Origin of the sequence: Sphingomonas changnyeongensis, assembly GCF_009913435.1 — a bacterium.
Classification (GTDB): Bacteria; Pseudomonadota; Alphaproteobacteria; order Sphingomonadales; family Sphingomonadaceae; genus Sphingomonas_B; species Sphingomonas_B changnyeongensis.
This window is the reverse complement of the sequence record NZ_CP047895.1, coordinates 341059-435000: the sequence shown is the minus strand read 5'-3', so window position 1 is coordinate 435000 and position 93942 is coordinate 341059. Positions and strand designations below refer to the sequence as shown.

The following is a 93942-nucleotide window of genomic DNA, read 5'->3' as shown; positions in this document are numbered from 1 at the left end:
CCGCGCGACGCGCTGGCGCACCGGCTTCTACCAGATCGCGCTGGGCGCGGGCGTGCCGATCGTGTGCGGCTATATGGACTATGCGACGCGTCGCTCGGGGATCGGTCCGGTCATCATCCCCACGGGCGATTATGAGGCCGACATGGCCCCGGCCTTCGCCTTCTATCGCGGCATCACGGGCAAAAACGCGGGGCAGACGACGCTGGACGAACGCTGAGGGTCAGCAAAGGCCCATCGCAAGCGCACGCCAAGGCCCACGCCAACGACCGTGCGGGCTCACCGGATGGATCGGCAAAATCGACGAGGCCCGAGGCAATACCTGACCCGGCGGTCGGCACTGGCGCTTCACATCGCCCCGTCTTCGCCCCATGCTCACGATCGACTCTCGACCATGACCGCCAACCCGGCCTTCGTTGCTAGACAAGCAACGAAAACGCGTTGCCGAAGTTGTGCAGCGCAATCGGGAGGAGCAGGCTTCCCGTCCGCAGGCGCAGCCAGATCGCGATCAGCGACGGAATGCCGGTCAGCGCCATGGTGACGGGATCGAGGGAAAAGCCGCCGCTCGAATAGCCGAAGGCATGCGCCATGCCGAACAGCACGCATGACAGCACCGCGCCCCAGCCCCAGTCGACGCCGAACACCCGCTTCCGGCCCCTGAACGCCTGATCGAGGGCGAGAAGCAGGATGCCGCGGTAGAACGGCTCCTCTTCCAACCCGGGCATGGTCAGCTGGAACGCGATATGCTCCGCATTGGGCCGGTCTGCCGGGAACGCCATGGCGATCACCATGAAGAACGCGCAGTAGATGGCGGCGACCGGCAGCGCGGCGGTCATGCTGCCCGGTTCGTGGGACAAGGTGAAACCGGCCCGGCGAAAGCCCAGCGCCGGCAGGCCCGCAATCGCGATGGTCGCCAGCAGCGCGGCAAGCTTGCCCTGCCAGTTCCATTCGCCACCGATCAGGTCGGGCACCAGGCCGTAGCACCGGGTCAGAAGCGCGTCATTGAACGCCACCATCAGCGCAGCGATGATCAGCCACCGTGGCGCGAAATTGCGGCGATCCGCACAACCCAGCATTGTTCCCAGCAGCAGCAGAACCGCCAGGGTTCCCGCCAGTCCGATCAATCCGTTCACACGCCTGCCTTTCCCGCCTTGTGTGCGCCCGAACTAAACGGTGCGGGCCGATCCGGCTCCTCAGAAGGCGGGTTTTCGTTCCTCAGAACCCGGCTGTTCCCGATAGTGGGCGGTCGGGCCATGTTGGCGAACAGCGGTCCGGTATGCGCTTGGCGTGCATCCCTGGATTGCCCGGAAGGCGCGGTTGAAACTGGCGAGCGAGGCAAAGCCGCTGTCCAGCGCAATGGCGATGAGCTTCTCTTCGCCATCCCGCTCCTCAAGCAGGCGACGCGCCTCCCTGACCCTGTGGGTGTTCAGGAAGGTGCGGAAATGATCATATCCCAGCTGCTGATTGACCAGCATCCTGACGGACCGTTCCGGCGCGCCCATCAGGTCGACGAAGCGGGCGAAGGTCAGTTCGGGGTCGCGATAGACATGGTCGGTGTCGATCAGGACCGACAATCGGCGGCGCAGTTCCTGATCAGCGCCCTGCGCGTCATGCGGCGGCGACATGCCGGGCACCGCCGCCGGTTCGGCCACGCCGAAGCTCAGCACCCCGGCCCGCACGGTGAGCAGGCGCACTGACAGCCACAGGCCGAACATCAGGATCATGACATTCTGGGCCAGCGAGAAAGCGAGCGGCCGCCAGGCGGTGCCGAACAGCGCGTCTGCCGCGAGATCGATGAAGAGCATCCCGCCCAGCACGATGGCGACCAGGATCCGCGCGTCATGGCGCTGCTGGATCAGATCGCCCTGGCGCTCGCCAAGAAGTCGCCAGACGAGATGGCCGACAATGGCAAAGCCGAGCGGCACCAGCCACCGCGACAGCTCCACATCCGCGATCGCCTTGCCAAACAGGCCGCGATCGCAAATGGCAAGGGCCGCCCAGATCAATCCCATGATCAGGACGCCGCCCTTCAGCCTGAAGCGGCTGTCGAAGCAGGACAACGAAAACCACCACAGAAAAATGACCGTGAAGCCGCTTGCGGCATGGGCCAGGTCCTTTGCCAGCCCGACCGGCTGGAGCGCCGAAATCGGCGTGTTGCCGAGGACGAAGCCGGTGACGCACACCGCCAGCGGCGCAAACAAAAGCGGTGGCAGCCCCAGCTGCCGCCGATGGCCCAGCAGCAGCAATGCGAGCAGGAGAAAGATGCTCGCGGCGCCGAGGCGGACTGCGAGGTCGAGCTGGCCGATGATCATCCTGTCGGGATAGCGGCCAATCCGTTGCCGCACATTCTCAAAACCGGGCTGGCCCCAAGCCGTGCTGGCCCAGAAACACGCTGGCGGATCCGCGCCGGAAACGCGTGGCCACGATGCGGGGGCGCCAGCCCCGGCCTCACCGCGTCAGGCGACGACGGCGCCGTGGGCACAGGCCGGGACGGCGCGTGCCGCCCCCGACATGATCCACCCGGTCAGAAACGAAAATGCGCCCATTCGTCCAGCGGTGCACGGTCGGCGCGCAGCGCATTGGCCGGCTCGTCCGCGGCCTCATAGCCGATCGCCATCCCGCAAAACAGCATCCGCTCGGGCGGCGTGCCCAGGAACCGCGTCACGCTGTCGGGATAAACCGCCCAGCATTCCTGCGGGCAGCTTGCCAGGCCGGCTTCGACCAGCAGCAGCATCAGGCTTTGCAGATACATGCCCAGGTCGCTCCACTGCGGCGGGCCCATCTGCCGGTCGACCGTGCAGAACAGCGCCACCGGCGCGCCGAAAAAGGCGAAATTGCGCGCAAACCACATGCGCCGCGCCGCCTTGTCCTCGCGCGGGATGCCGAGGCGCTGGTAAAGCGCCTCGCCGACCGCGAAGCGCCGCGACCGGTAAGGCTCCTTCAGCTCGGGGGGATAGATGTCATAGGCCGGGGTCTCGCTGTGCCCGGCCATGATCTGCGCGGCCATTTCGCGCTTGAACCCTTCCAGCGCCGCGCCGCCGACCACGTCGATATGCCAGGGCTGCAGGTTGCCGCCCGAGGGCGCCCGCGCCGCGCGCCCGACCAGATCGCGGATCAGCTCCGGATCGACCGGCCGGTCGAGAAATCCCCGCACCGAGCGGCGCGCGGCAAGTGCCGCGCTGACTGTCATGGTCATGTCACCTTTTCCCCTCACGTAAACGTCACTTTATTCTTGCCGGGCGCGAGCGGATCGGCAAGAGTTGATGACGAAACCGAAAACGGGAGAGGAAGCGATGGCAGAAGCCTATATCGTTCAGGCGGTCCGCACCGCCGGCGGCAAACGTGGTGGCAAGCTTGCGGGCTGGCATCCGGCCGACATGGCGGGTGAAGTGCTCAACAGCCTGGTCGACCGCACGGGGATCGACCCCAGGGCGATCGACGATGTGATCATGGGCTGTGTCAGTCAGGGGGGCGAGCAGAGCTTCCAGGTCGGGCGCGGCGCGGTGCTGGCGTCGAAGCTGCCCGAAAGCATCCCGGCCGTCACCATCGACCGCCAGTGCGGTTCGTCGCAGCAGTCGATCCAGTTCGCCGCCCAGGCCGTGCTGTCGGGCACCCAGGATGTGGTGATCGCGGCCGGCGTCGAATCGATGACCCGCGTGCCGATGGGCTCGACGGGCGCGCTGTTCGCGCAGGCGGGCCTTGGCAAGGCGAAGAGCCCGCGCCAGGAGGCCCGTTATCCGGGCATCCAGTTCAGCCAGTTCATGGGCGCCGAGATGCTTGCCCGCAAGCATGGCTTCACCCGCGACCAGCTCGACCAGTTCGCGCTCGAAAGCCATCGCCGGGCAGCGGCGGCGACCGCGGCCGGCGCCTTTGCCGACGAGATCGTGGCACTCGAAATCGAAACGCCCGAGGGCACCGAGCTGCACCGCACCGATGAAGGCATCCGCCATGACGCCACGTTCGAGGGCATCCAGTCGGTCAAGCTGCTGGCCGAAGGCGGCATGATTTCCGCCGCCAACGCGTCGCAGATCTGCGACGGCGCGTCGGGGGTGATGATCGTGTCGGAACAGGCGCTCAAGGACCATGGCCTGACGCCGCTCGCGCGCATCCACAATGTCACCGTCACCGGCGGCGATCCGGTCATCATGCTCGAAGAGCCGCTGTTTGCGACCGACAGGGCGCTGAAGCGCGCGGGGCTGAAGATCGACGACATCGATCTTTACGAGGTGAACGAGGCGTTCGCGCCGGTGCCGCTCGCCTGGCTCAAGCATGTCGGCGGCGATCCGGCCAAGCTCAACGTCCATGGCGGCGCGATCTCGCTCGGTCATCCGCTCGGCGCGTCGGGGGCGAAGCTGATGGCGACGCTCGTGCATGCGCTGCGCCGCCACAAGGGCCGCTACGGCCTGCAGACGATGTGCGAAGGCGGCGGCCTCGCCAACGTCACCATCATCGAGCGGCTCTGACCGCATCCGGCCCCGGCGCGGCATGACGCAGCCGGGGCCGCTTTCCATCCCCGAACCCCGGAGTGGCTCCGGGCGCTGAACAAAAGAGAGAGGAGCAGCATGAAACTCGGTTCCGATATCGCCGCGGTGATCACCGGCGGTGCGTCCGGCCTTGGCGCCGCGACGGCGCGCGCGCTGGCGGCCAAGGGCGTCAAGGTCGCGATCTTCGACCTGCAGGCCGAAAAGGGCGAAGCGGTCGCGCGCGAGATTGGCGGCGTGTTCTGCGAAGTGAATGTGACGTCGGACGAATCGGTCGATGCCGGCTTTGCCAAGGCGCGCGCCGCCCATGGCCAGGAGCGGATCCTGGTCAACTGCGCCGGCACCGGCAATGCGATCAAGACCGCCAGCCGCTCCAAGGAAGACGGCTCGATCAAGCATTTCCCGCTCGATGCGTTCAACTGGATCGTCCAGATCAACCTGGTCGGCACCTTCCGCTGCATCGCCAAGTCGGCGGCGGGCATGCTGACGCTCGATCCGATGGAAGACGGCGAACGCGGCGCGATCGTCAACACCGCCTCGGTCGCGGCCGAGGATGGCCAGATCGGCCAGGCCGCCTATTCGGCGTCGAAGGGCGGCGTTGTCGGCATGACGCTGCCGATCGCCCGCGACCTGATGGGCGAGGGCATCCGGATCAACACCATCCTGCCCGGCATCTTCGACACGCCGCTGCTTCAGGCCGCGCCGCAGAACGTCAAGGATGCGCTGGCGGCTTCGGTGCCCTTCCCCAAGCGGCTGGGCAAGCCCGATGAATATGCCCAGCTCGCGCTGACGATGATCGAATGCGGCTATTTCAACGGCGAGGATGTGCGCCTCGACGGCGCGATCCGCATGTCGCCGCGCTGACCGGCACGATCCGGCACAGGAAAAGGGCCTCTCCCGCCGGGGAGAGGCCCTTTTTTCGTGTCAGCGGGCGGAGGCCCGGCCGGTCAGGCCGCGCCGGCCTTGGCCGCCTGTGCGCGTTCGATCGCCTCGACCACGATCTTGCGCGCATATTCGGCATTTTCCCAATGGCCGACGCGCACCCATTTCTCGGACTCCAAGTCCTTGTAATGGGTGAAGAAATGCTCGATCTGCTTCATCACGATCTCGGGCAGGTCGTGATGTTCCTCGACGTTTGAATAATAAGGGAAGGTCTGGTCGACCGGCACGGTCAGCAGCTTTTCATCGCCGCCGGCTTCGTCTTCCAGCATCAGCACCGCGATCGGCCGCACCCGCACCACGCAGCCCGGAATGAAGGGCGAGCGCGCGACGACCAGCGCGTCGAGCGGGTCGCCATCGGGCGACAGCGTGCCGGGCACAAAGCCGTAATTGGCCGGATAGCGCATCGGCGTGTGCAGGATGCGGTCGACGAACAATGCGCCCGACTTCTTGTCGAACTCATATTTCACCGGCTCGCCGCCCACCGGCACTTCGATCACGACGTTGAGGTTGTGGGGCGGATCCTTGCCCACCGGAATCAGTTCGATGTTCATCCCAGTCTCCATGGCCGCCGCCCGCCGCGCGGGTCGGCGCGGCGGGCGGCGAAGCTATGCTGTCAATCGGCTCACCTGGGGGCGAGCAGCCTGTCGAGCGGCCCCTCTGCGGGGCCAGTCTTCGCGAGGCGCGGGTAGCGCAGCCCGCCCGTCCAGTCGAGGCTTAGCTGTTCGAACCGGCCGAAGCGGCGGATGGTGAGCGGAATGGGCAGCTTCGCGCGCGCCGCGGCGGCGATGGCGTCCTTGAGCAGTTCGGGCGCATAGGGCCGGTCGCCCACCGCGACGATCTCGGTGCCGACGGTCAGCCCGGCCTTGAAGGCGGGGCTGTCCCAGACGATTCCGGCGATCTTCTTGTCCTTGTCGACGCTCAGCCCGCCGGAAAAGCTCAGATCGATGGTGCCGCTGCGCTTTTCAACGTCGCGCCAATAGGCGGTCGGCTCGTCGGTATAGACCAGCTGATAGCCGCTCTCGGTCAGCCCGGCGAGCGGCGCGCCCTTGGCATGTTCGAACTGGCGCGCTTTCAGGAAGCCCGCCCAGTCATAGGGGGCGAGCTGGCCAAGCGTCTGGACGATGTCGTCCAGATCATAGGTGACGACGCCCCAGTCGCGGTCGCGGCCGCCAAAGAACGCCCGGGCGAAATCGTCCATCCCGCGCGCGTCGCCGGTCAGCCGGCGCAGCAGCGCATCGGCCTCCAGCCAGATCAGCATCCCCTCGCTGTAATAATCCTCGGACCGCTGCCAGCTGGTCCAGCCCTTGGGCCGCCGCGCGGAGATCACCGGATCATAGGTGGTGTCTTCCAGATGCCGCCAGCTGCGCGCCGGGCGCTGGTCCAGCCCGGCGGCGATGGCGGCGAAGGCATCGAGCGTCTCCTGCTTCGTGAACAGCCCCGACCGCGCACCCAGCACATAGCCCCAGAACTGGGTCTGGCCTTCATAGACCCAGAGCAGGCTGTTGCGGGTCGGGGTGTTGTGATCGGGCACCCACAGCCCCTTGGGGCGGCGATATTTGCCGTTCCAGCTGTGCGCGAACTCGTGCGGCAGCAGGTTGCGCCGGCCCGGCCCGTCATTCCATTTGCGGAAATAATCGGGATCGACGCCATTTTCCGAGCTGCGATGATGTTCAAGGCCGATCCCGCCCATCTGGTCGGTCAGCGCGAGCAGAAACTCGTACCGGTCGTAATGGCGCGCGCCGAACAGCTTGATCGCCTGATCGACCAGCCGGCGATGCGCGTCGATCTGTTCGGGCGTCGCGGCGGCCAGGTCGCTGGCGGAATCGGCGACCATGTTCAGCCGCACGTCCGGGGCCAGCTGTTCGGCGCGGAAATGCCGCCCGGCAAACACCGGCGAATCGAGCAGCGTCTCGTAATCGGTGCGCTGATAGCGATAGACCTGCCCGTCGACCGTCGCCGGCAGGCCCGATGCCGCCGTCCACCCGGCCGGATAGGTCACCCGCGCCTCCACGGGGATGCGGCGCGCATAATAGCCCGCCGGATAGAGCGAGACGGAGTTGAACTGCAGGTTCAGCATGTCGGGCGTGACGACGATCCGCCCCTGGCCCGGCGCGGTTGCGGACAGGAACTCAAAGCTCAGCTCCAGCGCCTCGACCCCCGTTGGCACATCGACATGAAAGGCATAGGCGTCGAACGGATCGCGCCGCCATGCGAGCTCGCGGCCGCGCGCCCGGATGGTCAGGCCGGCCAGCTTTTCGATCTCGCCGCGCGGGGCGTGATTGCCCTGCAGCCATTTGGGGAACAGCAGCGTCATCGGGCCGGGGGCGGCGACCGGAATCCGCTCGCGCACGCGGAAGATGCCGCGCGCCGTGTCGGTCGCGTCCACGTCCAGCCGGATCGTGCCCGGATAGGCGATGTCGCGCGGCTGGGGCAGGCGCTGGTCCATGGCAAAGGCCGCAGGCTGGCTGTTGCCCGGCGCGCCCGCGCCGTCGGCGTGAGGGGCGGCCAGCGGGGTGTGGAGCGCTGTGGCGGCGGAAAGCGGCGCGGTGCCGAGGAGGAGGGCAGTCAGCATCTTGGTCATGCGCCATCGCTAACCCCTTCGTCCCACGCCGCAAAGCCCCGATCCGCATGGGCCGCCCCGAGCGCAGCGGAGCGAGGCTGATCGACGCGCCCCGCGACCGCGCATAGCGCTTCCACCTCAACCGATCAGGCTCTAGAGAGCGGGCCATGGCGAAAATCGAAACGCCCCGGCCGATCCGGGGCACGCAGGACATGCTGGGCGAAACCCAGGCCCGGTTCCAGAAAGTGGTCGACACGTTCGAGGCGGTGCGCCGGCTGTTCGCGTTCCAGCGCGTCGAGGTGCCGGTGTTCGAGGCGACCGCCGTGTTCGCCCGCTCGCTGGGCGAGACCACCGATGTCGTGTCCAAGGAAATGTACAGCTTTCTCGACCGGGGCGGCGATTCGCTGACGCTCCGGCCCGAGTTCACCGCGGGCATCGCGCGCGCCTATCTGACCGAGGGGTGGCAGCAATATGCGCCGCTCAAGCTCGTCACCCATGGCCCGCTGTTCCGCTATGAACGCCCGCAAAAGGGCCGGTTCCGCCAGTTTCACCAGATCGACGCCGAGGTGATCGGCGCCGCTGAGCCGGCCGCCGATGTCGAGATCCTGACGATGGCCGACCAGCTGCTCCATGCGCTGGGCGTGGCCGAAGGGGTGACGCTGCAGCTCAACACGCTGGGCGATGCCGCCAGCCGCGATGCGTGGCGTGCGGCGCTGATCGCCCATTTCGATGCCCACCGCGATGCGCTGTCGGAGGACAGCCGCGACCGGCTCGACCGCAATCCGCTGCGCATCCTTGATTCCAAGGACCCGCGCGACCGCGCGCTCGCCGATGCCGCGCCGGTGATCGACGATTATCTGTCGGTCGAGGCCGGGCAGTTTTTCGAGGCGGTGACGCGTGGGCTGGACGCCGCCGGCGTCGCCTGGACGCGCAATGCCAGGCTGGTGCGCGGGCTCGATTATTACCGCCACACGGCGTTCGAGTTCGTGACCGACCGGCTGGGCGCGCAGGGCACGGTGCTGGGCGGCGGCCGTTATGACGGGCTGATCGAGGCGCTGGGCGGTCCCGCGACCCCGGCTGTCGGCTGGGCGGCGGGGATCGAACGGCTGGCGATGCTGATCGACGCGCCGGTGGTCGATCGATCCCGTTTTCTTGCGGTGATTCCAGACGATCCGAACGTCGAGGGCGAAGCGATCTCCATTGCCGCCCATCTGCGGCGCGCAGGATGGGAGATCGAAATGGCGTATCGCGGGAATGCCAAGAAGCGGCTGGAAGCTGCCAAGAAAAAGGGTGTGCAAGCGGTCCTGTACGTTCGCCCGACGACGGCATCTGACCGGCTGCACCTCACCGCCGTCCATGGCGACCGAACCGACGGCAGCATCCTCTATAAGAACGTTCTAGCAGATCTGCCTGCGCCATATAACGCCTTGACCACTGGGCCTGCTGCCGAGGCTCCGAAGGCCGAATGACCCGCATTTCCGCCGAGCGGATCGCTGCGATCGAGGCGCGGCGGGATGAGTTGCAGGCGCTGATGGCGACCGGCGACCTGCCGCCCGAGCGGTTCGTCCAGACGTCCAAGGAATATGCCGAGCTGGAGCCGGTTGCTGAGGCGGCGGGCATGGTGCGCCAGCTGCGTGACGAGCTGGCGACGCTTGCCGCGCTGATCGACGATCCGGCGGCCGAGGTCGAGATGCGCGAACTGGCCGGTGACGAGCTGGCGCTGCTGCGCGCGCGCCTGCCCGATGCCGAGCGCGAGCTGGCGATCCGGCTGCTGCCGCGCGACGCCGCCGACGAGCGCGCGGCGATGCTCGAAATCCGCGCCGGCACCGGCGGCGACGAGGCGGCGCTGTTCGCCGGCGATCTGCTGCGCATGTATCAGCGCTATGCCGACCAGCGCGGCTGGCGGGTCGAGATCATCTCCGCCAGCGCGTCCGATATCGGCGGCTACAAGGAAGTGATCGCCAGCGTGGCGGGGCAGGGCGTGTTCGCGCGGCTGAAATATGAAAGCGGCGTCCACCGCGTGCAGCGCGTGCCCGCGACCGAGAGCGGCGGGCGCATCCACACCTCTGCCGCGACGGTCGCCGTGCTGCCCGAGGCCGAGGATGTCGATGTGCAGATCGACGACAAGGATCTGCGGATCGACATCTATCGCTCGTCAGGCGCGGGGGACAGCACGTCAACACCACCGATTCGGCGGTGCGCATCACCCATTTGCCGACCGGGCTGGTCGTCATCCAGCAGGACGAACGCTCGCAGCACAAGAACCGCGCCAAGGCGATGAAGGTGCTGCGCACCCGGCTCTATGAGCTGGAGCGCGAGCGGCTGGCCAATGAACGCGCCGGCGCGCGCCGGTCGATGGTCGGCTCGGGCGACCGGTCGGAGCGGATCCGCACCTACAACTTCCCGCAGGGCCGGGTGACCGACCATCGGATCAACCTGACGCTGCACCGGCTCCCCGAGATTCTGGAGGGGCAGCTTGACGAGCTGGTCGACGCGCTGATCGCCGAGGATCAGGCGGCGCGGCTCGCCAATCTCGACGGCTGAGCCGGTGGCGGCCATGCCCCCTGACTCCGCGTCTGCCCCCGATGCTGCCGGCGCGCTGCGTGAGGCGGCCGGCCGGCTGGCGGCGGTGTCGCCGACCCCCCGGCTCGATGCCGAGCTGCTGCTTGCCCATGCGCTTGGGATCACGCGCGAGGCGCTGCTGCTGGGCGGCGCGGCGGCGGTGCCGCCCGCGTTCGACCGGCTGGTCGCGCAGCGGCTGGCGCACACGCCCGTCGCCTATCTGACCGGTACGCGCGCCTTCTGGACGCTCGATCTGGCGGTCGGCCCCGGCGTGCTCATTCCCCGGCCCGACAGCGAGACGCTGATCGAGGCGGCGATCGACCATTTCGGTGCGCGCGCGCCCGAGCGGATCCTCGATCTCGGCACCGGATCGGGGGCGCTGCTGCTCGCCGCGCTCGATCACTGGCCCGGCGCATGGGGGGTGGGGGTGGACCGGTCGGACGCCGCGCTTGGCTATGCGCGCGCCAATGCGCGGGGCTTTGGCGGCCGCGCCGCGCTGGTGCAGGGCGACTGGGCATCGGCGCTCACCGGCCGGTTCGATCTCATCCTGTGCAACCCGCCCTATGTCGAGGCGGATGCCGACCTGCCGGACGAGGTGGCGCGGCACGAACCCGCCTCGGCGCTGTTCGCGGGCGCCGACGGGCTGGACGATTATCGCCGGCTCGCCCCCATCATTGCCGCGCTGCTTGCGCCCGCAGGGGTGGCGGCGGTCGAGATCGGGGCGGACCAGCGCGCCGGGGCGGGGGCGCTGTTCGCCGGGGCCGGGCTGGCGGTTGCCTGCCGCCGCGATCTTGGCGGGCGTGACCGGTGCCTGATTCTCACCCGTCCGCCCGCCCCGGATGCGGTGTGATTTGGCTGTCCGCGGCGATCTTTGCGCTTGGTTTTTAACCCTTGAGCCTCTACATGCGGAGCCAGAACAGGGCCCCCTTCGTTCGAACCAGCGCTCCATCAGGCATCGGTTCCAGAGCAGTGGGCGTCCCGTTCATCCCCAAAGCTGTGACGCGGTATCACCCGGCCGCGCTGGCAGATGGCGGACGCGCACGACGCCCGGTGCCATGACGCCCGGTCCGTCGCCGGGCGTGCCGCATGGGGCCGCAAGGCGAACAGGCGGAGCCGAACGTAACGTAACTGGGCTTAAGACGAGGAAATCCGTTGATCAACAATCGTCAGGGCGGCCGCCGTCGCGGTCGTGGCGGCCAGCGGCCGCAGGGCAATCCGGGGCGTCCCGAGCAGGGCAACCGGATCGACAATCGCGCCCGCGGCAATGCACAGCAGCTGCACGAGAAATATAAAAATCTCGCGCGCGACGCCCAGATGGCGGGGGATCGGGTCACCACCGAATATTATCTCCAGTTCGCCGATCATTATTTCCGCGTGCTGAGCGAATCCCGCGCCCGTTTCGAGGATCAGCGCCGCCCGCGCGACGAAGCCGCCGAGGATGATTTCGACGAGGGCGAAGAGTTTGACGCCGCGCCCGAGGCCCGGCCCCAGCGTCGCCCCGAACAGCGCGAACGCGCCCCCCGGCGCAGCGCCGATGACGGGCAGGGCAGCGCGCCCGCCGCGCCGTCGCCGGCCGAGGCCGATGCCGATGGGGATGGCGAAACGCGCCGCACCCGCCGCCCGCGCCGCCGCCGCGAGGAAGACGAGAATGGCGACGCGCCCGCGATCGAGGCCGATCGCCTGCCGCCCGCCATCGCCATCGAACCTGCCGCTGGCGGGGGCGATGCCGGGAATGACGATGGTGGCGCCGAGGCCCCGCGCCGTCGCACCCGTCGTCCGCGCGCCGCTGCTGCTGATCCGGCACCGGAAGCAAGTCCGGGCAACTGATCCCGGCCGGGGGCGGCCCCCCCAGGGCCGTCCCTGCCGAACCCCGGCCGAACCCCTGTCGTCATCCGCGACTGGGGATCGTGTCGGTGGAGACGCTCAGCCGCGTGCGGTTGCGGCCTGGGTGTCCGTGGGCATGGTCAGCCTGGCCGCCGGTCCCTCCAGGTCGAAGCTGATGCCATGCGGCTCGAACGCCAGCCTGGTGGTCATGCCCAGATCGCGCGGCAAGGTGCGCAGCAGCAGATCGAGCCCGAACCCTTCGCTGGGGGCAGGCGGGGCGACGCTGCCATATTCGCGCCAGCGCAGGTGGAAATGGCCATCGCCGTCGATATCCCAGCCCAGATCAAGCCGGCCATCATCCTTGCCCAGCGCGCCATGGGCGACGGCATTGGCCGTCAGTTCATGGACCGCGAGGCTCATCATCTCGGCAACCGGGACGGCCAGCAGCAGATCCGGCCCGCGCACCGTCATCACCGGGCCGTCGCGCAGCGCATGGGCAAGCAGCTCGTCACGGATCAGGCCGGCCAGATCGACCCCGGCTGACGGGTCGCGCGTCACCGCGCTCTGGATGCGCGACACCGCCTCGACCCGGCCGATCAGCCGCGCGGTCAGATCCTCGACCGATCCCGCTGCGCCTGCGGTGCTGCGCACGATCGCACGGATGCGGGCCAGCGTGTTGCGCACCCGGTCGCGCAGCTCGGCCACCAGCGCGCGCAGCCGGCGTTCGCGGTCGGCCAGCGCTTCCTGCGCCAGCCGCGCCTCGGTCACGTCCTCCATCACCCCGATCATGCGCAGCGGCTTGCCGTCGGCGGCGTAGAAGAACCGCCCGCGCGCCGAGGCCCAGCGCACCACATCGCCGGGCAGCAGGTTGCGGAAGGTGCGCCGATAGTCGGTGCGGCTGTCGCGCGCCGCCTCGATCGCCGCCACCACCGCGTCCAGATCATCGGGATGCACGCGCGCCGCCCAGGCGGCGAAGCTGGGCGCGACTTCACCCACCGCATAGCCCTGCATCCGGTAATGCTCGTCGTTCCAGACGACATGGCCGCTGTCGAGTTCCCAGTCCCATGTCGCCAGCCGCCCGACCTCGAGCGCCAGCCTCAGCCGCTCGCGCTCGGGGTCTTCGGCGGCCTCAGTCATTGGCGTCGAGATGGCGGCCGTCCCGCCCCAGATGCAGGTAATTGGCGCTGAACAGCGCGGCTGCCTGCAGCGCCTTCAGATCGGGGATGGTGAGGGTGCGGCCCTGCAGCACGATCAGCCCCGCCCGGCGCAGCTCCTGCAGCGTGCGGTTGACATGCACCGGGGTCAGGCCGGTGGCGTCCGCAATGTCGTTCTGCGTCATCGGGAAATCGCAGGAATCGGCGCGCACCAGATCGACCAGCTGCAGCCGCATGAACAGCTCGCACAGCAGATGGGCGATCCGCTCATAGGCCGAACGCTGGCCCAGATTGAGCGTCCATTCGCGCTGGATCGCGGCGGTCACCAGCTCATGCCACCACAGCGCCTGGGTGATGCGCGGATGCGCCTCGGTCAGCCCGGCCATGTCCTCGCGGCAGATATCGGCGACGCGCAGCCGCGTGATCGCACCGACGCTGTGATCCATTTCGCGCAGCACATAGACATTGAGGTCGCACAGATCGCCGGGCAGGAAGATCGCGACGATCTGTCGCCGCCCATCGGGCAGCGTCTTGTAGCGGCAGGCCCAGCCATCGACGATCAGATGGACGAAGCGCGGCTGATCGCCCTCGCGGATCAGGTCGCGGCGCGGCGCGATGTCGCGCTGGTTGCGGGCCAGCCTGTCAAGCGCCGCCCGATCGTCTTGCGACAGCCGGGCAAAGGCCGCGAGTTTCAGGACAAGGGGGCCAAATGTCATCCATGCTCCGTTAACGACCGAATGACCCGACAACCCTCATCTATGTTATGCGGGTCAGGCGGCCGCGCACGCGGCCCGCGCTCAGGCGAACAGGCCATGATCGTCATGCGCGGCAATGGTGTCGGGCATCGGCAGCTGGGCATGATGGGCCGGATGGGACGCCAGACCGAACAGCGCCTGCGCGGCCCCCGCGATCGCCGGTGCGAGCAGCCAGGGCCAGAACCAGATCGCGATTGCGACGTCCGCGAACCCAGCCGCCCGGGGCGACCCGTCCGAACCGGGGGCGTGCGACATTCTGTCCGCGCCCGACCGCCCGGCCGCATTTGCCGCATCTTCGCGCATCACCCCGCCCTCCCGTCCGGTTGCCGGTGGCCGGATGATGGGCCTGCACGCGGGGCGATGCGACCCGGAAAGCTACCTAGAGCGTTTTCAAGCCGGGTGGGATCGCCCGGCGGCTCTAGAACGCGGTGTCGCCGCCGGGTTCGGTGTCCCCGCCGCCTTCGCGTTCCTCGCCCAGTTCGGCGGCAAAGGCGATGCGCAGCGCCTCCGACAGGCTTTTGACGGCAAGCTTCTGCATCACATTGGCGCGGTGGATTTCCACGGTGCGCGGGCTGATGCCCAGATCATAGGCGATCGACTTGTTGGGCAGCCCCTCGACCAGCCCGCGCAGCACGTCGCGCTCGCGCGGGGTCAGCGCCTCGATCCGGGTGCGGGCCTCGTCGGCGCGCAGCCGCCTCAGGTCCGACCGGTCGATGCGGGCAAAGCCCTGGTCGAGCGCGGCCAGCACCACCGCCTTTTCAAACGGCTTTTCAAGGAAATCGACCGCGCCCGCCTTCATCGCCCGGACGGCAAGGGCAATGTCGCCATGCCCGGTCATCACGATCACCGGCAGGCCGATGCCGCGTTCGGCCATCGCCGCCTGCACCTGCAGCCCGTCCATCCCGTCCATGCGGATGTCGAGCAGCACGCAGCCGGGCGCGAGCTTCGGCCCCGCCTTCAGGAAATCCTCGCCACAGGTGAACAGGTCCGCCTTGTGGCCCGAGGTGCGCAGCATGAAGCTCAGCGACCGGCGGATCGCCTCGTCATCGTCGACCACATAGACTTGCCGTTCAGCCATGCGCCTCTCCATTGGCCGCGATCAGGGTGAAATGAAACGCCGTCCCGCCCAGCGCCGACGGCTCGGCCCAGATCCGTCCCCCTGGGCCTCGATCAGCGTGCGGCAGATCGACAGCCCCAGCCCCATGCCGCTTTCCTTCGTGCTTTGAAAGGGTTCGAACAGATTGGCGGCAATGGCGGGGGCGAGGCCGGGGCCGCTGTCGGCAATGCTGATATGGACCATGCCGTCCGGCGCGGGCTCGGCGCGAATCTCGAGCTTGCGGACCTCGGCCCCCTCCATCGCCTCGATGGCGTTGCGCACCAGATTGAGGAACACCTGCTGCACCTGGATGCGGTCGACCAGCACCAGATCGGCCGCCGGGGCCAGATCCACCAGCACGTCGACGCCGTGATCGCCGCCGCCGGCAAGCGCCAGCGCATTGGCTTCGTTGAGCAGCACCCTCAGGCTTTCGATCCGCCGTTCGGCCTCGCCGCGGGCGATGAAGTCGCGCAGGCGGCGGACGATCTGCCCGGCGCGGATCGCCTGCGCCGCGCTTTCGGTGAATGCCTCGCGGATCATCGCCAGCGTCTCGGGCGTCGGATCGTCGAGCAGGTCGCGCGCCGCCTCCATATAGGTGGAGATCGCCGACAGCGGCTGGTTCAGTTCGTGCGCCAGCGCCGCGGCCAGCGTGCCGATCGCGCTCACCCGGCCGACATGGCCCAGTTCGGCCTGCAGGTCCTGCAACCGGCGCTGCGTCTGCTGGCGTTCGGTCAGGTCGCGGATGAAGCCGGTGAACAGCCGTTCCGCGCCGGCGCGCGCCTCGCCGATCGCCAGTTCGATCGGAAAGGTCGTGCCGTCGCGCCGCCGCGCGGTCGTCAGCCGGCCGATGCCGATGATCCGGCGTTCGCCGGTCGTCATGTAATGGTGCATGTAGCTGTCGTGCCGCTCGCGGTCGGGCGAGGGCATCAGCATGCTGACATTCTCGCCCAGCACCTCGGCCTCGCCATAGCCGAACATGCGCTCGGCGGCGGTGCTGAACGACTGGATGGTCCCGCTCGAGTCGATCACCACCATCGCATCGGGCACGGTCGACAGGATCGAGCGCAGATGCGCGTCCGACAGCCGGGCCATTGACGACTTGGAAAAGGCCATGGGCATTCCTTGCCAGATTGGCGCTCCGTATCAATGCGTATATCGGCCCGGCGGCCCGCTCGGGCAGCTTTCGTGCCATGAGCTGGAAAACCGTCCGCCTCGAACTTGCCCGCGCCCCCGGTTTTCCCAACGGGTCGGCGAGCCGGGCCTATCTGCTGCATCTGCCGCTCGACGGTGAGGGGCTGCTGGACGAGGCGGCGCTCAGCCGCCAGCCGGCGCTGGCGACCGTGCGCCGCCACTGGCCGAACGAGCGCGACCGGTCCGGCTATCTGGTCCGCAAGGGGCGGGGCTGGGCGTTCAGCTATGCGCTGGGCGATGCCGATGACGAGGATCTGTTCCACCTCGAAACCCACCGGCTGAAGCCCGGCGAATATGTGACGATCACCGAGCCGGACGGAGAGAGGCTGCCCTACCGGGTCGTGGTGTGCGAGGGCCAGATGGCGCAATGAGCGCCGCCGAGGATTACCGGTCGCGGCTGGTCAGCGCGGAGGCGGCGGTCGCCGGCATCGCCGCCGGCGCCAATGTGGTGATGGGCATGGCGATTGCCGAGCCGCCGGCGCTGCTCGCGGCGCTGGCCGCGCGGGTGGAAGGCGGCGGGCTCGCCGGGTTCAACCTCTGGTATTTCCATTCGCTGGTTCATGCCGCGCAGACCGTGCTGCGTTACGAGCTGCTCGACCGCATCCGCCCCCACTGCATGTTCCTGACCGCAATCGAGCGCGCGCTGATCCGCAAGGGCGATGCCGAGGGCCGCCGCCCGGTCGAGTTCGTGCCGACCGCGTTCAGCGCCGCGCCCCGGCTGCTTGCCGCGTGCGTGCAGCCCGATGCGTTCATCGTCACCGTGTCGCCGATGGACCGGCATGGCTGGTTCACCTTCGGCACGTCCAACGACTATGCGACCCGTGTCGCCCGCGCCGCCCGCCGGCTGATCGTCGAGGTCAATCCCAACATGCCGCGCGTGCTGGGCGATTCGCTGCTGCATGTGTCCGAAGTCGATGCGATCGTCGAAAGCGCAACACCGCTGCCCGATCTCGCTTTCCCGCCGCCTTCGGCTGAGGAACAGGCCATCGCCCATATCGTCGCCGGCATGATCGGCGACGGGGCGTGCCTGCAGATGGGCATTGGCGGCCTGCCCAATGCGGTGTGCGCGCTGCTCGGCGACCGGCGCGATCTGGGCATCCATACCGAGCTAATGACCCCGGCGATGGCGGCGCTGATCGCCTCGGGCGCGGTCAGCAACCGGCGCAAGACGACCTTTCAGGGGCGCAGCGTGTTCACCTTCGCGATGGGGGATCGCGCCTTTTATGATTTCCTCGACGACAATCCGTCGATCCATTCGGCACCCGTCGATATCGTCAACGATCCCCGCCACATCGCCAAGAATGACGGCGTCGTGTCGGTCAATGCGACGCTGGAGGTCGATCTGTCGGGGGCGTGCAACTCCGAACATCTGCTCGGCCGCCAGTATAGCGGCGCGGGCGGACAGCTTGATTTCGTGCGCGGCGCGCGCGCCTCGCGCGGAGGACGGTCGATCATCGCCTGTCCGTCGACCGCGCGCGACGGCACTGTGTCGCGCATCGTGCCCGCGCTCGCCGGACCGGTGACGACGCCGCGCAACGACGCGCAGACCATCGTCACCGAATATGGCGCGGTCGATCTCGATGGCAAAAGCCTGCGCCAGCGCGCCGAGGCGCTGGCCGCGATCGCCCATCCCCGGTTCCGCGACGAACTGGCCCGCGCAATCCCCTGACGGGAGAGTGCGGGTGTGTGTCGCGGCACCGGGTGTGTTCGTTTAGGAAGAACGGCACCGGCCCGCTCCCCCACCCGGCCACCCAACGGCAGTATCATGTGGGAGGCCGGGTGGGGGAGCGGGCCGGTGCCGCCGTGCGGCGCAAGCCGCACCACAAAAAACCCGGTGCCGCCCCTGCGCCGGAAGGCGCACCACAAACACGCCGCACCCCACACCTGCGGGCGCGCAATACCCTCGGCTCAGGGGATCAGCGCGATCCGCCCGTCGATGGTACCGGCGCGCATGCGGTCGAACACCATGTTCACCTGATCGAGCGGCGCGGTCTCGACCTGCGGCACCACCTTGCCGGCGGCGGCAAAGGCGATCGCTTCTTCCAGATCCTTGCGCGTGCCGACGATCGAGCCGCGGATCGTCAGCCGTTTCAGCACCACGTCGAAGATCGGCGTCGGAAAATCGCCCGGCGGCAGGCCGACCAGCGCCACCGTCCCGCGCGGCCGCGTGAGGGCAATCGCCTGGCCGAATGCGGCGTTGGACACCGCCGTGACCAGCACGCCGTGCGCGCCGCCGCCGGTGATGCGCCGGGCCGTCGCCACCGCGTCGGGCGTGCTGCCGTCCACCACCGCATCCGCACCCAGCCGGGTCGCGAGCGCCAGCTTGGCCGGGGAAATGTCGATGGCGAGCACCAGCAAGCCCATCGCCTTGGCATATTGGACGGCGACATGGCCCAGCCCGCCAATCCCCGAAATCGCCACCCACTGGCCGGGCCGGGCCTCAGTTTCCTTCAGCCCCTTATAGGTCGTCACCCCGGCGCACAGGATCGGGGCCATCAGCGCCATGTCCGCCCCGTCGGGCAGGCGGCCGAGAAACGCCGCCGGCGCGGTCACATATTCGGCAAAGCCGCCATCGACGCCATAGCCGGTGTTGCGCTGCTGCGCGCACAGCGTCTCCCACCCGGTCAGGCAATATTCGCAGCGTCCGCACGCATCGTGCAGCCAGGGCGCGCCAACGGCGTCGCCCTCTTTCAGATCGGCAACGCCGGGGCCGAGCGCGACCACCCGGCCGACGCCTTCATGTCCCGGGATCAGCGGCAGACGCGGCTTGACCGGCCAGTCGCCGCTGACCGCGTGCAGATCGGTGTGGCAGACGCCCGACGCGAGGACGCGGATCAGCGCCTCGCCGGGGCCGGGCGCGCGCACCGGCACCTCCTCGATCGTGAGCGGCGCACCAAAGGCGCGGGCCACCGCCGCGCGCATCGTCCGGGGCATGTCGGTCCTCTCCAATCGGTCCCTTGCGGGCGGTTCTGCCCGCGCGGGCCGGCGGGCAGACAATCGCGGCGCCCGGCGTCTGGAAATACGCAATGTCCGCGCCGGGCGGGGACGCGCGCGCCGATCCGTAGCTTTGCGGATAGGACGCGCCGGGGACCCTCCTTAGCCTTGCCCCGTTCCCGGCCGTCTGGCGTGACATCAGTTGGACAGGGGCCGGCGCAAAGGAGGATGGGCGATGAAGAACATTCTGCTGCTGGTGCATGACGATGCCGGCCAGGAGGCGCGGCTGCAGGCGGCGCTTGATCTGGCGCGCGCGGTGGGCGGCCATCTGACCTGTCTGGGCGTCGTCGAGATGCCCGCGATGGTCGACGGCGTTTATGGCGGCTTTGGCGAGGTGTCGCTGCTCCACGAAGCCCGCGCCCGTGAGGGGGAGAATCGCGCGCGGCTGGAGGTCCGGCTGGCGCAGGAGGATGTCAGCTGGTCATGGCGCGAATCGATCGGTGACCTTGGCGCATCGCTGGTCGATGCCGCCGGCACGGCGGACGTGATTGTGCTCAACCGGCGGATGGAGGCGTTTCCGGCCCCCGACATGCGCGCCGTCGCCACCCAGGTGCTGACCGATTGCGACGCGCTCGTGCTGGCGGTGCCCGATGACCTGCGCGGCTTCCGCCCGCTCGGGCGCGCGCTGATCGGCTGGGACGGCTCCAATCAGGCGATGAACGCCGTGCAGCGCGCGCTGCCGCTGCTGCTCGCCGCCGCCGAAGTCCGCATCGTCCAGATCGGCGAGCGCGACGCGGGCATCCCGATCGAGGACGGGGCCGCCTATCTGTCCCGCCATGGCCGCGCGGTCGAGGCGGCGATCCTGGCCGCGCCCGGCACCATCGCCGCCGCGCTGGCGGCGGAGGCCGAACGCTGGGGTGCCGATTATCTGGTCATGGGGGCCTATAAGCACCGCCCGATTGCCGAGGCGCTGTTCGGCGGCGTCACCCGCACGATGCTCGGCGCAAGCCGCCTGCCGCTGCTGCTGGCGCATTAAGCCAGTTTGCGCCGGCCGGTTCAGCCCAGCCCGGCGACGAACGCCTCCAGCGCGGCGTTGGTCGCCGCCGGTGCCTCCTGCTGCACCCAGTGGCCGGCACCGTCGATGATCGTCGTGCCGCGATAATCGGCGCAGTGCGCGCCGGCGAGCGCGTAAAGGTCGAGGCCGGGCACGAACAGCCGCACCGGATCGAGCGCGCCGCCGATGAAGCAGGCCGGCTGGGGGATCGACCGGCCCCGGACCGGCGCGCGCTCGTCGAAATCGAGATCCTGGGCGCGGTAGCGGTTGAGCGGCCCGCGCCAGCCGCCGGCAGCAAAGGCGGCCTTGGCGGCTTCCAGCTCGTCGCGCCCCAGCCAGTCGGGAAGGCGTTCGGGCAGCGGCATGCCTTCGAGGAAGGTCGCGCCCTCGGGCTTGGGCTTCATCGCCCCGGCCGACATGCCTGGGCCCGAAATGCCGTAATAGATTTTGAGGAGCGCGTCGGGATCGCCGCCAAGCTCGGCCTCGGCCACGCCCTCGTCCTGGAAATAGAGCTGGTAGAAAAACCGCCCGGCATGCAGCGCGCGCATCTGCGCCAGATAGGGGGTGTCGCCCATCGGCGCATAAGGCACGCTCAGCCCCGCAACCGCGATCACCCGTTCGGGGTGGCGCAGCGCCGTGTGCCAGACGATCGGTGCCCCCCAGTCATGGCCGAACAGGATCGCCCGCCCGCCCAGCCGGTCGATCGCCGCCGCGACGTCGCCGGCGATGACGCTCAGCCGATAGGCGGCGATGTCATGCGGTTTGTCGCTCTCGCCATAGCCGCGCACGTCGATGGCGGCGATCCGGTGGCCGCGCGCCGCGAAATGGGCGATCTGATGGTGCCAGCTCTGCGCCAGTTCGGGCCAGCCATGGACGCACAGGATCGGCGGCCGCGCGCCGCCTTCCGGGCCCGCCGCGATCATGTGCAGGCGCACACCGTGATTGTCGATTGTCAGCCTGTCCATCACCCGCGTGCCCTTGCCTCGCTTTTGGCCGAGCATGGCCGGGCGGAACGTGGGACGTCAATCGGCGGGCGGCATCCGGCCCCTGAGCGCGGCGAGTGCTGCAAAGGCCCCGCCACCCGTGCTGCCGTTTGGCGTCGCAGCCGCCAGCGCGGCATCGGCGTTGGGCGCGCGCGGATAGGGATCGAGCGCAAGCGCGAAGCTTTCGGCGACCAGCTCGCCCAGATCGATCCGCCCGTCCTCGACCGGCAGCGTGTCGAGATCCTCGGCGCTGAGCTCGATCTCCTCCTCCGGGCCGGCGGCGGGGGCATCGGCAACGAAGCGAACCGCGATCGGCACGTCGAGCGCGACCGGCACCGGATCGCCGGTGACGACGCAGTGCTGCACCGCCTCGCCCGATGCGGTGCCGTCGGCATGGATCGCCTCGCCCCGGCGGACGAGGCGCAGCTCCGCCTCCAGCCGCCCGATCGCGGCCAGCCGGAACCGGCCCGCCAGCCGGCGGCGTTCCTCGTCGGTCGCGGTCACCGTGATGGCGCGCGGTTCAGCGCCGATGGTCGATGCCTCGACGGGCCGGGAAAACTCGGGCCCGGAACAGGCCGTGCCTGAAACCTTGGCCGCACTCACGGCATTTCCCCCGCCGCCAGCCGGTCCGCCCCCATGCCGTCCAGCGCCAGCCGCAGCGTGCGCAGCCGGTCTGCGGTGTGGGTGAGGGCGGCGGCCGGCGGTTCCTGCCCGCGATAAAGGTTGCGGACCAGCGCCGCGTCCAGTTCGCCGGTCGCCATGCCGTCGCGATAGGCCCCGATCCGCCCGCCCAGCGCCGCCATCAGCCGGCCCATATGCTTGCCGACCACCATGTCGCCGATGCCGATCTCGCGCAGCTGGCCCTCCATGTCGTCGACGAACAGCTCGGTCAGCCAGACGATGTTCTGCGCCTGGCCCGGCTCGTCTTCCAGCCGGGCATAGACGAGCGCAAGCACCGCGCTGATCATTTCGAACCGGCCGTCGATCGTGTCGGCGACGCCGCCCAGCCGGTACCAGTGCGGTTCGCGGCCGGCCGCGACCACGGCGTTGTAGAGCGGACGCATCGCCTCGCGGGCGTCATTGGACCCGAACAGGCGGGAAAGGAAGGACATGGCGGCTCCATCGGCCCCGCTGCCTTGTGCCGGGGCGTTGCCCCGCATATTGAGGCGCAGGGCGGCAAGCGCAATGCTTGGCCGCACCGGCCATGTCCGGGAGACAGGAATGAGTGTGTTTGGGCGGCGCCTGCGCATCGGTGTCGCGATCCTCGCCATCGCGGTCGGCGCCTCGGGCTGCACCCGCATCAAGGGGCATCAGGGCTATCTGATCGACACCCAGCTGATCGCGACCGTCGAACCGGGCGTCGACAATCGCGATTCGGTGCAGCGCGTGCTCGGCCGCCCGAGCTTTGTCGGCCAGTTCGCCAATCGCGACTGGTATTATCTGGGCATCGAGACGCGCCAGCTTGCCTTCAGTCGCCCGAGCGCGACCGACCAGACGCTGTTCCATGTGCATTTCGATGCCAATGGCAATGTCGCCTCGGTCGGGCGCAGCGGGGTCGAACGGATCGCCCGCATCGATCCGATCAAGGACAAGACCCCGACGCTCGGCCGCGAACGCGGCTTCTTTGCCGAACTGTTCGGCAATATCGGCCGGGTCGGCGCGCCGGGCGCGCAGGGCCAGATGCCCAACGACAATACCGGCGGGCCGTAAGCCGGGGTTTTTTTGGGGGGTGTTTCTTAGTTGGTCGCGGCACCGGCCCGCACCCCCACCCGGCCACCCATATGATACTGCCGTTGGGTGGCCGGGTGGGGGTGCGGGCCGGTGCCGCCCGTGCGGCATAAGCCGCACAACAACACCCCCCCCCCCCGCGCAAACACCTCCCCCCTGATCCTCAGCGCGCGATGCCGCTGGCCGCCAGCACGGCGAGCGTGACCAGTTCCGACGCGGTCGAGCCCATGGTCGCGATCTGCACCTGCTTTTCCATGCCGACCAGCATCGGGCCGATGATCGAATCGCCGCCCAGTTCGCGCAGCAGTTTCGCCGACAGATTGGCCGATTGCAGGCCCGGCATCACCAGCACATTGGCCGGGCCCGACAGGCGGCTGAACGGATAATTGGCCATGACGCGCGGGTTGAGCGCGACGTCGGGGGCCATTTCGCCTTCATATTCGAACCCGACCCCGCGCTGGTCGAGCAGCGCCACCGCGCCGCGGATATTGTCCAGATAGGTGCCCGGCGGGTTGCCGAAGGTCGAATAGCTGAGAAAGGCGACGCGCGGTTCATGGCCCATGCGCCGGGCGACCGCGGCCGTGCGTTCGGCGATGTCGGCCAGTTCATGCGCCTCGGGCCGTTCGTTGACCGTCGTGTCGGCCATGAACACCGTGTGCGACTGGCCGACCAGCACATGGATGCCGAAGGCGATCGACTGGTCGACCGGGTCGAGCACGCGGCGCACCTCACGCATCGTCTGCGCAAAGGTGCGGGTGACGCCGGTGATCATCGCATCCGCCTCGCCCATGTCGAGCAGCAGCGAGGCAAAGATGTTGCGGTCCTGATTGACCATCCGCTCGCATTCGCGGCGCAGATAGCCGCGCCGCTGCAGCCGCGCATAAAGCCGGTCGACCATCTGCGGGACGAGCGGCGAGGTGCGGCTGTTGTGCAGCTCGATGCGGTCGGCGTCGGCATAGCCGAGCGCGGCCAGCCGGTCGCGCACATCGTCGCGCCCGACCAGCACCGGGACGCCATAGCCGCCTTCGAGCACCTGGATCGCCGCGCGCAGCACGACTTCCTCCTCGCCCTCGGCGAACAGCACCCGCTTGGGCTGGGCGCGCGCCGCTTCATAGGCAAGGGTGAGCACCGAGGTGGTCGGGTTGAGCCGCGCTTTCAGCGTGTCGCGATAGGCCGCAAGGTCGAGGATCGGGCGCGTCGCGACGCCCGAATCCATCGCCGCGCGGGCGACGGCGGCTGGCACGACCTCCATCAGCCGGGGATCGAACGGGGCGGGGATGATATAGTCCGGCCCGAAGCTGTGCGTGCGCCCGCCATAGGCGGCGGCGACCTCTTCCGGCACCTGCTGGCGCGCCAGTTCGGCGAGCGCATGGGCGGCGGCGATCTTCATCTCGTCGTTGATCGTCGTCGCGCGCACGTCGAGCGCGCCGCGGAAGATGAACGGGAAGCCGAGGACGTTGTTGACCTGATTGGGATAATCCGACCGGCCGGTGGCGACGATGGCATCGGGGCGCGCGGCCTTGGCCTCGGGCGGGGTGATTTCCGGGTCCGGATTGGCCATGGCGAAGATGATCGGCCGGGGGGCCATTTTCATCACCATTTCGGGCGCGAGCGCGCGTGCCGCCGACAGGCCGAGGAAAATGTCCGCGCCCTCCAGCGCTTCGGCCAGGGTGCGGCGGTCGGTGCGCGCGGCATGGGCCGATTTCCACTGGTCCATCCCGTCGGTGCGGCCCTGATAGATCACGCCCTGCCGGTCGCACATGATGACATTGTCGGGTGCCACGCCCATCGCCTTGATCAGTTCGGTGCAGGCGATGGCGGCGGCCCCGGCACCGTTCACCACCACCTTCACATCGCGCAGCTCGCGGCCGGTGAGCATGCAGGCGTTGATCAGCCCGGCGGCGGTGATGATCGCCGTGCCGTGCTGGTCGTCATGGAACACCGGAATGTTCATCCGCTCGCGCAGCGCCTGTTCGATCACGAAACAGGCCGGGGCGGCGATGTCTTCCAGGTTGATGCCGCCAAAGCTCGGCTCGAGCAGGGCGACCGCGTTGATGAACTGGTCGACATCCTCGGTCGCCACCTCAAGGTCGATGGCGTCGACATCGGCGAAGCGCTTGAACAGCACTGCCTTGCCTTCCATCACCGGCTTGGAGGCAAGCGCGCCCAGATTGCCGAGGCCCAGGATCGCGGTGCCGTTCGAAATCACGGCGACCAGATTGCCCTTGGCCGTATAGTCATAAGCGGTCGCCGGATCGGCGGCGATGGCGCGCACCGGCACGGCGACGCCGGGGGAATAGGCAAGGCTCAGGTCGCGCTGCGTGGCCATCGGCTTCGATGCGACGATCTCCAGCTTTCCCGGCCGGCCATGGGAATGGAACAGCAGCGCCTCGCGCTCCGAAAACTGGACATTGGCGCCTTCGCTCATTCTTTCCTCCGCTATTCTCGCTACGGCTTGCACGACATCGCGTGCGCGCCGGGGGCCTGACAGGCTCCCTAGGACGATGGCGAAGGGGTTTCCAGCCCGGCGACATCGCCTTAGTGCTGAGGCGTGATGCTTTATCCGCTGCTTCGCCCCGCCATCCATGCGCTCGATGCCGAAACCGCGCACCGGCTGACGATTGCGGCGCTCCGCCTTGCGCCGCTTGGCGGCAGGCCGGAGAGCGATCCGGTGCTGGCCTGCCGCGTTGCGGGGCTGGATTTTCCCAATCCGGTCGGGCTGGCGGCGGGGTTCGACAAGGATGCCGAGGTGCCGGCCCGGCTGTTCGCCCTCGGCTTCGGCTTTGTCGAGGTGGGGACGCTCACCCCCCGGCCGCAGGCGGGCAATCCGCGCCCGCGCCTGTTCCGCCTGGCCGAGGACCGGGCGGTCATCAACCGCATGGGCTTCAACAATCAGGGGCAGGAAGCGGCGCTGGCGCGGCTGAGCGCATTCCGGCGGCGCGCGGGGCCGGTCGGCGTCAATATCGGCGCGAACAAGGATGCGGCGGACCGGATCGCCGATTATGCGGCCGGCGCGCGCGCCATGGCCCCGGTCGCCGATTATCTGACCGTCAACATCAGCTCGCCCAACACGCCGGGGCTGCGCGCCTTGCAGGCGGCGGACGCGCTTGCCGATCTGCTCGCCGGGGTGCGGGTCGCGCTGGCCGACCGGCCGGTGCCGGTGTTCCTGAAAGTGGCCCCCGATCTTGCCGCTGATGAGATCGACGCGATTGCGCGGGTGGCGATCGAGGGTGGGGTGGGCGCGCTCATTGTGTCCAACACCACCGTGCAGCGGCCGCCGCTGGCCGCCGCTGATGCGGGCGAACAGGGCGGGCTTTCGGGCGCACCGCTGGCCCCCATCGCGCTTGCCGCGCTCACCGCGTTCCGCGCCGCGACCGGGGGCAGGCTGCCGCTGGTCGCAGCCGGCGGGATCGACAGCGCGGACGAGGCCTATCGCCGCATCCGCGCCGGGGCGAGCCTGGTCCAGCTTTATTCGGCGCTGGTCTATGAAGGGCCGGGGCTGGCGCGGCGCATCGCGCGCGGCCTGGCCGAGCGGCTGAAGCGCGACGGCTTTGTGCGTGTCGCCGACGCGGTCGGCGTCGATGCGCCGCTCGCAGCCGCTTGAGCTTGGCTGAAAGCCCGATAGTGTCGCGAGCGATGTTCAGCCGCGCCCTTGCTCTCGCTTTTGCCGCGCTGGTCGCGGCCGCCCAGCCTCTTGGCGTCCAGCCGGCCGCCGCCCGCTCTGCCGCCCCGGCACCGCTTGCCGGCGGCGTCGTCTCCGCCGCCGATCCGCGCGCGGCCGATGCCGGGCGGCAGATCCTGGCCAAGGGGGGCAGCGCTGCCGATGCGGCGATCGCCATCGCGCTGGCGCTCACCGTGGTCGAGCCGCAAAGCTCGGGCATTGGCGGGGGCGGGTTCCTTGTCCATCACGATGCGCGGACCGGGCGGCTGAGCGGCTTTGACGGGCGCGAGACCGCGCCGCTCGCCGCCGGGCCGGACCTGTTCCTCGGCCCCGATGGCCGGCCAATGTCCGGGGGCGATGCGGTGCCGGGCGGGCGCAGCGTCGGCGTGCCGGGCAATATCCGCATGTTCGCGCTCGCGCATCAGCGCCATGGCCGGCTGCCCTGGAAGGCGCTGTTCACCCCGGCCATCGCGCTGGCGCGCGACGGGTTCCGGATCACGCCGCGCCTGCACGAGTTTCTCGTCAATCGCGGGCGCGGGGCGGCCTTCACCCCTTTGGCCGCGACCTGTTCTTCGATGCCGCCGGCCAGCCGCATCCGGCGGGCACGCTGGTCCGCAATCCGGTGCTGGCGGATACGCTGGCGAAGATCGCGCGGTTCGGGCCGGATCATTTCTATGCCGGGCCGCCGGCGCGCGCCATCGTCGCGGCGGTCACCGGCGCGCCGCGCAACCCGCAGCGTATGACCCCCGGCGATCTTGCCAGCTATGCGGCGCGCGAGCGGCCGGTGCCGTGCGCAACCTATCGCGCGCACCGCATCTGCGGCATGGGGCCGCCCGCATCCGGCCCGATCGCCGTCATCCAGATCCTGAAACAGCTCGAACGGTTCGATCTGCAGGCGATGGGGCCGGGCGATCCGCGCGCCTGGCACCTGATCGCCGAATCGATGCGCCTCGCTTATGCGGATCGCGACGCGCATGTCGCCGATCCCGATTTCGTCGCCGTGCCCGTCGCCGGGCTGATCGATTCCGCCTATCTGGCCGAACGCAGCGCGCTGATCGCGCCTGACCGGCGGATGGCCGACGCCCCGGCCGGGGCGCCGCCGGGCGCGAGCGAGATGATGCGCGCCCCCGCGCCCGAACCGGCATCGACGTCGCACATGGTCGCGGTCGACGGCGCGGGCAATGTCGCCACGCTGACATCAACCATCGAGGGGCCGTTCGGCTCCGGCCTGACGGCGGCGGGCTTTTATCTCAACAACGAGCTCACCGATTTCAGCTTCGCCCCCGAAAAGGACGGCCGCCGCGTCGCCAACCGGGTGGAGCCGGGCAAGCGGCCGCGCAGCTCGATGGCGCCGATGATCGTCTATGCCCCCGACGGCCATGTCCGGCTGGCACTGGGTGCGGCGGGCGGGTCGACGATCATCGCCCAGGTGGCCAAGGCGATCATCGCGGTGCTCGACTGGGGCATGACCGCCGAGGCCGCGATCGCCGCGCCGCAAATCTATGCGACCGGCGACACGCTGGTGATCGAACAGGGCAGTGCTCTCGAGGCATTGGCCCCGGCGCTGACCGCGCTCGGCCACCGGCCGGCTGCGCGCACGCTGCCGCTCAAGGGCAATGCCGCCGAATGGCGCGACGGGGCGTGGAGCGGGGCTGCCGACCGGCGCAGCGAAGGCGCGGCCTTCAAACAGTAACGACAACGACCATAAAACAGGGCGCAGCCACGGGACTGCGCCGCGGGCAGGAGGATCGGATGCGGCAGTTCGAGCAATTCCCCAATCTGGTGACGATGTTCTTCACCCGCGCTGAAGAACGCGGCGATGCGCCCTTCCTGTGGGCGCGGCGCGGGGGGACGTGGCAGTCGATCAGCTGGGCCGATGCAGCGCGGCGCGTGACTGCGCTCGCCCAGGCGCTCGAGCGGATGGGGCTGAAACCCGGCGACCGGGTGATGCTGGTGTCGGAAAACCGGCCCGAATGGTGCATCGCCGATCTGGCGATCATGGCGGCGGGCTGCGTCACCGTGCCGACCTACACGACCAATACCGAGCGCGATCACCAGCACATCCTCGACAATAGCGGGGCTGCCGCCGTGATCGTGTCGAGCGACAAGCTGGCGCGGAGCCTGCTGCCCGCCGTGCTGCGGTCCGACACGGCCCGGCACGTCATCTCGATCGAGCCGCTGCGCCCCGCCCAGGCCGGCGCGCAGGAGTTTCATCTGTGGGACGCGCTGATCGCCGCCGAGACGCCCGACGTCGCCGGCCGCGCGGCGCGGGTGGCGGCGACGATGGCGCGCGGCGACACCGCCTGCATCATCTATACCAGCGGCACCGGCGGCGCGCCGCGCGGCGTGTGCCAGCATCATGGTGCGATCCTGCTCAATGTCGAGGGCTGCATCGACATCATCAGCGAGGATTTCGGCTGGGGGGACGAGGTGTTCCTGTCCTTCCTGCCTTTGTCCCACGCCTATGAGCATAGCGGCGGCCAGTTCCTTCCCATCGGGCTGGGCGGGCAGATCTATTATGCCGAGAGCCTCGAAAAGCTTGCCGCTAATATCGAGGAGGTGCGCCCGACCATCATGGTCGTGGTGCCGCGGCTGTTCGAGGTGCTGCGTCAGCGCATCGTCAAGAACATCGACAAGCAGGGCGGACTGGCGCCGCAGCTGCTGCGCCGCGCGCTGGCGCTGGGGGCCAAGGATCTGGCCGGCGGCATTCCGATCTGGGACCGGCCGATGGACCTGCTGCTCGGGCGGCTGTTCCGGCCCAAGGTGCAGGCGAAGTTCGGCGGCCGCATCAAGGCGCTCGTCTCCGGCGGCGCGCCGCTCAACCCCGAAATCGGCGTGTTCTTCCACGCGCTCGGCATCACCCTGCTCCAGGGCTATGGCCAGACCGAGAGCGGCCCGGTGATCAGCTGCAACCGGCCCAAGGCGGGGCTGGCTATGCACACGGTCGGCCCGCCGCTCACCAAGGTCGAGGTGCGGATCGCCGAGGATGGCGAGATCCTGTGCCGGGGCGAACTCGTCATGCACGGCTATTGGCGCAACGAGGCCGAGACGGCGCGGGTGCTGAAGGATGGCTGGCTGCACACCGGCGATATCGGCCATTTCGATTCAGCCGGGCGGATCGTCATCACCGACCGGAAAAAGGACCTGATCGTCAACGACAAGGGCGACAATGTCTCGCCCCAGAAGGTCGAGGGTATGCTGACCCTGCAGCCCGAAATCCTGCAGGCGATGGTCTATGGCGACCGGCGGCCCTATCTGGTCGGGGTGATCGTTCCCGATCCCGAATGGACGGCGGAATGGGCGGTCGCCAACGACTATAAATGCGATTTTTCCGCGCTGTCGGACAATCCGGCCTATCGCCAGGCGCTGATGGCGGCGGTGGACCGGGTCAATCGCGACCTGTCGGTGATCGAGAAGGTGCGCCGGATCATCGTCGCCGACGCGCCGTTTTCGATCGAGAATGAGCAGCTGACCCCGTCGATGAAGATCCGCCGCCATGTGCTGAAACAGGCCTATGGCGAAAGGCTCGACGCGCTCTACCGGGGCTGAGGGGGCTGGCTCTCGCGTCTTGTTTGTCGCGGCACCGGCCCGCGACCGGTTGTTTTTGCTGCGCCTCGCGGCGCAGGGGCCGGTGCCGCGACCAAAGAAAGACCTCAGCCGGGCGTGCGGTAGGGCACGAACTCGCCGAGCGCGCAGCTGCCGCCGCTGAAGCCGGCGACCAGATCGCTCACGGTCAGGATGTCGCCGCGGCACAGCCTGGTGGTCGGCGTCTGGCTGATCAGCGTCGAACCGGGGGCAAGGCCCGGGCAGCCCCCGGCGGGTCGTTGCGATAGACGAGCTTGCTGTTGACCCGGTAGAGGATCGTGCGGTCGCCGACATGGCGGCTGCTGCGCGCTTCGGTCAGCGAGATGCAGTTGACCGGCTTGCCGGCCGTCTTGCCCGCCAGCCACTGCGCCTCGATCTTCGCGTCGTTCGGATGAACCGGGCGTTCCTTCGCGGTGCCCGCATCGCCTTGCGCCACCGTCGATGCGCTGAGCGCCGCCACACCGGCCACGACCGCGAGCGCGGCTTTGGCCTTCAGTCCGATACCCTTTGCCATCGCTGTCTCTCCTTCGCTTCACACTCCATACGCACTCAACCGGCAAAACTGTCCTTGGCGGCACGCCGCGCCGCCAGCTCGTCGGCGTCGCGGGCGCGCATGAACGGGTTGGTCGCCCGCTCGCGCGCGATCGTCGTCGGCACGGTCGCGCGCCCCGCTGCACGCGCGGCGATCACCTCGTCGAGCCGCGCGGCGATGGCGGCATTGTCCGGCTCGGCGGTCACGGCGAACCGCGCATTGCCGAGCGTATATTCATGCGCGCAGTAAACCTCGGTCTCGCCGGGCAGGGCGGACAGGCGCTGCATGTTTGCAAACATCTGCGCGGCATCGCCCTCGAACAGCCGCCCGCAGCCCATGGCGAACAGCGTGTCGCCGACAAACACCGCCCCGGCCATGGGCAGGTGATAGGCGATATGGCCCGCCGTATGGGCCGGCACGTCGATCACCTCGCCCGTGAATGCGCCCAGGCTGACCGTCTCGCCGCCCGCGACCGCCCGGTCGATGCCGGGGATACGGTCAGCCTCGCCGGCCGGGCCGGTGATCGTGCAGCCGGTCGCCGCCTTGATCGCGGCATTGCCGCCGACATGATCGGGGTGCCAGTGGGTGTTCCAGATCTGGCCGATCGTCCAGCCGCGCGCGGCGGCGGCGGCCAGCACCGGCTCGGCCACCGCCGGATCGATCACCGCCGTGTCGCCCGAGGCCGGATCATGCGCCAGCCAGACATAATTGTCCGCCAGCACCGGCACGGCGATGATCTCGAGCCGCATCGGATCACCAGCTGCCGGTATTGGGCATCGATGCCCAGGGTTCTGCCGGGGGAAGATAGCCGTCCTGCAGCAGTTCGACCGAAATGCCGTCCGGCGTCTTCACGAACGCCATATGCCCGTCGCGCGGCGGGCGGTTGATCGTCACCCCGGCGTCCATCAGCCGCTGGCAGGTGTCGTAGATATTGTCGACGCGGTAGGCGAGATGGCCGAAATTGCGCCCGCCCGTATAGGTTTCGGCGCTGCCGTCCTCTGCCGGCCAGTTATAGGTCAGCTCGACCTCGGCGACCCCGGCCTGGCCGGGCGCTGCAAGGAAGATCAGGGTGAAACGCCCCTGTTCGCTGTCGAACCGGCGCACCTCCTCAAGCCCGAGCAGCTGGAAGAAGCGGACGGTCGCGTCCGGATCGGACACGCGGATCATCGTGTGAAGATATTTCATGGTGCCTCTGGCTGGCCCGCAGGGGCCAATCGGTCAAGGGCAGCTTGCGCCATTCCGGCAGCATCGCTGCCGGGCTGCGCCTTGATCGCCGCCTCGAACGCCAGCCGCGCGGCAGCCGGCGCACCGGCGGCAAGCGCGATCTGCCCGGCTTCGAGTGCGACCATCGCATCGTCGGGCGCGCGGGTGCCGGCAGCGGCGATATCGGCGCGGGCGCGGTCGAGATCGCCCATCCGCCGCGCAAGCGTCGCCGACAGCAGCCAGGCGAGCGGATCATCGGGCGCCAGCTTCAGCGCCTCGTCCAGATCGGTGCGCGCCTCGGCGAGCGCATTCAGCCCGACATTGGCGCGGGCGCGGTCCAGCCGCGCCTCGCCGCGCGCCATCCCGGTCAGGTCGGGCGCGCTGAGCGCCTTGTCGAGCGCCAGCCGCGCGGCGGCATATTCGCCCCCGGCCAGCCGCGCATTGCCCGCCTGCACCCAGAGATTGGCGGCAACGGCCTCGTCGCGCCCGGCCGCCGCCTCGCGCGCCGCCTGTTCGAATGCGGTCGCCGCCGACGGCCAGCGCTGCTGCGCCAGATAGGCAAAGGCAAGGCATTGGCGGGCGAGCACGCCGCCGCCCTTCAGATGCCAGGCACCCGCGATCTGCGCTGCACGCACCGGATCGGCGCGCACCTCGTCAAGACAGGAGGCTTCGGCGGCGATCAGCATCATGAGCATCGGTGCTCAGTCCCCGGTCAGTTCTGCAACCGTCGCTTCGATCAGGGAAAGGTCCTGCGGCCGCGACAGTCTGTGATCGCCATTCTTGACCAGGATTGTCCGAACCTCAGATGAACGAAGACGCGCGGCCAGATCCAGTGCGATCTGCCATGGTACATCCGGGTCGTCCTGGCCCTGGACCAGCCGCACCGGGCAATCGATCGCAATAACGCTGTCCAGCAGGCGCAGTTTCTGACCCGCTTCGAAAAAACCGCGGGTGGTGACCAGCGGCGCGCCATAATCGGAGGGTCGGGCGATCCGCCCCTCGGCGATGATCCGCGCCTTGTCGGCGGCGTCATAGCCCCAGTCGGTGAAATCGGGCGCGGCGGCGAGGCCGACCAGCCCGGCGATTCGTTCGGGCCGGGCGAGCGCCGCCAGCAGCGCGATCCAGCCGCCCATCGACGATCCGACCAGGATCAGCGGCCCCGTCGTGCGGTCGATCATCGCCAGCGCGTCGTCGCGCCAGCTCGCCAGCGTCTCGTCCTCGAACCGGCCCGCGCTGTCGCCGCAGCCGGCATAGTCGAACCGCAGCATCGCCCGGCCATGGCGCGCGGCCCAGGCGTCGAGCGCCACCGCCTTGGTGCCGGCCATGTCGCTGGCATAGCCGGGCAGGAACAGGATGGTCGGGCCTGCACCCGGCCGGTGGCGGAAGGCGAGCGCCGGGCGGCCAGGCCGTTCCAGCCGCTCGGGCGGGGTCAGATCACCCATTCGATCGACAGCATCTCGATATTGGCGCGGCGCTTGGCATCGCGCTTGGCGACCATCTGGTCATAAAGCCGCTTCACCGTGCCGCTGCCCGTGGTCACGAACAGCGCCGGCACCAGCGCATGGACCATGCAGGCCAGCCCGCCCGCCACCATCCGCACGCCAAACCCGCCGGCGGCGGCGAAATGCTCGGCATAGGTTTCGCCGACCTGGCGGGGATGGTCGCGGAACAGGCGGTCGAACATCGCGGATGTTTCCTTGTCGTCTGGGTCTGGCACCGCATCTAGCACAGCCGGGCGGCCAAATCCCAGCCGCTTAACCGGTTGGCGGCCCGTCGCAGATCCGGCGCAGCGCCTGCCAGTCGCGGGCGGACAGCGCCGGGCTGGCCGGGGCGCCTGCGCCTGCGCGGCGGAACCGGGCGGCGCGGCCGGCGGGATCGGGATGGGTCGACAGATAGGTCATGCCCGGCAGGCTGGTGGTCGCGTCCTCGCCCGCCACCCGGTCGAAGAACCGCGCCGTCGCCAGCGGCGAGATTTGCGCCCGGGCGAGCATGGCCATGGCATCGTCATCCGCCTCCCGCTCGGCGGCGCGGGTGAAACTCAGCTGCGCCAGCCCGTCGAGATTGCCGCCCACCGATCCGCCGAGCGTCGCCGCGAACATGCCCAGCCCCAGCTGCCTGACCATCGCCTGCGTGACATGGCGGCGGCGGACATGGGCGATTTCATGGGCAAGCACGCCGGCCAGCTCGTCCGGCCCGGCGGCATCGCGGATCAGCGGCGCGAAGATCACGATCTGGCGCGCGGGCAGGGCGGCGGCATTGGCGACCGGCAGGTCGACCACCCTGACGCGCAGGTCACCGGCACCGGGATCGAGCCGCGCGACCAGCCGGGCGAGCGCCTGTTCCCCTTTCGCCGACCGGCAGAAATGGCCGCCGAAATCGCCGACCATCGCGTTGCCATAGGCCCGCTCGACCGATTCGGGGATCAGCGGTGCGAGCAGCACCGGGGCGTAGAAACCCAGCGCCACGACGCCCGCCGACAGCGCGGCGAAGACCAGCAGCGCCCGCCCCGGGCCGATCCGGTCGATCCAGCGGCCATAGCCGTGGCGGCGGGGGAACAGCCCATCCACCGCCGGGTCGACCGGCGGCGGCACGCGCAGCCGCCAGCCGTCATGGCCGGGGCGCATCAGCGTGATCCCGCCGGTCTGCCGGTCGACCAGCCTCAGCTCGCCGGCCGGGATCGCCTTGCACCCGCCTGATGCGTCGGACAGCAGCAACATGCCGTCCGCCGCCGTCACCTCGACGTCGCGGCGGACGCCCGTCTGCCCGTCATAGAGCGCTGCCACGGCGCGACCGCCCAGTCAGATCGCGCCGATGTCGAACGCCGTTGCCAGCCCCTCGGCATCGCCGCCGGTCGCGTCGGGCGACTGGGTGAGGGCATCCAGATCGACATGCCCCATCGCCTCCAGATGGCGGATAAAGAACGCCCAGTTGCGATAGGCGATGAACCCGGCCCCCAGCCCCAGCGTGCCGATGACGAGCAGCGCATGGCCGAGGAACAGCCTGATCCAGTCGGCGGTGCGCGCGGTGAAGGTGAAGCGCAGCGGGCCGAGGGCGAGATTGCCGATCACCTCGCGCATGAACGCGGCATAATAGCCCGCGCCGAGCAGGGCGATAAGGGCATAGGCGAGCAGGACGGCAAACACCGCCGTGACCGGCGACGGCGTGGCGCCGGCCACCGCCCCCAGGCCGAGCATCGGCACCAGAAACAGGACGACCAACACCGGGCTGGCGAGCACCAGCAGCCAGCGGCCCATCAGCCCCGTCGTGCTCGCCTCCGCCGCAAAGCGGTGCGGACCGAACCCCATGGCGTTCCAGCGTTCGTTCCACAGCGCGGTCATCGACCAGGGAATGGCAAGGCCGAGCGGCAGCGCGCCGAGCAGCGACTTGGCCAGATAGCTGGCACCATAGCCCCAGCCGCCGCTGGTGCCGCCGCCGTGGATGCCGTGCCAATAGGTGCGCGACAGCCGGTAGCGCAGCGCGCGATAGCGGGCGACGCCGACCAGCATGATCAGCCCGGCATAGGCAATGACGGCGATCAGCCCGGCCAGCGCCAGCTCGCCGCGCATGGCCAGCGCCTCTATCCCGGACTGCACGATGAGCAGCGCCGGCACGAACAGCAGCAGCACGACCAGAAAGCCGCGAAACATCTCGCCGCCGGTGCCGGCCCATTCCAGCCGGTCGTCGATGAACTGTGTGTTCGCCCACAGATAACGCCGCGTGCGTGTCGTCGCCCAGAACCGGTAGATGCCGAGCGTGACGATCGTCAGCAGCAGGTTGGTGACGGCGATCGGCAGAAACTCCCGCCATCTGCCGGTGAAGACAAAAGCGCTGTCCGGCGTGTCAAAGCCGGCATCATGCGCTGCCATGTTCATCTAAATCCCCCATATTGAACGGCTTCACCGCTCAGGTTGGCCCAGCCTCGCCGCCCTCGCAAGCCATGAGCGCATCCATTTCCGTCTCTTGTCCCCGTTGCGCCAGCCGCTATGGGAAGCCCATGTCCGAGATGATCCGCATCACCCTGCCCGATGGTTCCGTGCGCGATGTGCCGCCGGGCACCAGCGCGGCCGACATTGCCGCCGCGATCGGTCCCGGCCTGGCCAAGGCGGCGCTGGCCGCGCGCGTCAATGGCGAGCTGCGCGACCTTGGCCGCCCGATCGACGGCGATGCCGAACTGGCGCTGATCACCGCGCGCGACGAGGCCGATGCGCTTGAGCTGGTGCGCCACGATTACGCCCATGTCCTCGCCGAAGCGGTGCAGGCGCTTTATCCGGGCACGCAGATCACCTTCGGCCCGGCGACCGATGACGGCTTTTATTATGACGTGATGGCGCCGGCGTCGCGGCCGCCCTTCTCGATGGACGACCTGCCGGCCATCGAGGAGAAGATGCGCGAGATCATCCGCGCCGACAAGCCGCTGGTCCGCGAGGTCTGGTCCCGCCAGCGGCTGATCGACAAATGGGAGGCCGAGGGCGAGCGGTTCAAGGCCGAATGGGCGCGCGAACTGCCCGAAGGCGAGGAGCTGACCGTCTATTGGTCGGGCCAGCCGGGCGCGCCCGGTTCCTGGCTCGACATGTGCCGGGGGCCGCATCTGGCCTCGACCGGGCGGCTCGATCCGCAGGCGTTCAAGCTGATGCGCGTGGCCGGGGCCTATTGGCGCGGCGACCAGCGCAATGCCCAGCTGACGCGCATCTACGGCACCGGCTGGCTTAACAAGAAGCAGCTCGACCAGCATCTGACCCGGCTGGAGGAAGCGGCCAAGCGCGACCATCGCCGGCTGGGGCAGGAGATGGACCTGTTCCACCTGCAGGCCGAGGCGCATGGTTCAGTGTTCTGGCATCCGCGCGGCTATGTGATCTGGCGCGCGCTCGAGGCCTATATGCGCCGCGCGATCGACGGCGCGGGTTACCGCGAGGTCAAGACGCCGCAGGTGATGGACGCCCGGCAATGGGAACAGTCCGGCCATTGGGGCAAATATCGCGAAAACATGTTCGTCATCCCCGACGAGGTGCCGAACGTCGATGATGACGGCCCGATCGTGTCGGCCGATGCCGACTGGATGGCGCTGAAGCCGATGAACTGCCCGGCGCATGTGCTGATCTTCCGCCAGGGCATCAAATCCTATCGGGATCTGCCGCTGCGCCTGTATGAAAATGGCTGTTGCCACCGCAACGAGCCGCATGGCGCGCTGCACGGGCTGATGCGGGTGCGCCAGTTCACGCAGGACGATGCGCATATCTTCTGCCGCGAGGACCAGATCGTCGAGGAGGTGCGGGCGTTCTGCGCGCTTGCCGACCGGATCTACAAGGATTTCGGCTTCACCTATTCGATCAAGCTCGCGCTGCGCCCCGAAAAGCGTTTCGGCACCGACGAGATGTGGGACAAGGCCGAGGCCGAGTTGCGCAATGCCGTCGCCGCGGCGGGGCTGGCGACGCCCGAATATGGCTGGGAGGAGCTGCCGGGCGAGGGCGCATTCTATGCCCCAAGCTCGAATGGCACCTGACCGATGCGATCGGCCGCACCTGGCAGGTCGGCACCATCCAGTCGGACCGGGTGCTGCCTGAACGGCTCGACGCGTCCTATGTCGGCGAGGATGGCGAGCGTCACCGGCCGGTGATGCTGCACCGCGCGATCTTCGGTTCCTACGAACGCTTCATCGGCATCCTGATCGAGCATTATGCCGGGCGCTTCCCGCTCTGGCTGGCGCCGGTGCAGGCGGTGGTCGCGACCATCGTGTCCGACGCCGATGACTATGCGCGCGCGGTCGTCGAGCGGCTGAAGGGGCTGGGGCTGCGCGTCGAGGCCGATCTGCGCAACGAGAAGATCAACTACAAGGTGCGTGAGCACAGCCTGGCCAAGACCCCCTATCTGCTCGTGATCGGCAAGCGCGAGGCGGAAGAGGGCATGGTCGCGCTGCGCCCGCTCGGCGCCGATGCCCGGCAGGAGGTGCTGTCGCTCGATGAGGTGGCGGCCCGGCTGGCGGCGGAGGCGCTGGCGCCGGATCTGCGCTGATCGGGAAGAACGGCACCCGGTGTTTCCGTTTGGGAAGAACGGCACCGGGTGTTGTTTGTCGGGAAGAACGGCACCGGCCCGCTCCCCCACCCGGCCTCCCATAGCGTAACCTGCCGTTGGGAGGCCGGGTGGGGGAGCGGGCCGGTGCCGCCCCTGCGCCGCAAGGCGCAGCACAAACAACCGGGAGCGGGCCGGTGCCGCCCCCGCGCCGCATGGCGCAGCACAAACACTCCCGCGCAACAAACACCCCCGCACCGGTCAAAGCCGCTTTCAATGCCCGCCCTGAACCATTAGGTTGGGGCAGTTCGATTGCTCAACAGGAGAAGCTCTATACGTCCTCCCATGATGCGGCGTCCGATGGCGCCCCCGCCGATCAATGGTCCGCGGTACAATGAGTTCATCCAGTCGCCCAAGGTGCGGGTGATTGATGAGAATGGCGAGAATCTCGGCGTGATGTACACGCGCGAGGCGATGGAGCAGGCGCAGAGCGTCGGGCTCGATCTGGTCGAGGTGTCGCCCAACGCCGACCCGCCCGTCGCCAAGTTTCTCGACGTCGGCAAATTCAAGTATGAGGCGCAGAAAAAGGCCAACCTCGCCCGCAAGTCGCAGAAGACGCAGGAGATCAAGGAGATCAAAATGCGTCCGAACATCGACGATCATGATTATGATACGAAGATGAAGAAGATCATCGAGTTCATCGGTGACGGCGACAAGGTGAAGGTGACGCTGCGCTTTCGCGGCCGCGAACTCAGCCATGGCCAGCTCGGCATGATCCTGCTCCAGCGCGTGCAGGGCGATGTCACCGAAATCGCCAAGGTCGAGGCGCATCCGCGCATGGAAGGCCGGCAGATGCTGATGGTGCTGGCGCCCAAGTGAGGCGCGCGGGCCGGGGACCGCGTGGATGACGATTCTGGTTCCCGTGCTCGGCGACCAGCTGTCGGCCGGGCTGTCGGCGCTGCGCGGCGTCGACCCGGCCGATGCCGTCATCCTGATGATGGAGGTGGCGGACGAGACCGTCTATGTCCGCCACCACAAGGCCAAGATCGCCTTTGTCCTGTCGGCGATGCGGCATCATGCCGATGCGCTGCGCGAGGCCGGCTGGCGTGTCGATTATGTCCGCCTCGACGATCCCGACAACAGCGGCAGCCTGACCGGCGAGGTCGCGCGCGCCATCGCCCGTCATGCGCCCGCGCGAATCATCGTCACCCATGCCGGCGAATGGCGGGTGCAGGCGATGATCGATGCTTGGGAAACGCTGTTCGGCCTGTCGGTCGAGATCCGGGGCGATGACCGCTTCATCTGTTCCCCGGCGGCGTTCGCGCGCTGGGCGGACGGGCGCAAGCAGCTGCGGATGGAATATTTCTACCGCGACATGCGCCGCCAGACCGGGCTGCTGATGGATGGCGACGCCCCCGAGGGCGGCCAGTGGAATTACGATCACGACAACCGCAAGCCCGCCTCGGCCGATCTGTTCGTGCCGGTGCCCCATGCCGAAGCGCCCGATTCGGTGACGGCCGAGGTGCTGGCGCTGGTCGCGGCGCGTTTTGCCGATCATCCGGGCCGGATCGACCGTTTCGCCTTTGCGGTGACGCGCACGGGCGCACTTGCCGCCCAGGCGCGGTTTCTGGCCGATGCACTGCCCCGGTTCGGCGACTATCAGGACGCGATGCTCGCCGGGCGGCCCTATCTGTGGCACGCGGTGCTCAGCCCCTATCTGAATGCCGGGCTGCTCGACCCGCTGGAGCTGTGCCGCGCGGTCGAGGCCGAATATCGCGCCGGGCGCGTGCCCCTGAACGCGGCGGAGGGCTTTATCCGTCAGGTGATCGGCTGGCGCGAATATGTGCGCGGCATCTATTGGTGGGCGGGGCCGGATTATGCGCAGCGCAATGCGCTGGGCGCGACGCGGCCGCTGCCCGCTTTCTACTGGACCGGGCGGACCGACATGCGCTGCCTGGCCGAGGCGGTCGGCCAGACGCTCGACCTTGCCTATGCCCATCACATCCAGCGGCTGATGATCACCGGCAATTTCGCGCTGCTGATCGGTGCCGATCCGGTGGCGGTGCATGAATGGTATCTGGCCGTCTATGCCGATGCCTATGAATGGGTGGAGCTGCCCAACACCTTGGGGATGAGCCAGTTTGCCGATGGCGGGCTGCTCGCCTCCAAACCCTATGCGGCATCGGGTGCCTATATCGACCGCATGTCGGATTATTGCGGCGGCTGCCGATACAAGGTGGCGGCCAAGACCGGGCCGGATGCCTGCCCGTTCAACAGCCTTTACTGGCATTTCCTCGACCGCAACCGGCCGGTGCTGGGCGGCAATCCGCGCCTCGCCATGCCCTATCGCAGCTGGGACCGGATGGCGCCCGACCGGCAACGCGGGCTGATCGCCCAGGCCGAGAGCTTTCTTGCCAAGCTCGACTGAGCGGGGGTGTTTTTGTGCGTCACGCCTGAGGTGGCGGCGCATCGCGCTTCCACCCCAGGCGATCAGGCTCTAAGAGCAAAACAGAAAGCACAAGGGAGACGATCATGGACGCGCTTGTTTCGACCGACTGGCTGGAAAAGGAGCTTGGGGCGTTCGATCTGCGCGTCGTCGATGCGACCTGGCTGATGGACGGCGAGGGCGATGCCGCCGCCGCCTATGAGCAGGCGCATATCCCGGGGCCGTGTTCATGGACCTGCGCGAGATCGCCGACAGCTCCACCAGCCTGCCCAACATGCTGCCCCCGGCGGAAAAATTTGCCAGCCGCATGCAGTCGCTGGGGCTGGGCGATGGCAGCCGCATCGTCGTTTACGACCAGTCGCCCTACAAGAGCGCGGCGCGCGCCTGGTGGATGCTGCGCACCTTCGGCGCGCATGACGTGGCGATCCTCGATGGCGGCTTTGCCAAGTGGAAGGCGGAGGTCCGCGCGGTCGAGTCGGGCAAGCCGACGCTGCGCCACCGTCATTTCACCGCCTGGAACGACGCGACGGGCGTGCGCACGCTCGACCAGATGAAGGCCAATATCGGCAGCCGCGCCGAACAGGTTGTCGATGCGCGCGGCGCGACCCGCTTTGCCGGCCAGGCGATCGAGCGGCCGGGCGTTGCGCCGGGCCATATCCCGGGCGCGCGCAACCTGCCTTATGAGCAGCTGTTCAACGCCGACGGCACCTGGAAGACCGGCGACGCGCTGCGCGCCGCCTTTACCGGGGCGGGCGTCGATCTCGACCGGCCGGTCGTCACCAGCTGCGGCTCGGGCATGACCGCGGCGGTGCTGTTCTTCGGGCTGCATCTGCTCGGCAAGACCGACATCGCCCTTTATGACGGCTCGTGGAGCGAATGGGGTGCCGATCCCTCGACTCCCAAGGAAGTCGGCGCGGCGGCGTGAGCGGAGACTCCGGGGCGGGGGACGGGCTTGATCCCGCCACCCGCCTGGTGCTGGCCGGGCGGCGGCCCGAATGGACCGATGCCCTTGTCAACCCGCCGGTGTGGCGCGGTTCGACCGTGCTTTACGGCAGCGTCGCCGAAATGCGCGCGCGCCAGCACGACACGCATCACAAGCTTTATTACGGCCGGCGCGGCACGCCCACGCAATGGGCGCTCGCGGATGCGCTGACCGCGCTGGAGCCGGGGGCGGCGGGAACCCTGCTCTACCCCTCCGGCGTCGCGGCGATCGCGGCGGCGCTGATGAGCGTGCTGTCGGCGGGCGATGAACTGCTGATGGTCGACAGCGCCTATGAGCCGACGCGCAGCCTGTGCGACGGGCTGCTGGCGCGCATGGGCATCGTCACGCGCTATTACGACCCGCTGGTCGGCGGCGGCATTGCCGAACTGATCGGGCCGCGCACCCGTGCGATCTTTCTGGAAAGCCCGGGCAGCCTGACCTTCGAGGTGCAGGACGTGCCCGCCATCGTCGCGGTCGCGCGCGCGCACGGCATCACGACGCTCATCGACAACAGCTGGGCGACGCCGCTGTTCCTGCCCGCGCTGGCGCTGGGGGTCGATCTGTCGATCCTGTCCTGCACCAAATATGTCGTCGGCCATTCGGACGCGCTGCTCGGTTCGGTCACCGCCGCGCCGGGCCGCTGGCAGGCGCTGCGCCAGGCAAGCTATCAGCTTGGCCAGCATGTCGGGCCGGACGATGCCTGGCTGGGGCTGAGGGGGCTGCGCACGCTGGGCGTGCGGCTGGCCGCGCACCGCGACAATGGCCTGCGCGTCGCGCGCTGGCTGGCCGAACAGCCCGAAGTCGCCGCCGTGCTCCATCCGGGCCTGCCCGGCTGTCCGGGGCATGACCTGTTCGCGCGCGATTTCCGGGGCGCGAGCGGCCTGTTCTCGTTCGTGCTGGCGGGCGGCGACGATGCCGCCCGGGTCGCGCTGATCGACGGGCTGAAGCTGTTCGGCATCGGCTATAGCTGGGGCGGCTTTGAAAGCCTGGCCATTCCCGCTGATCCGCAGAGCCTGCGCACGGCGACGCGCTTTGCCGCCGCCGGGCCGCTCGTCCGCCTGCATGTCGGGCTTGAGGATCCCGGCGACCTGATCGCCGATCTCGCCGCCGGGCTGGCGCGCTTCCGCGCGCTCAGGGACGGATCAGCGCACCAGCCGTAACAGCTGGCCGATCTCGCGGTCGAGCGTCTGGGCGAGCAGCCGGGCCGCGGGCGGACGCGCGCTCTGGTCGCGGGTCATCAGCGCCGACATGCCGGCCGCCGCGATCCGCGCCGTCTCGCCGGCCAGCCGGTCGAAGCGCCGCTGCGCGAGGCTGGGCGCGCGCTGATAGCGTTCGCCAATCTGGCCGGGAATCGGCTGGGTCGCGGGCTCGCCGCACATCTGGGCGACCTGCTGGCGGGTCGCGATCAGCCGGTCGAGTGCTGCTTCGGGATCAAGGCTTGCCATGCCGGTGCTCTAGGCGGCCTCAGGCTAAAACAAGGCTAACGCCGCGCTCCGGGCGATGCGGGGAGGGGACGGGGCAAAGCTGAACGCGGCGTTCCGCTGCGGTTCAGCCATGGCCGGGCAGCATCGCCGCCATCAACGCGAGCATGGAGGCGAAGGGTGACACAGTTCAGACATCGCTGGATTGCCGGGCTGCTGCTGCCGGCGGCCCTGATCGGGGCGACCGCGCCGGCCGAGGCGCAGTGGCGCGACCGCTGGCGGCGTGACCGGGGCGATGACCGGGCGGCATTGGCGATCGGCGCAGGCATTGTCGGCCTGGCCGCGGGCGCGGCGCTGGCCTCGTCGCGCGGCGACCGCTGGGACAGATGGGATCGTCGCGACCGGTGGGATCGCTGGGACCGGCGCGACCGCTGGGGCTGGGGCCCCGGCTGGCGCGGCCGCTGGGATCCGCGCTTTGATGGTCCGCGCTGGGCTGGGCCGGGCTGGGCCGGACCAGCTTGGGGCGGGGGCTGGCATGACGGCGGCCGCTGGGGACCGGGCGTGCGCTGCTGGCGCGAGCGGGTCTGGGACGACTGGCGCGGGCGCTGGCGGCGGGTGCGCGTCTGCGGCTGAAATGCTTGGGCGTGCGCTGGATCAGCGCAGCGCGGCGCGCAGGCCGGCACCGCCGGTGTCGGCCTGTGCCACCTGCACGGCCCCGGCGGCGCGCGGGGCGTGGACAAAGCCGTGCGCCGGATAGACGGTTGAGCCGACATCGCCCAGCGACGCATACCAGACCTTGACCTGGCTCCAGTCGCCCGCCGGCGACACGTCGACCACGCGGACATCCTGTTCGACCTGGCCGGGCCGCGACCAGTTTGCGTGGGTGACGGTGATTTCGCGCGCCGAGACGATCCGGCTGACGACGGCGACATGGCCGACGCGCATCCGGCCATGCGGCTTCATCACGAGAACGCTGCCCGCCTCCGGGCGGCTGCCGCGCGCGAACCGGCCCTCGGCCTGCGCCCACCAGCTGCCGGCATTGCCGTAGAGATCGATGCCCGACACCATCCGCGCAAAGGGCGCGCACTGCCAGAACTGCGCCTGAGCGGGCGCAGCGGCTGCCATGGCCGCAAAGAGCGCGATCAGGGCGGCAACAAGCCGGCGGGTGAGGGGAGTCGTCTGCGTCACGAGCCTCTGGCTAGGGACAAAGATTACCCAAATCTTTAGCCGCGCGACGAAATGCGGCAGCAGCGGGACGAGCCGGGAGGCCCTTCCGGTTCGCCGCGCGGACCGTGCAGTTCGTCGCAGCGCCGCGCAGACCGCGCGCTTGGAAGCGGGCAAGCTTGTGACTATAGGCCCGGCCATGGAGCGGCTGGACGGCGGCTCGGCGGTTCCGGCGCAGCTGCGCGGCGGGATTGTCGCGCTCGGCAATTTCGACGGGTTTCACCTCGGGCACCAGGCGGTGGTGGGCCGGGCGGTTGCCCGCGCCCGCGCCGAGGGGCGGCCGGCGCTGGTCGCGACCTTCGATCCCCATCCGGTGCGGTTCTTCAAGCCCGATGCCCCACCCTTCCGCCTGACGACGCTCGACCAGCGGGCAAGGCTTTTTGCCGAGGCGGGCGCGGATGCGATGATCGTGTTCCGTTTCGATGCCGCGCTCGCCGCTCTGTCCGCCGAGGCGTTCATCGCCGAACGGCTGGCCGGCATGCTGGGCGCAGCCGGCGTCGTGACCGGCGGGGATTTCACCTTCGGGCAGGGCCGCGGCGGCAATGTCGAGGTGCTGCGCACGCTCGGCCCCGCTCATGGCATTGCCGCCGAGGCGGTGGCCCCGGTGATGCTGGGCGACGAACCGGTGTCGTCGAGCCGGATTCGTGCCGCGCTCCAGGCCGGTGACTGTGCGGCGGCGGCGCGGCTGCTCACCCGCCCGTTTGCCATTGCCGGCGAGGTCCGCCACGGGGCCAAGCTTGGCCGCACGATCGGCTATCCGACCGCCAATCTGGAGCTGGGTGCCTATTTGCGGCCGCGTTACGGCATCTATGCGGTGCGCGGCCGGCTGCCGGGCGGGCAGCTGGTGGACGGGGCCGCCAATCTCGGCATCCGGCCGAGCTTCGATCCGCCGGTCGAGCTGCTCGAACCCTATTTCTTCGATTTTTCCGGCGATCTCTACGGCCAGACGATCGAGGTCGAACTGATCGCCTATCTGCGGCCCGAGGCGCGGTTCGACAGCCTCGATGCCCTTGTCGCGCATATGGAGCGCGACTGTGCGGAGGCGCGGGCGATCCTGAAGGCGACGCCGGCGGGCTGATTGCGCGCCGCCCGATCCGGCGGCGCCCCCCAAGCCGGCTCAGGCCGCCTCGGCCGCCGCGATCGGGGCGAGCGCCGACAGGAACTGCGCCGCGCTCGCCTCCCATGAAAAACTGCGGCCATAGGCGGCGCAGGCGGTGCGGTCGCGGGTCAGCGCCTCGGCAATCGCCGCGCCCAGATCCTCGCGCATCGCACCCGTCGCCGCGGTCAGCACATCGACCGGGCCGCTCACCGGATAGGCGGCGACCGGCGTGCCGCAGGCCAGCGCCTCGATCATCACCAGCCCGAACGTGTCGGTGCGGCTGGGAAATACCAGCACATCGGCCCCGGCATAGGCCCCGGCGAGTGCGCGGCCGCCGAGCGCCCCCAGAAACAGCGCGTCGGGATAAAGCCGTTCCAGCTCCGCCCGGGCCGGGCCGTCGCCGACCACGACCCGGGTGCCGGGATGGCGGGTGGCGAGGAATGCCGCGATATTCTTTTCAACCGCCACCCGCCCGACATAAAGCTGGATCGGCCGTGCCAGCCCGGCAAAGGCCGGGGGCGGCGGCGCATCGGGGGTGAACTGGGCCAGATCGACCCCCCGGCCCCAATGGCGCAGATGCGCGACGCCGTGCGCGGCGAGCGTGCGGCGGATCGACGGCGTCGACACCAGCACCGCGCGCGCCGGGGCGTGGAACCAGCGGATATAGCGCCAGATCCAGGCGGCGGGCATGCCGGTGCGTTTCTCGACATAGTCGGGAAACTGGGTGTGATAGGCGGTGGTGAAGGGCAGGCCGTGCCTGAGGCACCAGCGCCGCGCGGCAAGGCACAGCGGCCCTTCGGTCGCCAGATGCACGGCGTCCGCGCCGAACCCGGCGATCCGCTGACCGACCGAGCGCGAACTGGCGATCGCCAGCCGGATTTCGGGATAGGTCGGGCAGGGCAGCGATGCGTAGAGATCGGGCGAGATCACCGCGACGCTGTGACCCTGGCGTTCGAGCGTCGCGCGCACCGCCTCCAGCGTCCGCACCACGCCATTGACCTGCGGGGCCCAGGCGTCGGTGACAAGGGCGATGCGCATCGGCCTCAGGCCGCGACCAGTGCCCCGGCCGCAGCCGGAACGGCCTGTTCTGCCTCGGCGGCCTGTGCCGCCTTGCGCCGCTCGACCTCCTCGGCCCAGTGCAGCACCTCCATCCGCCCGTCGAAATGCTCGACCAGAGCGGTGCAGCCCTCCACCCAGTCGCCGTCATTGTAATAATCGACACCGCCGATGCGCCGGATCTCGGCGGTGTGGATATGCCCGCACACCACGCCGTCGACGCCGCGCGCCTCGGCCTCGTGCGCCACCACTTCCTCGAACCGGCCGATGAACTCGACCGCGTTCTTGACCTTGTGCTTGGCGACCTTGGACAGCGACCAGTAAGGCAGGCCCAGCCGGCTGCGGACCGCGTTCACGATCACGTTCAGCCGCATCAGCGTGACATAGGCGGCATCGCCGACATAGGCGAGCCAGCGATGGGCAAGCATCACCGCGTCGAACTCGTCGCCGTGCAGCACCAGCAGCTTGCGCCCATCGGCGGTCTCGTGGATCGCCTTGCGCCGGATCGCCACGCCGCCAAAGCTCAGCCCGGTGAACTGGCGGAACATCTCGTCATGATTGCCGGGGATATAGGTGATCCGCGTGCCGCGCTTGGCGCGCTTCAGGATCCGCCAGACGACGTCATTGTGGCTGGCCGGCCAGTAGAAGCGCTTCTTCATCCGCCAGCCGTCGATGATGTCGCCGACCAGATAGAGCATGTCGGAATCGACATGGTCGAGAAAGTCGATCAGCAGCCGCGCATTGCAGCCGCGCGTGCCGAGATGGATGTCGGAAATCCAGATGGTGCGGAACCGCCGCCGCTCATTGCCCTCCGGCTCCGGATGGGCCGGTGCGGCGATGTGGAAATCGGCCAGATCGAAATCGGCCGTCCCGGCACTGTCCATTGGCACCCGCATCACGGCGTTCATCATCGGCGACCCCCGCATCGGCAGGGCGCCTATGGCCGATCAATATGACATTCCGCCGATCAAGCGGTGACAGGGGCATGACAGGGAGGGGCGCGCCCGGCGCCCCCGTCAGTCGAGCGTCAGCACGATCTTGCCGACATGGTCGCCGTCCTCCATCCGCCGGTGCGCGTCGGCGGCGGCGGCGAGCGGGAAGGTCGAATCGATCACCGGGCGCAGCCGCCCGTCGCGGACATGTGGCCACACCATCCGGTCCAGCTCGTCGGCGACCAGGGTCTTGAACTCGGTGCTGCGCGCGCGCAGCGTCGATCCGGTGATCGTCAGCCGGCGGCGCATCACGTCGAAGATCGGGATTTCGGCGGTCGCGCCGCGCTGGATCGCGATCGACACGTGCCGGCCTTCCTCGGCCAGGCATTTGAGGTTGCGCGGCAGATAATCGCCGCCGACCATGTCGATCACCGCCTGCACGCCCTGGCCGCCGGTCGCCTGCTGCACGGCGGCGACGAAATCGGTGGTGCGATAGTTGATCGCCACATCGGCCCCCAGCGCCCGGGCGCGGTCGCATTTCTCGTCGGACCCGCAGGTGACGATGATCTTCAGCCCGAACAGCCCGGCAAGCGCGATCGCCATCGTGCCGATGCCGCTGGTGCCGCCATGGACGAGCACGGTGTCGCCGTCGCGGGCATAAGCGCGCTCGAACAGATTGACCCAGACGGTGAACAGCGTCTCGGGCATCGCCGCGGCTTCGACCATCGACAGCCCCTCGGGCACGATCAGGCACTGGCCGGCCGGCGCGACCGCATATTGGGCATAGCCGCCGCCCGCGATCAGCGCGCAGACCGGCTGGCCGATCAGCGATTCCTCGGCCAGCCCGTGCGCGGCGACCACCTCGCCCGCGACTTCAAGGCCGGGGATGGTCGGCGCGCCCGGCGGCGGCGGATAGGCCCCCTGGCGCTGGACGATGTCGGGCCGGTTCACGCCTGCCGCGGCAACCCGGATCAGCACCTCGCCCGGCCCGGGCACCGGCACCGGCCGCTCGACAGGGGTCAGCACCTCGGGCCCGCCCGGCATGGCCGGATCGATGGCGATCATGGTGGTCGGCAGGGCCTTAGTCATCATGTTCGGAACAGTCATCGCGCCTTCCCTAGCGGGGACAGGACGACAAGTCAGCCGCTTGCGTGCAACCTTTGCTCCCACAGCGGGACGGATGCTGCCACCCCCGTGTTGACTCCGGCCGCGCCGCGCGCGACGCTCCCGCCATGGATGACGAACCTGCCTCCCACCTGCCGCGCGGCGGGCCGCTGGCGGCGGTCCTGGCCGAGGATCTGGGGCCGCTCTCCGTCGACGAGCTTGAAGCGCGGATCACCGCGCTCGAGGGCGAGATTGCCCGCGTCCGCGCACAAATAACCCGCCGGATTAATCACCGTGCAAGCGCCGATGCGCTATTTAGGAAATAAGGGCGGGACCGCGCCGCGCGTCTGCCCGTCGGGCCTTTTACGGACTTGCACCGCGCCCCCCGAGCGCCAACATCGTCGACAGAGCGGCAACGGGCTTCCGCCCGCCGCAGGAGTGAGTTGAATGCCGTCTTTTGCACCCGCGCTCGAAACCACCCTCCACAAGGCGCTGACCCATGCATCGGGCCGCCGGCACGAATATGCGACGCTTGAGCATCTGCTGCTCGCGCTCACCGACGATGTCGACGCCTCGAAAGTCATGGTCGCCTGCGGCGTCGATCTGGGCGAACTGAAAGACGCGGTCACCCGCTATCTCGACACCGAGCTTGAGGCGCTGCGCGTCGAGGGCGAGACCGATCCGTCGCCGACGAGCGGCTTCCAGCGCGTCGTCCAGCGCGCGATCCTGCACGTCCAGTCGTCGGGCCGCGAGGAAGTGACCGGCGCGAACGTGCTCGTCGCGCTGTTTTCCGAACGCGAATCCTATGCCGTCTATTTCCTGCAGCAGCAGGACATGAGCCGGCTGGATGCGGTCAGCTTCATCAGCCACGGCGTCGGCAAGGGCGGCCAGCCGTCCGAGCCGCGCGAGGTCAAGGGCGCGGAAGAGGAAAAGCCCGCCAAGACCGAAGGCAAGCAGAAGAACGAGAGCGCGCTCAAGCAGTTCTGCGTCAACCTCAATGAAAAGGCGCGCGACGGCAAGGTCGACCCGCTGATCGGCCGCGGGCCGGAGGTCGACCGCACGATCCAGATCCTGTGCCGCCGGTCGAAGAACAACCCGCTTTATGTGGGCGATCCGGGCGTCGGCAAGACGGCGATCGCCGAGGGGCTGGCGCGCAAGATCATCGAGGGCGATGTGCCCGACGTGCTCGCCAATGCGGTCATCTATGCGCTCGACATGGGGGCGCTGCTCGCCGGCACCCGCTATCGCGGCGATTTCGAGGAGCGGCTGAAGGCCGTCGTCTCCGAACTCGAAAAAATGCCGCACGCGATCCTGTTCATCGATGAAATCCACACGGTGATCGGAGCCGGGGCGACCTCGGGCGGGGCGATGGATGCGTCCAACCTGCTCAAGCCCGCGCTGTCGGGCGGGCAGATCCGCTGCATCGGCTCGACCACCTACAAGGAGTTCCGCAACCATTTCGAAAAGGATCGCGCGCTGCTGCGCCGGTTCCAGAAGATCGACGTCAACGAACCGACGATCGAGGACACGATCAAGATCCTTTCCGGGCTGCGGACCGCGTTCGAGACGCATCATTCGGTCAAATACACGCCCGATGCGATCAAGTCGGCGGTCGAGCTGTCGGCGCGCTACATCAACGACCGCAAGCTGCCCGACAAGGCGATCGACGTGATCGACGAGGTGGGCGCGATGCAGATGCTGGTCGCGCCGGGCAAGCGCAAGAAGGTGATCACCCCGCGCGAGATCGAGGCGGTGATCGCGACGATGGCGCGCATCCCCCCGAAATCGGTGTCGTCGGATGACAAGAAGACGCTGGAAAGCCTGGAAACCGACCTCAAGCGGGTCGTGTTCGGCCAGGATCTGGCGATCGAGAAGCTCGCCTCGGCGATCAAGCTCAGCCGTGCGGGGCTGCGCGATCCCGACAAGCCGATCGGCAATTATCTGTTCACCGGCCCGACCGGCGTCGGCAAGACCGAGGTGGCGCGTCAGCTGGCGACGATCCTCGGCATCCCGCTGCAGCGATTCGACATGTCGGAATATATGGAGCGCCATTCGGTCAGCCGGCTGATCGGCGCGCCGCCGGGCTATGTCGGCTATGATCAGGGCGGCCTGCTCACCGATGCGGTCGACCAGCAGCCGCACTGCGTGCTGCTGCTCGACGAGATCGAAAAGGCGCATCCGGACCTGTACAACATCCTGTTGCAGGTTATGGACAATGGCAAGCTGACCGATCACCATGGCAAGACCGTTGATTTCCGCAACGTCATCCTGATCATGACGACCAATGCGGGCGCCGCCGACATGGCGCGCGAGGCGGTCGGCTTCGGCGCCGTCACCCGCGAGGGCGAGGACGAGGAAGCGGTCAAGCGTATGTTCACGCCGGAGTTCCGCAACCGGCTCGATGCCATCGTGCCGTTCGGCTATCTGCCGCCCGAAGTGGTCGCGCGCGTCGTCGACAAGTTCATCCTGCAGCTCGAACTGCAGCTGGCCGACCGCGAGGTGCATATCGATCTGGATGCCGAGGCCAAGGCATGGCTGACCGCGCGTGGCTATGACAAGCTTTACGGCGCGCGGCCGATGGGCCGGCTGATCCAGGAGAAGGTCAAGCAGCCGCTGGCCGAGGAGCTGCTGTTCGGCAAGCTCGTGCATGGCGGCGAGGTGAAGGTGCATCTGAAGGACGATGCGCTCGCCTTCCAGATCACGCCTGCCGCGCCCAAGCGGCCGAAAAAGAAGGGCGGGCAGGCCAGGGCCGACGTCAAGGCCTGACGCGCGCCGATCGCCGGCCTCCGGGCCGGCCCAGGACAAAAGGGCGGCACCGGAGCGATCCGGTGCCGCCTTTTTTGTCGCAGACCCCTTTGTCGGCGGCTCTTTCGCCGGAGACTGGCGTCATTGTGGATGTTTTTGCACCCCTCGCCCCGGATCGTCGCGCGGCCATGGCTGGCGCGCCGCCCGGCGACCGGTTAGCAAGGCCTGAGCAAAGGGGGGATGTCGATGCTGTCACGTTTGCGCGGCTGGGTCCGGGCGCATCCGGTCATAGGCGCGCTGGTGCTTATCGGGATCATCCTCATCGGCTGGTCGGTGCTGCGGCCGCGCAGCCGGGCCTATGCCTATGTCACCGAACCGGTGGCGCGCGGCGATGTCGTCCGCCGCGTAACGGCAAGCGGCCGGATCCGCGCGCTCAACACCTTCAAGGTCGGGGCGGAGATTTCCGGCCAGATCCTCGCCGTCCATGTCGATTTCAACACGCCGGTCGCCGCCGGCCAGCTGCTCGCCGAAATCGACCCCACCCGCCCGCGCGCGCGCGTCGCCCAGGCGGAGGCGGCGGTCGCCTCGGCCGAAGCGGCGCTCGCCCAGGCTGAGGCCGGCTTTGCCCGCGCCCAGACCGATATCGCCGTGCAGGACCGGGATTTCGCCCGGCGTCAGGCGCTGGCCGGGCGCGGTTTCCTGTCGCGCGCCGATCTCGATGGCGCGGAAAATGCCCGTGCCGCCGCCCGCGCCGGCCTGCAGACCGGTCGTGCCCAGATCGCCAGCGCCCGCGCCCAGATCGCCCAGGCCCGGGCCGAGCTGAGCGCCGCCCGGCTCGATCTGGCCCGCACGCGCATCGTCGCGCCGGCGGCGGGCGTCGTCATCAACCGGCTGGTCGATCCCGGCGCGACCGTCGCCGCCAGCTTCCAGACCCCCAATCTGTTCGAAATCGCCGCCGACACCAACCGGATGCAGGTCGAGGCCGCAGTCGACGAGGCCGATATCGGCCAGGTGCGCGAGGGGCAGAGCGTCACCTTCACCGTCGACAGCTATCCGGGCGAACGCTTTGCCGCGACCGTCCGCCAGATCCGCAAGGCGCCGAGCGAGGCGCAGAATGTCATCAGCTATGCAGTCGTGATCGATGTCGACAACCGCGCCGGCAAGCTGCTGCCGGGCATGACCGCCAATGTCGAGATCGTGACCGGGCTGCGCCGCCAGGTGCTGCGCGCCCCGGCGGCGGCGCTGCGTTTCCGCCCGCGCGCCGAGGACCGGGGCACGGCGCGGCCGCCATCGGGCACCATCGTCTGGGTGGCGGGCGAGGATGCCTATCGCCCGTCGCCGCGCCGCGTGACGCTTGGCCTGCAGGGTGAGGACCAGGTCGAGATCGTGACCGGCCTGAGGCCCGGCGAGCGGGTGCTGGTCCGCAGCCGCTCGACCGCGCGCCCGCGCAGCGCCGGGGAGGACGGCGCGCGTGATGCAGGCGACGGGGATGGCGGCGATGACGGCTGATCGCGCCGCGCCGCCGCTCGTCGAGGCGCGCGCGCTGGTCAAGGAATACCGGCTGGGGGGCGAGACGCTGCGCGCGGTCGCCGGCGTGTCGGTGACGATCGCGCGCGGCGAGTTCGTCGCCATCATGGGGGCGAGCGGATCGGGCAAATCCACCTTCATGAACATGGTCGGCGCGCTCGATGTGCCGACATCGGGCCAGATGCTGATCGACGGCGTCGATCTGGGGCAGCTCGACAATGATGCGCTGGCGGCGCTTCGGAACCGCAAGATCGGCTTTGTCTTCCAGCAGTTCAACCTGCTGGCGCGCACCACCGCGCTCGACAATGTCGCGACGCCGCTGATCTATGCTGGGCTGGGCCAGGCCGAACGCCGGGCGCGGGCGCGCGTCGCGCTCGAGGCGATGGGGCTGGGCGAGCGGCTGATGCACACCCCTGCCAAGCTGTCGGGCGGCCAGCAGCAGCGCGTCGCCATCGCCCGCGCGCTCGTCACCGATCCGCTGATGATCCTGGCCGACGAGCCGACCGGCGCTCTCGACAGCGCGACGTCCGAGGACATTATGGGGATTTTCCAGCGGCTGAACGATGCCGGCAAGACCGTCATCCTCGTCACCCACGAGCCGGACATCGCCGCCTATGCCGCGCGCCGGCTGGTGTTCCGCGACGGCCAGGTGATCGAGGATCTGCCGGTCGCCGAGCGGCGGCGCGCGGAATGAGCGGGAGCGATGCGATGACGGGTGCGGCACCGGCAGACGCGATGATCGCAGGCGGCACCCCGGCACCGGCCGGCGCGGCGGCGCGGATCGCGCGCATCGCCGGCGGCTGGGGGGTCAATATCGCGATCGCGCTGACGGCGCTGCGCACCAACATGCTGCGTTCGCTGCTCACCTCGCTCGGCGTGATGATCGGGGTGCTGTCGGTCGTGCTCGCGGTCGCGGTGGGTGAAGGCGCGCGCCTGTCGGTCATGGATTCGATCTCGACCCTCGGGTCCAACATGGCGATCGTGCTGCCCCAGCCGGAAAACCGCGGCGGGCGGCGCGTGTCGGACCGCGGCCGGCTCACCGAACGCGATGCCCGCGCGGTGCTGCGCAGCGTCGCCGGCGTCACCGCCATCGCGCCGCAGCTGCGCTCGACCGTCCAGCTCGTCTCGGGCGGGCGCAACACCAGCACCACGGCCATCGGCATGACCCCCGATTATGGCCGGATCACCGGGCTGGATGTCGCCCAGGGCCGGTTCGTGCAGGATGCCGATGTGCGCACCGCCGCGCGCGTCACCGTGATCGGGCCGACGGTTGCCGGGCGGCTGTTCGGCGATCTCGACCCGGTCGGCCAGACGGTCAGGATCAGCCGCGTGCCCTTCACCGTCATCGGCGTGCTCGAAAGCAAGGGGTCGAGCTTTGGCCAGGACAATGACGATCTGGTGCTGGTGCCGCTGACCACCGCGCGTCAGCGTTTCGCCTCCAACCTGCCCGGGGCCGATGATCTGGCGGTGCTGTTCGTCGGTTTCGAGGACGGGGTCGATCTGGCCGATGCCAAGCGCCGGCTGACCCGGCTGCTGCGCCAGCGCAACAATATCGGGCGCGGCGAGATGAACCCGTTCACGATCAACACCACCGCCGAGTTCATGGAGGCATCGGCCACCGTCACCGCCGTGTTCCAGGCGGTGCTGGTTGCCATCGCGTCGATCTCGCTGCTGGTCGGCGGAATCGGCATCATGAACATCATGCTCGTCTCGGTGACCGAACGGACGCGCGAGATCGGCCTGCGCATGGCGCTTGGCGCGCGGCGCAGCGACATCCGCAACCAGTTTCTGGTCGAGGCGGCGGTGCTGTGCGTGATCGGCGGCACCGCCGGGCTGGCGCTTGCCTATGGCTGTGCGGCGCTGTTCGAGCGGCTGGCCGATTTCCCGGCGCCGATCGGGCTGGGGACGGCGCTGCTCGCCATCCTGTTCGCCGGGGGCATCGGGCTGGTGTTCGGCGGCTATCCGGCGATCCGCGCGTCACGCCTGTCGCCGATCGACGCGCTGCGCAGCGAATAGCGCCGGGCGGGGCCTGGCTACCCCGCGGTAAAGCGCTTCAGTCCTCGAGGATCAGGCTGTGGTCGCGGGTGTCGCGCATCCGCAGATAGACGATCAGCGACAGGCCGATCATCGCGGTCACATAGGCGTAAAAGCCGCGTTCCATGCCCTGCTGCTTCAGCCACAGGGCGACATATTCGGCGGTGCCCCCGAACAGCGTGTTGGCGATGGCATAGGGCAGCGCCACGCCGAGCGCGCGGATATGGGCGGGAAACATCTCCGCCTTCACCACCGCATTAATCGCCGTATAGCCGCTGACGATCAGCAGCGCCGCCGTCACCAGCGCAAAGGCGGCGAGCGGATCGCGCACCGTCTCGAGCGCGGTGAAGATCGGCCAGGTGAACACCACCCCCGCGACCCCGAAACCGATCATCAGCGGCTTGCGCCCCACCCGGTCGGACAGCGCGCCGGCCAGCGGCTGGGCCAGCATGAACAGGAACAGCGCGCCGGTCATGATCGCGCTCGCGGTCTCGCGGCTGAATCCGGCGGTGTTGGCGAGGAACTTCTGCATGTAGATCGAATAGGCGTAGAAGGCGAGCGTGCCGCCCGCCGTCAGCGCCATCACCGTCATCGCCGCGCGCGGATGGTGGCGCAGCAGCGCCAGCGCGCCGCTGGGGGCCGCCGCGCCCGCACGGGCGTTGCGGAAGCTTTCGGTCTCGGCCAGCCTGCGCCGCAGCCAGAATACGACGACCGCCAGCGCGCCGCCGATTGCAAACGGAATCCGCCAGCCCCAGGCCTCCAGGCTGGCCGGCGACATCACCGCCTGCAGCACCAGCAGCACCGCCAGCGCCGACAGCTGCCCGGCGATCAGCGTGACATATTGAAAGCTCGAATAGAAACCGCGCCGGCTGCGCCCGGCCATTTCCGACAGATAGGTGGCGCTGGCACCATATTCGCCGCCCAGGCTCAGCCCCTGGGCCAGACGGGCGATCAGCAGGATCGCCGGTGCGGCCCAGCCGATCCGGTCATGCCCCGGCGTCAGCGCGATGGCGAAGGAGCCGCCGCACATCAGGCTGACCGACAGGGTCAGCCCCGCCTTGCGGCCATGCCGGTCGGCATAGACCCCCATCAGCCAGCCGCCGATCGGGCGCATCAGGAACCCGACCGCGAACACCGCCGCCGCCTGCAGCAGCTGCGCGGTCGGATCGCCGGCCGGAAAGAAGGCCGGCGCGAAGTAAAGCGTGAAGGCGGCATAGACATACCAGTCATACCATTCGACCAGATTGCCCGCCGATCCGCCCAGGATCGCGCGCAGCCGCGCGCTCCGGTCGCCGGGGGGAAGGGGCGGTGCGCCGTCGTTCGCCTGTGCTGCCATGCCGCCTGCTAGACCAAATCGCGGCGTGCGGGAATCCGGCTGACAGCGGCGGCAAAAGCCGGAACAATGCGCGCCGGCACAAGACCATAACCACAAGACATGAACAGGGAGAGGCACCGCGATGTTCGAGACGATCACTCTGGCGGTCGATGACGGGATTGCGACGATCACGCTCAACCGGCCCGACCGGCTCAACGCCTTCACCCCGCAGATGATGGCGGATCTGATCGCCGCGTTCGACCGCACCGATGCCGATGATGCGGTGCGTGCGGTGATCGTGACCGGCGCCGGGCGCGGCTTCTGCGCCGGGGCCGATCTGGGCGATGGCGGCGCGACCTTCGATTATGCCGAGCGTCCCGACAAGCTGGCTTACGGATCGCCGATCGGTCCCGATGGCGCGGTCGACTGGGGGCATGAGGCGGTGCGGGACAATGGCGGCCGGCTGGCGCTGCGGCTGTTTTCCTCGCTGAAGCCGGTGATCGCGGCGATCAACGGCCCGGCGGTCGGCGTCGGGGTGACGATGACGCTGCCGATGGATTTCCGCCTTGCCAGCGCCGATGCGCGCTTCGGCTTCGTCTTTGCCCGGCGCGGCATCGTGCCCGAGGCGGCATCGAGCTGGTTCCTGCCCCGGCTGGTCGGCATCGGCCAGGCGCTCGACTGGTGCTATTCGGGCCGCATCTTCGGCGCGGAGGACGCCCGCGCCGCCGGGCTGGTGCGCAGCGTCCATGCCCCTGACGATCTGCTCGGCGCGGCGCGCACGCTCGCCCGCGAGCTGACGGCCGACAGCGCGCCGGTGTCGGTCGCGCTGACCCGGCAGATGCTGTGGCGGATGCTGGGGGCCGATCATCCGATGGCCGCCCATCGGCTCGACAGCCGCGCCGTCTGGGTGCGCGGCGGCAGCGCCGATGCGCGCGAGGGGGTGGAAAGCTTCCTCGCCAAGCGCCCGGCAGCGTTCCCCGACCGGGTTTCCGACGCCCTGCCGCGCTGGCCGGGGGTGATGGAGGATCCGGGATATAGCTGAGGGAGGATGTTTGGCGGGAAGAACGGCACCGGGAGTTGCTTGTTTGGGAAGAACGGCACCGGCCCGCACCCCCACCCGGCCTCCCAACGGCAGGATACGCTATGGGAGGCCGGGTGGGGGTGCGGGCCGGTGCCGCCCGTGCGGCGTGAGCCGCACCACAAACAACCCCCACACCCCCGCTTGTCGCGCCGCGCCGTTGTGCGTAACGGGCATCGCCGGTGCGACATGCCGGCACCGGGTTCAGCCAGAGGGAATGGGGTTTTGAGCAAGCTTCTGCGCCGCAAGACGATCATCGCGCGCGAGGACCAGCCGCAGGAACAGCGGCTGGCGGCGACCCTGTCCTGGCCGCATCTGCTGGCGCTTGGCGTCGGCGCGATCGTCGGCACCGGCATTCTGACGCTGATCGGCGTCGGCGCCGACCGGGCGGGGCCGGCGGTGCTGCTGAGCTTTGCGATTGCGGGCGCGATCTGCGCCTGCGCGGCCCTCGCTTATGCTGAAATGGCGACGATGATGCCCGCCTCGGGCAGCGCCTATACCTACAGCTATGCGGTGCTGGGGGAGGTGTTCGCCTGGGTCGTCGGGTGGAGCCTGATCCTTGAATATTCGCTGGTCGTCTCGACGGTCGCGGTCGGCTGGTCGGGCTATGCCGCGCCGCTGCTGTTGCCGCTCGGTTTCCCCGAGGCGCTGACGCGCGGGCCGGAACTGGGCGGGCTGGTCAATGTGCCGGCGGTGTTCATCATCGCGGTCGTCGCCGGGCTGCTGATGCTGGGCACGCGCGAGAGCGCGCGGCTCAATGCGGTGCTCGTCGTCGTCAAGATCGCGACGCTGATCCTGTTCGTCGCCGTCACCCTGCCGGCGTTCGACGCCGCGAACCTGGCGCCGTTCATGCCGTTCGGCTTTGCCAAGTCGGTCAGCCCCGACGGGGTCGAACGCGGCGTGATGGCGGCGGCGGCGATCATCTTCTTTGCCTTTTACGGTTTCGACGCGATCTCGACCGCGGCCGAGGAAACCAAGCGGCCGGAGCGCGATCTGGCGATCGGCATTGTCGGATCGATGGCGGCGTGCACGCTGATCTATGTCGTGGTCGCCGCCGCTGCGATCGGCGCGCTGCCCTTTGGCCGCTTTGCCGACAGCCCGGAGCCGCTGGCGCTGATTCTGCGCGAAATCGGCCGCGCGCCGGTGGCGACGGTGGTGGCGGGGGCTGCGGTGATCGCGCTGCCGACCGTGCTGCTCGCCTTTCTTTACGGGCAGAGCCGCATCTTCCTGGTGATGGCGCGCGACGGCTTCCTGCCGCAGGGGCTGGCGCGGGTGTCGCCGGTGCGCAAGACGCCGGTGCGCATCACGCTGCTGACCGCGGCGCTGGTCGCGGTCATCGCCGGCATCCTGCCGATCGACGAGATCGCCGCGCTCGCCAATGCCGGCACGCTGATTGCCTTTATCGCGGTGGGCACCTGCCTGATCGTGCTGCGCCGCCGCGCGCCCGATGCGCCGCGCCCGTTCCGCGCCCCGCTCGGCCTGCTGGTCGGGGCGGGGGCGGTGCTTGGCTGCGCCTATCTGTTCCTCAGCCTGCCGGCCAAGACCCAGGGCTATTTCCTGCTGTGGAACGCGATCGGGCTGGCGATCTATCTGGGCTATGGCGTGGCGCGCAGCCGCGTCAGTTCGCCCGCGTCCAGGTGACGGTGCGGCAGAAGATCGCCAGGCACCCCGTCACCTTGAGCGCTTCGTTCGACACCCGCTCGACGACCGCGCGGTAGCTGCGCCCGGTCTTGGGGTCATAGGCCTGGCCCTGCCATTTGCCGTCCTCGAGCCGCAGGCCGGTCAGCACCGCAAGGCCGAGGATCCGGCGTTCGCGCAGCGCCGGATCGGGATTCTTGATGTCCGTCCCCGGCGGCTCGATCGGCACCAGCGAGCGCTGCAACCGCCCGCACAGCGTCTCGCCGCAGCGGGCGATATGGATGATCCCGTCCTTGCTGTCGGTCAGCCAGCGGCCGGTGATCGGCTGGCTGGCGGCAAGAGGCGCGCCGGCCAGCGCAAGCGGCACGGTCATCAGCAGCGGCAGCAACAGGCGCATGGCGGCACTCTCCGGGTCTTGGGCTCCGGGGCCCGGTTGGACCGCAGGGTGTGTGCGCCTGTCAAGCGCGCGTGATCCGCACCAAGCGCTCTTGCCTTTCATAAATGAATGGATAGCCTTGCGGCATGAGGATGCCAGCAACAGGGGCGGCACGCATCGCCCTTCTCCGCCGGATGGCCGCGCCTGCCGCCATCCTGTCATGCGCGTTCCTGTCCGCCCCGGTGGCGGCGCGGGTGATCGCGGTCGCGCCCGGGCCGGATGCCCAGGCGCGGCTGCAGGAGGCGCTGATCGATGCCCGCCCCGGCGACACGGTGACGCTGGGCGCGGGCCGGTTCGAGCTGACCGACGGGCTGTCGCTCGACGTCGACCGGGTCGAGCTGCGTGGCGCCGGGCCGGACCGGACGGTGCTCAGCTTCAAGGGGCAGCAGGGCGCGGGCGAGGGGCTGCTCGTCACCTCCGACGATGTCGTGCTGCGCGATTTCGCGGTCGAGGACACGCGCGGCGACGGCATCAAGTCCAAGGGCGCGGACCGCATCGTCTATCACAATCTGCGCGTCGAATGGACCGGCGGGCCGAAAGCGACCAATGGCGCCTATGGCGTCTATCCGGTGTCCTCGTCCGACATTCTGGTCGACAAGGTGGTGGTGCGCGGCGCGTCCGATGCCGGCATCTATGTCGGCCAGTCGCGCAACATCGTCGTGCGCGGCTCGATTGCCGAATATAATGTCGCCGGGATCGAGATCGAAAACAGCTACAATGCCGATGTCCATGGCAATGTGGCGCGGCACAATACCGGCGGGATCCTGGTTTTCGATCTGCCCAACCTGCCCCAGACCGGCGGGCACAGCGTGCGCGTGTTCGCGAACCAGATCACCGACAATGACACGCCGAACTTCGCCCCCGCCGGCAACATCGTCGCCAGCGTGCCGACCGGCACCGGCGTGATGGTGATGGCCAATGCGCGCGTGCATGTGTTCGGCAACACGCTGGCGGGGAATGGCACGACCAATGTGCTGCTCGTCGGCTATCGCGAGGCGTTTGACGACAAGGCCTATAACCCGCTGATCCGCGAGGTGGTGGTGCGCGACAATGTGCATGGCAGGGCCGGCTATGCCCCCGCCTTTCCCGGTGGGGCCGAACTGGCGGCGGCGATGGGCGGCACGCTGCCGCCGATCGTCTGGGACGGGACGGGCGAACGCGTGGTGGCGCGCGACAAGGTGACGGCGCTGACGCTTGCGCTCAGCGACCCGCGCCAGCCGCTGACCGCCGCCCGCCCGGCGCCGGCACGCTTCCCCGACGGCGCGCTGCCCGGCGAACCGGCCCCGGTCGTCCTGCCGGCCGGGATGGCAGAGCGCATCCGCTGATGCGCCCCCTCCGGACGCCGCCCGTCCGCCGGCTGGCCGCGTCGGTGCTGGCGGCGGCCGCGCTGCTGCTCGCCAGCGCCGCCCCGCCCGCGCCGGGGGTCGATGATGCGCTGATCGCCGGCGATACGCTGCCCCAGCGCCTGTCGGAGTTCCGCTTCTTCATCGATGGCCGCCCCAATCGGCGCGTCGTGCGTTACCAGCTGAACACGCCGCTGTTTTCCGATTATGCCGACAAGGACCGGTTCATCTACGTCCCCGCCGGCAGCCGCGCGCGTTATGGGGCCGATGGCGCGATCGATTTTCCGGTCGGCAGTGCGCTCATCAAAAGCTTTTCCTACCCCGCCGATGCGCGCCAGCCGGACGGGCCGCGCCGCACGGTCGAGACGCGGGTGCTGCTGCGCCGCGCCTCGGGCTGGGTCGCGCTGCCCTATCTGTGGTCGGGCGACGATGCCGTGCTCCGGCGCGGCGGCGCGCGCCTCGAGATCGGCTGGACCGACAAGGCCGGGCGGGCGCGCACCGTCAGCTACGGCGTGCCCAACGCCAATCAGTGCAAGGAATGCCACCAGTCGGCCGGTGCGCTGGTGCCGATCGGGCCGAAGGCGCGCAATCTGGATGACGGGCATCAGCTGGGCGCGCTGGCCGCCGCTGGGCTGGTGGACAGGGCACCGCCGGGCCTTGCCGCGATGCCGCGCGCGGACGATCCCGCCGCGCCGCTTGCGGCGCGCGCCCGCGCCTATCTCGACATCAACTGCGCCCATTGCCATTCGCGCGCGGGCATGGCGTCGAACAGCGGGCTGTATCTGGGGTTTGACGAACCCGATCCGGTGGCGCGCGGGCGGCTGAAGCGGCCGGTCGCGGCGGGGCGGGGCAGCGCCGGCCTTGCCTTCGACATCCAGCCCGGCGCGCCCGACCAGTCGATCCTGCTCCACCGCATGGCCAGCACCGAACCGGGGATCGCGATGCCCGAACTCGGCCGCACGCTTACCCATGACGAGGGGGTGGCGCTAATCCGTGCCTATATCGCGCAGATGAAATAGCGCGGTCGCCCGTATCTGTCGCGGCACCGGCCCGCTCCCCCACCCGGCCTCCCATAGCATATCCTGTCGATGGGAGGCCGGGTGGGGGAGCGGGCCGGTGCCGCTTCCGCGCCGTGAGGCGCGCAACGAACAACCGGGAGCGGGCCGGTGCCGCCTGTGCGGCGTGAGCCGCACCACAAAAAACCCGCCCCCGCGCCGTAAGCCGCACCACAAAAACCATCCCGCGCCTTTGTTTCTTTTCATCGTCGCATTCCCCCGCCAAGACGGGCGCGACCGGCGAAACAGGGGGGAGCCAATGGCGGACTGGATGATCGGGGTGCTTGGCGGGTCGGGGCTGTATGCGATCGACGCGCTTGAAGATGCCCGGTGGCAGCGGGTCGACACGCCCTGGGGCGCGCCGTCGGACGAGATCCTGACCGGACGCATTGGCGGCATCGGCTTTGCCTTTCTGCCGCGACACGGCCGCGGCCACCGCATCGCCCCGGCGGAGATCAACGCCCGCGCCAATATCGACGCGCTGAAGCGGCTGGGCTGCACCGATGTGCTCGCTTTGTCCGCCGTGGGGTCGCTGCGCGAGGAGATCGCGCCCGGCGATTTCGTCGCGGTCGACCAGTTCATCGACCGCACCGCCGGGCGGCCGCAGAGCTTTTTCGGAACCGGGCTGGTCGCCCATGTGTCGATGGCCGATCCGGTCTGCCCGCGCCTGTCCGCGCTCGCCGCGCAGGCCGGGCGCGCCGCCGGGGCCAAGGTCGCGGCTCAGGGCACCTATATTGCGATCGAAGGCCCGCAATTCTCGACCCGCGCCGAAAGCCATCTCTACCGCGCCTGGGGGCGGACGTGATCGGCATGACCGCGCTGCCCGAGGCGCGCCTCGCCCGCGAGGCGGAGCTGCCCTATGCGCTGATCGGCATGGCGACCGATTATGATTGCTGGCGCGCGGGCGAGGCGCATGTCGAGGTCGATGCGGTGCTCGCGGTCATGCACGCCAATGCGGCGCGGGCGCGGCGGCTGATCGTCGAACTGGCCGCAGCGCTGCCCGCGACGCGCGCGGCCAGCCCGATCGACACCTGTCTTGATGCCGCGCTGATCACCGCGCCCGAGGCGCGCGATCCCGCCATGCTTGCCAGGCTGGATGCGATCACGGCAAGGGTGGTTGGACAGAGGGGAAGCTGATGACGCTGACATTGTTCGATTATTACCGGTCCTCGGCCAGCTACCGGGTGCGGATCGGCCTCAACCTCAAGGGGCTGGCCTATCGCCGGGTCGATGTCTCGCTGCTCGACGGCGCGCAGCGGTCGGATGAGAATCTGGCCCGCAATCCGCAGGGTTTCGTGCCCACGCTCGATGTCGATGGCACGCCGGTCAGCCAGTCGCTCGCGATCCTCGACTGGCTGGATCAGGCGCATCCCGAGCCCGGCTTTCTGCCGGCAGCGCCGCTTGCGCGCGCGCAGGTGATGGCGCGCGCGCTGCTGATCGCCTGCGACATCCATCCGCTCAACAATCTGCGCGTGCTGGGCTATCTGAAGCGCGAACTGGGGGCGGGCGACGCCGCGCGCGACGACTGGTATCGCCACTGGGTGCGCGAGGGCTTTGTCGCGCTGGAACGCATGGCCGAGGGCTGTGGCCGCTATCTGGGCGGCGACCGGCCCGACCTGTCCGACATCTGCCTGGTGCCGCAGATGTTCAACGCCCGGCGCTTCAACCTCGATCTGACGCCGTTCCCGACGCTGGTCAGGGTTGACGCGGCGCTGCAGGAGGTGGAGGCGTTCGCCGCCGCCCATCCCGAGCGGGTCGGCCCGGCCTGAGGGTCCTCACATGCTGCTGCTCCCCCTGTTGCTGGGCGCTGCCCCCGATATCGTCGTCACCGGGCGCGATCTGGCCGCGCTGGGCGGCGAGGCGGCGGCGGCGCGGGCGGTGATCGACCGCGCCCGGCTGACCGGGACGGCGAGCGGCCGGCTGGAGGATGTGCTGCGCGACGTCGCCGGGCTGCAGCAGTTTCGCCGTTCCGACGCGCGCTCCGCCAATCCGACCTCGCAGGGGCTGACGCTGCGCGGGCTGGGCGGCAATGCCGCCAGCCGGGCGCTGCTGGTGCTCGACGGCGTGCCCCAGGCCGATCCGTTCGGCGGCTGGGTGGCCTTTCCCGCCTATCAGCCCGAACGGCTGGGGCGGGTGACGGTGACGCGCGGGGCCGGGCTGTTCGCGCCCGGCGCGCTGGCCGGCACCATCGCGCTCGACAGCGCGACCCCGGATCAGCTTGCCCCGCTGGCCGCGCAGCTGGCGGCGGGCAGCCGGGGATCGGTCGAGGCCAATGCCGCGCTGACCGGGCAGATGGGGCGCGGCTTTGCCACCTTGTCGGCCGATTATGCGCGCGGCGACGGCTTTGTGCCGATCCGTGCCGATCAGCGCGGGCCGGTCGACCGGGCCGCCGGGCATGAACAGGCAAGCCTTGGCCTGCGCGCGGTGATCGACATTGGCGGGCAGACCGAGCTGCAGGCGGCGATGCTCGCCTTTGCCGACCGGCGCGACCGCGGCCTGGCTTTTTCCGACAATCGCAGCGAGGGGGCGGATGCGAGCCTCAGGCTGGTCGGGCGTGGCCGCTGGGGCTGGTCGGCGCTTGCCTATGTGCAGGCGCGCGCCTTTGCCAGCCAGTTCGGGGCGGTTGCCGCCGGGCGGACCGCCGTCACCCCGACGCTCGACCAGTATAACACCCCCGCGACCGGACTGGGCGGGCGCGTCGAGATCCGGCCGCCGCTGGGCGGCGGGGCCGAACTCAGCCTGGGTGGCGACTGGCGCGCGACCGAGGGGCGGACGCTTGAACTGTTCACCTATGTCGCCGGGTTGCCGACCCGCCGCCGCGAGGCTGGCGGGCGCAGCGCGGTGCGCGGCGGCTTTGCCGATCTGAGCTGGACGCGGGGCGGCTGGACGCTGAGCGCCGGGGGGCGGATCGACCGCTGGACGATTGCCGGCGGCCGCCTGTCCGAACGCGTGCTGGCGACCGGGGCCGCCGTCACCGACAGCCGCTTTGCCGACCGCAGCGGCTGGGAAGGATCGGGGCGGGCGGGCCTTGCCTTTGCGCCCGGCGGTGGGCTGACCCTCAGGGCCGCCGCCTATACGGGCTGGCGGCTGCCGACGCTCAACGAGCTTTACCGCCCGTTCCGCGTCGGTGCCGATGCCACCGCCGCCAATGCCGCGCTCGCCCCCGAACGGGTGCGCGGGGCGGAGCTGGGCCTTGATTATGCCCCCCGGCCGGGGATCAGGCTTGGCATGACGCTGTTCGACAACCGGCTCGACAATGCGATCGCCAATGTCACCATCGCGCGCGGGCCGGGCCAGTTTGCCGGGGTCGGGTTCGTGTCCGCCGCGGGCGTGTTCCGCCGCCGCGAGAATCTGGACGCGGTCAGCGCGCGCGGCGTCGAGCTGGACGGCGCGGCGCGGTTCGGCGGCTGGACGGCGGCCCTGTCCTATGCCCATGCCGATGCGGTGGTGCGCGGCGCGGGCCTGTCGGCGGCGCTTGACGGGCTGCGCCCGGCCCAGACGCCGCGCCACATGGCCTCGGCGACGCTGGGCTGGGAGGATGGCCGGGCGCGCGGGCGGCAGCCGGCTTCGGCATCGGTCACGCTGCGCTATGTCGGCGCGCAGTTCGAGGACGATCAGAATCAGCGGCTGCTCGGCGATGCCCTGACGCTCGATGCGCGGCTGGCGGTGCCGCTGCTGCCGGGGCTTGCGGTCGAGGCGCGGGCCGAAAACCTCACCGACGCGCTGGTCGCGGCGGCCGTGTCGGCCGACGGGGTGGTCGAACGCGCGACGCCGCGCACGCTGTGGCTGGGCCTGCGCGCGGCGCTTTGACGGTCGCTCAGGCCTTTCCCGCCATCAGCGCCGCCGCCTGGTCGGCGGTCACCACTTCGGCATATTTGGCCTGCAGGTCGAACAGATTGGCTTCGTGCGGAGCGGGGTGACGGTCGCCACAGCCATCGCTGACGACGAACGGGGCATAGCCATTCTGAAGCGCGTCGAGCGCGGTCGCGCGGATGCAGCCCGATGTCGAAAAACCGGTGATGACCAAGGTGTCGATGCGCCGCGCCGCCAGGTCGGTCGCCAGCGTCGTCCCGAAAAACGCCGAGGCATAATGTTTGGTCAGCACCAGCTCGTCGGCGCGCGGGGCGATCTGGTCGGGGATGCGGGCAAAGGGCGATCCCTCGACAAATGCCCTGAGCGCCGGCAGCTTGCGCCAGAACAGCCCGCCATCGGCCCCGTCGGCCCGGTAGCTGACGACCGTGTAGATGACCGGGATCTGCCGCTGCCGCGCGACGCCAAGCAGGCGCGCAATCACCGGCAGTGCATGTTCGCCGCCGGCATAGATGGGGGCCGCCGGATCGACATAGCCGGTCACCGCATCGACGACGATCAGCGCCGGGCGGTCGCCAAAGGGCAGCGCGCCGCGAAAATCGGCCCCATAGCTCTCGGCCAGCCCGGTCATCAGATCGCCCCGGCGGCGGCCAGCGCGTCCAGCTCCGCCGCGCTCAGGCCCAGCAGCTCGCCATAAACCTCGCGGTTGTGCTGGCCGACTATGGCCGGGGCGGCGCTGCGCACCACGCTTGGCGTGTCGGACAGCTTGGGAAAGGCGTTCTGCATCTTGACCGGTCCCCAGCGTTCGGTCGGCACCTCGATCACCGCCTCGCGCGCGGCGAAATGCGGATCCTCGAGCATTTCGGGCGCACGATAGATTTTTCCCGCCGGAATGGAATGCGCGATCATCAGCGCCTCGACCTCGGCGACGGTCAGGGTCAGCGTCCAGTCCTCGATGATCTGGTCGAGCCGGTCCTGATTGCGGCCGCGCGCGACATGATCGACATAGTCCGGGTCGGTCGCCAGTTCGGGCCGCCCCATCGCCGCGCACAGCCGGGCGAACACCGCATCCTGATTGGCGCCGATCAGATATTCGCCGTCGCGGCAGCGATAGACGTTCGACGGCGCGATGCCCGGCAGCTTCGACCCTGAGCGTTCACGGACATAACCCGACAGCTGATATTCGGGGATCAGGCTTTCCATCACCTGCAGCACCGCCTCGTACAGCGCGGAATCGACCACCTGGCCGCGCCCGGTGCGTTCGCGGGCATGGAGCGCGGCGAGCGCGCCCAGACAGCCATAGGTCGCCGCCAGGCTGTCGCCGATCGACACGCCCATGCGGCTGGGCGGCCGGTCGGGATCGCCGACGATATAGCGCCAGCCACCCATCGCCTCGCCGATCCCGCCAAAGCCGGCGCGCGCCGAATAAGGCCCGCTCTGGCCATAGCCGGAGACGCGCACGATGATCAGGCGCGGGTTGAGCGCGTGGAGCGCGTCCGGCCCCAGCCCCCATTTCTCCATCGTGCCGGGCTTGAAATTCTCGATCAGGATATCGGCCCCCGCTGCCAGCCGGCGGACGAGTTCCTGCCCCTCGGGCACGCGCAGATTGGCGCTGACCGAGCGTTTGTTGCGAGACACGACCTCCCACCACAGCTTGTGGTCGCCCCGGCCCCAGGCGCGCATCGGATCGCCGGCGCCCGGCGGTTCGACCTTGATCACATCGGCGCCCATGTCGCCGAGCAGCTGGCCGCAGAACGGGCCGGCGATCAGCTGGCCCAGCTCGACGACGCGGATTCCGGCAAGTGCGCCCGCCATCACGCCGCCTCCGCCTTGCGGGTCCAGACCGGCGGGCGCGGGGCGGGCAGGCCGGTTTCGCTGAGCGATGCCGCACGCAGCACCTCGATCGACGGCCCATGGTTGAACAGCGGCAGCGGCCCGTCGCGCCCGGCCTCGATCTGTGCGCGCAGCGCCGCGGTCGCCGCCGCGTCCGCCTGACCATCGATTACGACCACGCCGTAACGCCGCGCGCCGTCCACCGTCACCAGCCCTTCGCGCACCTCGCGCGCCACCAGATCGGGATCGCGGGCCAGCGGGTCGCCCCAGCCGCCGCCGCCCCAGGTGATGAAGTGCAGCTGGTCCCCCGCCTCAACCTCGACATCCTCGACCTTGTTGCCGATGATCGTCTGCGTCCCGTCGGCTTTCTCCAGGATCTTGCGCGCCCGCGCCCCCGGCTCGCCGCCATTGACGCCCCAGGGATGGGTGAACCAGCGGTCGTCATGGATCGCGATCATGCCGGGTTCGAGGAACCGGTAGGTCATGTGGATGCCGTTGCCGCCGCGGTGAAGCCCGGCGCCGCCTGAATCGGGTTCGGTCTCGTAACGTTCGATGCGCAGCGGGAAATAGCGTTCGAGAAACTCGTTGGGCACGTTGGTGAAGCCCGGCCACAGCGAATGGCCGTCCGGCCCGTCGCCCAGCGGCCGGCCCGGGATGCCGCCAAAGCCGATCTGGAACAGCTGGAAATACCGGTCCTCGGCGTCGGTGCCCGAATAGAAAAGATGCGGGCTGGACGAGAAGCCGGCGGCGTTCAGGAACTCCGGCGTCTTCTGCCCCAGCAGCCCGCCCAGAATGTCGAAAATGCGGCCCAGCGCATGGGTGCGCCCCGACAGCGCCGCCGGGAAACGCGGCTTGAGCAGCGAGCCTTCGGGGATGCGGACCTCGATCAGGTCGTAAAACCCGTCATTGAACAGGATCTGGGGATCGAAGACCATGATCATGTAGATGCCGAAGAACATCTTGAACATGTTTTCGTTGAGGAAGAAGTTGATCGACGCGCGTGACTGCGGATCGGTGCCGTCGAAATCCAGGATCACCTTCTCGCCCTCGCGCCACATCGTGCAGCGGATGCGATAGGGGCCAAAGCCAAGCCCGTCGTCGCAGATATGGTCTTCGAAACTGACCGGCTCCTCGCCGATCGCGGTCGTGATCAGCTGCTTCATCGCGCGGTGGTTGCGCGCCAGCAGCTCCTGGGTCGCGGCGACATACAGATCCTCGCCGAACCGGTCGGCCATTTCGATCACCCGCCGCGCCGCCACCCGGCAGGCGGCGATCAGGGCGTTGAGGTCCGCCTTGCACCAGTCGGGCTTGCGCGTCTGGTGCATGACCAGCCTGACCAGATCGGCATTGTAGACGCCGCGCGCATAGATTTTGACCGGCGGGATGCGCACCCCTTCCTCAAAGATCGCGCGCGCGGTGATCGGCATCGATCCCGCCACCTTGCCGCCAATGTCGGACTGGTGGCCGAACATCGCCGTATAGGCGAGCAGCCGGCCGCCCCGGAACACCGGCAGCAGCACCAGCCAGTCGTTGGAATGGCTGATCGCCCCGTCGCAGCTATAGGGATCGGACAGGAAGAACATGTCCCCATCCTCGACCGTGCCCTCATAGCCGGCGAGGAAGCCGCCGATGAACGAGCCGAACTGGCCGACGATCATCCGGCCCTGATGGTCGGCGATCAGCGGAAAGGCATCGCCCTGTTCGCGGATGCCCGGCGACATGGCGGTGCGCACCAGCGTGGCGTCCATTTCGGTGCGGGCATTGCGCAGCGCATTTTCGATGATGTCGAGCGTCACCGGATCGACGCGCGTGGCGGCAAAGGGGGTGGCGTTGGTCTGGGTGATGGTGGCGGGCATCGGGTCGCTCCCTCAGGCCGGGGTGATCAGGATGTTGCCGACCCGGTCGACGGTCGCGACATGGCCGGATTCGATAAGCGTGGTGGAATCCATCTCGGTCACGATGGCGGGGCCGGGGATCACGTCGCCGGCGCGCAGCCGCGCCCGGTCATAGATCACGGCCGCCTGTTCGCGCCCGTCCATCCACAGCAGATGGTCGCGGATGCGCGCGGCAGCGGGGTTGCCGTCGCCCTGCGGCAGCTCGGCCGCCGGCAGGTCGAGCGCGCGCCCCAGCGCCACGGCGCGCAGATTGACGATCTCGTGCGCGGTTTCCATGTTGAAGGTGAACAGGCGCAGATGCTCGGCATCGAAGCGCGCGGTCAGCCCGGCAATGCCGTCGCGGCGCAGCGTGTCGGGATCGATGGTCAGCGCGACCTCGAACGCCTGGCCCTCATAGCGGACATCGACTTCGAACAGGCTGGTGATGTCGGCCGCGGCCACGCCGTCGGCGGCCAGTTCGGCGCGGGTCTGCGCCGCCATGTCGTCGAGCAGGGCGATCAGTTCGGCCTCGTCGGTCTGGTGGGCGAGCCGCGAGAAGGAGCGGGCGGTTTCGGTGCGCACCCGCGTCGTCGCATCACCAAGCGCGCACAGCACGCCGGGCGACACCGGCGAGACGGCGGGCCAGCTGCCCATCAGCCGCGCGACCGCGTTGACATGCAGCGGCCCGGCGCCGCCAAAGCCCATCAGCGCAAAGTCGCGCGGATCATAGCCCTGCTGGACCGAGATCATCCTGAGCGCGCCGAACATGTTTTCATTGACGATGTCGATGATCCCGCGCGCAGCCGCCATCAGGTCGATGCCCAGCGCATCGGCGATGGTCTGCACGGCGCGGCGCGCGCCCGCCCGGTCGAGCGTGAAGGTGCCGCCGAGCAGGTTTTCGGGCAGATAGCCGAGCACGACATTGGCATCGGTGACGGTCGGCAGCGTCCCGCCCTTGCCATAGGCGACCGGGCCGGGCACCGCGCCCGCCGATTGCGGGCCGACGCGCAGCGCGCCGGTCAGTTCGGGCACATAGGCGATCGAGCCGCCGCCCGCGCCCACGGTCTTGACGTCGAGCGCGGACGCGCGGACCGCCAGATGGCCGACCTCGGTCGTGCGCTGGCGGCGCGGTTCCAGATTCTCGATCAGCGCGACATCGGTCGAGGTGCCGCCGACATCAAGCGTCAGGATGTTGCGCAGCCCGGCATTGCGCGCCACCCACAGCGCGCCGGTGACGCCACCCGCCGGGCCGGACATCAGGATGTTGACCGGATGCTCCTCGGCCTTTTCCGACGACATCAGCCCGCCATCGGAGCGCAGCAGCGCGATCTTGCCGGCCATGCCCGTCTCGCGCAGCTTGGCGCGCAGATTGCTGACATAGCGCGAGACGACCGGCCGCACCGAGGCGTTGGCGACCGTCGACAGCGTGCGCTCATATTCCTGCATTTCGGGCAGGACCTCGTGGCTGAGCGACACCGGCACGCCGGGCAGGATCTCGGCGGCCAGTTCGCCGATGCGCCGCTCATGCGCGCCGTTCACATAGGCGTTGATCAGCGACACGGTCACCGCCTCGACCCCGGCGGCCTTCAGCCGCTCAAGCGCCCGGCGCGCGCCGGCCTCGTCCAGCGGGCGCACCTCCGCCCCGTCCGCGCCGATCCGCCCGCCAACGGCAATCGTGTCCTCAAGCGCCGCGAGCGGTTTGGGTTTGGGCCAGATGATCCAGCCGGCAAGCCCGCCGGGCACGAAGCTGCGCGCGATCTGCATGATGTCGCGATAGCCTTCGGTGACGATCAGGCCGACGCGCGCGCCCTTGCCCTCCAAGACCGCATTGGTCGCGACCGTCGTGCCGTGCAGGAAAATCTCGATCTGCGCCGGATCGATGCCGGCGGCGGCGCAGATCTGCCGGACGCCGTTCAGGATCCCGACCGAACTGTCGGCGGGCGTCGACGGCGTCTTGTCGCGCCAGAAGCGACCGGTTGATTCGTCGAACAGCAGCAGGTCGGTAAAGGTGCCGCCGACGTCGACGCCCAGGCGATAGGCCATGTCTTCCCCTCTTCAGATTGCGCGCGCGGGGAAGGGGCCGGCCCGGCCCATCATCCCCGGCAGATCCTTGTCCATGAGGCCGGCCAGCCAGCGGCCGGCATCGATCAGCCGTTCAAGATCAAGCCCGGTCGCGATCCCCGACCGGTCAAGCATGTAGATCACGTCCTCGGTCGCGACATTGCCGGCCGCGCCCCTGGCGAACGGGCAGCCGCCCAGCCCGCCCAGCGCGGTGTCGATGGTTTGCGCGCCCGCCTCGATCGCTGCCCAGACATTGGCGATGCCGGTGCCGCGGGTGTTGTGCAGATGCACGCGCACCGGCAGCGGCGCGATGGCGGCGCGCACGCGGCGCACCAGCCGCGCCACCGCCGCCGGCACCGCGACGCCGATGGTGTCGGCGAGCGCGATCTCGACCGGGCCGGCCGATGCCAGCCGTTCGGCGATCGCCACCACCCGGTCCTCCGCCACCTCGCCCTCATAGGGGCAGCCGAAACTGGCGGCGATGGTGGCCTGGCCGCTGCGCCCGGCGGCGCGCGCGGCGGCGATGATATCGGCGGCGACCGCGACCGATTCGTCGCTGGTCTGGCCCTGATTGGCGATGGCGAACCGGTCGGTCGCGACGCACACCGCACCCAGCTGGCCGATGCGCGGATGGGCGAGCGCGCGTTCGGCGCCGCGCGCGTTCAGCACCAGGCCGATAAAGGTGATGTCCGGCCGGTCGGGCAGGGCGGCGGCGACGTCATCGGCATCGGCCATTTGCGGCACGCGGCGCGGGTTGACGAAGCTTGCCGCCTCGATCCGCCGCGCGCCGCAGGCGATCAGCCGGTCGATCAGCGCCAGCTTGTCTGCCGTCGCGACGATCCGGGCCTCGTTCTGCAGGCCGTCGCGCGGGCCGACTTCGACGATCTCGATGTCCATGGCGCGCTTTTGTATACAAACGGCGCGGATGTGCAAGCGCCTGTCAGGCGGGATCGCCGCCCTCGCCATTGCTCTCGCGGCCGCCCATCGAGGCGCGATAGGCGTCCGAATAGGCATGGAAGGCGCGGCGGATATGGCTGGCCATCACCGCCTGCGCCCATTCGCCGTCGCGGCGGGAAAAGGCGAGGATCAGCTCGTCATGCTCGGCGACCGAGCGGGCGATCTGCTGGGCGTCATATTGGCGGGCGGTGCGCGCCACGACCGGCTGCTCGACGATCCCGGTCAGCAGCTGCGCCAGGCTGGTCGATGCCGCCGCCGTCAGCACGATGCCGTGAAAGGCGCGATTGTGATCGAGAAAGGTCTGGACGTCGAGCTCCGGCCCCGAAACCGCGCGCCGCATCACGGCATTATGGCGCTCAAGCGCGGCCATGCCGGCGGCATCGATCCGGGTCGCGGCGCGGGCGGCGGCGCGTGCTTCCAGGATGCCGCGCAGCGTGAAGCTCTCCTCCACTTCGTCGAACGACCATTCGTTGACGAAGGTGCGCTGCGAATCGCTGCGGCGGACAAAGCGTTCGACCTCCAGCCGGCGCAGCGCCTCGCGCACCGGGGTGCGCGACACGCCGCACGCCTCGGCCAGATGCTCCTCCCTGATCTGGGCGCCGGGCGGCAGCATGCCGGCGAGGATCTCGGCGCGGATGAAACGATAGGCGTGGTCAGACGCGCGCGACATGGCACTTCTCCGGGGGACTTGACGGGACAGGTTTGTATACAATAGCGTCTGTGCTTGAAAGAGAGGGGCCGCGTGGTGCCACATCGCATCAAGGTGATCGCAGCCATGCCGATGGGCGACGCGCGCGCGGCTGTGCTCGTCTCGCCCGGTGTCGGCCATCGCGCGCATGCCTCCTCATGGTCTGCAACTGGCGTGCCCGCCGATATCCGCAGAGCCGGGCCATGACCAGTTTTCCCGCCCGGCCCGGCCAGCATCGCCGCCTGTCACCGCGCTGGCGGTCGGGCCTGAGCGGGGCAGGGGCGTGTTTTCCGTGCGGCGCGAGCGTGCCGGTCCGATGCTGATTCTTGGGGGGACAATATGACGAACGCCACCATCTCCGGCCGAAAACTCCTCGTCCTGCTGACCGGGATTTCGGCCACCGCGCTGATCCACGCGCCTGCACTGGCCCAGGCGGCCCCGGCACAGGAGGCCGCCGCGCCCGCGAGCGAGCCGGGCGACATCATCATCACCGCGCGCCGGGTGAATGAAACGCTGTCCGAAGTGCCGGCCTCGGTCACCGCCTTTGACGCGCAGACGATCGCGACCGCCAACATCCAGACCGCGTCGGATTTCGTCCAGTTCACCCCCGGCGTCACCATCGTCAGCTCGACCGCCGAGGCCGGCGACACGCAGATCAACATCCGCGGCCTCAACGGCGCGCGCGACGCCGAAAGCTCGGTCGCGCTCGTCGTTGACGGGATCCTCAAGACCAATGTCGCAGCGCTCGACCAGAATCAGGGTGCGATCCGCCAGATCGAGGTGCTGAAGGGTCCGCAGGGCGCGCTTTACGGGCGCAACGCCGCTGCCGGCGCGATCGTCATCCAGACCCAGAAGCCGACCGACACGCTGACCGGCAATGTGCGGCTGAGCTATGCCAACAACCGCACCATCGACGGCGATGCGACGCTGTCCGGCCCGCTGGGCGACGGGATCGGCTTCACCCTGTCGGGCAATTATTTCAAGACCGACGGCTTTTTCCGCAACGAGTTCCTGGCCGACCGCACCTCGGTCGACGACCGCGAGACGTGGAACGTCAATGGCCGCGTCGTCGCCGAACTCGGCGCGGATACCGAGCTGGACGTGAAGGCGCGCTATGGCCAGCTGAGCGGCGCGTCGATCGCGTTCAACGCCGCGTTCCATCTGCCCAACTTCGCGGCGGTCAATCCGGCTTTCTATGCCGATGTGAATGACCACCGGTTCCGTTTCTATTCGAACATCCGCCCGACCAACAACCAGAAGACGCTGGAGGCGTCGGCCAAGCTCGATCATGATTTCGGCGATGTCCGCCTGACCGGCTGGCTGCTTTATTCGGACATCCGCAACAATCTGACCGCTGACGGCACCTCGGCCGATTTCGCGCGCTATATCGGCGCGGCCAATCCGGCGGGGCAGGCAACCGTCAACGCCTGCTTCGCCTCGACCGCGGCGTTGACCGGTTTTCCGCTCAACCCGCCGACTTTTATCGGCCAGATCCCGGTGCCGTTCATCTTCGCGCCGGCCAATGGCTCGACCTTCGGCCCCTATTCGCCGACGACCTGTGACGGCACCCAATATCAGGTCCGCAACCAGCGCGACCTGAGCGCCGAGATCCGCCTGGCGTCCGATGGCGACAACCGGCTCGACTGGCAAATCGGCGCCTATTACCTCAACCTGTCGCGCAAGGTCGGGGTCAGCCTGGGCGGCGATACCGGCGCGGGGGTGATCCGCAATCTCTACAACCCGGCCAACTCGGCCAATCCGACGTCGCAGCTGCTGGCTGACCGGTTCAAGACCGATGTCTATGCGGCGTTCGGCTCGGTCGATTTCGAGGCGACCGACAGCCTCGACCTGGGCGTCGCGCTGCGTTACGACGTCGAGGAACGCCGGGTGCGCAGCCTGGTGCCGACCGCGACCGATCCGTTCACCGGCGGGCCGATCAACCCCGGCCAGGCGTTCGGCCCCATCCAGCCGCAACAGGGCAGCTTCAAGCAGCTCCAGCCCAAGGTGACGGCACGGTTCGAGATTCTCGACCGCACCTATCTGTTTGCCAACTGGGGTGTCGGCTTCAAATCGGGCGGATTCAACAATCAGGGCTCGGCGGCCATCGTCAACGCCAACTTCAACCAGTTCCTGAGCCTCAACCCGCGGGTCCTGATCGACGACCGGTTCCGCAAGGAACGGTCGAGCGCGTTCGAGGCTGGGATCAAGGGGCGCATCGGGCCGATCAACTATAATCTTGCCGGCTATTACACCCGCGTCACCGACATGCAGTTCTTCGAGTTCTTTGTCGGCTCGTTCGGCCTGCTGCGCGTCGTGTCGAACATCGACCGGGTCGACCTGAAGGGCGCCGAGCTCGACGTCAATGTCGAGCTGGTCAAGGGCTGGAAGCTCTATGGCGCGCTGAACGTCACCGACAGCGAGATCAAGGCCAACCGGTCGCGCCCCGACACGGTCGGCAACAAAAGCCCCTATACCGCCGACTATACGCTCAATCTGGGCAGCCAGTGGACGATCCCGATGGGGCGCGAGATCGATTTCATCGCCCGCGCCGATTACCGGCTGACCGGGCCGACCTGGTTCCACACCGTCCAGAACCAGGAACGGCCGACGCTGTTCAGCGGCCTGCTGCCCGGCTCCGCACTCGCGCTGCCGCCGGTCGTCGGCAATGGCCGCTTCGATGTCGCGCGGCGCGGCGAATTCGGCGTGCTCGACGTGCGTGCCGGCATCCAGACCGAACGCTGGCGGCTGACCGCCTTTGCCAACAATCTGCTCAACGAGCCGGTGCTGGCCGAGGTCATTCCCGCGATCGAGTTTGGCGGCTCGTTCCTGTCGCCGGGGGCGCGGCGCCTCTACGGCGTCGAGGCCGCCTATAAATTCTGACCCCTCCGGCCGGTCCGCCACCCCCTGTCCCTGGCCCGGCCGCGTGGCGCCGATCTCCCTTGATCGGCGCCACACCCTTATCAGGCGGATGGGGCGCCGATCTCGCTCGATCAGCGCCACATCCTTATCCGGCCCACTCTATCCGGCGCGACGCCGCAGCGCGCCCAGCCGCGCGGTGATCAGCAGGCGGAATTCGCCCGGCAGGATCGCCCAGCTGATCGCCGTCGCAAGCGCGGCAAGCGCCATGCCGCTCAGCCACCAGAGCGGCTGGCGATAGTCCATCAGCGCCCCGCTACCCGCCCCGGCCAGCAGAACGAGGCCGAGCAGCGCGATCCACCGCCCATGGCTGACCCGGCCGCGCGCGGCGAGCGCCATGGCGATGAAATCGACCGCACAGCGCAGCGAAAACACGACCGCGCAGCCCATCAGTCCGAACTGCGTCATCCCGACATAAAGCGCCGCCAGATAGGGCGGGATCTGGATGAGCAGCAGCTTGGTCACCAGATCGGGCCGGCCGGTTGCCTGCAGCCAGCTATAGGGCACCACGGCAAAGGCGTTGACCCAGAAGCCGAGCAGGATGACCACGCCGACCTCGGCCGACTGGCGGCCCAGCTCGCGCCCGATCCACAGGTCGAAAAACGGATGGATCAGATAACAGGCGACCAGCACCGGCGCGCTCAGCGCCGCCAGCAGCGCCAGGATCGCATTGTCGGTCAGCGTGATGCGTTCCGCCTCGCTCGCCGTCGGCAGGCGCGGGAACAGCGCGCCCGACAATGCGCCGGGGATCACCGACAGCCGCTGCGCCAGCTGGAACGGCACCGTGTAGATGGTGACCGCGACAGCGCCCAGGATCGCGCCGATCGCGAACCGGTCAAGGATGACGAGCATCGGCCCGAACAGCGCGGTGACCGTCACCCAGCCGCCATAGCCGAGCAGCTGGCGCGCCTCCGCGCCGCTGAACCGCTGGCTCTGCCCCCGCGTCAGCACGTCGCGGCACGCCCACCACAGCATCAGGATCGCGACGCTGCGCGCGGCGAGCGCGGCGGCCAGCAGCGGCCCCAGCCGGGGGCCGGACACGAAGGCCAGGATCAGCGGCAGGATCTGGAACAGGCTGGTCGACAGGATCGAGATCATGTTCGACTGCAAAAAGCGTTCGCGCGCCTGGAGCGCGCCGCTGAGCGTGCCGGTCAGCGTCGCCACCGGCACCGACAAAGCGAGCAGCGGCACGCTTTCGACGATTTCGGGCCGCAGCGCGGCATCGACCTTGAACACATGGGCAAAGAAATAATCGGCCGCGACATAGAGCACGGCTGCACCGACCGCGCCCATCAGGATGTTGACCGCAATCGCCGTCCAGAACACGTCTGCCCGCGCCTGCGCGTCCGCATCCTTGAGCGCGGCGATCCGGTAGGTCGTCGCCCGGCCCAGCCCCAGATCGAACAGCCCGAAATAGCCGAGCAGCAGAAAGGCGATCGACAGCACGCCGTAGCGGTCGGCCCCGACCAGCTTCAGATAGAGCGGGACGGTTGCGAGCGCGAGCGCCATCGGCACGATCGCGCCGATCAGATTATAGCTGGTGTTGCGGCCGATGCTCATCGTGGCGGTGCGGACAGGAACGCCGCCATGCCCCGGTCAGCCGCGCCCGTCCGCCAGGTCGAGCAGCGCCCGGCCATAGGCGGTCTTGGCGAACATCTGCCCGCGCGCGCGCAGCTGATCGACATCGATGAAGCCGTTCTTGAACGCGATTTCCTCAAGGCTGGCGATCTGCACGCCCTGCCGCTTCTGGAGCGTGCGGACAAACTCCGACGCTTCGAGCAGATTGTCGTGCGTGCCGGTATCAAGCCAGGCAAAGCCGCGGTTCATCTGTTCGACGTAAAGCTCGCCCAGCTCCATATAGATGCGGTTGAGGTCGGTGATCTCCAGCTCGCCGCGCGCCGAGGGCTTCACCGTCCTGGCAAACTCGGTCACCCGCTGGTCGTAGAAATAAAGCCCGGTGACCGCATAGCTCGACCGCGGCACCGCCGGCTTTTCCTCGATCGACAGCGCCTTGCCGTTCGCATCCAGCTCGACCACGCCGTAAGCCTGCGGATCATCGACATGATAGGCAAAGACGGTCGCGCCGGTCGCGCGGTCGCGGGCGCGGTGGAGCAGCCCGGACAGACCCGCGCCGAAAAAGATGTTGTCGCCCAGCACCAGCGCCGCCGGCCCGCCGGCGACATGTTCCTCGCCGATCAGGAATGCCTGGGCCAGCCCCTCGGGGCGCGGCTGCACGGCATAGGAGATTTTGAGCCCGAATTGTTCGCCGGTGCCGAACAGCCGCGTGTAATTGTCCAGATATTCGGGGCTGGAGATGATCAGGATGTCGCGGATGCCGGCCATCATCAGCACCGACATCGGGTAATAGATCATCGGCTTGTCATAGATGGGCAGCAGCTGCTTGTTGATCGCCAGCGTCGCCGGATGCAGCCGCGTGCCCGAGCCGCCGGCCAGGATGATCCCCTTCATCGTCCCTTGTCCCTTCCTGTATCGTCTTGCGTCCGCGCTGCGGCGGTCCGGTCAGCCGTTCCTGCCCGTCAGCCGGTCAACAATCTCGCCGACCGCGTCCTGCCAGGGGCGCGGGCTCAGCCCATGGTCGCGGGCGATGCGCGCCGTTGCCAGCCGCGAGTTGGCCGGGCGGCGCGCGGGCGTCGGATAGTCGGCGGTGGTGATCGGATCGACCCGCGCGGCCAGCCCGGCGCGCGCGATCACGAACGCCGCCAGCGCATGCCAGCTCGCCTCGCCGGCATTGACGAAATGATAGGTTCCCGCCGGCCCGCCGCCCGCCGCGATCGACAGCAGCGCATCGGCAATGTCGATGGCCGAGGTCGGGCAGCCGATCTGGTCGGCGACGACGCGCAGCGTGTCGCGCTCCGCCCCCAGCCGCAGCATCGTCTTGACAAAGTTGTGACCAAACGGGCTGACCACCCAGGCGGTGCGCAGGATGACATGATCGGGATTGGCGGCGCGGACCGCCGCCTCGCCCGCTTCCTTGGTCGCGCCATAAACGCCGAGCGGGGCGACGGGATCATCCTCGTCATACCAGCCGGGCTTGCTGCCATCGAACACATAGTCGGTCGACACATGGATCAGGCGGATGCCCGCCGCCGCCGTCGCCCTGGCGAGCGCCGCCGGCGCAGCGGCATTGACCGCACGGGCGGTGTCGGCGTCGCTCTCGGCCTTGTCGACCGCGGTATAGGCGGCGCAGTTGATCACCAGTCCCCAGTCGCGCCCGGCGACCGCGCGGGCGAGCGCGTCCGGGTCGGTCAGGTCGAGCGCCGCCCGGCCGGGCAGCACGACCTCGATCCCGCGTTCGGCGGCGCGCGCGGCAAGCGCGGTGCCGACCTGGCCGGTGCCGCCGGTGACGAGGATCGGGCGCATCGCGCTCAGGCCGATTTCAGGCCCAGCCGCTCGCCGCCATATTGGCGCGCGAGGATCGGCTGCCACCAGGCCTCGTTGTCGAGATACCAGCGGATCGTCTTGGCGATGCCGCTTTCAAAGCTTTCGGCGGGCGTCCAGCCCAGCTCGCGCTCCAGCTTGGACGCGTCGATCGCATAGCGGAAATCATGCCCCGGCCGGTCGGCGACGAAGCTGATCTGGCTGCGATAGCTCTGGCCGTCGGCGCGCGGGCGGATGGTGTCGAGCGTCTCGCAGATCGTCTCGACGACGGCGAGGTTGGTGCGTTCCGACCGGCCGCCGACCATATAGCTTTCGCCCACCTGGCCGCGCTCGAACACGGCGGTCAGCGCGCGCACATGATCATCGACATACAGCCAGTCGCGGACATTGTCCCCGCGCCCGTAAACGGGAAGCTTTTCCCCGCTCAGGCATTTGAGGATCATCAGCGGAATGAGCTTTTCGGGGAAGTGATAGGGGCCGTAATTGTTCGAGCAATTGGTGATCAGCGTCGGCAGGCCGTAAGTGTGGTGCCACGCGCTCACCAGATGGTCCGAACCCGCCTTCGACGCCGAATAGGGCGAGCGCGGGTCATAGGCGGTTTCCTCGGTGAAGAAGCCGTCGGGGCCGAGCGCGCCGAACACCTCGTCGGTCGAGATGTGGTGGAAACGGAACGCCTGACGCTCCGCCTCGTCCAGCCCGCGCCAATAGTCGAGCGCCGCCGACAGCATCGTGAAGGTGCCGACGATATTGGTTTCGATGAACGCCGCCGGGCCGTCGATCGAGCGGTCGACATGGCTTTCGGCGGCCAGATGGGTGATCACCTGCGGCCGGAAATCGGCGATCAGCGCGGCGATCGCCGCGCGGTCGCAGATATTGGCCTCGGCAAAGCGGTAGCGGTCCGACGCCGCCACCGGTTCGACCGACGACAGATTGCCGGCATAGGTGAGCGCGTCGACATTGAGCACGCTGTGTGGCGTGTTGGCGATCAGGTGCCGCACCAGGGCCGAGCCGATAAAGCCGGCGCCGCCGGTCACGAGGATGCGAAGGCTGGTCATTGCGCTTCCAATGGCGTGAGAGGACGCCCGTCATAGGCGAACGGGCTTGCGAAATCCTTGAGGCGGGGCAGTTTCTGGTCCTTGTCGGACAAAAGCGGCCCGTCCGCCGGCGCGGGCCAGGGGATGCCGAGATCGGGATCGTCCCAGGCGATGCCGCCATCACAGTCGGGCGCGTAGAAATCCGAGGTCTTGTAGGCGACCGCGCAATCCGGCTCGAGCGTGATGAACCCGTGGCCGAAGCCCGCCGGGACATAAAGCTGTTCGCCGCGCTCGGCGGTCAGCTCGGCGGCGACCCAGCGGCCGAAGGTCGGCGAACCGGCGCGCAGATCGACTGCCACGTCCCAGATGCGCCCGGCAAGGCAGCGGACCAGCTTGGCCTGTGCATGCGGCGGCGTCTGGAAATGCAGGCCGCGCAGCGTGCCGGCGGGCTTGGAAAAGGACTGGTTGTCCTGCACGAAATCGGCGTCGATCCCGGCGGCGCGGTAACGGTCGCGCTGATAGGTTTCGGCAAACCAGCCGCGCGAATCGGCGAACCGGCGCGGGGTGATCAGGACGACCGGCATCAGCCCACCTTCTCGATCGGCGCTTCGGCTCCCGCAACGCCGCGGCCGATGCCGTGATAGGCGATGCCGGCCTTCGCCACTTCGTCCGGGTGATAGACGTTGCGCAGGTCAACGAGCAGCGGCTGCGCCATGGCGGCGGCGATCCGCTTCAGATCGAGCGCGCGGAACGCATCCCATTCGGTGACCAGCACCAGCGCATCGGCCCCGCGCGCCGCGTCATAGGCATTGTCGACATAGGCGATGTCGCCGAGCAGCGGCCGCGCCTGCTCCATGCCTTCGGGGTCGTGCGCGACAATGTCCGCGCCGGCCGCGCGCAGCACCTCGACAATCGCCAGCGACGGCGCGTCGCGCATGTCGTCGGTATTGGGCTTGAACGTCAGGCCGAGCAGGCCGATGCGCTTGCCGCGCGCATCGCCGCCAAGCGCCGCGATCACCTTGTGCCCCATCGCCACCTTGCGCCTGTCATTGGCCTCGACGGTCGCGTTGACGATGCGCAGCGGGACGTCATTCTCCTCCGCCGTGCGCAGCAGGGCGAGCGTGTCCTTGGGAAAGCAGCTGCCGCCATAGCCCGGCCCGGCATGCAGGAACTTGCCGCCGATGCGGTTATCAAGGCCGATGCCGCGCGCCACGTCCTTCACGTCCGCGCCGACCTTTTCGGCCAGATCGGCCAGTTCGTTGATGAAGCTGATCTTGGTCGCCAGGAACGCGTTCGCCGCATATTTGATCAGCTCGGCGGTGCGCCGGCCGGTGAACAGCAAGGGCGCGGCGTTCAGATAAAGCGGGCGATAGATGGCGCGCATCACATCCTCGGCGCGCGCATCCTCGGCACCCACGACGATGCGGTCGGGGCGCTTGAAATCGCCGATCGCGGCACCTTCGCGCAGGAATTCGGGGTTGGAGACCACCGCCCAGTCGAGATCGGGCCGGGTCTCGCGCAGGATCGCCTCGACCTTGTCGCCGGTGCCGACCGGCACCGTCGATTTGGTGACGACCACCGCCGGGCCGTCGGCCAGCTCGGCAATCTCGCGCGCGGCGGCGAAGACATAGCTCAGATCGGCATGGCCGTCGCCGCGCCGCGACGGCGTGCCGACCGCGATGAACACCGCATCGGCCCCGGCGATTCCGGCCTTCAGATCGGTGGTGAAGGACAGGCGGCCCGCCTTCACATTGGCGGCGACCAGAGCGTCGAGCCCCGGCTCGAAAATCGGCATCCGCCCGGCTTCGAGCGCGGCGATCTTGCCCGCATCCTTGTCGACACAGATGACATCATGGCCGAAATCGGAAAAACAGGCCCCGGACACCAGCCCGACATAGCCCGAACCGATCATCGCAATCTTCATGGTTACACCCCTTTTGGCGCGGCTTCCCCTAGCCCTGCCAGCAAATCATTGCCACCTGATTTACCTCGATTGGGGGTGGAGGAGCAGCCCGGCGCGCCGAACCGCGCGCCGCGCACCGCCGCGCCGATGCGCGGATGGCGTCGATCCGGTTGTCGTGAAAGCGGGAGATGGCCTCACGGGGCGGCGGAAGTTTCTGTTTTTCAGCGGATTGTTCGGGCCGGTCTGTCCGGTTCGATTTTGCGCCAGGCCTGCGCCCCTGTGCGTGGCGGGTTTCGGGCTGATCTGAAGGGCGACCGAATGACCGAAAATGGCTGGGGAGCCGCTGCTCGTCGCGCAGCTTCCAATCATTTTCTAAATGAGGGGAAGAAAGACGATAACGACATAAAAAGAGCATGTAACTGCCAGAATAAAGTTCCGCCAACTTGGGCGTCTGGCTGAAGCGATAGACGAGATTAAGGAGGCGAGCAGAAAAACCGGAACAAAAAACCAGGCTGACGAGAGAAGTTTCTGAGAATCGTCGCAGCCTCCGCCGCATATCATCGCCGAAGCGATTAAGGCGAAGCTGGAGACCGGCATAAACGCCACGCCTGACAGAAGTGCGATCACAATCGACAGCGCCATGACCGCGTACCCAGAAAGGGTAAGTATTCCATAGCGATCATATAACGCTGGCAACATCGATGAATTTTGCCATCGAAGGCCAATGTTGACAATAGGGGCGCTGCCCAAACCGCAGGTTATTGCCTGAAAATCCGAATAGCCGACATGTCCTCAAACCGGTTCGCGACTGGCCGCGTAGCAATGCCACGCAAAGATTGCCGCCGCGCCGCGATGGGGGCGCCAGGGTTCGGCCAGTTCCCGTACCAGCCGCTCGTCGGGCCTTGTGGCATGGCCCAGCAGCACGCCGACTTCGCGCTGCACGGCCAGATCGCCGGCCGGCCAGATATCGGGCCGCCCTTCGGCGAACAGCAGATAGATTTCCGCCGACCAGCGGCCGATGCCCTTGATGCGGGTGAGGGCAAGGATCGCTTCCTCGTCATCCCCCGGCAGGCTGTTGAGGTCGAGCGTGCCATCGGCGACCAGCGCCGCGAGGCTGCGGGCATAGCCGGCCTTTTGCCGCGACAGGCCGGCGGCGCGCAGCGCCTCGTCCGACAGGGCGAGCAGCCGCGCCGGATCATCGACATCGCCGGCCGCGTCCGCAAGCCGTGTCCACATCGCCGTGGCGGCGGCGACGCTCACCTGCTGGCCGATGATCGTGCGCATCAGCGTCGCATAGCCGCGCGGGCGGATGCGCGGTTCCGGATAGCCGGCGCGGGCGAGGGCGCGGGCAAAGGCCGGTTCGATCCCGGCCAGCGCATCGAGCGCGGCGCGCAACTGGTCGGCGGACAGGCCCATCTGCTTGACCCTTTCGTCAAGCCGCGACATGGCGGCGTCGTGACGTATCGACGGAGCGGCTGTCGATCAGGCTGGATCGGAGCGGCCGTTCCAGACAGTTGATTTGCCGCATTTTCCAATGCCGCCGGGTCAAGTCCACCCGGCTTGAAAATGCTCTATGCCGAACGGAAGGGGAACGCAAATGCCGAAGCTCGTGGTTGTCGCGCGGAACGGGAATGAACGGACGGTCGAGGGCGATGCCGGCCTGTCGGTCATGGAAGTGATTCGCGACAATGGCTTTGACGAACTGCTCGCCCTTTGCGGCGGCTGCTGCTCGTGCGCGACCTGCCATGTCCATGTCGACCCGGAATGGACCGCGCGCCTGCCGGCGATGAGCGAGGACGAGAACGACCTGCTCGAATCGAGCGATCACCGCAATGCCGACAGCCGGCTGGCCTGCCAGATCCCGTTCACGGCCGAGCTTGACGGCCTGCGCGTGACCATCGCCGCCGAGGATTGATCGGCGGGCGGGGCGGGAGCGTGGCCGCGCTCCCGCCCCGGTCAGGCCGGCTTTACTTCAGGCGCAGCACGGCGGTCGGCGCGTCGCGGGTGAGCGGCGTCGCCTTCCAGCTCAGCAGCCGCCGGCCCTCGGTGCCGGCGGTCGCGCCATCCTCGCTGTTCTGGCTGACGATTTCGGCGTCGGTGTCGATCACGAACACGCCGTCCACCTCGGAGGCGGGGCGGTTCATCCCCGGCGCGTCGCGGCCCAGCCCGCTGTCATCGGCGGCAAAGCCCGGCGCCTTGACGCGGACGGTGCCGTTGGCGCGCAGCTCGACCGACAGGAACGGGAAGATCGCGCCGGCATCGCTGTTGAACGGAAACACGAAGCCGTGGCTGAGCGTCCCGCTCAGCTGATAATCGATCAGGAAGCGGTTGCCGCCCAGATAGCGGACCGAGCGATAGCCGGCCTCGCGGCCAAGCGCCTCGGCCAGCGCCGCATTCTTCGCGGCATTGTCGCGGCCCTCGGCCTCGCGGTTCTTCGCCGCCTCGGCCTTGTTCTTTGCCGCGCCCTCGATCGCGTCCGACATGGCCCCCGACATCGCCTTATCGGGATCAAGCGCGATCACCTCGCCCTGATAGCTGAAGGTGAAGCTGCGATCGGCATTGACCGTCAGGCGCGAGCTGAACTTGCCCGGCGTCAGCAGGCAGCCGGTCAGCAGCAGCGGCATCAGCAGCAGCGCCGCCAGCCGGCGCAGGGCGAGGGGGGCAGATCGGGCATCGGCATCAATCCTGCCCGGTCCGCCCGGTCATCGCCGCATAGAGCGAGATGGCAGCCGCGTTCGAGACGTTGAGGCTTTCCACGCGCGGCGAGATCGGCAGCCGTGCCAGCTCGTCGCAATGCGCGGCGGTGTTGGGCGGATGCCCTCGCCCTCGGCCCCCAGCACCAGCGCGATCCGCGCCGGCCCGAGCGTGTCGGCAAGGTTGCGCGTCGCCTCGCCGGCCAGGCCGATCCGCCAGAAGCCCGCTTCGGCAATCTCGTCGAGCGCGCGGGCGAGGTTCACCACCCGCACCCAGGGCACGAGTTCGAGCGCGCCCGAGGCCGATCTGGCGAGCGCGCCCGATTCGGGCGGGCTGTGCCGGTCCTGCGTCACGATGCCGACCGCATCGAACGCCGCTGCCGAACGCAGGATCGCGCCGACATTGTGCGGATCGGTCACCTGATCGAGCACCAGCAACGTCGCCGGGCCGGGGCGTTCGAGCAGCTCGTCCAGATACGCGTCGGGCAGGGGATCGACATCGAGCACCAGCCCCTGATGCGGCGCATCGGGCGGCACCAGCCGGCCGAGATCGGCGGCGTCGGCCAGCGTGACCGGCAGGTCGGCGGGCAGATCGAGCCGTGCCGCCGCCTCGCGCGTCGCCCACAGCTTGACCGCGCGCCGGGCGGGATTGGCGAGCGCCGCGCCAACGGCGTGCCGGCCCCAGAAACGGGGACGGCCGCCCGACGGGCGCGAGGGACGATGGCCGCGCGCCATCAGCGTTCAGTCCTGGGCATTGTCGGGATCCTCGACCTTGAACGGATCGGTGGCGACAGGCTCGGTCGGGGCCGGCATCGCCGGCAACCGCTCGGCACTGTCAGCCGCCTGGAACAGCATCCCCGCCAGCACCGTCGCCGCCTGGCGCAGATCGTCGCCCTTCAGGTGATCGAAGGTGTCGGCGTTGGTGTGGTGGATGCGGCTGTCATAATCCAGCGGGTCCTGGATGAACTGGAACCCCGGCAGGCCGGCGCGCTGCATGAACACATGGTCGGTGCCGCCGGTGCGCGCGATCGCCACCTGCCCCGCCCCCAGGCTGGCAAAGGGGGCCAGCCAGTCGCGCAGCAGCGGCACCGCGCCGACATTGTGTTCGGCATGGATGCCGCGGATGCGCCCCGCGCCATTGTCGATGTTGAAATAGGCGGCCAGATCGGCGGCGCCCGGCTTGCGGGTGATCGGCCAGGCATGGATCGCGCGGTAATAGACCTCGTCGCCGCTCATCCCCTCGGGCATTGGCGGCCAGCTGGCGAGATGGCGGTTCACATAGGCGAGGCTGCCGAGCAGCGCCTGTTCCTCGCCCGCCCACAGCGCGAAGCGGATCGTGCGCTTCGGCCGGATGCCGAGCGTCTTCAGGATGCGCGCCGCCTCCATCACCGCGGCGACGCCGGCGGCATTGTCGGCCGCGCCATCCGCGGCCACCCAGCTGTCGAGATGCGCGCCCGCCATCACATAGCCGGCGGCGGGATCGGTGCCGGGGACTTCGGCGATGATGTTATAGGCGTTCTCGTCGCTGTCGTCGAAGCGGACATCGCTCAGGATTTCGAGCACCGGCGGCTCGCCGCCCTGCGCCAGCCGCGCAACGCGGCGATAATCCTCGGCGGCCAGCTCGATGCCGGGCAGCGACGGGGTCGCCCCGCGCGCAAAGCCATAGCCCTCGCCATGCACCAGCTTGCCGTCGCGATAGGAGCGGCGCACCCAGGCGACCGCGCCCTCGGCCTTCAGAAACGCATCGAGCTTCGCATCGAAACTGGCGCGGCGCAGCTGGCGGGCAATCTCCGCCGGGTCGTGGCGGTGCGGCTCCAGCCGGTCGAGCCCGGCCAGATCGCTGTCGGACAGGCGGCGGAACGGCGCTTCGTTCGGCTCGTCGCCGGTGCCGGGCAGCGAGATCATGACGATCCTGCCGGCAAGCCTGCCCTTCCAGGCCGCGAAATCGCGTTCGCGCTTGATCGGCGCGACGATCACCGGCGCGCGCACCGTGCCGGGCGTGGGCGGCGTCCAGGCGACGGGGATGGCGGTCAGCGCCAGCGGACGCGGCGACACCAGGGTGACGCGCGACGACAGGATTTCCCAGCCCCGGCCGAACCGGAACGGCTCCGCCCGCACATTCGCCAGCCCCCAGGCGCGGAACCGGTCCGCCGTCCAGCGTTCAGCCGCGCGCATGGCGGGCGAGTTGGTCATGCGCCCGCCGATTCGGTCGGTCAGATGATGGGCGATCAGCATCGCCTCGCTGTGATTGAGCCCCTGGTCGATGATCCGGTTGATCGTCTCGGCCCGGTTCTCCTGCGCGCGCGCGGCGGCGGCCAGCACGGGCGTCATGGGCATGAGGGCGCAGCTGGCGATCAACAGGGCGCGTGCGATGCGGCGCATTTATCCTCCCTTGTGGCGCGGCTTGTCCCGCCGGGCTTAGCAGCGATCCCGCCCGGCACAACCCGCCCCGCCATCCCCGCCCGGCCGGAGGGCATGATCCTCAAGCGTCGACGACAGGCCGATTGACAGGCGCGCCGAGAGCCGTCATGGGAGCGCCCTCGCTCGACAGCGGCCCATGGACAGGTGGCCGAGTGGTTAAAGGCAGCAGACTGTAAATCTGCCGGGCTTCGCCCTACGGTGGTTCGAATCCATCCCTGTCCACCACCGCCGCTGTTGAGCGACTCCCCAACAATCGATCCGATGGCCCGGCCATTGCCGCGCTGGCGAAGCCGTGGGTGTCCGGTTCAGCTTTGGTCTGCGCCGTCTGCCGGTCCGGCCCCCTCCGCACGGGTCCCGTCCGCGCTGGCCGCGATCATGCGATAGGCGTCCGCTTCGGCCATTGGCCGCCCGAACAGCCAGCCTTGGCCATAGCCGCAGCCCATCCGCTCCAGCTCGCCCAGCTGATAGTCGCTTTCAATGCCCTCGACGACGACGTTCAGCTGCAGCGCCTCGGCCAGCTGGGTCATCGCGCCGACAATCGCCCAGTCGGCATTGCCCGCCTGCTGCGCGGTGATGAACGACCGGTCGATCTTGAGCGTATCGACCGGCATGTGCTGAAGATGGGCGAGCGCCGAATAGCCGGTGCCGAAATCATCGACACTGACCCTGAGGCCAAGCTGGCGCAGCCGCGCGACGGTGGCGGCGGCGTGCGCCGGATTGACCATCGCCGCGCTCTCGGTCAGCTCGAGGCAGATGTTGCGGGGATCGGCCCCGGTTTCCAGCAGGATCGCGCACAGCTGGTCGGTGAAGTTGGGCTGCTGGAACTGCTGCGGCGCGATGTTGACGCTCAGATGGAAATGCCGCCCGCCCAGCTGCGCGCGCCAGCGTGCCGCCGTGCGACAGGCCTCGCGCAGCACCCAGGTGCCGATGGCGACGATCAGGCCGTTCTTCTCCGCTGCGGGAATGAAGGCATCGGGCATTTCCAGCCGCCCGTCGGCGCGCCGCCAGCGCAGCAGCGCCTCGAACGCCACGACCGCGCGGTCGGCCAGGGTGACGATCGGCTGGTAATGCAGCTCGAACGCCTCGTCCTCGATCGCTGCGCGCAGGTCTGTCTCGATCTCGAACCGCCGCACCGCTTCGGCGTGCATCGCGGCGGTGAACAGCGCGGTGCGGCCCGCGCCTTTCGATTTGGCGGCGAACATCGCGATGTCGGCGTCGCGGATCAGGTCGGCGGGGTCGGTGCTCCGGCCATCGTCGATGGCGATGCCGATGCTCCCCATGGTCCGCACTTCGGTGCCCGCGATCAGGTGGCGGGGCGCCAGTGCCTCGTGCACGGCAGCGGCCATCGCCTCGGCCCGCACAGCGATGCCGTCGCCCGCCACCATCAGCACGAACTCGTCCCCGCCCAGCCGGGCAAGCAGCAGATCGCCGATGCCGGGTTCGGCCGCCAGCCGCGAGGTGACATCTCCCAGCCGCGCCGCCACCGCCTTGATCAGCGCATCGCCGGCCGGATGACCCAGCGTGTCGTTGACCAGCTTGAACCCGTCCAGATCGATGAACAGCACCGCGACCCGGCCCGGTCCGCTGGCGTGCGCCGCCGCAAAGGCGGCGTGCAGCCGCTGTTCGAAATAGCCGCGATTGGGCAGGCGCGTCAGCGGATCGCGGGTCGCATTGTCGATCAGCTGCCGGGCATGCTGCTCGCGCTGGAAGACGCGGCCGATCTGCACGCCGGCCTGGGCCAGCAGCTCCAGCCATTCGGGGTCGGGCGGCTGGCTGTCGGCGAGGAAGAACTCCATCCCTGCCACAAGTTCCGACCCGACCAGCACCGGCGCGACCACCGCGCCGGCAAGGCCGCAGCGGCGTGCGGCGGCCGCGCGCGTGAAGCCGCTGTCGCCCGACAGATCGCCGGTCCAGCACGGCCGCCGGTCGCCGAGCAGCCGGCCGACCAGCGACGTCTCCGGCCCGAACACGCGGTGCTGCGAGGCGTGGAGAAAGGGAAACAGCTGATCGGGCATCTGCGCGAACCAGCGCCCGGTGCTGCGCAGCCCGTCTTCAGGGCGCGCGCCCGCCAGCGCCAGCGCATGGCCGAACGCCCATCCCGCCCCAAGGCAGATTTCGCGCACCGCATCGCCGATCGCGGTCAGCGGATCATCGGTCTCGTTGGCGATATGAACGATGCGGTAGAGCAGCTCGAGCCGGTTGCGGCTGACATACAGGTCGCGCAGGCCCTTTTCGGCGATCGCCTCGGCGGCCAGCCGCGCCTGCCGCTCGCGCGCCAGCCGCGCCTCCAGGCGACGGATCACCATATCGGGGTCGCGCGCGGGGGCGAAGCTGCCCGGGATCGGCTGTGCGGTCATGCCCAGTCGAGCTGCAGCTGGCACATGGCATCGCCGCGATGCATGCAGCGCGGCTGGCTGACGCTGATCTGTTCGCCATAGCGCAGGGCGAGCCCGTCGATAAAGCCATGGGCAAGGTGGCACAGGCGGCGCGGGCTGTCATAGCCGAGGATCAGCCCCCGGCCATGCGTTGCGAAATGGAAATGCGGGCAATGGGCACCGCTGTAGAGCTTGCGCACCTCGGGATGGATGATGGTGTTGATCGCGAGGATGAAGGCGCGGGCATTGCCGGCCCCGGCAAAGAATTGCGGATAGCGCGCTTCGAGCCGGGGAATGGCCAGCCGGCCGATGTCGCGGACCAGCGCGTCGGGCGCGGCACCGGTCAGCCCTGCGCCGGCCATCACGAGCGCGGTCAGTTCGGCGTCGGGATAGCTGCCGAGCGACGTATAGGCGCCGTCCAGCCCGGCGCTGTCGAGCATCGCGTCCCACGCATCCGCCCCGAACGCCTCGGCGACAACCTCTTCGACCAGGTTGAAGATCACGCCCTTCACAATGCCGTCCCGCCTGTCATTTACCCTTTCCCTTATAGGACGGGCGTCGTGCCGGGGGCGCGGGCGGCGGACAGATAGGGGGCAGGCGGGTGGCCGGTCAGGTCGCCGCGGCGGGCTCCGCCTGTCCCGGCACGTCTTCGGGCAGGCTGATCGCGAACACCGTGCCGCCGTCCGCGCCGTCCTCGGCCCAGATGCGCCCGCCATGCGCCTCGACGATGGTGCGGCATAGCGGCAGGCCGAGGCCGAGGCCGCTGGCCTTGGTGGTGCGGAACGGCTCGAACAGATGCGTCTTCATCTCGGCGGTCAGCCCCGGGCCGTTATCGGCGATCCGGATGACGCTCTGTTCGCCGACGCGCATCGCGGCGATCACCAGCCGGCGGTCCGGCCGGCCGGCCATCGCCTCGACCGCGTTGCGCATCAGATTGTTGAGCACCTGTTCGATCTGCACACGGTCGATGGCGGCGATGGCGGCCGGGCTGTCGATCCGCACTTCGAACTGCATCCCCTGCGCACCCGGCAGCTGTCTGACCGATTCCCATGCCCGCCAGATCACCGGCGCCAGCGGTTCGGGGCGGCGGCTGAGTTCGCCGGTCGAGGCGAAGCGGCGGATGCGGCGCACGATTTCGCTGGCGCGCAGAATCTCCGCCGTCGCGCGTTCGGCGGCCATCAGCCGGATATACTGGCCATCCTCGGCCTCGGCCTTGGGGGTGCGCAACAAGGCGAGATAGTTGGCGCAGGCGGTCAGCGGCTGGTTCAGCTCATGGGCCAGCGTGCTTGCGACCGCGCCCATCGCCGTCAGCCGCGAGACGCGCAGCAGATCCTCCTGCGTCTCGCGCAGCTCGGCCTCGGCGGCCTTGCGTTCGGACTGGTCGAGGATCGCCCCGATCGCGCGGATCACCCGGCCATGTTCGTCGCGGATCAGCGTGCCGCGATCCAGCACCATCGCATAGCTGCCATCGGCCCGCGCGAACCGGTATTCGGCGCTCCAGTGCAGGGCGGTGCCGTCGATCTTGGCCTGGAGATCGGCGACCACCCGTGCCCGGTCATCGTCATGGACATGCGCCGTCCACCAGTCGACCGGGGTTTCGTTGCCCGCAAGCATATGACCGAACTGGCTCTGGATGCCGTCGGACCAGATGATGCGGTCGTGCGCCAGATCCCAGTCCCAGATCGCGTCCCGCGTCGCCCCCAGCGCCAGCCGGTAGCGTTCCTCGGCCTCGCGCAGCCGCCGTTCCTGGGCAAGCGCCGCCGTGACGTCGAGCGCCGCGCCGATCAGGCCGAGGGTGCGGCCGTCGCGGCGGCGCAGCGGAAACAGGCTGGCCAGAAACTCGCGCGGCGGGTCGCCGGCATCGGCTCCGTCGCGCAGATATTCGACCGGCAGATCGGTCAGGGTTTCCCCGCGCTCGATCACATGGCGGTGGGCAGGCGCCATCAGCGCGTTGAAGCCGGCCGGCAGCGGGGCATTTTCGCGTCCGGAGATGCCGAGCATCGCGATCATGCGCGGGTTGATCTGCCGGCACCGCAGCCGGCGGTCGAGCATGTAGAGCCCGACCGGGGCCGACCGGTAGAGTTCGGCCAGCTTGCGGCGGCTGTCGGTCAGCCGCGCCTGCCGGGCGCGCAGCCGCTGGGTCTGCCGCGCCTCGTTCGCCCGTGCGCGGGCCAGGCGGATGAGGCCGAGGATCTGCCCGGCAAGAAGCTCCAGCCCGTGACGTTCGACCATGGTCAGCCCGGCGGGGCGCGGCGCAGCGGCGATCAGGAACAGCACCCCCGCGCACTGGCCGCCATCGTCGATCACCGGCGCTTCGGCGAGGAACCGGGCCGCGATGCCAGCGGCGGCGAGCGCAGCGCCCAGCCCCTGCGACCCGGCGTCGAGATCGGCCACCCAGCTGATGCCATCGGCATGCAGGCCTTCGTCCGGCCCCGGCGGCAGCTGTTCGGGCACGATGCCGGTGCGCGCGACGAGCAGATGCCCGCCGCCCGGCAGCGGCTGCGCAAAGGCCGCCCCATCCGCGCTGCACAGCTCGGCTGCGAAGCGGATGATCGGGTCGAGATCGCGGGGGGACAAAGTGGGGTGACCGGTGGCGGCAGGCAGCCGGCCGTTATCCGGCGCGGTGGCCGGCACATCATGCACAGGGCCGGCGATCCCCGTCACCTCATCTGAACCCTTTGCCGCCGCTGCGGCCGGCATTTGATCAACGTGCCGGCTTTCGCGTTACTGTTACAAATCAACGTCTAAGCCGACGTGACTAGACCAGCATAGCTCAGGTGCGCCGGGGTGCAAGTCATAACCGGAACGGAAGTTTTCGGTGGGGCGTCCCATCAATGCTTGAGGCGCGTTGCAACCAAGGTTAAGGTCCGGCTCTTGAACCGGCCGTTCAGGGGGAGAGAGACAGGTCGGATGCGGCATATCTACATCGTCGACGACGACGCCGATGTGCGTCAGTCACTTCAGCTGCTGCTGGCGACGCTGACAGATGCCCATATCGACGCCTTTGATTCCGGGACAGAATTCGCGGCCTGCGCGGCGTCGCTCGATCCGGGTGTGGTGCTGCTCGATTATTACATGCCGGGGCTGAACGGGCTGGCCGTCCTCGAACAGATCGTGGCGCAGCGGCTGCCATTTTCGGTGGTGATGATCACCGCGCACGAGGATGTGAACGTGGCGGTCGATGCGCTTGCCGCCGGCGCGTGCGATTTTCTCGAAAAACCCTATGAATATGAAAATCTGCTGATGGTCCTCAGGATCGCCTTCGCCAATCTTGACCGGATGACCGCGGACCGGCCGGAGGTCTGATCCCGCCGGCCTGCGGGCGCGCTGTCAGGCGGCGACGGCCCGGCCCTGGCCCAGCCCCTCGAGGATCGAGCGATTGACGATCACCAGCGGCTCGATCGTGTCGCGGCCCGCCACGACGTCGGTCGTGAAGCGGTCGACCCACAGGGCGAGCGAGATGATCGCGGCGCGCAGCTGGTCGGGCAGTTCGTTGCCGGGCGCGGCGCAGGCGGCGGAAAATGTGCTCCACATTTCGCGGTTGCGGTGCAGCGCGGGCATCAGCGCCGGGCCGCGCAGCCCGTTTTCCCACGCACCAAGCAGTTCGCCGGTGATCTGGCCGATCAGGCGATATTCCATCGCCCGCGGGGTTTCCGCCATGCTGCGGACGCGCTGATAGGTCGCGAGAGACATTCGGACACTCCGTCTTTTCCCCCATTCTAGACGATTAACGCTGATCCGGGCGCAATCGGCCCCAACTCCTTGCCGCAAACGGCTTGCCGCCGCTGCATGCCGTCGCTCCGCTGCACCCGCGCGGCAGGGGAAAGAGGCGGTCGCAACCGGTCCCGTGCGAGATTCTGGCGCCCGTCGGACGGCCCGGCCGCTTTCATCCTATAACACCAATATTCGTCGGAGGACGGCTGCGGCCGGGTGGTGCATGTGATCAACGGTATCGGACTTCTCATCATCATGGGCTGCGTGTTCGGCAGCTTCATCATCTCGGGCGGCAAGATGGACATCGTCCTTCACGCACTGCCGCACGAAATGATGGCGATCGGGGGCGCGGCCGTGGGCGCGTTCCTCGTGGCGAACTCGATGCACACGGTGAAGCTGGCCGGCAAGGGGCTGGGGCGGTCCTTCAAGGGGCCGCGCTGGACGACCGAGCTGTACCGCGACCTGCTGTCGATGCTGTTCATCCTGTTCACGACCTTCAAGAAGAAGGGCGCGACCGGCATCGAGCCGCACATCGACAATCCGGAAGAAAGCGCGATCTTCTCGCGCTACCCGAAGATCCT

General features: G+C 69.0%; 84 protein-coding genes, 1 tRNA gene and 6 pseudogenes (2 of these 91 cut by a window edge). 39 read left to right on the top strand and 52 right to left on the bottom strand.

Translation table 11 applies throughout. From position 1 onward, the window contains the following. Nucleotides 1-217, top strand: partial view of a lysophospholipid acyltransferase family protein gene (locus tag GVO57_RS02150; protein WP_160591455.1) — the 3' end only. It extends 395 nt beyond the left edge of the window; 217 of the gene's 612 nt are visible here — the last part of the coding sequence; its start codon lies off the left edge, out of view; it ends in the stop codon at nt 215-217. Nucleotides 218-416: 199 nt separating this feature from the next. Here the strand turns inward: GVO57_RS02150 and GVO57_RS02145 are convergent, their stop codons facing one another. From GVO57_RS02145 to GVO57_RS02135, 3 genes are all read right to left on the bottom strand, one after another. Further along, complete coding sequence (locus GVO57_RS02145; protein ID WP_160591453.1) at nt 417-1130, bottom strand: CPBP family intramembrane glutamic endopeptidase, BDIM_20840 family; 714 nt, start codon at nt 1128-1130, stop codon at nt 417-419. Nucleotides 1131-1190: 60 nt separating this feature from the next. After that, nucleotides 1191-2309, bottom strand: a complete 1119-nt coding sequence (locus GVO57_RS02140; protein ID WP_160591451.1) for a helix-turn-helix domain-containing protein — start codon at nt 2307-2309, stop codon at nt 1191-1193. A gap of 212 nt (nt 2310-2521) precedes the next feature. Further along, nucleotides 2522-3187 (bottom strand): nitroreductase, encoded by a 666-nt coding sequence (locus GVO57_RS02135; protein ID WP_160593771.1) that lies wholly within the window; start codon nt 3185-3187, stop codon nt 2522-2524. Between the two features lie 103 nt (nt 3188-3290). Between GVO57_RS02135 and GVO57_RS02130 the strand changes: the two genes are divergently transcribed. After that, entirely contained in the window at nt 3291-4460 is a 1170-nt protein-coding gene (locus GVO57_RS02130; protein WP_160593770.1) for an acetyl-CoA C-acetyltransferase, read from the top strand. Nucleotides 4461-4559: 99 nt separating this feature from the next. Beyond that, nucleotides 4560-5342 carry an SDR family NAD(P)-dependent oxidoreductase gene (locus tag GVO57_RS02125; protein ID WP_160591449.1) on the top strand — a complete coding sequence of 261 codons (783 nt, stop codon included), beginning with the start codon at nt 4560-4562 and terminating at the stop codon, nt 5340-5342. Nucleotides 5343-5425: 83 nt separating this feature from the next. Here GVO57_RS02125 and ppa read toward each other — a convergent pair whose 3' ends face one another. Both ppa and GVO57_RS02115 read right to left on the bottom strand, forming a co-directional pair. Beyond that, nucleotides 5426-5971, bottom strand: coding sequence for an inorganic diphosphatase (gene ppa / locus GVO57_RS02120; RefSeq protein ID WP_160591447.1), 546 nt, complete (start codon nt 5969-5971; stop codon nt 5426-5428). A 71-nt stretch (nt 5972-6042) separates the two neighbouring features. Then, nucleotides 6043-8001 (bottom strand): M61 family metallopeptidase, encoded by a 1959-nt coding sequence (locus tag GVO57_RS02115; protein ID WP_201752673.1) that lies wholly within the window; start codon nt 7999-8001, stop codon nt 6043-6045. 146 nt (nt 8002-8147) lie between these two features. Between GVO57_RS02115 and hisS the strand changes: the two genes are divergently transcribed. The 5 genes from hisS (at nt 8148) to GVO57_RS02095 (ending at nt 12369) form a co-directional block, all read left to right on the top strand. Beyond that, nucleotides 8148-9449 (top strand): histidine--tRNA ligase, encoded by a 1302-nt coding sequence (hisS, locus tag GVO57_RS02110; protein ID WP_160591445.1) that lies wholly within the window; start codon nt 8148-8150, stop codon nt 9447-9449. Then, complete coding sequence (locus tag GVO57_RS02105) at nt 9446-10261, top strand: PCRF domain-containing protein (protein ID WP_407695700.1); 816 nt, start codon at nt 9446-9448, stop codon at nt 10259-10261. The genes hisS and GVO57_RS02105 overlap by 4 nt, the downstream gene beginning before the upstream one ends. Further along, nucleotides 10177-10524 (top strand): peptide chain release factor-like protein, encoded by a 348-nt coding sequence (locus tag GVO57_RS15550; protein WP_407695699.1) that lies wholly within the window; start codon nt 10177-10179, stop codon nt 10522-10524. The genes GVO57_RS02105 and GVO57_RS15550 overlap by 85 nt, the downstream gene beginning before the upstream one ends. Nucleotides 10525-10537: 13 nt before the next feature. Beyond that, entirely contained in the window at nt 10538-11392 is an 855-nt protein-coding gene (gene prmC / locus GVO57_RS02100; protein WP_160591443.1) for a peptide chain release factor N(5)-glutamine methyltransferase, read from the top strand. Nucleotides 11393-11694: 302 nt separating this feature from the next. Further along, nucleotides 11695-12369, top strand: a complete 675-nt coding sequence (locus tag GVO57_RS02095) for a DUF4167 domain-containing protein (protein ID WP_160591441.1) — start codon at nt 11695-11697, stop codon at nt 12367-12369. 96 nt (nt 12370-12465) lie between these two features. Here the strand turns inward: GVO57_RS02095 and GVO57_RS02090 are convergent, their stop codons facing one another. From GVO57_RS02090 to GVO57_RS02070, 5 genes are all read right to left on the bottom strand, one after another. After that, the gene (locus tag GVO57_RS02090; protein WP_160591439.1) at nt 12466-13503 is read right to left on the bottom strand and encodes a sensor histidine kinase; all 1038 of its coding nucleotides are present in this window, start codon (nt 13501-13503) and stop codon (nt 12466-12468) included. Then, nucleotides 13496-14236, bottom strand: coding sequence for a Crp/Fnr family transcriptional regulator (locus GVO57_RS02085; RefSeq protein ID WP_160591437.1), 741 nt, complete (start codon nt 14234-14236; stop codon nt 13496-13498). The genes GVO57_RS02090 and GVO57_RS02085 overlap by 8 nt, the downstream gene beginning before the upstream one ends. An 81-nt stretch (nt 14237-14317) precedes the next feature. Beyond that, nucleotides 14318-14530, bottom strand: a complete 213-nt coding sequence (locus GVO57_RS02080) for a hypothetical protein (RefSeq protein ID WP_233281436.1) — start codon at nt 14528-14530, stop codon at nt 14318-14320. A 163-nt stretch (nt 14531-14693) separates the two neighbouring features. Then, a complete protein-coding gene (locus GVO57_RS02075) occupies nt 14694-15353 on the bottom strand; it encodes a response regulator transcription factor (protein ID WP_160591433.1) in 660 nt (219 codons plus the stop codon). Between the two features lie 21 nt (nt 15354-15374). Next, complete coding sequence (locus GVO57_RS02070; protein ID WP_233281435.1) at nt 15375-16484, bottom strand: sensor histidine kinase; 1110 nt, start codon at nt 16482-16484, stop codon at nt 15375-15377. A gap of 17 nt (nt 16485-16501) precedes the next feature. On the opposite strand from GVO57_RS02070, the gene GVO57_RS02065 reads away from it, so the two are divergent. Both GVO57_RS02065 and GVO57_RS02060 read left to right on the top strand, forming a co-directional pair. Beyond that, nucleotides 16502-16933: a hypothetical protein gene (locus GVO57_RS02065; protein ID WP_233281434.1), complete on the top strand. Its 432-nt coding sequence runs from the start codon at nt 16502-16504 to the stop codon at nt 16931-16933. Continuing rightward, nucleotides 16930-18231: an acetyl-CoA hydrolase/transferase family protein gene (locus tag GVO57_RS02060; RefSeq protein ID WP_160591429.1), complete on the top strand. Its 1302-nt coding sequence runs from the start codon at nt 16930-16932 to the stop codon at nt 18229-18231. The genes GVO57_RS02065 and GVO57_RS02060 overlap by 4 nt, the downstream gene beginning before the upstream one ends. A 239-nt stretch (nt 18232-18470) precedes the next feature. Here the strand turns inward: GVO57_RS02060 and adhP are convergent, their stop codons facing one another. Further along, nucleotides 18471-19496 (bottom strand): alcohol dehydrogenase AdhP, encoded by a 1026-nt coding sequence (gene adhP / locus GVO57_RS02055; protein WP_160591427.1) that lies wholly within the window; start codon nt 19494-19496, stop codon nt 18471-18473. 235 nt (nt 19497-19731) lie between these two features. Between adhP and GVO57_RS02050 the strand changes: the two genes are divergently transcribed. Continuing rightward, nucleotides 19732-20532 (top strand): universal stress protein, encoded by an 801-nt coding sequence (locus GVO57_RS02050; protein WP_160591425.1) that lies wholly within the window; start codon nt 19732-19734, stop codon nt 20530-20532. A gap of 20 nt (nt 20533-20552) precedes the next feature. Here GVO57_RS02050 and GVO57_RS02045 read toward each other — a convergent pair whose 3' ends face one another. The 3 genes from GVO57_RS02045 to GVO57_RS02035 are packed head-to-tail and all read right to left on the bottom strand — an operon-like array spanning nt 20553 to nt 22645. Continuing rightward, nucleotides 20553-21515 carry an alpha/beta fold hydrolase gene (locus GVO57_RS02045; RefSeq protein WP_160591423.1) on the bottom strand — a complete coding sequence of 321 codons (963 nt, stop codon included), beginning with the start codon at nt 21513-21515 and terminating at the stop codon, nt 20553-20555. A gap of 57 nt (nt 21516-21572) precedes the next feature. Continuing rightward, the gene (locus GVO57_RS02040; RefSeq protein WP_160591421.1) at nt 21573-22136 is read right to left on the bottom strand and encodes a YceD family protein; all 564 of its coding nucleotides are present in this window, start codon (nt 22134-22136) and stop codon (nt 21573-21575) included. Further along, entirely contained in the window at nt 22133-22645 is a 513-nt protein-coding gene (locus tag GVO57_RS02035) for a ubiquinol-cytochrome C chaperone family protein (RefSeq protein WP_160591419.1), read from the bottom strand. Before GVO57_RS02035 ends, GVO57_RS02040 begins: the two co-directional genes overlap by 4 nt. 109 nt (nt 22646-22754) lie before the next feature. Between GVO57_RS02035 and GVO57_RS02030 the strand changes: the two genes are divergently transcribed. Beyond that, nucleotides 22755-23243 (top strand): outer membrane protein assembly factor BamE, encoded by a 489-nt coding sequence (locus GVO57_RS02030; RefSeq protein WP_160591418.1) that lies wholly within the window; start codon nt 22755-22757, stop codon nt 23241-23243. A 181-nt stretch (nt 23244-23424) separates the two neighbouring features. On the opposite strand, the gene GVO57_RS02025 is transcribed toward GVO57_RS02030, so the two are convergent. After that, nucleotides 23425-25689: an NADP-dependent malic enzyme gene (locus GVO57_RS02025; protein ID WP_160591417.1), complete on the bottom strand. Its 2265-nt coding sequence runs from the start codon at nt 25687-25689 to the stop codon at nt 23425-23427. A gap of 126 nt (nt 25690-25815) precedes the next feature. On the opposite strand from GVO57_RS02025, the gene GVO57_RS02020 reads away from it, so the two are divergent. From GVO57_RS02020 to GVO57_RS02010, 3 genes and pseudogenes are all read left to right on the top strand, one after another. Continuing rightward, nucleotides 25816-26865 carry a quinone-dependent dihydroorotate dehydrogenase gene (locus tag GVO57_RS02020; protein WP_160593768.1) on the top strand — a complete coding sequence of 350 codons (1050 nt, stop codon included), beginning with the start codon at nt 25816-25818 and terminating at the stop codon, nt 26863-26865. Between the two features lie 32 nt (nt 26866-26897). Further along, nucleotides 26898-28615 (top strand): annotated as a pseudogene (ggt, locus tag GVO57_RS02015) (gamma-glutamyltransferase). Nucleotides 28616-28674: 59 nt separating this feature from the next. Further along, complete coding sequence (locus tag GVO57_RS02010) at nt 28675-30471, top strand: AMP-dependent synthetase/ligase (RefSeq protein WP_160591416.1); 1797 nt, start codon at nt 28675-28677, stop codon at nt 30469-30471. A gap of 229 nt (nt 30472-30700) precedes the next feature. On the opposite strand, the gene GVO57_RS02005 is transcribed toward GVO57_RS02010, so the two are convergent. The 8 genes from GVO57_RS02005 to GVO57_RS01970 form a co-directional block, all read right to left on the bottom strand. Beyond that, on the bottom strand, nt 30701-31021 hold the full coding sequence (locus tag GVO57_RS02005) for a hypothetical protein (RefSeq protein ID WP_160591415.1): 321 nt from the start codon (nt 31019-31021) through the stop codon (nt 30701-30703). A gap of 35 nt (nt 31022-31056) precedes the next feature. Further along, nucleotides 31057-31788: a hydroxyacylglutathione hydrolase gene (gene gloB / locus GVO57_RS02000; protein WP_160591414.1), complete on the bottom strand. Its 732-nt coding sequence runs from the start codon at nt 31786-31788 to the stop codon at nt 31057-31059. Nucleotides 31789-31792: 4 nt separating this feature from the next. Beyond that, entirely contained in the window at nt 31793-32224 is a 432-nt protein-coding gene (locus tag GVO57_RS01995) for a VOC family protein (RefSeq protein WP_160591413.1), read from the bottom strand. Beyond that, nucleotides 32221-32937 (bottom strand): tetratricopeptide repeat protein, encoded by a 717-nt coding sequence (locus GVO57_RS01990; RefSeq protein WP_160591412.1) that lies wholly within the window; start codon nt 32935-32937, stop codon nt 32221-32223. The genes GVO57_RS01995 and GVO57_RS01990 overlap by 4 nt, the downstream gene beginning before the upstream one ends. A 6-nt stretch (nt 32938-32943) precedes the next feature. Further along, nucleotides 32944-33684, bottom strand: a complete 741-nt coding sequence (locus GVO57_RS01985; protein WP_160591411.1) for an alpha/beta hydrolase — start codon at nt 33682-33684, stop codon at nt 32944-32946. Then, nucleotides 33672-33926, bottom strand: coding sequence for a DUF6356 family protein (locus GVO57_RS01980; RefSeq protein WP_160591410.1), 255 nt, complete (start codon nt 33924-33926; stop codon nt 33672-33674). The genes GVO57_RS01985 and GVO57_RS01980 overlap by 13 nt, the downstream gene beginning before the upstream one ends. Nucleotides 33927-33996: 70 nt before the next feature. Then, nucleotides 33997-35025: a M48 family metallopeptidase gene (locus tag GVO57_RS01975; RefSeq protein WP_160591409.1), complete on the bottom strand. Its 1029-nt coding sequence runs from the start codon at nt 35023-35025 to the stop codon at nt 33997-33999. A 15-nt stretch (nt 35026-35040) separates the two neighbouring features. Further along, nucleotides 35041-36114 carry a YjgN family protein gene (locus tag GVO57_RS01970; protein ID WP_233281433.1) on the bottom strand — a complete coding sequence of 358 codons (1074 nt, stop codon included), beginning with the start codon at nt 36112-36114 and terminating at the stop codon, nt 35041-35043. Nucleotides 36115-36236: 122 nt separating this feature from the next. Here GVO57_RS01970 and thrS point away from each other — a divergent pair. The 5 genes and pseudogenes from thrS (at nt 36237) to metC (ending at nt 42836) form a co-directional block, all read left to right on the top strand. Next, a pseudogene (thrS, locus tag GVO57_RS01965) lies at nt 36237-38251 on the top strand (threonine--tRNA ligase). 342 nt (nt 38252-38593) lie between these two features. After that, on the top strand, nt 38594-39127 hold the full coding sequence (infC, locus tag GVO57_RS01960; protein ID WP_160591405.1) for a translation initiation factor IF-3: 534 nt from the start codon (nt 38594-38596) through the stop codon (nt 39125-39127). Between the two features lie 25 nt (nt 39128-39152). Continuing rightward, on the top strand, nt 39153-40676 hold the full coding sequence (locus GVO57_RS01955; protein WP_160591403.1) for a cryptochrome/photolyase family protein: 1524 nt from the start codon (nt 39153-39155) through the stop codon (nt 40674-40676). Between the two features lie 104 nt (nt 40677-40780). Then, nucleotides 40781-41619 (top strand): annotated as a pseudogene (sseA, locus tag GVO57_RS01950) (3-mercaptopyruvate sulfurtransferase). Further along, nucleotides 41616-42836 carry a cystathionine beta-lyase gene (gene metC, locus GVO57_RS01945; RefSeq protein ID WP_233281432.1) on the top strand — a complete coding sequence of 407 codons (1221 nt, stop codon included), beginning with the start codon at nt 41616-41618 and terminating at the stop codon, nt 42834-42836. The pseudogene sseA and the gene metC overlap by 4 nt, the downstream one beginning before the upstream one ends. Here the strand turns inward: metC and GVO57_RS01940 are convergent. Further along, the gene (locus GVO57_RS01940; RefSeq protein WP_160591399.1) at nt 42819-43121 is read right to left on the bottom strand and encodes a hypothetical protein; all 303 of its coding nucleotides are present in this window, start codon (nt 43119-43121) and stop codon (nt 42819-42821) included. The two genes, metC and GVO57_RS01940, sit on opposite strands and share 18 nt — an antisense overlap. 156 nt (nt 43122-43277) lie before the next feature. Between GVO57_RS01940 and GVO57_RS01935 the strand changes: the two genes are divergently transcribed. Next, nucleotides 43278-43730: a hypothetical protein gene (locus GVO57_RS01935; protein ID WP_160591397.1), complete on the top strand. Its 453-nt coding sequence runs from the start codon at nt 43278-43280 to the stop codon at nt 43728-43730. Nucleotides 43731-43751: 21 nt separating this feature from the next. On the opposite strand, the gene GVO57_RS01930 is transcribed toward GVO57_RS01935, so the two are convergent. Next, nucleotides 43752-44222, bottom strand: coding sequence for a CHAP domain-containing protein (locus GVO57_RS01930; protein WP_160591396.1), 471 nt, complete (start codon nt 44220-44222; stop codon nt 43752-43754). Between the two features lie 238 nt (nt 44223-44460). On the opposite strand from GVO57_RS01930, the gene GVO57_RS01925 reads away from it, so the two are divergent. Continuing rightward, nucleotides 44461-45399, top strand: coding sequence for a bifunctional riboflavin kinase/FAD synthetase (locus tag GVO57_RS01925; RefSeq protein ID WP_160591394.1), 939 nt, complete (start codon nt 44461-44463; stop codon nt 45397-45399). A gap of 39 nt (nt 45400-45438) precedes the next feature. Here the strand turns inward: GVO57_RS01925 and GVO57_RS01920 are convergent, their stop codons facing one another. From GVO57_RS01920 to GVO57_RS01910, 3 genes are all read right to left on the bottom strand, one after another. Next, the gene (locus GVO57_RS01920) at nt 45439-46458 is read right to left on the bottom strand and encodes a glycosyltransferase family 4 protein (protein WP_160591391.1); all 1020 of its coding nucleotides are present in this window, start codon (nt 46456-46458) and stop codon (nt 45439-45441) included. A gap of 5 nt (nt 46459-46463) precedes the next feature. Next, nucleotides 46464-47384, bottom strand: coding sequence for a UDP-2,3-diacylglucosamine diphosphatase (locus GVO57_RS01915; RefSeq protein WP_201752717.1), 921 nt, complete (start codon nt 47382-47384; stop codon nt 46464-46466). Between the two features lie 108 nt (nt 47385-47492). Next, nucleotides 47493-48500 carry an NAD(P)H-quinone oxidoreductase gene (locus tag GVO57_RS01910; RefSeq protein WP_233281431.1) on the bottom strand — a complete coding sequence of 336 codons (1008 nt, stop codon included), beginning with the start codon at nt 48498-48500 and terminating at the stop codon, nt 47493-47495. 140 nt (nt 48501-48640) lie between these two features. Between GVO57_RS01910 and GVO57_RS01905 the strand changes: the two genes are divergently transcribed. The 5 genes from GVO57_RS01905 (at nt 48641) to GVO57_RS01885 (ending at nt 54800) form a co-directional block, all read left to right on the top strand. After that, nucleotides 48641-48838: a DUF1192 domain-containing protein gene (locus GVO57_RS01905; RefSeq protein WP_160591390.1), complete on the top strand. Its 198-nt coding sequence runs from the start codon at nt 48641-48643 to the stop codon at nt 48836-48838. Between the two features lie 121 nt (nt 48839-48959). Beyond that, nucleotides 48960-51278, top strand: coding sequence for an ATP-dependent Clp protease ATP-binding subunit ClpA (clpA, locus tag GVO57_RS01900; protein ID WP_160591389.1), 2319 nt, complete (start codon nt 48960-48962; stop codon nt 51276-51278). 225 nt (nt 51279-51503) lie between these two features. Further along, a complete protein-coding gene (locus tag GVO57_RS01895) occupies nt 51504-52766 on the top strand; it encodes an efflux RND transporter periplasmic adaptor subunit (RefSeq protein ID WP_160591388.1) in 1263 nt (420 codons plus the stop codon). Continuing rightward, nucleotides 52732-53478 carry an ABC transporter ATP-binding protein gene (locus GVO57_RS01890; protein WP_233281595.1) on the top strand — a complete coding sequence of 249 codons (747 nt, stop codon included), beginning with the start codon at nt 52732-52734 and terminating at the stop codon, nt 53476-53478. Before GVO57_RS01895 ends, GVO57_RS01890 begins: the two co-directional genes overlap by 35 nt. Continuing rightward, entirely contained in the window at nt 53475-54800 is a 1326-nt protein-coding gene (locus GVO57_RS01885) for an ABC transporter permease (RefSeq protein WP_160591387.1), read from the top strand. The genes GVO57_RS01890 and GVO57_RS01885 overlap by 4 nt, the downstream gene beginning before the upstream one ends. A gap of 37 nt (nt 54801-54837) precedes the next feature. On the opposite strand, the gene GVO57_RS01880 is transcribed toward GVO57_RS01885, so the two are convergent. Further along, the gene (locus GVO57_RS01880; protein ID WP_160591386.1) at nt 54838-56154 is read right to left on the bottom strand and encodes an MFS transporter; all 1317 of its coding nucleotides are present in this window, start codon (nt 56152-56154) and stop codon (nt 54838-54840) included. A gap of 121 nt (nt 56155-56275) precedes the next feature. Here GVO57_RS01880 and GVO57_RS01875 point away from each other — a divergent pair, with 121 nt between their 5' ends. Together GVO57_RS01875 and GVO57_RS01870 are read left to right on the top strand one after the other, a co-directional pair. Then, a complete protein-coding gene (locus GVO57_RS01875; RefSeq protein WP_160591385.1) occupies nt 56276-57175 on the top strand; it encodes a crotonase/enoyl-CoA hydratase family protein in 900 nt (299 codons plus the stop codon). Nucleotides 57176-57436: 261 nt separating this feature from the next. After that, the gene (locus GVO57_RS01870) at nt 57437-58852 is read left to right on the top strand and encodes an amino acid permease (RefSeq protein ID WP_407695698.1); all 1416 of its coding nucleotides are present in this window, start codon (nt 57437-57439) and stop codon (nt 58850-58852) included. Here the strand turns inward: GVO57_RS01870 and GVO57_RS01865 are convergent. After that, nucleotides 58830-59246 carry a DUF2147 domain-containing protein gene (locus GVO57_RS01865; protein WP_160591383.1) on the bottom strand — a complete coding sequence of 139 codons (417 nt, stop codon included), beginning with the start codon at nt 59244-59246 and terminating at the stop codon, nt 58830-58832. The two genes, GVO57_RS01870 and GVO57_RS01865, sit on opposite strands and share 23 nt — an antisense overlap. 173 nt (nt 59247-59419) lie before the next feature. Between GVO57_RS01865 and GVO57_RS01860 the strand changes: the two genes are divergently transcribed. From GVO57_RS01860 to GVO57_RS01840, 5 genes and pseudogenes are all read left to right on the top strand, one after another. Then, on the top strand, nt 59420-60610 hold the full coding sequence (locus GVO57_RS01860; protein WP_160591382.1) for a parallel beta-helix domain-containing protein: 1191 nt from the start codon (nt 59420-59422) through the stop codon (nt 60608-60610). After that, nucleotides 60610-61647 (top strand): SO2930 family diheme c-type cytochrome, encoded by a 1038-nt coding sequence (locus tag GVO57_RS01855; protein ID WP_160591381.1) that lies wholly within the window; start codon nt 60610-60612, stop codon nt 61645-61647. Before GVO57_RS01860 ends, GVO57_RS01855 begins: the two co-directional genes overlap by 1 nt. 295 nt (nt 61648-61942) lie before the next feature. Further along, nucleotides 61943-62820: pseudogene (gene mtnP, locus GVO57_RS01850) on the top strand (S-methyl-5'-thioadenosine phosphorylase). Further along, on the top strand, nt 62820-63452 hold the full coding sequence (gene maiA / locus GVO57_RS01845) for a maleylacetoacetate isomerase (RefSeq protein WP_160591380.1): 633 nt from the start codon (nt 62820-62822) through the stop codon (nt 63450-63452). Before mtnP ends, maiA begins: the two are co-directional and overlap by 1 nt. A 10-nt stretch (nt 63453-63462) precedes the next feature. After that, complete coding sequence (locus tag GVO57_RS01840) at nt 63463-65493, top strand: TonB-dependent receptor (protein WP_160591378.1); 2031 nt, start codon at nt 63463-63465, stop codon at nt 65491-65493. Between the two features lie 7 nt (nt 65494-65500). Here the strand turns inward: GVO57_RS01840 and GVO57_RS01835 are convergent, their stop codons facing one another. The 6 genes from GVO57_RS01835 to GVO57_RS01810 are packed head-to-tail and all read right to left on the bottom strand — an operon-like array spanning nt 65501 to nt 72888. Then, the gene (locus tag GVO57_RS01835) at nt 65501-66124 is read right to left on the bottom strand and encodes an isochorismatase family protein (RefSeq protein WP_160591376.1); all 624 of its coding nucleotides are present in this window, start codon (nt 66122-66124) and stop codon (nt 65501-65503) included. Beyond that, nucleotides 66124-67308 (bottom strand): CaiB/BaiF CoA transferase family protein, encoded by a 1185-nt coding sequence (locus tag GVO57_RS01830; RefSeq protein WP_160591374.1) that lies wholly within the window; start codon nt 67306-67308, stop codon nt 66124-66126. Before GVO57_RS01830 ends, GVO57_RS01835 begins: the two co-directional genes overlap by 1 nt. Continuing rightward, nucleotides 67308-69182, bottom strand: coding sequence for a hydantoinase B/oxoprolinase family protein (locus GVO57_RS01825; RefSeq protein WP_160591373.1), 1875 nt, complete (start codon nt 69180-69182; stop codon nt 67308-67310). Before GVO57_RS01825 ends, GVO57_RS01830 begins: the two co-directional genes overlap by 1 nt. 12 nt (nt 69183-69194) lie before the next feature. Then, the gene (locus tag GVO57_RS01820) at nt 69195-71243 is read right to left on the bottom strand and encodes a hydantoinase/oxoprolinase family protein (RefSeq protein ID WP_160591371.1); all 2049 of its coding nucleotides are present in this window, start codon (nt 71241-71243) and stop codon (nt 69195-69197) included. 12 nt (nt 71244-71255) lie between these two features. Next, complete coding sequence (locus GVO57_RS01815) at nt 71256-72158, bottom strand: hydroxymethylglutaryl-CoA lyase (RefSeq protein WP_160591369.1); 903 nt, start codon at nt 72156-72158, stop codon at nt 71256-71258. 43 nt (nt 72159-72201) lie between these two features. Next, the gene (locus GVO57_RS01810) at nt 72202-72888 is read right to left on the bottom strand and encodes a GntR family transcriptional regulator (RefSeq protein WP_160591367.1); all 687 of its coding nucleotides are present in this window, start codon (nt 72886-72888) and stop codon (nt 72202-72204) included. 357 nt (nt 72889-73245) lie between these two features. Here GVO57_RS01810 and GVO57_RS01805 point away from each other — a divergent pair, with 357 nt between their 5' ends. Continuing rightward, nucleotides 73246-75786 (top strand): TonB-dependent receptor, encoded by a 2541-nt coding sequence (locus tag GVO57_RS01805; protein ID WP_160591365.1) that lies wholly within the window; start codon nt 73246-73248, stop codon nt 75784-75786. Nucleotides 75787-75924: 138 nt separating this feature from the next. Here GVO57_RS01805 and GVO57_RS01800 read toward each other — a convergent pair whose 3' ends face one another. The 8 genes from GVO57_RS01800 to GVO57_RS01765 form a co-directional block, all read right to left on the bottom strand. Then, on the bottom strand, nt 75925-77382 hold the full coding sequence (locus GVO57_RS01800) for a flippase (RefSeq protein ID WP_160591363.1): 1458 nt from the start codon (nt 77380-77382) through the stop codon (nt 75925-75927). A 36-nt stretch (nt 77383-77418) separates the two neighbouring features. Next, complete coding sequence (rfbA, locus tag GVO57_RS01795) at nt 77419-78291, bottom strand: glucose-1-phosphate thymidylyltransferase RfbA (protein ID WP_160591361.1); 873 nt, start codon at nt 78289-78291, stop codon at nt 77419-77421. Nucleotides 78292-78342: 51 nt separating this feature from the next. Next, the gene (rfbD, locus tag GVO57_RS01790; RefSeq protein WP_160591359.1) at nt 78343-79203 is read right to left on the bottom strand and encodes a dTDP-4-dehydrorhamnose reductase; all 861 of its coding nucleotides are present in this window, start codon (nt 79201-79203) and stop codon (nt 78343-78345) included. Between the two features lie 5 nt (nt 79204-79208). Continuing rightward, complete coding sequence (gene rfbB, locus GVO57_RS01785; RefSeq protein ID WP_160591357.1) at nt 79209-80276, bottom strand: dTDP-glucose 4,6-dehydratase; 1068 nt, start codon at nt 80274-80276, stop codon at nt 79209-79211. Next, nucleotides 80273-80839 (bottom strand): dTDP-4-dehydrorhamnose 3,5-epimerase, encoded by a 567-nt coding sequence (gene rfbC / locus GVO57_RS01780; protein ID WP_160591355.1) that lies wholly within the window; start codon nt 80837-80839, stop codon nt 80273-80275. Before rfbC ends, rfbB begins: the two co-directional genes overlap by 4 nt. Beyond that, on the bottom strand, nt 80839-82179 hold the full coding sequence (locus GVO57_RS01775; protein WP_160591353.1) for a UDP-glucose dehydrogenase family protein: 1341 nt from the start codon (nt 82177-82179) through the stop codon (nt 80839-80841). The genes rfbC and GVO57_RS01775 overlap by 1 nt, the downstream gene beginning before the upstream one ends. A gap of 28 nt (nt 82180-82207) precedes the next feature. Next, complete coding sequence (locus tag GVO57_RS01770) at nt 82208-82600, bottom strand: hypothetical protein (protein ID WP_160591351.1); 393 nt, start codon at nt 82598-82600, stop codon at nt 82208-82210. Between the two features lie 350 nt (nt 82601-82950). Next, complete coding sequence (locus tag GVO57_RS01765; protein WP_160593764.1) at nt 82951-83574, bottom strand: DNA-3-methyladenine glycosylase family protein; 624 nt, start codon at nt 83572-83574, stop codon at nt 82951-82953. 181 nt (nt 83575-83755) lie between these two features. Here GVO57_RS01765 and GVO57_RS01760 point away from each other — a divergent pair, with 181 nt between their 5' ends. Then, a complete protein-coding gene (locus tag GVO57_RS01760) occupies nt 83756-84073 on the top strand; it encodes a 2Fe-2S iron-sulfur cluster-binding protein (protein WP_160591349.1) in 318 nt (105 codons plus the stop codon). A 52-nt stretch (nt 84074-84125) separates the two neighbouring features. Here the strand turns inward: GVO57_RS01760 and GVO57_RS01755 are convergent, their stop codons facing one another. From GVO57_RS01755 to GVO57_RS01745, 4 genes and pseudogenes are all read right to left on the bottom strand, one after another. Continuing rightward, nucleotides 84126-84782: a hypothetical protein gene (locus tag GVO57_RS01755; protein ID WP_160591347.1), complete on the bottom strand. Its 657-nt coding sequence runs from the start codon at nt 84780-84782 to the stop codon at nt 84126-84128. Nucleotides 84783-84837: 55 nt separating this feature from the next. Then, a pseudogene (locus tag GVO57_RS01750) lies at nt 84838-85358 on the bottom strand (23S rRNA (guanosine(2251)-2'-O)-methyltransferase RlmB). A gap of 36 nt (nt 85359-85394) precedes the next feature. After that, nucleotides 85395-85586 (bottom strand): annotated as a pseudogene (locus GVO57_RS15545) (23S rRNA (guanosine(2251)-2'-O)-methyltransferase RlmB); the annotation flags it as partial. Between the two features lie 6 nt (nt 85587-85592). After that, nucleotides 85593-87182 carry a M20/M25/M40 family metallo-hydrolase gene (locus GVO57_RS01745; protein ID WP_233281430.1) on the bottom strand — a complete coding sequence of 530 codons (1590 nt, stop codon included), beginning with the start codon at nt 87180-87182 and terminating at the stop codon, nt 85593-85595. Nucleotides 87183-87410: 228 nt separating this feature from the next. On the opposite strand from GVO57_RS01745, the gene GVO57_RS01740 reads away from it, so the two are divergent. Beyond that, a tRNA-Tyr gene (locus GVO57_RS01740) sits at nt 87411-87497 on the top strand. Between the two features lie 80 nt (nt 87498-87577). Here the strand turns inward: GVO57_RS01740 and GVO57_RS01735 are convergent. The 3 genes from GVO57_RS01735 to GVO57_RS01725 form a co-directional block, all read right to left on the bottom strand. Then, the gene (locus GVO57_RS01735; RefSeq protein WP_160591342.1) at nt 87578-89629 is read right to left on the bottom strand and encodes a putative bifunctional diguanylate cyclase/phosphodiesterase; all 2052 of its coding nucleotides are present in this window, start codon (nt 89627-89629) and stop codon (nt 87578-87580) included. After that, on the bottom strand, nt 89626-90159 hold the full coding sequence (locus GVO57_RS01730; protein ID WP_160591340.1) for a heme NO-binding domain-containing protein: 534 nt from the start codon (nt 90157-90159) through the stop codon (nt 89626-89628). Before GVO57_RS01730 ends, GVO57_RS01735 begins: the two co-directional genes overlap by 4 nt. Before the next feature lie 97 nt (nt 90160-90256). After that, on the bottom strand, nt 90257-92311 hold the full coding sequence (locus GVO57_RS01725; protein WP_160591338.1) for a PAS domain-containing sensor histidine kinase: 2055 nt from the start codon (nt 92309-92311) through the stop codon (nt 90257-90259). 246 nt (nt 92312-92557) lie between these two features. Here GVO57_RS01725 and GVO57_RS01720 point away from each other — a divergent pair, with 246 nt between their 5' ends. After that, on the top strand, nt 92558-92953 hold the full coding sequence (locus GVO57_RS01720) for a response regulator transcription factor (RefSeq protein WP_160591336.1): 396 nt from the start codon (nt 92558-92560) through the stop codon (nt 92951-92953). Between the two features lie 24 nt (nt 92954-92977). Here GVO57_RS01720 and flaF read toward each other — a convergent pair whose 3' ends face one another. Then, nucleotides 92978-93340 carry a flagellar biosynthesis regulator FlaF gene (gene flaF, locus GVO57_RS01715; protein WP_160591334.1) on the bottom strand — a complete coding sequence of 121 codons (363 nt, stop codon included), beginning with the start codon at nt 93338-93340 and terminating at the stop codon, nt 92978-92980. Nucleotides 93341-93586: 246 nt separating this feature from the next. Here flaF and motA point away from each other — a divergent pair, with 246 nt between their 5' ends. Further along, nucleotides 93587-93942 carry the start of a flagellar motor stator protein MotA gene (gene motA / locus GVO57_RS01710; protein WP_160591332.1) on the top strand. 529 nt of this gene lie beyond the right edge of the window, so only the first 356 of its 885 coding nucleotides appear in the window; its start codon is at nt 93587-93589; its stop codon lies off the right edge, out of view.

What these genes read in the sequence shown, in the direction of transcription:
- hisS (WP_160591445.1), top strand. Translation starts at nt 8,148, where the DNA reads ATGGCGAAAATCGAAACGCCCCGGCCGATCCGGGGCACGCAGGACATG.
- GVO57_RS02005 (WP_160591415.1), bottom strand. Translation starts at nt 31,021, where the DNA reads ATGGCAAAGGGTATCGGACTGAAGGCCAAAGCCGCGCTCGCGGTCGTG.
- GVO57_RS01810 (WP_160591367.1), bottom strand. Translation starts at nt 72,888, where the DNA reads ATGTCGCGCGCGTCTGACCACGCCTATCGTTTCATCCGCGCCGAGATC.
- GVO57_RS01955 (WP_160591403.1), top strand. Translation starts at nt 39,153, where the DNA reads ATGACGATTCTGGTTCCCGTGCTCGGCGACCAGCTGTCGGCCGGGCTG.
- GVO57_RS02035 (WP_160591419.1), bottom strand. Translation starts at nt 22,645, where the DNA reads ATGTCCTTCCTTTCCCGCCTGTTCGGGTCCAATGACGCCCGCGAGGCG.
- rfbA (WP_160591361.1), bottom strand. Translation starts at nt 78,291, where the DNA reads ATGAAGGGGATCATCCTGGCCGGCGGCTCGGGCACGCGGCTGCATCCG.
- rfbB (WP_160591357.1), bottom strand. Translation starts at nt 80,276, where the DNA reads ATGACCAGCCTTCGCATCCTCGTGACCGGCGGCGCCGGCTTTATCGGC.
- GVO57_RS02140 (WP_160591451.1), bottom strand. Translation starts at nt 2,309, where the DNA reads ATGATCATCGGCCAGCTCGACCTCGCAGTCCGCCTCGGCGCCGCGAGC.
- GVO57_RS01760 (WP_160591349.1), top strand. Translation starts at nt 83,756, where the DNA reads ATGCCGAAGCTCGTGGTTGTCGCGCGGAACGGGAATGAACGGACGGTC.
- GVO57_RS01940 (WP_160591399.1), bottom strand. Translation starts at nt 43,121, where the DNA reads ATGGCAAGCCTTGATCCCGAAGCAGCACTCGACCGGCTGATCGCGACC.
- GVO57_RS01880 (WP_160591386.1), bottom strand. Translation starts at nt 56,154, where the DNA reads ATGGCAGCACAGGCGAACGACGGCGCACCGCCCCTTCCCCCCGGCGAC.
- GVO57_RS01875 (WP_160591385.1), top strand. Translation starts at nt 56,276, where the DNA reads ATGTTCGAGACGATCACTCTGGCGGTCGATGACGGGATTGCGACGATC.
- clpA (WP_160591389.1), top strand. Translation starts at nt 48,960, where the DNA reads ATGCCGTCTTTTGCACCCGCGCTCGAAACCACCCTCCACAAGGCGCTG.
- GVO57_RS01885 (WP_160591387.1), top strand. Translation starts at nt 53,475, where the DNA reads ATGAGCGGGAGCGATGCGATGACGGGTGCGGCACCGGCAGACGCGATG.
- GVO57_RS02090 (WP_160591439.1), bottom strand. Translation starts at nt 13,503, where the DNA reads ATGACTGAGGCCGCCGAAGACCCCGAGCGCGAGCGGCTGAGGCTGGCG.
- GVO57_RS02125 (WP_160591449.1), top strand. Translation starts at nt 4,560, where the DNA reads ATGAAACTCGGTTCCGATATCGCCGCGGTGATCACCGGCGGTGCGTCC.
- GVO57_RS01895 (WP_160591388.1), top strand. Translation starts at nt 51,504, where the DNA reads ATGCTGTCACGTTTGCGCGGCTGGGTCCGGGCGCATCCGGTCATAGGC.
- GVO57_RS02075 (WP_160591433.1), bottom strand. Translation starts at nt 15,353, where the DNA reads ATGGCTGAACGGCAAGTCTATGTGGTCGACGATGACGAGGCGATCCGC.
- GVO57_RS01745 (WP_233281430.1), bottom strand. Translation starts at nt 87,182, where the DNA reads ATGACGCCCGTGCTGGCCGCCGCCGCGCGCGCGCAGGAGAACCGGGCC.
- GVO57_RS01830 (WP_160591374.1), bottom strand. Translation starts at nt 67,308, where the DNA reads ATGGCGGGCGCACTTGCCGGAATCCGCGTCGTCGAGCTGGGCCAGCTG.
- GVO57_RS01815 (WP_160591369.1), bottom strand. Translation starts at nt 72,158, where the DNA reads ATGGACATCGAGATCGTCGAAGTCGGCCCGCGCGACGGCCTGCAGAAC.
- infC (WP_160591405.1), top strand. Translation starts at nt 38,594, where the DNA reads ATGATGCGGCGTCCGATGGCGCCCCCGCCGATCAATGGTCCGCGGTAC.
- GVO57_RS02130 (WP_160593770.1), top strand. Translation starts at nt 3,291, where the DNA reads ATGGCAGAAGCCTATATCGTTCAGGCGGTCCGCACCGCCGGCGGCAAA.
- GVO57_RS01980 (WP_160591410.1), bottom strand. Translation starts at nt 33,926, where the DNA reads ATGTTCGACCGCCTGTTCCGCGACCATCCCCGCCAGGTCGGCGAAACC.
- GVO57_RS01835 (WP_160591376.1), bottom strand. Translation starts at nt 66,124, where the DNA reads ATGACCGGGCTGGCCGAGAGCTATGGGGCCGATTTTCGCGGCGCGCTG.
- adhP (WP_160591427.1), bottom strand. Translation starts at nt 19,496, where the DNA reads ATGCCCCGGACGATGCGCGCGGCGGTGGCCCGCGCCTTTGGTGCGCCG.
- GVO57_RS01775 (WP_160591353.1), bottom strand. Translation starts at nt 82,179, where the DNA reads ATGAAGATTGCGATGATCGGTTCGGGCTATGTCGGGCTGGTGTCCGGG.
- GVO57_RS01990 (WP_160591412.1), bottom strand. Translation starts at nt 32,937, where the DNA reads ATGCTCATGATGCTGATCGCCGCCGAAGCCTCCTGTCTTGACGAGGTG.
- GVO57_RS01720 (WP_160591336.1), top strand. Translation starts at nt 92,558, where the DNA reads ATGCGGCATATCTACATCGTCGACGACGACGCCGATGTGCGTCAGTCA.
- GVO57_RS01915 (WP_201752717.1), bottom strand. Translation starts at nt 47,384, where the DNA reads ATGAACGCCGTGATGCGGGTGCCAATGGACAGTGCCGGGACGGCCGAT.
- GVO57_RS01735 (WP_160591342.1), bottom strand. Translation starts at nt 89,629, where the DNA reads ATGACCGCACAGCCGATCCCGGGCAGCTTCGCCCCCGCGCGCGACCCC.
- GVO57_RS02070 (WP_233281435.1), bottom strand. Translation starts at nt 16,484, where the DNA reads ATGGCCTTTTCCAAGTCGTCAATGGCCCGGCTGTCGGACGCGCATCTG.
- GVO57_RS01805 (WP_160591365.1), top strand. Translation starts at nt 73,246, where the DNA reads ATGACGAACGCCACCATCTCCGGCCGAAAACTCCTCGTCCTGCTGACC.
- GVO57_RS02025 (WP_160591417.1), bottom strand. Translation starts at nt 25,689, where the DNA reads ATGAGCGAAGGCGCCAATGTCCAGTTTTCGGAGCGCGAGGCGCTGCTG.
- GVO57_RS01755 (WP_160591347.1), bottom strand. Translation starts at nt 84,782, where the DNA reads ATGCCGCTGCTGCTGACCGGCTGCCTGCTGACGCCGGGCAAGTTCAGC.
- GVO57_RS01855 (WP_160591381.1), top strand. Translation starts at nt 60,610, where the DNA reads ATGCGCCCCCTCCGGACGCCGCCCGTCCGCCGGCTGGCCGCGTCGGTG.
- GVO57_RS02030 (WP_160591418.1), top strand. Translation starts at nt 22,755, where the DNA reads ATGAGTGTGTTTGGGCGGCGCCTGCGCATCGGTGTCGCGATCCTCGCC.
- rfbD (WP_160591359.1), bottom strand. Translation starts at nt 79,203, where the DNA reads ATGCGCCCGATCCTCGTCACCGGCGGCACCGGCCAGGTCGGCACCGCG.
- GVO57_RS01860 (WP_160591382.1), top strand. Translation starts at nt 59,420, where the DNA reads ATGGCCGCGCCTGCCGCCATCCTGTCATGCGCGTTCCTGTCCGCCCCG.
- GVO57_RS02105 (WP_407695700.1), top strand. Translation starts at nt 9,446, where the DNA reads ATGACCCGCATTTCCGCCGAGCGGATCGCTGCGATCGAGGCGCGGCGG.
- GVO57_RS02115 (WP_201752673.1), bottom strand. Translation starts at nt 8,001, where the DNA reads ATGACCAAGATGCTGACTGCCCTCCTCCTCGGCACCGCGCCGCTTTCC.
- GVO57_RS01865 (WP_160591383.1), bottom strand. Translation starts at nt 59,246, where the DNA reads ATGCGCCTGTTGCTGCCGCTGCTGATGACCGTGCCGCTTGCGCTGGCC.
- GVO57_RS02050 (WP_160591425.1), top strand. Translation starts at nt 19,732, where the DNA reads ATGAAGAACATTCTGCTGCTGGTGCATGACGATGCCGGCCAGGAGGCG.
- GVO57_RS01930 (WP_160591396.1), bottom strand. Translation starts at nt 44,222, where the DNA reads ATGGCAGCCGCTGCGCCCGCTCAGGCGCAGTTCTGGCAGTGCGCGCCC.
- GVO57_RS02085 (WP_160591437.1), bottom strand. Translation starts at nt 14,236, where the DNA reads ATGACATTTGGCCCCCTTGTCCTGAAACTCGCGGCCTTTGCCCGGCTG.
- GVO57_RS01920 (WP_160591391.1), bottom strand. Translation starts at nt 46,458, where the DNA reads ATGCGCATCGCCCTTGTCACCGACGCCTGGGCCCCGCAGGTCAATGGC.
- GVO57_RS01825 (WP_160591373.1), bottom strand. Translation starts at nt 69,182, where the DNA reads ATGCCCGCCACCATCACCCAGACCAACGCCACCCCCTTTGCCGCCACG.
- rfbC (WP_160591355.1), bottom strand. Translation starts at nt 80,839, where the DNA reads ATGCCGGTCGTCCTGATCACCCCGCGCCGGTTCGCCGATTCGCGCGGC.
- GVO57_RS01820 (WP_160591371.1), bottom strand. Translation starts at nt 71,243, where the DNA reads ATGGCCTATCGCCTGGGCGTCGACGTCGGCGGCACCTTTACCGACCTG.
- GVO57_RS02135 (WP_160593771.1), bottom strand. Translation starts at nt 3,187, where the DNA reads ATGACAGTCAGCGCGGCACTTGCCGCGCGCCGCTCGGTGCGGGGATTT.
- GVO57_RS02080 (WP_233281436.1), bottom strand. Translation starts at nt 14,530, where the DNA reads ATGTCGCACGCCCCCGGTTCGGACGGGTCGCCCCGGGCGGCTGGGTTC.
- GVO57_RS01800 (WP_160591363.1), bottom strand. Translation starts at nt 77,382, where the DNA reads ATGAGCATCGGCCGCAACACCAGCTATAATCTGATCGGCGCGATCGTG.
- flaF (WP_160591334.1), bottom strand. Translation starts at nt 93,340, where the DNA reads ATGTCTCTCGCGACCTATCAGCGCGTCCGCAGCATGGCGGAAACCCCG.
- GVO57_RS02010 (WP_160591416.1), top strand. Translation starts at nt 28,675, where the DNA reads ATGCGGCAGTTCGAGCAATTCCCCAATCTGGTGACGATGTTCTTCACC.
- GVO57_RS01840 (WP_160591378.1), top strand. Translation starts at nt 63,463, where the DNA reads ATGCTGCTGCTCCCCCTGTTGCTGGGCGCTGCCCCCGATATCGTCGTC.
- GVO57_RS01995 (WP_160591413.1), bottom strand. Translation starts at nt 32,224, where the DNA reads ATGAAATATCTTCACACGATGATCCGCGTGTCCGATCCGGACGCGACC.
- GVO57_RS01970 (WP_233281433.1), bottom strand. Translation starts at nt 36,114, where the DNA reads ATGAACATGGCAGCGCATGATGCCGGCTTTGACACGCCGGACAGCGCT.
- GVO57_RS01905 (WP_160591390.1), top strand. Translation starts at nt 48,641, where the DNA reads ATGGATGACGAACCTGCCTCCCACCTGCCGCGCGGCGGGCCGCTGGCG.
- maiA (WP_160591380.1), top strand. Translation starts at nt 62,820, where the DNA reads ATGACGCTGACATTGTTCGATTATTACCGGTCCTCGGCCAGCTACCGG.
- GVO57_RS02060 (WP_160591429.1), top strand. Translation starts at nt 16,930, where the DNA reads ATGAGCGCCGCCGAGGATTACCGGTCGCGGCTGGTCAGCGCGGAGGCG.
- GVO57_RS01985 (WP_160591411.1), bottom strand. Translation starts at nt 33,684, where the DNA reads ATGGGTGATCTGACCCCGCCCGAGCGGCTGGAACGGCCTGGCCGCCCG.
- GVO57_RS01925 (WP_160591394.1), top strand. Translation starts at nt 44,461, where the DNA reads ATGGAGCGGCTGGACGGCGGCTCGGCGGTTCCGGCGCAGCTGCGCGGC.
- prmC (WP_160591443.1), top strand. Translation starts at nt 10,538, where the DNA reads ATGCCCCCTGACTCCGCGTCTGCCCCCGATGCTGCCGGCGCGCTGCGT.
- ppa (WP_160591447.1), bottom strand. Translation starts at nt 5,971, where the DNA reads ATGAACATCGAACTGATTCCGGTGGGCAAGGATCCGCCCCACAACCTC.
- gloB (WP_160591414.1), bottom strand. Translation starts at nt 31,788, where the DNA reads ATGCGGCTCGAGATCATCGCCGTGCCGGTGCTGGCGGACAATTATGTC.
- GVO57_RS02045 (WP_160591423.1), bottom strand. Translation starts at nt 21,515, where the DNA reads ATGGACAGGCTGACAATCGACAATCACGGTGTGCGCCTGCACATGATC.
- GVO57_RS01890 (WP_233281595.1), top strand. Translation starts at nt 52,732, where the DNA reads ATGCAGGCGACGGGGATGGCGGCGATGACGGCTGATCGCGCCGCGCCG.
- GVO57_RS01910 (WP_233281431.1), bottom strand. Translation starts at nt 48,500, where the DNA reads ATGATGACTAAGGCCCTGCCGACCACCATGATCGCCATCGATCCGGCC.
- GVO57_RS01765 (WP_160593764.1), bottom strand. Translation starts at nt 83,574, where the DNA reads ATGGGCCTGTCCGCCGACCAGTTGCGCGCCGCGCTCGATGCGCTGGCC.
- GVO57_RS02020 (WP_160593768.1), top strand. Translation starts at nt 25,816, where the DNA reads ATGCTTTATCCGCTGCTTCGCCCCGCCATCCATGCGCTCGATGCCGAA.